Here is a 115,343-nt window from a genome sequence, read left to right on the forward strand (position 1 = left end):
TATTCTTTTTCGATTTGTAATTGAATAAGATTTTGATTTGCATTGTGTGCAACGTGTATAAAACCGGATTGCTTTTGTAGTTCTATCGCTGAGAATGTTTCGTGAACGATTGCCTCAATATAGACTTGTTCTGCTCCTTTTTGTGCAGAGATATTTTCTGCAATTGTATGATTTGTTAACGTCACAATTCTATCGGCGAAGTTTTCTAATAGTTGTTTTTCATGACATGTGAAGAGTATAGATATACCTTGTTGTTTTAATGATAGTAAAATATGTTCTAGTTCTTGTTGAGAGTTCGGATCGAGCCCAGAAAGAGGTTCGTCTAAAATTAATAAATGTACGTCCGTAAGTAATGCTTGCATAATGCCTGTTTTTTGTTTCATGCCTTTTGAAAAGTTTCGTACAACGGAATGCCTTGCATGATGTAGGTGAAAAGATTGAAGAAGCAGCGGAATTTTATCTTTTACATATTTTGTTGATAAACCGTGAATGTGGCCGAGATGAAATAGATAATCCTCTAATGTAAAACGAATTCCTTCAGGAAAATGTTCAGGTACATAACCGATTTGTATATGTTCTTTCCTTTGAATTGTCCCTGCCGTAGGTGAAATAAAGCCTGCAATTATTTTGAGTAGAGTACTTTTTCCAGTCCCGTTCCCGCCAACAATAGCGAGTGCTTCTCCTTCTGGAATGGATAAATCAATGTTGTCTAGTATAAGCGATTTTCCATACTTCTTTTGAATTCCCCTTAGTTCTACTAGCAAAGTTCTATCCTTCTTTCTTTAAATAGTGTATATATCCATTATATAGGAGAATAACAAAAAGACGTGCAATGAGTGCACGTCTTTTTTTGTTATGTTTTGTCGAATCGTCGATATATCGAAAAAATCGTTGATATATTACCCCGCATTAACGGGCAGTAAAACTCCCACCTTAAAATTCGCCTGGAGCAAAGATGTTAGGTGGGAGATAAACTGCCCATAAATGCCCGATTGGTTCAACTAATAATCAGTGGGGATTCCCCCCACTGATTAAAGTTTCACTTTATCGTTTCTCAATCGCCACAATAAATGGCGGATTATTTTGCTGGTTAATGAAGCCATATCGCAGTACGTGAGCTTGTTTTTGGTCTAGCTCTTCTGCAAATTTGAGAACAGCGTCGCGTTCTACTTGTCCTTCTGGGTGTCCGTGGTAAATGACGAGGACGATGATTCCTTCAGGTGCCATTACTTCTAGTAATTGTTCAATTGCCGAAATTGTTGAGTTCGGTTTTGTAACGATATGCTTGTCACCGCCAGGAAGGTAACCTAAGTTGAAGATAGCGCCTGTTACTTTTCCTTTTGCGTCTTCTGGTAGTACGGATAGAAGTGTATCGTGACTATCGTGAACTAAAACAGTACGTTCAAAAAGTTCTTTTTCTTTTAGACGAGTTGTTGAGCTTTCAATCGCCTCTTTTTGAATATCAAATCCAAATACTTTTCCGCTATCCCCAACAATTTCAGCTAGGAAGCAAGTGTCATGACCATTTCCAAGTGTTGCATCTACAGCGTAGTCGCCTTCTTTAACAGCCGTTTGCAGCAGTGTGCGAGCAAACGGTAATACACGTTCTAATTTCATTGTTGTTTCTCCTCATTTGCATATTTTCCTTGCCAGCTTCCGCGGCGTACAAATTCTGCATCGATGGAATTTAATACTTCCCATTTATTTAAGCTCCACATTGGACCAATCATTAAATCAGGTGGGCCGTCACCTGTGATACGGTGCACAATTACGTCTTCTGGAATAATTTCAAGTTGGTCAACAACGAGACTTACGTAATCCTCAAGAGAAAGGAATTCGAGTTGTCCTTTTTCATATTGCTTCACCATTGGCGTTCCTTTTAATAAGTGAAGTAAGTGGATTTTAATTCCTTGTACATCAAGTTTCGCTACTTCACGAGCTGTTTCCATCATCATGTCGTAATCTTCAAGTGGAAGACCGTTAATAATATGAGAGCAAACTTTAATGCCGTGCTTACGTAATTTATTTACGCCTTCCACGTAAGACGGATAATCGTGAGCGCGATTAATAAGGTTTGCAGTTCGTTCGTGAACAGTTTGTAAACCAAGTTCAACCCAAAGGTATGTGCGTTTATTTAAGTCCGCTAAATATTCAACAACATCATCTGGTAAACAATCTGGACGAGTTGCGATAGAAAGACCGACAACGTCTTTTTCTGCTAGAAGCGGTTCGAATTTTTCTTTTAACACTTCAAGTGGTGCATGTGTATTTGTGTACGCTTGGAAATAAGCGATACATTTTCCATCTTTCCACTTAGAGCGCATTTTTTCTTTCATTTCATGATATTGCGTTATAACATCATCGCGGCGATCACCGGCGAAGTCACCAGATCCAGCGGCACTGCAAAATGTACAACCGCCGTAAGCAACTGTACCGTCACGATTCGGACAATCGAAGCCAGCATCTAATGAGACTTTAAAGATTTTTTCACCAAATTCATTTCGTAAATGGTAATTCCATGTATGATAACGTTTATTGTCGTTTGTATATGGAAAAGGGTTTTGAACCTTCATTACTTTCCCTCCTAAGCCGAGTCAAAATGAAACAAAATCCATTATAACATACTCATAAGGTGGAGATGGAAGGGACACACTAAAGGGGAATTGAAGCAAGGAGGGACAATTATGGCAGAGCGTCAATCACTTGAATCGTATATTACACAAGCGGAACAAGCTGTGGAATATGCGAAAGAACAATTAGACCAAGGCATGAGACAAGAGCATTACAATACGATGGAGTATTCAGATGCGCAGTTACAATTAGAACAAGCATATAACGATTTACAAACGATGCAACAACATGCGAATGATGAGCAACGTGAGCAGCTAAATAGAGCACGCATGGCAATTCGCCAATTGCAACATCAAATGATTATTACACCGCACTAAGAAGGAGTGAATGTAATGGCGAAACGTTCAGATCAAAATAATCCAGAGCAAAAAACACAAAATGGACATAACGCTGAGTTTTCGAATGAACTTGATCCCATTGTTCAAGTAAAACAGCGTAATAGTAAAAAAGGACAACCTCAAAAATCAAAACAATCAGAGTAAACCAGGTCGAAATATGACCTGGTTTTATTTTGCTATATGACAATAATGTAAGATTTCTGTAAGGTTTGCCGATAGTTGTAATTGTCCTTTTCCAGTAGAGTAAGGGAGGATTAAATTTTGGACAAGGAGTTGCTTATGGGGAACAATATTACAAACAAACGAATTGATGAGTTAGATTACATTCGTGGCTTCGCATTACTGGGGATTATTTTAGTAAATATTTTAGCACTACTTAATATTAAAACTCCAGATCCTAATACAGTAGATGCTAGCTATCAAAGGTTTCTATACTTATTTGTAGAAGGTCGTTTCTTCTCGATTTTCTCATTCTTATTTGGAGTGGGATTCTATATCTTCATTACAAGAGCGATTGCGAAAGGGAAAAATGGATATGTTCTATTTTTCCGCCGCGTAGTTGCATTATTTATTTTTGGTTTGATTCATTACATGTTTCAGCCTGGAGAAGCGTTAACGTTATATGCAATTTGCGGATTAATCGTTTTACCGTTTTATAAAGCGAAAAAACAAGCGAACTTAGTAATTGGTCTTATTTTGACAATAGCCTTTAGTGTAATGGGTGTTAAAGAACTATTACCACTTGGTTTAATTTTATTAGGTCTTGCTGCAGGACAATATCGTGTATTTGAAAATCTTTCAAAAAACATAAAGCAAGTCGCTATTTTTACAGGCATTATGTTTGTTTTAAGTGTGGCAGCTGTATGGTATCAATATGGACACGTGCCTGCTGGCCCATTTGTAAATATGATATTGATGAATGAAGATGGAACAATGGATGCTGCAAGCCATTTTCTAAAAATTGGTATTACTGTTGGACCAATTATTTCAGCTTTCTATGTAGGAGCATTAATTTTATTACTTCAGTTAAAACCAGTTCAAACATTATTAGCACCATTGAAATACTACGGTCGTATGGCTTTAACAAATTATATCGGACAAACGGCAATGATTTTAATCGCTGGTAGTGTATTTAACTTTGCAGGTAACTTAACATACATGCAGACGCTATATGTATGTATCGCAATTTATGCAATTCAAATTGTGTTTAGTGTAATTTGGATGAAAATCTTTAAAATGGGTCCATTAGAATGGGTTTGGCGTGTTATTACGTACTGGACGGTAACACCTTTAAAGAAATAAAGTGAAACTTTAATCAGTGGGCTGTTCCTTTCGCGGAACAGCCTATTTTTATTGTCATCTTTTGTCGATAAGTCGATATATTTTGGTAATCGCTGATAAAAGTGTAAGAATCGCCGATATATTTGAAAAATCGCTGATAAAAGTGTAAGAACCGCTGATATATTTGAAAAATCGCCGATATAATTTCATTTACCGATTTACTATGCCGAAATGCGAACTAGTATGAAAAGCCAAACTTACACGCCCACCTTCTTTATATTACAAAAGTGTAAGGTAATTGTAATGTTAACAAATAGCAGTTCACCTCCAAAAGGCGCAAAATAGGTAATGGAAAAACAAGCGTAGGAGGATATATATGACGAAACCAGTTGTAGACGTGAAAAACGTTCAAAAAGTGTACGGTAAAAAAGGTGAGAACCAATCACACGCGTTAAAAGGTGTTTCATTCTCAATTCAAGAGGGTGAGTTTGTTGGGATTATGGGACCATCTGGTTCTGGTAAAACGACATTATTAAATGTAATTTCAACGCTTGATAAAGCAACGGGCGGCGTTGTTGAAATTGCGGGTACAGATATTACGAAAATGAAACAAGGTGAGCTTTCTGATTTCCGTTCACAAAAGTTAGGATTCATCTTCCAAGACTTTAACTTATTAGAGAACTTATCTATTTATGAAAACATTGCACTTCCACTTTCTCTTCAAGGTGTCGCATCACGTAATATTGGACCGAAAGTAGAAAAAGTAGCGGGTATGTTAGGGATTACAGAAATTCTTCAAAAGTATCCATCTGAAGTATCTGGTGGACAGAAACAACGTTCAGCAGCAGCGCGTGCACTTGTGCATGAGCCGGCAATTATTTTAGGGGACGAGCCAACAGGAGCGCTTGATTCTAAAAATGCAACGAGTTTACTTGATGCGATGACAAACTTAAATAAAGATCAAGGCGTATCGATTATGATGGTTACGCATGATCCATATAGTGCAAGTTACTGTCAGCGTATTTTATTCATTCAAGATGGTGAGCTATATAAAGAAATTCATCGCGGTGGTACGCGTGAAGAGTTCTACAAAGAAATTTTAGATGTACTTGCAGATTTAGGTACACAAAAGGCGTAAGAAAGGAGGTTCCAGTATGTTATTTAAACTTTCCATGTCGGGGCTGAAAAGTAAGCTGAAAGATTATATCGTCTTACTTGTCGGTCTTGTCATGTCGATTTCAATTTTTTACATGTTCCAAACGTTAGCACTGAATAAAGCATTTTTAGAATCTAATTCAGTGATTAAATCTATTGGATTCGTATTCCAAGCAGGATCATTTTTATTAGCAATTATAACGTTCTTCTACATTTTATATGCAAACTCTTTCTTATTATCTCTTCGTCAAAAAGAGTTCGGTATGTATATGATGTTAGGTGCGAAAAAACATAAAGTTACATTACTTATGTTTATTGAAACAATCGTATTAGGTGCTGCGTCTCTTGCAATCGGGATTGCAGTTGGAGTAGGACTTGCAGAAGGTATTGGACAGTTATTAATGAAACAGCTTGAATTTGCTGGTGAAGGGTATAAAGCATTTTATCTACCATCTATGACTGTTACTTGCATCTTCTTCTTTGCACTATTTGTATTATCAGCAATTATGAACAGTATTAAATTGTCACGTATTTCTGTATTGCAATTAGTACATGCAGATGCGCAAACAGAGCGTGTTGCAGTAAAAGGTAAAAAGACAGTTGTAGTGGCATTCCTTGCTGTTCTTTTATTAGGTATAGGTTATGCATCTATGATCTATATGGAAAAACTAAAAGAGATGGGAATCCTTATTGCATTAATTACGACAACAACTGGTACTTATATGCTATTTAGTTCACTTCTCCCGGTTATTATTAAAAAATTAAAGAGTAATAAAAAGCGTAGTGAAAAAGGACTTAACGCTTTTACATTTGCACAATTAAACTTCCGAATTAATAGTTTAACGAAAGTGCTTGCAACAGTGGCAATGTTAGTTGCGCTTGGAGCTGGTGCAATTTCGGGCGGTATGGCGTTTAAAAATAACGTTATAAAAATGGTAGATGGTTTAGTAATATATGATTCAGTAGTTCATAATCCAACAGCTGAAGAAAAGAAAGTTTTAGACGGTATTACATTTAAAGAGAAAAGCGAATATCGTTACAAAGTTGATGATAAATACGTTTACTATGTAAAAGAAGATTTAGAGAAAAATCGTCCTTTAGTAAAAGATATGGCAAAGATGAAGTCTATGAAGGATTTAGTAAATACGAAAAAAGTTTCAGAGGAACTACCGGTAGGTGCAGTTTCTAGAGAGATGAATCAAAAAGATGCGAACACTAAAGAACTTTCAGCGGAATGGATAGATGCTTTTAGTACAATCCATCCATATTATTTATACAATGATCATGCAATTAAAATTGTAGATCAAAAAATGTACGATGGGATAAATGGTAAAGATGGTATAGCATTTATCGGAAAAACAGATGATTTTTTAACATATAAAAAAGAATGGAAAAAACTTGACGAGTTGCAGCTAGATAAATATAAAAATGTAAAAGCTGAACAAATGGATAGTAAATATCAAGCTTATAGTGGGTTCTATGGCATTGCGAGTGGAACAGTATTTATGGGATTCTTCCTTGGAATTGCGTTCTTAGCAATGATGGCAAGCTGCCTTATGTTTAAAATTCTTTCTGGTGCATCAAAAGATATTACGCGTTATCAAATGCTTCGTAAAATCGGTGTGCGCCGTGAGTTATTAACGAAATCAATTTATAAAGAGTTATTCTTAGTATTCTTATTCCCAGCAATTGTGGGTATCGCTCACGTATTAGTTGGTATGAATATTTTCGGATTTATTTTAATCGATCCGTACTTCCGTATTTGGGTACCAATCGTAATTTTCGTAGTTATTTATGCGATTTATTACTTCATTACAGTTCAATTGTATAAAGGAATTGTTCTTCCGAAAGAAGATTAATAATAAAAACCGAGCAAAAACGCTCGGTTTTTATTATTTTCAGAAAAAACACTTTAATGTTACTGAAATGTATAATATAATGTAAATAAGTAACGTAATATAAAAGTAGGAGCAGCTGGATAAGGAAAGGAGGAATCCAATCTGTAGAAAAAAGCTGAACTTTTACCCCCACATTTTTTTACCGCAACGTATTTATACAATCGTAAGTTTCCACATTGAAAGTTTTCAGAACCACCTGAGTATATTGTGAAAATAATGGATAACACATGGAAATCTCATAGCATGATAAGGTAAAATGGACAACATAATGAGAAAATTACCGTTCATAAGATGAGGAGAATACATGTATGGAAGTTGTAGAGGCATTAAAAGATATAAGCCAAATTGAGGCTATGAAAAAATATTTAAAAGAGCACTCCCAGCGAGATTATCTTTTATTTGTTATTGGAATTAACACAGGATTAAAAATTACAGAATTACTTAGCATGAAATTTGAAGATGTATTAAATGAAGACGGGACTGTTAAAGAGTTTTATGCTCTTCCTGTGAAAGATGAAAAATTTAAACAAGATATTTATTTAAATACAAAAGTAAAAGAAGCGCTTTTAGATTACGTACAATCTATTGGCGTTAAAAGAGAAAATTACGTATTTCAATCTAATAAAACGCCAAATTCAATTACGCGCCAACAAGCGTATCGTGTAATTCATAATGCTGCAGAAGCAGTTGGAGTTGTTGGTAAAATCGGAACGAATTCAATGCGAAAAACGTTCGGATTTCATGCTTACAAAAGAGGGATAGCGATTGCGCTATTGCAAAAACATTTTCATCACGCGACTCCATCAGAGACACTAAAGTATTTAGGTATCTCAAAGGATGAGAGCTTTAAAACGGAGATTGATGTCGATTTATAAAAGCCGTAACTAAAAAATTAGGAGGCGGAAAATATGAATATTAGAGAGAGTGAACTGCCGGGTATTGGATGTAAGTTTGAAGTGATTACAAAAGGTAATGAAAAGATGGTTATCGTTATTCATGATGATGGCCGAAGAGAAATGTACCATTTTGATACTGATCATGAAGAGAGTATTTCAAGCGTCTCTCTTCGTGATTCTGAAGCGAGACAAATTGCAGCTATATTGGGCGGAATGGTATATAGACCACAAGCTTTAGATACGATTGAAATGGCTTTTGAGGGATTATCAATTGAGTGGTTTAAGGTGGAAAATAATGCACCAGTTGTACAAAAAACAATTGGTAGTTTACATGTTCGAAACACATATAACGTAACGATTATTGCCATTTTGAAAAAGAATATGAAGAAGTTCTTTAATCCAGGCCCAGATTCTATCATTGAAGCTGGCGATATGCTCGTATTATCAGGTGAAAGACATGAAGTGAAAAGAATTATTAATGAGTTGCTTTCAGTAGGAGGGGATTCATAATCGATGGATACTTTAATCTTTGAAGTTGGAACTGCGTTAGTATTAGTCGCTTTTGCAGCTATTCTTGCTGCAAAGTTAAAGTTCTCGATTATCCCGTTTCTTATTATACTCGGTATGCTAGTGGGGCCTCATGCCCCAGATTTAGGGCTTATCGATTTAAGATTTATTGAAAGTGGAGAAGTTATTTCCTTCCTCGGCCGTGTTGGCGTCATATTCCTCCTATTTTACTTAGGTTTAGAATTCTCAATTAAAAAATTAATTAAATCAGGAAAATCAATTGCTTTTGGGGGAACTGTTCATATATCGCTTAATTTTATATTAGGTTTACTTTACGGATATATAATGGGTTTCCCCTTATTAGAAACATTAATTATTGCTGGGATTATAACAATTTCATCGAGTGCAATTGTTGCGAAAGTAATTGTTGATTTAAGAAGATCTGGTAATAAAGAGACGGAGCTAATTTTAGGAATCATTATGTTTGATGATATCTTTTTAGCGGTATATTTATCAGTCGTTTCAGGATTAGTACTCGGAGGGGCAACGTCATTTGTAGGTGCTCTTACATCTATTTTAATCGCAGTAGGGTATATGCTACTATTCTTTGTAGTTGCTAGAAAAGCTACACGATTTTTAAATAAAATGTTAGATATTTCGTCCAATGAAATTTTTATTATCGTAATATTTGCTATTTTGTTCTTTGTAGCAGGATTTTCAGAAACGATTCATGTTGCGGAGGCGATTGGAGCATTATTATTGGGGCTCGTCTTTTCTGAAACAGAGCATAGTGATCGAATTGAACAGCTTGTTGTTCCGTTTCGTGATTTCTTTGGAGCTATATTCTTTTTCAGCTTCGGTTTAAGTATAGACCCATTTTCACTTGGCGGAGCAGTGTGGTTGGCATTAGGAGCAGTTTTCATTACTCTTATCGGTAATTTTACTGCTGGAATGGTTGCGGGGCGTAAAGCTGGGTTATCGCATAAGGCTTCTACGAATATCGGTTTAACGCTTGTATCACGCGGAGAATTTTCTATTATCGTCGCGAATATTGGAATTGCGGGTGGCTTAATGGCAGCGATTAAACCGTTCTCAGCTTTGTATGTTTTAATATTAGCATCGTTAGGACCTTTGTTAACGAAAGAATCTGGGAGAATATACTCGCTACTAGATAAGGTGTTTAAATGGAGTGCTAAAGAACGTGTGAAGCGAGAAAAGGAAGTTGGATAGTACAAATAAGGGTAGACTGCATGAAAATTTCATGCAGTCTACCCTTTTATATATTGTTACTGTTGTCGTTTTTTGTCGGTAAGTCGATATATTTTAATAATCGCTGATATATTTGTAGTTGCGCCGATATATTCTGATAATCGCTGATATAATCCAAGAAGCAACCAATATAAATTCATTTACCGACGAACTATTATCTGAATTTCATCAACTATTAATCAGTTGCCTTCCTATTTAAAAACGACTACAATTTTACTGTTATATATGAACGAAAAAAATAGAATAGGAGGGGAAGCTATGCCAAGGAAAGTATGGCTATTAGTAGCTGGGATGATTATTAATGTCACGGGTGCTTCTTTTTTATGGCCTTTTAATACAATTTATTTGCATGATCACCTAGGAAAATCTTTATCTGTGGCCGGAATGGTATTAATGATCAACTCGCTTACCGGTGTAATCGGAAACTTGCTCGGCGGTGTTTTATTTGATAAATGGGGCGGTTATAAATCAACTTTAGTAGGGATTGTGATTACACTTGTATCAATTTTAGGTCTTGTGTTCTTCCACGGTTGGCCGTTATACGTTGTGTGGCTAGCGTTAATCGGCTTCGGTTCTGGAATGGTCTTCCCATCGATGTATGCGATGGTCGGTACAGTTTGGCCAGAGGGCGGAAGACGAGCATTTAATGCGATGTATGTTGGACAAAACGTTGGTATTGCGATTGGAACAGCGTGTGGTGGATTAGTTGCTTCGTATCGTTTTGATTATATTTTCTTAGCGAACTTTATTTTATACTTTGTTTTCTTCTTAATTGCTTTTATTGGATTCCGTGGTATGGAGGACAAGAAGGAGCCAGGAGTACAAAAAGAAGTCGAAATGAAAAAAGGTTGGTCACTTACACCTGGATTTAAAGCACTTCTTATCGTGTGTGTAGCATATGCTTTATGCTGGGTTACATACGTACAGTGGCAAGGTGCAATTGCAACACATATGCAGGAATTAAACATTAGTCTTCGTCATTATAGTTTATTATGGACGATAAACGGAGCAATGATCGTTTGTGCGCAGCCACTTGTTAGTATGTTAATTCGCTGGATGAAGCGTTCCTTAAAACAGCAAATTATGATTGGAATTTTCATTTTTGCGGCGTCATTCATTGTGTTAAGTCAAGCGCAGCAATTTACGATGTTCCTCGTTGCGATGGTAACATTAACAATTGGTGAGTTATTTGTATGGCCTGCGGTTCCAACGATTGCAAATATACTTGCACCAAAAGATAAATTAGGATTTTATCAAGGGGTCGTAAATAGTGCGGCGACTGTAGGGAAAATGTTCGGACCGGTCGTTGGCGGAGCAATTGTTGATTTATACAATATGGAAGTATTGTTTATAGCAATCATGGTAATGCTTGTAGTAGCGCTTGTAGCAACAAGTATTTATGATAAACGAGTAAAAGTAGAAGAAACAGTTGAAGAAAAAATTGCAGTTTAGTTTGACGGAACATGTTCACATGTTTTAGAATATATTTAAATAAAACAACCTTTAGAACAAGGGAGATAGCTCGGCTGTCTTAAGATGAATTCGTTAGTTATGAAGAGTAACGATTAACCGAGAAGTCCTCGCTTTAGTAAGCTCTTAAGAGATACTAGGTGAAGGATAGTTCACGTAACTTATATGTGTAATAACAGTGAGAAGGAGTAGTAGTAATAGAAGCTGGTTTAGAGAGTTGACGGTCGGTGCAAGTCAATCCACGTTTCGTTATGAACTCGCCTTTGAGTTGCAGTTGTGAAATTAATAGTAGCAATTGCCGTTAATCCACGTTACGGATCTAAGCGAATGTACATTTGTACATTAATTTAGGGTGGTACCGCGGGAATCTACAACCTCTCGTCCCTTTCTAGGGATGAGAGGTTTTTTGTATTTTGGGCGGTGAAAATAAATATAATTTCAAGGAGGGTATCTCATGAGCTTTAATCATCAAGAAATTGAGAAGAAGTGGCAAGGGTACTGGGAAGAAAATAAAACATTCCGTACGCCAGATGAGACAGAAAAACCAAAATTTTATGCACTAGATATGTTCCCATATCCATCAGGTGCAGGCCTACACGTAGGACATCCAGAAGGTTATACAGCGACAGATATTTTATCTCGTATGAAGCGTATGCAAGGATATAACGTTCTTCATCCAATGGGATGGGATGCATTCGGTCTTCCAGCAGAGCAATATGCACTTGATACTGGAAACAGCCCAGCTGAATTTACAGAGCATAATATTAATACGTTCCGTAACCAAATTAAATCATTAGGTTTCTCTTACGATTGGGATCGTGAAGTAAATACAACAGATCCAAATTACTATAAGTGGACGCAATGGATCTTCCTAAAACTATTTGAAAAAGGCTTAGCTTACGTTGATGAAGTACCTGTAAACTGGTGCCCAGCACTTGGTACAGTACTTGCAAACGAAGAAATCATTGACGGTAAGAGTGAGCGTGGTGGACATCCAGTTGAGCGTCGTCCGATGAGACAGTGGATGTTAAAAATTACAGCTTACGGAGATCGTCTATTAGAAGATCTAGATGAGCTTGATTGGCCTGAAAGCTTAAAAGATATGCAACGTAACTGGATCGGTCGTTCTGAAGGTGCAGAAGTACACTTCAACATCGATGGTACAGACGAGAAATTCACAGTTTTCACAACACGCCCTGATACATTATTTGGTGCAACATACTGTGTACTAGCTCCAGAACATGCACTTGTTGCAGAAATCACAACAGCAGAACAAAAAGAAGCGGTAGAAGCTTACATTAACGCTGTAAAAATGAAGAGTGATCTAGAGCGTACAGAACTTGCGAAAGAAAAAACTGGTGTATTCACTGGTGCTTACGCAGTTAACCCAGTAAACGGTGAGAAATTACCAATCTGGATTGCTGACTATGTTCTTGCAACTTACGGAACAGGTGCTGTAATGGCAGTTCCAGCTCACGATGAGCGTGACTATGAATTCGCATCAGTATTTAATCTTCCAATGAAGGAAGTTGTAAAAGGCGGAGATATTACGAAAGAAGTGTACACAGGTGATGGTGCACACGTAAACTCAGCATTCCTTGATGGTTTAAATAAAGAAGAAGCAATCGCAAAAATGATTGAATGGCTTGAAGTAACGAGCGCAGGAAATCAAAAAGTAACGTACCGTCTACGTGACTGGTTATTCAGCCGTCAACGTTACTGGGGTGAGCCAATTCCAGTAATTCACTGGGAAGATGGTACAATGACAGCTGTGAAAGAAGAGGAATTACCATTAGTTCTTCCGAAAACAGAAAACATCCGTCCTTCAGGTACAGGTGAATCACCACTTGCCAACATTGACGAGTGGGTAAATGTTGTTGATCCTGAGACTGGTAAAAAAGGTCGTCGTGAAACAAATACAATGCCGCAATGGGCTGGTAGCTGTTGGTATTACCTACGTTACATCGATCCAAACAATAGCGAAGCACTTGTAGATCCTGAAAAAGTAAAACAATGGCTTCCAGTTGATATTTATATCGGCGGAGCGGAGCACGCTGTACTTCACTTACTATATGCTCGTTTCTGGCATAAAGTATTATACGATATCGGTGTAGTTCCAACGAAAGAACCGTTCCAACAATTATTCAACCAAGGTATGATTCTAGGTGAAAACAACGAGAAAATGAGTAAATCAAAAGGTAACGTTGTAAATCCTGATGATATCGTAGCAAGCCACGGTGCAGATACACTTCGTCTATACGAAATGTTCATGGGTCCATTAGATGCTTCAATTGCTTGGTCTGAAAATGGTCTTGACGGAGCTCGTCGTTTCCTAGACCGCGTATGGCGTCTATTCGTTCAAGATAACGGTGAATTAAGTGAGAAAATTACTGACGCACCAAATAAAGAGCTTGAAAAAGCTTACCACCAAACAGTGAAGAAAGTAACAGAAGACTATGCAGAGCTTCGCTTCAACACAGCGATTTCTCAAATGATGGTATTCATCAACGATGCATACAAAGCTGAAACACTTCCAAGAGAATATGTAGAAGGTTTCGTAAAAATGATTGCACCAGTTGCACCTCATATCGGGGAAGAGCTATGGAGCAAGCTTGGATACAATGAAACAATCACATATGCAAGCTGGCCAACATTTGATGAGTCTAAACTTGTAGAAGATGAAGTTGAAATCGTTGTTCAAGTTATGGGTAAAGTTCGCGCAAAACTAACAATGAGTAAAGACGCATCAAAAGAAGAAATGGAACAACTTGCACTTGAAGCAATTCAAGACCAAATTGAAGGGAAAACGGTTCGTAAAGTAATTGTTGTTCCTGGAAAACTTGTTAACGTTGTTGCAAACTAATTCATTCTAAATAAAAGCTCAGAGCGTTTATGCTCTGAGCTTTTTTGTATAGAAAATAATCTCAGGGTCACCTTCATCTAAGTTTTCAACTATTCCGCTATGTATAAAACCATTCGAGTTAAATACTTTCTGCATACTTTCATTCGATTCGTTCGTTGAAGAAAATATTTTTTGAGTAGGAGAATGACTTAACATATATGAGATTAACGAGCTTGCATAGCCTTGCCTTCTTTTAGTTGGTGAAACAATGATTAATGAGAGGAAAGTACAACCAAAGAAATTTGTATCGTATGTTAGAAAGCCAGAGATAGAATTTTCTTCTTTTACAATGATGCATCTGCCTTCACGGATAGTGTGCTTAATATAATTTCGTCTACTATCGTTTCCAATTACGTCAATATCTATATGGACGATTGAATCTAAATCATTGATAGAAGCCTTTGTTACATTCTTCAATATACATACCTCCTAGAAAAAATATTCAGTTAATTAATTTTATCATGAATGAAGAAAAAGAAGCGGAATTCTAGTGCAGACAAACACCTATTCTTCTATAGGAAATATGATAAAAAAGGTAGGCTAAATTGAGTAGAAGAGGTGAAAGGAATGAAAGGGATGGACAATAATGCACCACATGGTTTCGTCGGGGGTGGATCGGATAGTTATGAACAAATGATGTTAATGGGAGGAGGACAACAAGGATACGGTGGAATTCCGAGCTGGATGGGTGGAGGCGCGGGTGGATTTCCAACATCGGTAGCTGGCATGCAAACTGAAATGCCTACATCAATGGGAGGCTTTTCGACATCAGGGGCTGGAATGCCTACAATAACAGGTGGATTTCCAACATCAGTAGCTGGTGTACAGACAGGAATTCCAGTAGGAGCACCAACTACATTTCCTTCTTTCGTTGGAGGAGTGCAGACAGGATTTCCGGTACCAGGAATAGGTGTTGTAGCTGGAGGAATAGGTGCGTATCCGCAAGTTGTTCACGGTCATCATGGACATCACCACCATCAAGGTCAACATGGCCATCATGGACACCATCATCACCAAGGTCAACACGGCCATCATGGACATCACCACCACCAAGGTCAACACGGCCATCATGGACATCACCACCATCAAGGTCAACACGGCCATCATGGACATCACCACCATCAAGGTCAACACGGCCATCATGGTCATCACCAACAACAAGTACATCACCATGGACACCACCACATTCATCCGCAAGCTGTTCTTTATCAAACGCACCAAGGTCATCATGGACACCACCAAGGGCACCAAGGTCATCATGGACATCATCACCACCAAGGCCAACAAGGTCATCATGGACATCATCACCATCAAGGCCAACAAGGTCACCACGGTCATCAAGGACAGCATAGTCAACAGCACCAACACCAACAATATCAGCAATATCAACAACAACAATCTTCTCCTTGGACAGGTGGAATTGGAGCGGGAGCAGCAGGAGCAGCGGCAGGAGCGGCTAGCATTAGTGGAGCAGCAGGGCACGCGGGACACGTGGGTCATTAACAAGCCAACAGAAAAAAGACATAATAAAAAACTGCTAGGAAATCCTAGCAGTTTTTTTCAGCTTCTTGGCGCTGACGTTCAATTTCAGCACGAAGTTGTGGTTCCGGTGCTTGCCAGCCTTCTGGCTTTAGAATCTTACCGTCGCCTTCACGGAATCGAGGCTTCCCATCAGGGAATAGTTTTGCCATGTTGGCGTTGTTTACAATTTCGAATCCTTTATCTGGACGTACGCCCATTTCTGCAAACGTTCCGAATGCAAAGTAAATAAGGTCAATCAGTGCATCGTATTGATCTTCAACAGTCGTTGCCTCAAGAAATTCTTCTAGTTCTTCCTGCATAAAACTTGCACGGATTTTTGCACGCTCTTCTGTTAATTTTGTTGGAGTATTTGTTACAGGATGTCCGAATACTTCATGCATTTTTGCAACAAGTTCATATCCTTTATCTAAACCTTTTTCGTTTGTCATGTTGTTTCATCCTTTCTTACGTTATGCCGAAGTTTATTGTAACATAAGGTGATTATGAAATGAAAAGAACATCTTATAGAAATAAGATGTTCGCTCGTTATTCTTCTTTCTTAATTAAAATAGATAAAATAAGATCAATACCGAATATACCAACGAGTAACATTGGTATAACGACAAGTAAATAACGTGTGAAGGAAACATTTTTTAAGTATGTATGAGCAAATAAAAAGACGGCGAGAAATAAAATACCATTTAAAATAGGCTTTACTAATTTTTTAGACATAAGCTCCCCCATAAATATCTTCTCTCTCTATCTAAAATAAAAACTCCTCTCTCCGTTGTATCATGCTGGAGAGAGGAGTTCAATCATTTCTCATTCAATTACACCAGAATTTGTAATGTCTACGGTATATTTTATAGTAACGGGAACATCTTTGTACATTTGTTTCCACTCTTCTAATTTGAATGGGCGATAATGTTGCTTATATTTAGCTCCTAGCCCAAGAGGGTCGACATCTAGAGATTTAAAATGCTTAATTAATTTCTTACCTTGTGTCTCCAATTGTTTTTGAACGACCTTCTCAATCTTTTTTGTATTCTTAGCATTCTCTAAGTTAATTTGTTTCGATACTTCTTGAATACGAGCCTCAAGTTTAACATGAATGGAAAAGGAAGGCTTACCATTTTTTATTTTTATATGGTATGTTGGAATAGAACGAATATTATTAATCATTACGTACCCAGGATCTGCTTTAAATTCATGTGAATCTAACTTATGTTTTTCTAAAAGTCCTTTGAATATAAACATATCTTTTTCTGCAATTTTACCAACATATTTATCCTTTTTAAAAAGACCAATTCCCGTTATTTTTATTTTATCACCATGTTTCTTTAAAATTGGAATATAGTAGTCTTGCCCTTCTTGATAATAACGGAATGCTCCTATATGCAGATTATCTGTTGGTAAAGGACCGGTCTCCATATTATGTTCTAGCATTTTTTTTATATAAATTGCAACGTTGGATGAAGTCGTGTACTTTCCTTTTAAAAGTTCAGTACCATTACCTTCAAGTAAAGCAACATATAAGGCATTCCCGATGTTTACATCACGAATTAATGTATCGAAGGAAGCAACCATTCCTTTCTTAGCAATTCGGGTGGTAAATAGAGCAACCCGCATTTGCCCGCTAGCAAATGGTTGAGAAGACTCTAAAGATGTGTCAGCTTTTACTTGTTTTACCGCATTTGCTGTTCCTTCAAAAACTTGAACTTTGTTTCCTTTTTGCTGAATAGGACAAACAAATGTTACCTTTATTTTATTATCTTTTGCTACATCGAAGACAGTTCCTTGGATAAGGTGTACGTCATCGATAATATTTTTTTGTAAACATCCAGTTAGACTAAAGAGTGCTATACAAGAGATAAGTATTAATTTTCTTTTGATTTTTTCCATTTTCTTTTCACCCACACAATAATAAATAGAATTGGGATGTATACATAAATGAGCCAAAAGCTTCCTTTTGATGCATTACTAATAAAATTATTAATATCGTGTCTGTTTGTTAGAAGTTGTGAAACAATGAGGGTGATAAACATAAAAGCGATTAAAACACCTCTTTGTTTTACACGGAATATTTCGTGCGTTGCTCTCGTTGCCGCCCACAAAGGTAGAATAAAACTTGTAATGATAACGAGGGCATAAGCTGAAATTGCGATATATTCTAGCCTTTCTATGAATGGTAATTGAACAACTTGGGTCATAGAAAGTTGGGCCCATATCGTTTTTAACAATTGTTTTTCACTAAAAAACGAAAAGGCTAAAAGAGTGCTAAATAAATATAGAAGGTTTGAAAATAGTGCCCCATATTGAGCAAATTTATGAGATTGTTTAGGGTTTTTCACAAATGGATAAACCATGAGGTAAATCTCAAAACCAGTCATACTGTAGATTGACAGTTGAGCGGATTTTAAAATATCTGAAAAAGAATGTGTGAAAATGGGTAATAAATTTTCCCAATGTGAGTATTTCAAAACGAATAAGCTTAGAAATAAATACCCTAGTGTACCACCAACAGAGATGACGCAAATGCCTGTAATGACACGAAATCCAGAAGAAATGATGTAATAGCTAACTAGGCACAAAAAGAGTGTTAACATAAAGGTGGAGGCAGTTGGGAACATCCATACTTGAATAATTTCAACGTATGTTCGAATAACCGAAATACTGACGATTAAAAAATAAGTTGCAAAGATGATATTAAAGACGTTCCCTATCCACTTTCCAAAGGTTTGTCGTTGTAAATCAATTAAATTCCCGTTTGTTTCCCTTAATAAAAAATACATCATCCACATAAGAACATGGATAACGATGCCTGTGATTACAACGCCTATCCAGCCGTCGTATCCAGCGGCCTTTGCGGTGATTCGAGCAAATCCGAGAACGCCAGCTCCAAACTGTGCACCGTGAATTAAGAAGAAAACAAAGATAGGAGATATTTGATATTTTTCTTGAACTTTACTCATCAATGCACCTCATCTCTTAATCATCAAAGTCTGATCTATGTTTTGTTGAAATTCCTTTAGCAGCTTTTTTTACATGTTGTGGTCTTGCTTGTACATCTCTTGTATCGATCATTGTTAACGGGAAACGAATCCAAGAGTCTTTAACAGATTGTTGTCTTGTCGGATAAAACAAAGCGTACGGTTTACGTAAGGAAGTAAGTCTAAATAGATGGGTAAATAAAAAGATAAACCCAAGAGAGATACCGAAAAGCCCCCCTATTTCCGCGAATGCTAGAAACGGGAAACGTAGTAATCGAACAGCATTACCCATTTTATAAATAGGTGTAATAAAGGAAGCGAGTGCTGATAGTGCAACGATAATTAATAAAATATTACTCGTTAACCCAGCTTGTACAGATGCTTGTCCGATTACGATACCGCCTACAATACCGAGCGTTTGCCCAACTTTCATCGGTAACCTCGCCCCGGCTTCTCTTAATAAATCGATTGCGAGTTCTAGAAAGAGCGCTTCAATTAAAGGTGGGAATGGTACTTGTGCCCTTGATAAAATCAAAGTTTCAAGTAAATCACTTGGAATAAGTTCATAATGATAATTTAAAACTGCAACGTATAACGGTGTAGCGCAAATTGAAAATAGAACGGCAATTAATCTTAAAATCCTTGAAAATGTAGCGTACATCCAGGAGACGTTATAGTCTTCTGGTGAAATGAAAAAATCAAAATAGGATACGGGTGTTAGTAAAACACTTGGAGAACCATCAACAAAAATAGCGATTTTTCCATCAATTAGTGCTTTTGTAACTCTATCAGTACGTTCTGTATTGATATAGAGAGGGAAAATCGATTTTTCACCCATTAATTCTTGTAAATAAGCACTATCATTAATTTGATCATATTCAAGAGCGCGTAATGACTCTTCTAGAAAATCTACATTATCTTTTTCAGCAAGGTTGTCTAAATACATCATGACAACTTTTGTTTTGGAAAACTCGCCGATAATCATTTCTTTTGTTTGTAAATCTAAAACAGGAAGACGTTTTCGAACTAAATTAATGTTTGTATCAATATCCTCTACGAAACCTTCTTGCGGACCAATAACAGTTGATTCGTTTAAAGGAGGGGTTGGTGCACGATAATTATCAATTGCAATGTTTGCAAGCATACATTTTTGATCTTGCTGATTCAATTGAATAATCGCATGCCCCTTTAAAACCATATCCTCAATTTTTTGTAAGTCGTTCGTAATTGTAATGCCGCTCATCGGGATATGTTCCTTCAGCTCTTCTAGTGATGCGTTAGGTCGTTCTAAAAGAGTGGGCATTAAATACTTTTGTAATTTTTCTCCATCAAGTGAAGGGCGATAGTAAGAAATCCAATAAGGCATCGTTTCATCGTCGGATGTATGATAATTTACAAAATCACTAGACTTTTTCAGCTTCTCTATTAAATTTTGTAAAGAATGAATACGATCTTTTTCTGGTTTTGTAAAGTCATAAATACTATTACCTCCAGAGCTTTGTTGCTTACTTTGAGAAGGTTCATCTTGCTTAGCGTTTTGTTGTTTATCTTGAGACGAATCACCTTGTTTAGCACTTTGTTGTTTATCTTGAGACGAATCCTCTTGTTTAGGGTTTTGTTGCTTATCCTGAGAAGGGTCCTTTTGTTTAGCACTTTGCTGCTTATCCTGAGACGAATCACCTTGTTTAGGGTTTTGTTGCTTATCCTGAGAGGAATCCTCTTGTTTAGGGTTTTGTTGCTTATCCTGAGACGAATCACCTTGTTTAGCGCTTTGTTGCTTATCCTGAGAGGAATCTTTTTGCTCGTTATTTTTACCTTTATTATGTTTCATACTTCTAGTCTGTTCTTTGTTATCATCCTCTTGATTGTTAGAATGCTGCTCCTGGTTATCTGTTTCGTTTAATTTTGATGTATTTGATTTTTTTTTCTTACGTAACCAATTCCAAATCATATGTACGCCCTCTTTAATCTTGTAATATAGTGCTATTTTGTGGCTAATTTTGTATATTATTCATTTATTTATGAAAAGAAGAAGGAGATTAGTTTGCATAGAAAAAAAACTTTAGTAAGCAGTTCATACTATAACGGGGAGAGGGAGAGTCTGTGCAAATTGTAAAAAAGGAGAAATTTGTTTTAAAAGAGTTTACGTTTGAAAATGGCAGAGAAATTCCTGTTCAAATGGGATATGAGACATATGGTACTTTAAATAGAGAAAGGTCAAATGTGATTTTGGTTTGTCATTATTTTAGTGCAACAAGTCATGCGGCAGGAAAATATACAGTGCATGATGAGGAGTCTGGTTGGTGGGATGGGCTAATTGGACCTGGAAAAGCAATTGACACAAATAAGTATTTTGTTATATGTACGGATAATCTTTGTAATGTGCAGGTGAGGAATCCATATGTAATTACAACAGGACCGAAATCAATTAATCCAGAAACTGGAGAAGAATATGCTATGGAGTTTCCGGTTTTTACATTTCTTGATGTAGCTCGTATGCAATATGAGTTAATAAAAGGTATGGGAATTTCAAGGTTACACGCTGTAATCGGACCGTCGGCGGGGGGAATGATTGCACAACAATGGGCGGTTCACTATCCACATATGGTAGAGCGGATGATTGGCGTTATTACGAACCCACAAAATCCAATTATTACGTCAGTAAACGTAGCGCAAAATGCGATTGAAGCAATTCAACTCGATCCAAGTTGGAAAGAGGGGAAATATGGAGAACAGCAGCCGATAAAGGGGCTTCATTTAGCAAATAGAATGATGTTTATGAACGCGTTTGATGAGCATTTTTATGAAATGGCATTTCCTCGTAATAGTATAGAGATAGAACCTTATGAAAAGTTTGCTACACTAACATCATTTGAAAAAGAAATAAATAAAGCGACATATACAAGTATAGAGCTAGTAGATGCAAATTCATGGATGTATACTGCGAAGGCAGTTTTATTGCATGATATTGCACATGGGTTTTCTTCACTAGAAGAATCTCTTTCTAACATAGAAGCGAATGTACTTATGATTCCGTGTAAACAAGATTTGCTTCAGCCGTCTCGTTATAATTATAAAATGGTAGATATTTTGCAAAAACAAGGAAAATATGCGGAAGTATATGAGATAGAAAGTATAAATGGGCATATGGCAGGAGCATTGGATATTCATTTATTCGAAAAGAAAGTTTATGAATTTTTGAATCGGAAAGTATCTAGTTTTGTGTAGAAGGAAAATGATGGGGAAAAGGTGCAGTGTTTGAAGTAGGCACCTTTTTTTACATGATTTGTAGACGGAAAATATATGTAGCAATTGCTATACCGAAAAACGCTATGCTAAGCAATAGAAATAAGAATGACATTTCTTGTGGCGATTTTATCTTTTTATTATTTTTCATACTAAGTACAATAATTGCAGCGAGTAAGAACACAATGCCTATGATGAAAAGAAAAAGCGTCATTTTAATCGACTCCTTTCATAAAACAAGTATATTGAGGATACAATGTGCTAGTTATGTTTGTAAAGAATAAGTTTTACGAGAAAATTGAGAAATAGCTTTTCGATTCTTTGCGTTCTTTCTTTTGCATGCTAAAATTGGTAGAGAATGTTTGTGAAAAAGAAACTAAAGGTTTTATTGTATATAAGGAGGAACTACATATGACAGAAGTTAAAACAATTACTACAGAAGAGGTGCAAGAGCGTTTAGAAAATGGAGAAACGTTATTTTTAGTAGATGTAAGAGAAGATGAAGAAGTAGCGGCAGGAAAGATTCCAGAAGCTGTACATATTAAAATGGGCGATATCCCACATAAAGTAGATTTCTTTAATAAAGAGAATGAATATATCTTTATTTGTCGTTCAGGAATGCGCAGTGAAAATGTATGTCATTATTTAAATGAACAAGGGTTTAAAACAGTGAACATGGTTGGCGGTATGCTTCAATATGAAGGTGAAACGAAATAGTTAATTGTAAAAAACTTGAAACGAGTCTGTTTCAAGTTTTTTTCTTTTGCATACAGTATAAAAAAGGAGGAGGGGTAAATGGGGATTAATTTGCGTAAAGTAAAAATTATTAATAATACAGGAGCTGTTAATGTCGGTGACTGTTATGATCTCTCACCTTTAGCTGTAGCAAAAGTATATGCAGGTGCTGGAGGATCGAGTGCGGCTATTTTTTTAAATGGAAAAAGGCAGCCAGAAGCGGTCATTAGAACATCAGTATTTCTTCCGCCTTTGGCAACGAGTACACGTACGTTAGGTTCATAGAGGAAAGGTAGAGTGTAATTATGCCTGCTCATATAAAAGAGTTTGTTATTGTGAATAACACTGGAAATATATTTACCGGTGATAATTTGAGCGACACTTCATTTACTGCTTCGAAATCATATAGTGGTTCAATGGGGTGTACTTGGATTGATGTTGTTACAGTAATAGGGACGGAGACGAAGCTTTGTTTACAGCCGGGAGATTCGGTGACGACGACGTATACAAGGGGCACTCCTGCTGGTACTGTAACAGGAGCAAATATGGGGCAAAATGTAAATACATCGAGTATAGCGCAAGCTGTCCCTAATACAGATAATATGGATTCAATTGCAGGACTCCCTTAAGAAATTAAGGGAGTTTTTATTATTCAAAATAAAAATAGTCTTGGAAATTATTTTTGTAAATAGATTAAGAAGAGGCTTATTTATTATGAAAAAGACGGTTTGTAGGCGGTGAAAGTGTGAAGAATCGTGATAATAATCGGAAGCAAAATTCGTTAAGCTCTAATTTTAGAATTCCACCCGAACTTATTGGGCCTACTTTCCCCCCTGTTCCAACTGGATTTACAGGTATAGGGATTACTGGTCCAACCGGTCCACAAGGCCCAACAGGACCTCAAGGACCAAGAGGATTACAAGGTCCGATGGGGGAGATGGGCCCGACAGGACCTCAAGGTGTGCAAGGGATACAAGGATCAGTTGGGCCAATAGGTGCAACTGGACCAGAAGGACAGCAGGGCCCACAAGGATTGAGAGGACCACAAGGAGAAACTGGAGCGACAGGACCTCAAGGGGTGCAAGGGTTACAAGGTCCGATTGGTCCAACGGGAGCGACTGGGGCACAAGGTATACAAGGGATACAGGGATTACAGGGGCCAATTGGAGCGACGGGACCTGAGGGACCTCAAGGAATTCAAGGTGTCCAAGGGTTGCCGGGTGCAACTGGTCCACAAGGAATACAAGGAGCACAAGGGATACAAGGAACACAAGGACCGAGTGGAAATACAGGTGCAACCGGAGCAACTGGTCAGGGGATAACAGGCCCGACTGGAATAACAGGTCCAACTGGGATAACTGGACCATCTGGAGGACCTCCTGGTCCGACGGGGCCGACTGGTGCGACAGGTCCGGGCGGTGGACCGAGTGGAAGTACAGGTGCGACTGGAGCAACTGGGAATACTGGAGCTACAGGAAGTACAGGGGTAACAGGAGCAACGGGAAGTACAGGTCCGACTGGAAGCACGGGAGCACAGGGCTTGCAAGGAATCCAAGGGATTCAAGGGCCAATTGGGCCAACAGGTCCAGAAGGTCCACAGGGTATTCAAGGTATTCCTGGTCCGACGGGAGTAACTGGTGAACAAGGAATACAAGGAGTTCAAGGTATTCAAGGGGCAAAGGGAGCAACAGGGGATCAAGGTCCACAAGGGATACAGGGGGCTATAGGGCCTCAAGGGGCCACAGGAGCAACAGGAGATCAAGGTCCACAAGGAATACAAGGAGTACCAGGGCCATCAGGAGCAACAGGCCCACAGGGAGTTCAAGGGATACAAGGTCCGATGGGGGATATAGGACCAACAGGTCCAGAAGGCCCAGAGGGACTTCAGGGCCCGCAAGGAATACAAGGTGTGCCAGGGCCAGTTGGAGCAACGGGTCCAGAGGGTTCCCAGGGGATACAAGGTATTCAAGGACCGGTAGGAACAACAGGCCCACAAGGTCCACAAGGAATTCAGGGAATACAAGGTGTGCAAGGGATAACGGGAGCACCTGGAGTACAAGGAGTAACTGGAATTCAAGGGATACAAGGGGAAATAGGAGCAACGGGTCCAGAGGGTCCCCAAGGAGTGCAAGGTGCTCAAGGTGGGATTGGTCCAACAGGTCCGATGGGTCCCCAAGGTGTGCAAGGAGTACAAGGAATTCAAGGAGCGACGGGCGCACAAGGAGTGCAAGGTCCACAGGGAATTCAAGGAATCCAAGGTCCGACGGGGGCAACAGGAGATACGGGAGCAACAGGTGCGACAGGGGAAGGCACTACAGGCCCAACAGGAGTAACCGGTCCAACAGGGGTAACAGGCCCATCTGGAGGACCAGCAGGACCGACCGGCCCAACGGGGCCATCAGGTCCGGCGGGAGTAACTGGTCCATCTGGTGGACCACCTGGCCCGACAGGAGCAACAGGTGCGACAGGAGTAACAGGAGATACTGGGGCGACAGGCTCAACTGGAGTGACAGGAGCGACAGGAGAAACGGGAGCAACCGGAGTGACGGGTTTGCAAGGTCCGCAAGGAATCCAAGGTGTGCAGGGAGAGATAGGTCCGACGGGTCCCCAAGGTGTTCAAGGTCCCCAAGGAATTCAAGGAGTAACGGGGCCCACTGGAGATCAAGGTCCGCAAGGGATTCAAGGCCCACAAGGCGACATAGGTCCAACCGGCCCACAAGGAATTCAAGGCCCACAAGGTTCTCAAGGAATCCAAGGAGCGACAGGGGGAACAGGAGCACAAGGTCCACAGGGAATCCAAGGTCCGCAAGGTGACATAGGTCCGACTGGGCCACAAGGTCCAACTGGAATCCAAGGGATACAAGGAGAGATAGGTCCAACAGGTCCAGAAGGCCCAGAGGGACTTCAGGGCCCGCAAGGAATACAAGGTGTTCAAGGGCCAGTTGGAGCAACGGGTCCAGAGGGTCCTCAGGGGATACAAGGCATTCAAGGACCGGTAGGAGCAACAGGCCCACAAGGTCCACAAGGAATACAGGGAATCCAAGGTGTGCAAGGGATAACGGGAGCAACTGGAGCACAAGGGGCAACTGGAATTCAAGGGATACAAGGGGAAATAGGAGCAACGGGTCCAGAGGGCCCCCAAGGAGTGCAAGGTATACAAGGGGCGATTGGTCCAACCGGTCCGATGGGCGCACAAGGAGTGCAAGGTATACAAGGGATTCAAGGAGCAACAGGTGCACAAGGAGTGCAAGGCCCACAAGGGATTCAAGGGATACAAGGTCCGACGGGAGCAACAGGAGATACGGGGGCAACCGGAGCGACGGGAGAAGGAACTATCGGTCCAACAGGAGTAACCGGTCCAACAGGGGTGACTGGCCCGTCAGGAGGACCAGCAGGACCGACCGGCCCAACGGGGCCATCAGGTCCGGCAGGAGTGACAGGTCCATCAGGTGGACCACCTGGTCCGACAGGAGCAACAGGAGCGACAGGAGTAACAGGAGATACCGGGGCGACAGGCTCAACTGGAGTGACAGGAGCGACAGGAGCAACGGGAGCAACCGGAGTGACGGGTTTACAGGGCCCGCAAGGAATCCAAGGTGTTCAAGGAGAGATAGGTCCAACCGGTCCACAGGGTATTCAAGGTCCACAAGGAATCCAAGGAGTAACGGGGGCAACAGGAGCACAAGGTCCCCAAGGAATTCAAGGCCCACAAGGCGACATAGGTCCAACCGGCCCACAAGGAATTCAAGGTCCACAAGGTCCTCAAGGAATCCAAGGAGATACGGGGGCAACAGGAGCACAAGGCCCACAGGGAATCCAAGGTCCACAAGGTGACATAGGTCCGACCGGCCCACAAGGCCCGCAAGGAATTCAAGGCCCGCAAGGAATTCAAGGTCCAACGGGAGCTACAGGAGCAACCGGAGCGACAGGTCCCCAAGGAATTCAAGGTCCCCAAGGAATCCAAGGCCCGCAAGGAATTCAAGGTCCAACTGGAGATACAGGAGCAACCGGAGCGACAGGTCCCCAAGGAATTCAAGGTCCACAAGGAATCCAAGGCCCACAAGGAATTCAAGGTCCAACGGGAGCTACAGGAGCAACCGGAGCGACAGGTCCCCAAGGAATTCAAGGCCCGCAAGGAATCCAAGGTCCAACGGGGGCTACAGGAGCAACCGGTTCACAAGGTCCAACTGGAGATACAGGTCCAACCGGAGCTGGAGCCACTGGAGCGACCGGGGCGACTGGAGTTAGTACAACTGCAACGTATGCATTTGCGAATAATACATCAGGAACCGCTATTTCCGTTTTATTAGGCGGTACGAACGTACCATTACCGAACAATCAAAATATTGGCCCAGGAATAACCGTTAGTGGTGGGAATACTGTATTTACAGTTGCGAATGCAGGAAACTATTATATAGCTTATACAATTAATTTAACGGCAGGATTAGTTGTAAGTTCTCGTATAACTGTAAATGGCAGTCCGCTTGCGGGAACGATAAACGCCCCGACAGTGGCTACTGGTTCATTTAGTGCAACAATAATCGCTAACTTGCCTGCTGGAGCTGCTATTAGTCTGCAGTTATTTGGATTAGTTGCAATAGCTACATTATCTACGGCAACGCCAGGAGCTACTCTAACTATTATTAGGTTAAGTTAATAAGAAGAAAACCTTGGGGCTTTTATGCTTCAAGGTTTTTTTATCTTTGTATTTGTAAGTAAACCTCGTTAACCAAGGGGAAGTGGATCCCTCTAATTATTTAGAGTTTCACTTTATTCACTTGAGCAAAAACATCGCAGTTCGAAAATATATTATAATAGAATGAAAAGAAAGAAATTTGGCAGAAAGGGAGGGTGGCGATGAAGGAGATGGTTAAAGATTTTTTTGGACGCCCACTTCAAGATTTACGTATATCTGTCATTGATCGTTGCAATTTTAGATGTACATATTGTATGCCAGCGGAAATATTTGGGCCAGAATATGCTTTTTTGAAAGACGAGTTTTTACTAACTTTTGATGAAATTGAGCGTTTGGCAAAATTATTTGTTAGCATCGGTGTACGGAAAATTAGACTTACTGGCGGTGAGCCACTGCTTCGTAAAGATTTAACAAAACTTATTGCACGTCTTGTGAAAATTGATGGGCTAATAGATATAGGGTTAACGACAAATGCTATTCATTTAACGAAACAAGCGAAGGCATTAAAAGAAGCTGGATTACATAGAGTGAATGTTAGTTTAGATGCGATAGATGATGACATATTTAAGAATATTAATGGTCGAAATATTAATACGAAACCGGTAATTAAGGGAATTATAGCAGCTAAAGAGGCGGGCTTGGAAGTAAAGGTAAATATGGTTGTGAAAAAAGGGATGAACGATCATCAAGTACTACCGATGGCTGCGTATTTTAAAGAGCAAGGAATTCCGCTTCGGTTTATTGAGTTTATGGATGTTGGTAGTACAAATGGGTGGAATTTTGATCAAGTCATTACAAAACGAGAATTGATTGAGATGATTCATAAGGTGTATCCGCTTGAGCCAGCTGAAGCGCATTACTTTGGTGAAGTTGCAAAGCGATATCGGTACGTTGGAACAAATGTTGAAGTTGGTTTTATTACATCTGTTTCTGAGTCATTTTGTGTCTCTTGTACGAGGGCGAGAATTTCGGCAGATGGAAAGTTTTATACGTGCTTATTTGCGACAGATGGTTTGGATGTAAGAGAACTTCTTAGAGGAAATCTTTCGGATGAGGAGTTATTAAGTGTTATACAAGATGTATGGATGAATAGAAAAGATAGGTATTCGGATGAACGAACAGAAGAAAGTGCAAAAAATCGTCCGAAAATCGAAATGTCTTATATAGGAGGATAAGAAAGGGGGGTATCGCATGCAGGAGCGATATTCAAGACAAATATTATTTTCTGGTGTTGGAGAAGAAGGACAGAGAAAAATAAGAGAGAAGCATGTGCTTATTATTGGTGCTGGTGCTCTCGGTGCGGCAAATGCAGAAGCGATTGTTAGAGCGGGTGTTGGAAAAGTAACGATTGCTGATCGTGATTATGTAGAATGGAGTAATTTACAAAGACAACAACTATATACAGAAGAAGATGCAAAGCAGTATAAACCGAAGGCGGTAGCGGCAGCAGAGCATTTAAGAGCGATTAATTCTGAGGTGGAAATAACTCCTGTTGTGACGGATGTAACGGTGCAAGAAATGGAAGAATTAGTGAATGATGTAGATTTAATATTAGATGCGACAGATAATTTTGAAACGCGCCTTCTCATTAATGATATTTCACAAAAGTATAATCTTCCGTGGATATATGGTGGGTGCGTTGGAAGCTACGGAGTAACGTATACAATTTTACCAGGGAAAACACCGTGTTTTCGCTGTTTAATGGAGCATCCGGCGAGCGGAGCAACATGTGACACAGCTGGTATTATACAACCGGCAGTACAATTAGTAGTTGCGCATCAAACTACGGAAGCGCTGAAAATATTAGTAGAAGACTACGGAGCGCTTCGTGAAACGATGTTATCATTTGATCTTTGGAATAATCAACAGATGGCATTTAAAGTGAATAGGCAGAAAAAAGATACTTGTTTATCTTGCGGAAGGTTACGTACATATCCGAGTTTAACATTTGAAGCACAAACGAAAACAGAAGTGTTATGTGGGCGAAATACAGTGCAAATTCGTCCAGGTGTGCGGAAGAATTTTAATTTGGAAGAAATTAAAAAGCGCTTACAAAGAAGCGTAGAGATAAAGGCGACACCTTATTTATTGTCGTTTCCGGTAGAAGAATATCGTTTTGTTTTATTTACAGATGGCAGAGCTTTCATTCATGGGACGAATGATATAAATGTAGCGAAAAGTTTATATGCAAGATATATAGGTTGAACCTAAAGGAAATCCTTTAGGTTCAACGGAGAAAGGATTATGAATTTCTCGTATAATCTCCACTTTTTCCACCTGTTTTTTCAAGTAAGTACGTTTCGCCGATAATCATACCTTTATCGACAGCTTTACACATATCATACACAGTAAGAGCGGTAGCCGAAGCAGCTGTTAAAGCTTCCATTTCAACACCGGTGCTACCTTCTGTTTTAACTTTTACTTTAATGAGTAAACGATATTGTTCTTCTGATTGTTTCCAATCGAAAGAAACGTCAACACCTTTTAATAGTAAAGGATGGCACATTGGAATAATATCAGAAGTTCGTTTCGCAGCCATAATGCCTGCGATTTGCGCAACTGCTAATACGTCACCTTTCCCAATTTCATTGTGAGAGATTTTATCGTAAATTTCTTTCGTAACGACAATGCTAGAGCACGCAATTGCTGTTCGAACGGTTGCTTTTTTGTCACTTATATCAACCATCTTCGCGCGTCCTTGGTCATTAAAGTGTGTAAATGAAGACATGGAATTCCTCCTTGAAGTAATTTCTATTGAATATATAAAGTTTAATCGAGATAAAAAAAATTGCAAATATGAGGTGAGAAACGATGGTAGAAAAACGAATTCCAATTCAAGTTGCTGAGGCAGTAGAACGGGTAATGAAATATGCAAAGCATGGTGAAGTAGAAGAAATTTCTATTACGGAAAGTTACGGAAGAATTCTCGGCGAAGATGTTGTCTCAGATCATGACGTTCCTCATTTTGATCGTTCCCCTTACGATGGTTTCGCCATTCGAGCAGAAGATACGAAAGAAGCAACTCAAGAGAATCCAGTTGAATTTGAAGTAATAGGAGAAATCGGGGCGGGTTCTGTTTTTACAGAAGAAGTAGGATCTTTTCACGCGGTTCGTATTATGACAGGAGCAGCTATTCCAAAAGATTGCAATGCAGTCGTAATGCTAGAGCTGACAGAAGGGTTTGAGAAGAACGGGAAAACATATATGAAGTTAAAACGCCCTTTTAATAACGGTGACAATGTGTCATTTAAAGGAGAAGATATAAAACAAAATCAAGTTCTCGTTCAGAAAGGCGTTGCAATTAATCCAGGTGTTGCCGCCTTATTAGCAACGTTTGGATATAGTACTGTGAAAGTTGTAAAACAGCCTGTTGTCGGTATTGTAACGACAGGAAGTGAATTATTAGAAGTACATGAGCCGTTAGAACCGGGGAAAATTAGAAATAGCAATTCGTATATGATCGCAGCTCAAATTATGAAAGCTGGCGGGAAAGTTCGTTATTATGGTCAACTCGCGGATGAGTTAGATGCATGTTTTACAGCTGTTCAATCAGCGGTGGATGAGGTCGACATTTTAATTACAACAGGCGGTGTATCAGTAGGAGATTATGACTACTTACCAGCTATTTATGAAAGGTTACAGGCAAATGTACTCTTTAATAAGATAGCCATGAGGCCCGGAAGTGTAACGACAGTAGCTGAGGTTGATGGAAAGTTACTCTTTGGTTTATCAGGAAATCCGTCTGCTTGTTATGTAGGCTTTGAATTATTTGTGCATCCAATTATAAAAACGTATTTGTATGCGAAGGAACCTCACGTATATAGAGCGGATGCTATTTTACAAAAAGATTTTCCAAAGCCAAATCCATTTACTCGTTTCGTAAGAGCGAACGTAACAATTGTGGACGGGGCGTTACAAGCGATGCCAGTTGGTTTAGATAAATCGAGTGCGGTATCTTCACTTGCAGATGCGAATGCTTTTATCGTGTTGCCTGGAGGAACGAGAGGATTTGAGACCGGAATGAAAGTATCCGTATTATTGTTAGAGCACTCTGAGGGATGTGATTGGCCATGGGCAAAGCCCCTTCAATCTTACAAATAGTAGGATATCAAAATAGCGGGAAAACAACACTTGTTGAGAAAGTGGTGCATGCACTAGCTGAACGAAAAATGAAAGTTGCTACAATTAAACATCACGGGCACGGAGGCTTTCCAGAAGTAGCGCAAAAAGATAGCGAAAGACACCGTAAAGCTGGTGCTGTCGTAAGTAGTGTAGAAGGTGCTGGATTGCTTTCACTTTCTTCACTAAGAAAGAAATGGCCCTTGCAAGAAATTATTCGCTTATATGAGTTTTTTGAAGTGGATACAATTTTAATAGAAGGCTATAAAAAAGAGAATTACTCGAAAGTAGTGTTACTTCGTTCTGCGGAAGACATTGAGCTTTTACATAAAGTAGAAAATATAGTGGCGGTTATTACGTGGTATGATGTTCCGGCAAATATACGAGAAGAATATAAAGTATTTCATATAACAGAAGAAGAGTTGTACATAGACTGGTTTTTACAAACGGTTAGGAGTGCGAAATGATAAATACATATTATGAAGTAATTGATACAGAAATCTCGATTGAAGAAGTAACGAAGAAAGTAATTCGACGTGAATGCGGTGCTGTTACAACATTTATTGGAACGGTTAGAGAGTTTACGAAAGGGCGTCGTACATTATACTTAGAGTATGTTGCTTATAAGACGATGGCAGAAAAGATGCTAGAGAAAATTGGCTTGGAAGTGAAAGAGAAATGGCCAGGTACATACGTTGCGATTACACATCGCATCGGTACGTTGCAAATTTCTGATATAGCGGTTGTTGTTGCTGTTTCAACACCACACCGTAAAGCGGCTTATGAAGCGAACGAATATATTATGGAACGCATAAAACAAATTGTTCCGATTTGGAAAAAGGAGTTTTGGGAAGATGGTGATTCATGGATTGGTGATCAATTAGAAAAAACACCATATCCGGCGGGAGAGCCTGGGAAGGAGCTATAAGTATGATTAGAGTATTGTTATTTGCGCACTTGCAAGAAGAAGCAGGGACAAGTGAATTACAAATAGAGAAAGAAAATATTACGGTTGCACAGTTAAAAGATGTTGTTGCGAACGAATATAATGTACCAGTTTCAGAGCCAATTATGGTTGCGATTAATGAAGAATACGCAAATGAAGATGACAGGGTCCAATCTGGTGATGTTGTGGCACTAATTCCACCAGTGAGCGGTGGTTAATATTGGATTCATTAAAACGACTTTCCTACATAGGGAAAGTCGTTTTTTTATGGCAGTTTTGAGAACACTAATCTATAGAACAAGGAGGGAACTATGAAAAAAATATGTGTAGTTATCACAATGCTATGTGTGGCCTTTTTCTCTTCTCCAAGCGATTCTTTCGCGAAAGAATCAAGAGAACAGCTTTTAGAGAGTGCATTATCAAATAGGTACTATTCAGTTATTAGACAAGTGACAGAAGATCAATATGAATGTGCTTCAGTTATAGATATAAAGCGTCTCGGCAAGAAAGATGAATTTGTTCCTAGATACGAAGTGAAGCTACAATTTCTTACATTTCAAGGAGCGCATAATCCGCCGAACGATAAAGTTACGCTTACTTTGGAAGATCATTTAGATCACGTAAAGATAAAGAAAGTGGAGCGAGAAAAGAATGTTTCTGACGTTATTGCAGAAAAAGTTTGTGAACGGGAAAAAGAAAAAATAAAAGCTCACTCTAACGACTTAGAGTGATAATCTATGGCATTTAGTAAAGAAAGGTAATGAGTGATGGATATATTTTTAGCGATTTTACCAGCTATATTTTGGGGAAGTATTGTGCTATTTAACGTAAAACTGGGCGGGGGCCCGTATAGTCAAACGCTCGGAACAACGTTTGGAGCACTTATTTTCTCAATTGTTGTTTATATTTTTATGAAGCCAGTATTAACACCTACCGTTATCGGAGTTGGAGTTGTGTCAGGTTTATTTTGGGCGCTTGGTCAGGCAAATCAATTGAAAAGTATTGATTTAATGGGTGTTTCGAGGACGATGCCAATTTCAACAGGACTTCAATTAGTCGCGACGACTTTATTTGGCGTTATCGTATTTCATGAATGGTCCACGACAATATCGGTCGTCCTTGGGATTTTAGCGCTCGTTTGTATTATTATCGGTGTTATTTTAACATCGCTTCAAAGTGAAGAAGAAAAGAATGCAGAGCAAGCAGCAAACTTTAAAAGAGGTATCGTAATTTTATTAATTTCAACAGTCGGTTATTTAGTTTACGTAGTAGTAATTAGGTTATTTAACGTAGATGGCTGGTCGGCTTTGTTGCCACAAGCAGTTGGTATGGTGTTAGGTGGGATTTTGCTTACCTTTAAACATCATCCATTTAATAAATATGCAATTCGAAATATTATTCCAGGATTAATTTGGGCAGCTGGAAATATGTTTTTATTCATTTCACAGCCGCGTGTTGGAGTCGCAACAAGTTTCTCGCTATCGCAAATGGGAATTATTATTTCCACGCTTGGTGGGATCCTTATATTAGGTGAAAAGAAAACGAAACGTCAATTAACGGGTATCGTTGTCGGTATCGTTTTTATTATCGCAGCCGGAATTATGTTAGGTATAGCCAAAAGTTAAAGGAGGTATGGAAATGTATAGTGATTTAGCAGGGAAAGTTGTCGTTATTACAGGATCAGCAACTGGTCTCGGAAGAGCGATGGGAGTAAGGTTTGCTAAGGAAAAAGCGAAAGTGGTTATTAATTATCGCTCACGAGAATCAGAAGCGAATGATGTGTTAGAAGAAATTAAAAAGGTAGGCGGCGAAGCGATTGCTGTAAAAGGTGATGTAACCGTCGAATCAGATGTTGTGAATCTTATTCAATCTGCTGTGAAAGAGTTTGGTACGCTTGACGTTATGATTAATAATGCAGGGATAGAAAACGCGGTACCATCGCATGAAATGCCGCTTGAAGATTGGAATAGGGTAATTAATACAAATTTAACAGGTGCTTTTTTAGGAAGTCGTGAAGCGATTAAATATTTTGTAGAACATGATATTAAAGGGTCTGTCATTAATATGTCTAGTGTTCATGAGAAAATTCCGTGGCCACTATTTGTGCACTATGCAGCAAGTAAGGGTGGTATTAAACTGATGACAGAAACGTTAGCGCTAGAATATGCGCCAAAAGGTATTCGAGTAAATAATATTGGGCCAGGTGCAATTAATACGCCAATTAATGCCGAAAAGTTTGCTGATCCAAAACAGCGGGCTGACGTAGAAAGTATGATACCGATGGGCTACATTGGAAAACCTGAAGAAATCGCAGCAGTAGCAACTTGGCTTGCTTCATCAGAGGCGAGTTACGTAACTGGAATTACGTTATTTGCAGATGGTGGAATGACTTTATACCCATCGTTTCAAGCTGGGCGTGGGTAATATGAAAAGGACAAAGAGTTTATCTCTTTGTCCTTTTTTACAAAAAAAATAGCGTTCGGCTATTTTAAAATTAATGATTAATTGTATCTTGAAGAAATTCTGTTGCTTGATGTTCAGTAACATTTTGTACGAGCGCGACTTCGCTGATCATCATTTTTCGTGCATTATCTAGCATTTGTTTTTCGCTCGCATTTAATGTTCTCTCTTTATTACGGCGAAGTAAATCCCGAACCACTTCTGCGCTATCTTGTAAATTGCCATTTTTCATTTTTTCCATATTCATTGTATATCTTTGTTTCCATGAGAGTGATGGGTCTGACTCCCCGTTTTGAAATTCAAGAAGTATATCATCTAACGTACCTCGATCAACGATATAACGAATACCTGATTTTTTTAATTGTTCCATCGGAAGCATTACTTGCATATCTTTACTAATGATGCGTATCACACAATATTGACGTGAAGTACCTAATATTTCTTTCTCTTCAATTGCTTCGATAATTCCTGCACCGTGCATTGGATAAACGATTTTATCACCAATTTGAAACAAATCATCCACCTCCATATGTGGTAACCACTTTTAATGATAGCACACTTATATAAAAATGTCAAATTTTATATAATAACATAACATTTATATTCGAGTCAATAATATGGAGTGCTTTTTTTTTATGTTTTTTTGAACATATTTATCCCGCATTAACGGGCGATAAGACCCCCATCTCAAAATTTAGAAAAAGCAAAGAAGTTAGGTGGGGGTCGGGCTGATTAAAGTTTCACTTTATAGTGATTTTTTTAGAAAAATAGTACATGTGAGAAAGAAGGCATATCCACTTATTTTTAAGCATAAAATGTAAAAGCGCTAATACAATATACCTAAATCCGTTCTTTGCAAAGGAGGGAGAGAAGGTGGGGCGCACAATAAAAATTGATATTACAAATAAAGTTGTAGCTAAATTTAGACCAAATTATTTGGAATTATATACGAGTAAATTTATGATAGGTAAGTTTTATGTCTATACTGAAGATAAAAAATATGTGTTAGAAGACGGATATATATATGAGAATGGAAAGTTTTATCGCATCATAGATACGCACCGTGGCAATAATCAAGCGGCGGAGGGCTGCGATCTAGGATGGTGTTAACATGATTCGTGTGAAAGTTTTTGATGAAAGTCACGAAAAAGACTTAGAAGACGCTGTGAATGTGTTTTTGAAAAAGATTGATGATAGCAACTTTGTAGATATTAAGTATCAAGTTGGTGTTTCCATTAACGACGATGAAAACCAAATTTATTGTTTTTCAGCAATGATCGTTTATAAAGCATAAAAAAGAGCTGGCTCACCCAGCTCTTTTTTATGTTTTATGTTGGGACAACATGTGTCGGTAATACGTTCATAATAGATTGGGGTGTGCCTAATTTCTTTGTCGTTAAAAGAGGCTCCCCTGTTGCATGATTTTGAGCATCTTTACACATACCAAGGTGATAACGATCACCTAAAAATGGATCAATATAAAAACCGTTTTTGAATACTTTATCATTCGGATGTTTTTCATGATGAATATCAGAGCAGTTAATGCAATAGAACATAGCTTTCATCCCCTTTTTATTTTTGTTTGAAAAAAGTGAGTCGGTAGTCATTTCGCTCCTGAGGAAATGTTGAGGAGAAGAGAAATAACTACCTACTCAAATGGTGGGCATATTCCTTCTGATTTGTCATATCTCGCGTATTGTCCCTTGAGGGAAGGAGGAGAGACGAAGTACGCATGATATAAGTAAGGCGCTTCTCTCAAGATAAATGATGGAGTTTCATGTTGAGAGAAGTTTTTATTTTGTATTGCCTTTGTGAGTATATTATGAGGAAATGCTAAGAGGGTGTTTGTCCTGTTGAAAAAATGTTGAGAATTTCTCAACAGTAAAAGAATTAGCGTTGACATGAAACTAAAAGGTGTTATATTATCGAAGTATAACCAAAAGGTGTTATGTTATAACGCCGAGTAAAGGAGAATGAAAATGGAACAACAAAATACATTAAATGATATTAAACAAACAATCGTTTTTAACGCGTCTATTCAAAAGGTATGGAGTGTAGTATCAACTGCAGAAGGGATTGCGTCATGGTTTATGCCAAATGATTTTGTATTAGAGGTAGGACATGAATTTCATGTGCAATCACCATTTGGGCCATCACCATGTAAAGTGTTAGAGATTGATGAGCCAAACTATTTATCTTTCTCATGGGATACAGATGGCTGGGTTGTTTCATTTAATTTGAAAGACTTAGGAGATAACAAAACAGAATTTACGTTAATTCACGGCGGCTGGAAACATCCTGATGAAATTCTTCCGAAAGCAAATGCGAAGAGCTCTATTATTCGCGATAGAATGAGCGGTGGTTGGGTAGCAATTGTAAATGAAAAACTGAAAAAGGTTGTCGAAGGCTAAGTGTCCTCGTCAGCAGCGAAATATGATGTATTTCAAGCAATTGCTGATCCAACCCGCCGAGAAGTAATACGGTTATTAAGTGACAAAGAGTTACCGATTTCCAAAATAACGGATCATTTTCCGATGAGTCGTACTGCGGTTGTAAAGCACCTTCATATTCTTTCGGAAGCGAATTTAGTAAGTGGAAGAAAAAGCGGAAGAGAGAAGATATATCGTTTGCATCCAGAACCATTAGAAGAATTACAACAGTGGCTCTCATATTATGAACGTTTTTGGGATAATAAATTATCCATGCTGAAACATATTGTGGAGAATGAAGAATAAAAAAAGGATGACCAAAATGGTCATCCTTTTTATTGTTGCTCACTTGTTTGTGTAGCTGGCTTTAATAAAAGCCAACCGATAATTAATGTACATACTGCTAATACGAAAGTGCTCATATAAATAACGTGTACACTTGCAGCTAATGCGGATTGTGATTCAGTGGCTACACTTGCTGTAGTCCCGCCGTGTCCACCAGATACAAGATCAAGGTTTTTAATGCCGCGTGCATGAATCATCGTATTAAAGATTGTTCCAAAGATTGCAGCACCTAACGTTTGACTGAATGTATTAATAAATGTGTTTAAACCAACAGCTGTTCCGCGTGTATGAGCTGGTACGGCTGCTTGAATTGTTACCATGTAAATCGGTGTCACAAGCCCCATTCCTAAGCCGAATAATCCGACTGCTACATAAATAAGGAACGATGGTGAATTTGTTGATAGTGTAAATAATAAGAACGTAGCGACTGATAAAATGCTAGCTCCAAGTAAAATGATTTGTTTCGTTTTTAATTTGCCTACTAAGTTACCAGAGAAAATAGCGCCAAATGTCCACATAACAGGGATTGGCATTAAAATAAGTCCAGCTTCTGTAGCATTTTTCCCTAATACACCTTGGCTCCAAATTGGAAGGTACATTGTAATACTAATAATCATTGCGCCAGCAATAAGAGTTAATATATTTATCGTAGATAATGTACGGTTAGAGAAAAGTGCTAGCGGAATTAATGGTTCTGGAGATTTTTTCTCGATGAATAAGAAAATAATAAATGAAATAGCGGCAAAGATTAATAGGCCGATAATTGTCATGTCTCCCCAGTTTTGCTTACTGCTACCTGTTAATAATGCATATAGTAGAGCGATTGTACTTAATGAGAAGACTGTTGCACCAAGATAATCGATATGATGCTTAGCAGGTTTAATAGATTCTTTGTAGTAAATTGCAATCATTAAGCAAGCGATAATTCCGAATGGAACGTTTAGGAAGAAAATATAACGCCAAGAAAGAGAATCAACTAAAAATCCACCTACTAACGGTCCGATAACACCGGATACACCCCAAACGGCACTCATCCAACCTTGTGCTTTCGCGCGGTCTTTCGCTTCGCTATATAAGTCTCCAATAATCGTCATTGTGATTGGCATAACAGCACCAGCACCGATACCTTGAAGCGCGCGGAAGAAGATTAATTGTTCCATCGATGTAACGACTCCGCAAAGTGCAGAACCGACTAAAAAGATTGTAGCTCCGATCAGTAAAACTTTTTTACGGCCAAATAAATCAGCGAGCTTTCCGTATATTGGAGTCGAGACAGCTGTTGCAAGCATATAAATTGCATATACCCAACTAACAAGTTCGACGCCTGACAAATCACTCGTTATACGAGGGATTGCTGTACTAACAATCGTTCCTTCTACCGCAGAAAGAAACGTCATTAACATTAAAGACATCATGACTTTTTTTCTCATTTGTTTTCCCCTTACCCTTTTTTAAATATTCAACAATATAAAATATAAAGGTACTAAGGTAAATAAAGCAACAAAAAAGCAATGGAAAGTTACATGGAGCAGATATTTGTCGCTTCTTGTCGGCGAGTCGGTATATTTGGGAAATCGCTGATATAAGTTGTGGAATCGCTCATATAATTTCATGTACCTATAAAAAAGAAACAGGAATCCCTGTTTCTTTTTTTTAATACTGCATTTTCGCGTTTTCTCCAGCTGTCGTTCCGGCAATTCTACCAGTAACAAGGGCTGATGTAATATTATAGCCACCAGTATAACCATGAATATCAAGAACTTCTCCGCAGAAATATAAGCCGTTCGTAAATTTAGAAGACATTTCTTTCGGGTTAATTTCTTTCACGGATACACCGCCGCCAGTAACGAATGCTTTTTCAATTGACTGCGTACCATTTACATTCACAGTAAACTCTTTAAAGTCTTTCACAAGTGCACGAATCTTTTCGTGAGAAACTTGTCCAGCTTGTTCGCTACCGTCAATTTCATTTTTTTCTAATAAGAATAGGAAGTAACGTTCAGGGACATAACCTTTTAAAACGTTTTTAATTCCTTTTTTTGGATCTTCTTTCATTTGTTTCAGCATGCGCTGGAATAGTTGCTCACTATTTTCCTCTGGCAATGCATCAATACTCATTTGTATTGTATTCGTTTTAAACTTTTTCAGTGCTTTCACGACGAATTGACTACAGCGAAGAGCAGCAGGACCAGATAGGCCAAAATGAGTGAAGAGCATGTCCATTTTGTGAGAAATGATAACTTTTCCTTTCGGGTTTAATACGCTTAAGTTTATATCACGTAAAGCAAGACCTTGTAATGAGCGGTCACGTATAAACGGCTCGTTTGAAAGGATAGGTACTTCTGTTGGGAATAATTCTGTAATTGTATGACCCGCTTTTTCAGCCCAAGCATATCCGTCTCCAGTAGATCCGGTTTGAGGAACTGATTTTCCGCCAACAGCGATAACGACGTGATTTGTTTCTAACACTTCGCCTGTTTGCAGTATAACTGCTTTCGTTTGACCATTTTCATATTCAATCGTTTCAACAGGTGTATTTGTACGAATTTTTACACCTAAGTCTTTTAATCGTGTTAAAAGTGCGTCTACAACAGATTGTGCTTTGTTTGACACAGGGAACATGCGACCGTGGTCTTCTTCTTTCAATTTAACACCGAGATTTTCGAAGAATGTAATAATATCTTCATTATTAAAAATAGAAAAAGCGCTGTATAAGAAGCGACCGTTTCCTGGTATATGTTTAACAATTTCATCAAGTGGTAGACGGTTTGTTACGTTACAGCGTCCACCACCAGAAATTGCAAGTTTACGCCCAAGTTTATTTCCTTTATCAAGAAGTAAGACATTTGCGCCTTCTTCTGCAGCACCAATTGCAGCCATTAGCCCAGAAGGACCGCCGCCGATGACAATAACATCATAATGCATAATATATCGACCTCATTTTCTACATTTCCTGCCTAAAAGAATAGCATGTTTTCCCTTAAAAGAAAAATAGAGTGAAGTACTGCTTAATGAGAGAATTGTGGTACAATACAAAAGTTAGAGTTCAGCACTATCCTGCCATTTGTAGGCGATAAGACTAAAACCTCAAGATTTAGGAGAAGTAAATAGGGAGTCTGTTAGCCTGTAAATGCTCGAATGGTTCAACTAATAAGGAGTAGGAGAGAAGTCTCCAACTAATTATAGTTTCACTTTATGTAGATGTAGGAGGATTTTTGTATGTCCGATTCGAAATTTCTGCGCGGAACGCTTATTGTTACGCTAGGGACATTTTTAGTAAAGTTCTTAGGCATGATTTACGTCTTTCCGTTTCATGCATTAGTAGGAACAGAAGGCGGAACGCTCTATACATATGGATACATTCCATATACGATCTTTTTAAGTATCGCAACGGCAGGTGTGCCACTTGCTGTTTCAAAATTTGTTTCCAAATATAATGCGCTTGGCGATTATAAAACGAGCCGGAGAATGTTCCGCTCGGGAATGGTTATGATGATAGTAACAGGAGTTCTTTCGTTCCTAGTACTGTACATGACGGCGCCATTGTTTGCAGAAGCGATGCTTGGTAAACAAAGTATACACAATAATGTAGGAGAAGTTACGACGATTATTCGTCTTGTAAGTTTCGCACTTATTGTTGTACCAGCAGCGAGTTTAATTCGTGGTTATTTCCAAGGTCACCAGTCTATGGGACCAACTACCGTTTCACAAATTATTGAACAAATTATTCGTATCGTCTTTTTATTAGCAGGTAGTTTTATCGTTATTAAAGTACTTGGCGGTACAGTTGCAACAGCAGTTGGAGTAGCGACATTTGCTGCGTTCGTTTCAGCGGTTGGAGCACTCGGTGTGTTAATTTGGTACTGGTTAAAACGTAAAAAATATTTGGATCAATATTTAATTGAACAAACTGTACCAGAATCAACAGTAAGCACCGTTCAATTGTTTAAAGAGTTATTTGCATATGCGATTCCTTACGTTGTAATTGGGTTAACAATTCCTTTATATCAACAAATTGATACATTGACATTTAACTCAATTATGCAGGCGATTGGTCAAGGTGATATCGCAGAGCGAGCTCTCGGTATTTTCACAATGTGGACGCATAAGTTAATTATGATTCCTGTATCACTTGCAACAGCGTTTAGTTTAACGCTTGTACCAGCAATTACAAAATCATTTACTGAAAAACAATACCGTTATTTGAAATTACAAATTACACAAACATTCCAGGCGAATATGTTTTTAACATTGCCAGCAGTTGTCGGTATTTCTTCACTGGCATATCCAATTTATACTGCGTTTTACGATTCAGATCCACTAGGTGGACAAGTATTAATGTGGTATGCACCAGTTGCGTTGTTATTCGCTTTATTTACAGTAACAGCGGCAATCCTGCAAGGTATTAACCAGCAGAAGCATGCGATTATTGCGCTTATAATGGGCGTTATTTTGAAATTTGTATGTAACGTAATCTTTATTCGTTATTTCGGTACAGTAGGAGCAATTCTAGCAACAGCAGTTGGTTTCTTAGCTTCTGTTTGGTACACAAATCAACAAATTAAAAAATACGCACACTATTCATTCGGTGTTGTATATAAAAGAACATTCCAAATTGCAGTATTAACACTTATAATGGTCGTTGCTGTAAAACTATCACAATGGCTTCTATCCTTCATGATTTCGCCTGATGGCCGTATGGGTGCTCTTATAACAGTTGCGATTTGTGCAGGTATTGGCGGTCTTGTTTACGGATTGTTAGCAATTCGCACAGGAGTACTTGAAAGAGTATTTGGCGGAGAAGCATTAGATAAAATTCAACGTAAACTTGGTAGTAGATTTAAAATAAAGTTGAAATCAAGAGGGGCGTAATTACGTCCCCTTTTCTATGATAAATAAAGAAGGTGAAAAACGTGAGATTAGATAAATTATTAGCAAATATGGGATATGGAAGTAGAAAAGAAGTAAAGAAATTATTGAAAGATGGCGTTGTGAAAATTGATGGAACGCCAGTAAAAGATGCGAAAGTTCATGTAAATGTAGAAGAGCAAGAAGTTATGATTCACGGTGAAGTTGTGGAATACAAAGAATTTGTTTACTTAATGATGCATAAACCACAAGGTGTTATTTCAGCGACGGAAGATGATAATCATGAAACAGTAATAGATTTATTAGAATTAGAAGATGCAATCTTTGATCCGTTCCCAGTTGGACGACTTGATATCGATACGGAAGGTTTCTTATTGATAACAAATGATGGGAAGCTATCACATCAATTATTATCTCCGAAAAAGCATGTGCCGAAAAAATATTATGCACACGTTGCAGGAGTAGTAACAGAAGAGGATGTAAAAGAGTTTGCTAAAGGTGTTATTTTAGATGATGGCTATGAAACAAAGCCAGGTGCACTTACAATATTGAAAAGCGATGATATTTCTGAAATTGAGCTTGTGATTACGGAAGGGAAATTCCATCAAGTGAAGCGTATGTTTGAAGCGGTAGGGAAAAAAGTAGTCTACCTAAAGAGAACAGAGATGGGTCCGTTAGTATTAGATGAAGAACTAGAACTTGGACAATACCGAGAGCTAACAGATGAAGAAGTAGAAATGTTAAAAACATATCAAGTAGATACTGAAAAGTAGTACCTTTATAGGCGCAGAAAAGACCCCTTTCTAATTATTAGAAAGGGGTATGTATTTATTTACATACAATTATTTTTCATTATGAGGTCATTCTCACTTTCTTTCCTGTTGTTGTCCACTTACCGCGGCAAGGGCTATACACGAGTTCATTAAACTGCAACACATTTAGATCACGTTGTATCGTTCGCGGTGTGATCCCGAACTCATCTACAAGGTCTTTCGTCGTTACCGTTCCGTTTTCATTGATGTACATATAAATTGATTTAATGCGTGTTAGCATACGAGTAGTTGTAGGTTTCAAGAGAAAACCACTCCTCTACTAGTTTTTTTGACCCCATTCAGGAAAGAAGGTCGTTACTACCATTGTACTCTACATGATAAAATTCATGCTTTAATCTACTTAAATTTTACAGAAATTTAACAAATATTCATATAGAAAAATATTGGTAGTTGACATTGTATATATGGTCAGTCAACTAACACATAAAATTCTACGTAAAACGCCAAATTCCTGCAAATTTTTTTGAAAAAATAAAAGAAAAACTAATAAGAAATATCTGAAATATTACAATTGTTCGGTATTTAGTTTTCGTGTATGGCATAAGAGATTTCGGTTTGTTATGATGAAAGAAACAATATAGTGAAGGATGGATGCGTGATGTCAGCAATTAATTGGACAGAAGAAGTTGCGAAACGAAAAGATGATTTAATTCGTGATACACAACAATTTTTACAAATTAAAAGTGTATGGGAAGAAGAATCGGCGAAAGAGGGCGCACCATTCGGTGAAGGTGTAGAAAAAGCTTTATCTTTCATGTTACATAAAGGAGAAACTGAAGGTTTTGCTTCTAAAAATTTAGAAGGATATGCAGGTCATCTTGAAATGGGACAAGGAGAAGAGTTAGTAGGCATTCTTTGTCACGTTGACGTTGTACCAGAAGGAGATGGCTGGACGACTCCTGCATATAGTGCGGATATTCGCGATGGAAAGATTTTTGCACGTGGTGCAATTGACGATAAAGGCCCAACGATGGCAGCATATTATGCGATGAAAATTGTGAAGGAATTAGGCTTACCTCTTTCCAAACGTGTTCGTATGATTATAGGAACAGATGAGGAAAGCAATTGGAAATGTGTAGATCACTACTTTAAAAACGAAGAAATGCCAACAATCGGTTTTGCGCCAGACGCGGATTTTCCAATTATTAATGCAGAAAAAGGAATTTCTGATATACAAGTTGTGCAAAATGGTAGTGAAGAGAAAAAAGGTACATATGAACTTGTTTCATTTGATTCAGGGCGCCGTTTAAATATGGTTCCTGATTTTGCAGAAGCGGTTATTACAGGAGAAGATGTAAATGCACTTACAGTAGCATATGAAGAGTATTTACAAACTGCTAAAAAAATAGGGAAATCGACTATAGAAGGAAATGCAGTGACGGTGCAAATAGAAGGAATTTCAGCGCACGGATCTACTCCTGAAAAAGGAGAAAATGCAGGTTTATTATTAGCAAACTTCTTAACTACAGTTTCACTTGATGGAAAAGCAACTGCATTTGCGACATTTGCAACAGAAACATTTACTGGTGATATTTTTGGTGAAAAAGCTACTATTGCTTATAAAGATGAAATTAGCGGTCCGTTAACAGTGAATGTCGGTCGCATTTCTTATACGAAAGAAAACGGTGGTAACTTAGGGCTAAACGTACGTTACCCAGTTACAACTAACTTTGAAGAAACAATTGTGAAGTTGAAAGAATATGTTGGTACGCATGGTTTTGAAGTGGCTGACTATTCTAATTCTCGCCCACATCACGTCGATAAAGATCACGTATTAATCCGTACGTTACAACGTGTGTATGAAGAACAAACAGGTGAAAAAGCAGAACTATTAGCAATCGGCGGCGGTACTTATGCTCGTTCATTAAAAGCTGGTGTGGCATTTGGCCCGCTATTCCCTGGAAAAGAAGAACTTGCGCATCAAAAAGATGAGTATATCGAAATTGAAGACTTATTAAAAGCAACAGCAATTTACGCGCAAGCAATTCATGAATTAGCGAAGTAATGGATATATAAATAATGTCCGCTCTCTATTTTGGAGAGCGGCTTCTTTTTACCTGAATGAGATAAGAAAGAAAAGCAACAATAGAAAGAAGGAGAAGATGTACATGGAACTGCATTATTTTGTCGCAATTACGTTACCGAATCATATAAAAGAAATGCTGTCTAACTATAAAGAGGACATGCAAGAGGAATTACAATTTCGTTCATGGGTACATAAAGAAGACTATCATATTACCCTTTCATTTTTAGGGAGTGCAACGGAGGAACAGTTAGAGGGAATAAAGAATGGATTACAAACAATTGCAGAAACAAAAGAACTATCCTTCACGTTACAAGGTTTTTCAACGTTTGGTAGGGAAGATCAGCCTCGTATTTTTTGGGCGAAGGTAAGTGAGAATCACCATTTGTTTCAGTTGCAAAAGCAAGTACATGCCATTTGTGAAGAAAATGGATTTTCTCTAGAAACACGCCCGTATCACCCGCATATTACCGTTGCTCGTAAATGGATAGGAGAAGAAAAGTTTCGTTTAGAAAGTATAAAAGAAGTGCCTGAAATATCATTTCAAGCAGATACAATTACTTTATACGAATCCCACGTGAAAGAAACCCCGAAGTATAAATCGATTGCTGAAATAAAATTACAAAAATAGAATGTTGAAAACGTTTTTTATGCAGGTGAATATACTATAGAGAAGAATGGAGTTACTGTATAGAGTCTTGTTGATAAGAAAAGCCTTATCATTTGCAGCTCATTTTATCTCGCCTAATTGGTGAAGGCTAATAATAAGTGAGGATGGAAAAATTTTCTCGCTCATTAAAGTTTCACTTTATTTTAACTTTGAGAATGATGGTGATTTTTTTATGTTGAAAGTAAAACGTCCATTTGATGCCTATTTAGATGAAATGAATAAAATTACAATTTTGCTCCCACATGCGTATGGAACAAGTCGGACATTTCGTTTGCAAGAAGGAAGTAATGTGAAAGATTTACCGATTGCTCATACTATTGCGCTTCCAGATGCAACGAAGTATGAGTGCTTTATAGAAGAGCCGCTAGATGTGGGGAAGTATTATACAGTACGAGATGAACGGAATGAAGAAACTGATTTACAAATAGGTGCTGTTATTCGAACAAAAATTTTCGATGAAAAGTATTATTACGAAGGTACAGATTTAGGTGCTGTGTATCAAAAACAAGAAACGACATTTAAAGTATGGGCCCCAACTGCAAGGCTTGCGAAAGTAAGAATTTATAAGAGCGATAAAGAATATACCGATCATGAAATGTACAGGGGAGAAAACGGAGTTTGGATTCAAACATTACAAGGTGATTTAGACGGAGCACGCTATACATTTCTTGTTTGTATTAATTTAATATGGAACGAAGCGGTGGATCCTTACGCAAAGTCAGTGACTGTAAATGGAAAGTATGGCATTGTTATCGATTTAGAAAAGACGACTGTAACGAAACGAGAGCAATTACCACCATTACAAGCAATGACAGATGCCATATTGTATGAATTGCATATTCGTGATGCTACTATTCATCCGAACAGTGGAGTGAGTAAAAAAGGGATGTATAAAGGGCTAATGGAAGAAGGAACAACAGGACGAAATGGGACATTGACAGGTTTGTCTCATATAAAAGATTTAGGCGTTACGCATGTTGAATTATTGCCTTTATATTGTTTCGGTGGTGTGGATGAGGCGAATCCTTCTTCTGCCTATAATTGGGGGTACAATCCATTATATTACAATGCACCAACAGGATATTATGCTACAAACCCCTCTGATCCGTATAACAGGATAGTTGAGTGCAAACAACTAATTGAAACATTTCATGAACAAGGTATTAGGGTGATTATAGATGTTGTATATAATCATGTTTATGAAAGAGAGCTATCATCATTTGAGAAGCTTGTTCCAGGATATTATTTTCGTCATGGTGAAGATGGTATGCCTTCTAATGGGACGGGAGTCGGAAATGATATAGCGTCTGAACGGAAAATGATGAGGAAATTCATTGTAGAGTCTATTTTATATTGGCTTACTGAATACAATGTCGATGGATTCCGATTCGACTTAATGGGAATTTTAGATATTGATACAATGAATATGATAGAGAAAGAAGTGCGAAACATAAAACGAGATGCTTTGTTATTAGGAGAAGGATGGGATTTACAAACACCGCTTCCTCTTGAGGAAAAAGCAACGTTAAATAATGCGAAGAAAATGCCACATATCGCACAGTTTAATGATCAATTTCGTGATGGGATAAAAGGGAGTACATTTCATATAAATAAGCGTGGTTTTGCATTTGGTGGGCATGTAGACTGTAATCATTTGCAGTATATTGCAGCAGGAAGTCTTTTAAGTATGAAAGAAACAGGGCTGTTTCTAGAGCCAGCGCAAAGCATTAACTATGTAGAATGTCATGATAATATGACGATGTGGGATAAACTAGTGCGCAGTAATGAAGAATCAGAAACGATTTTGAAAAAACGTCACCTGTTAGCGAGCGCAATGGTTATTCTTTCACAAGGCATTCCTTTCTTACACGCAGGGCAAGAGTTTTATCGTACGAAGAAAGGAAATGAAAATAGTTATAATGCAAATGATGAGATCAATCAATTAGATTGGGATCAAAAAGAGAAAGAGATAGAGACCGTTAACTATATAAAAGGTTTAATCGCGATTCGTAAAGAGCATGGGGCATTCCGATTACAAAGTGCAGACCTTATAAAAAAACATATGACTTTTTTACAAACATCTACAGAAGTACTTGCATATCACCTAGAGCATGCAGAATCGTTTGGGCCGTGGAAAGAGATTATCGTCTTATTTAATAGCGGTTTAGAAGCTAAAACTGTGCAACTTCCGAAAGAAGCAACGTGGCATGTGTTAGTAAACGAAAACGAAGCGAAAATAGAGCCAATTTCTTCATTTAGAGGAAAGGAACTTAGGCTCGCTCCAATTAGCACGTATATATTGACGATAATGTGACAAATCGCTACTTGACGATGAGAATGTAATAAATGTAGAATTGACAAAGGTGACGATTTTGATAAGTTGTCATTCTATGACAGGTTTTGTAAAATAAAATAGAGGATTTTTGGCTTAGGCTAATTTTTCTTTTCATTTACAGTAAAATATATGAATCCACAACATGTGTAGAAATGTTGCGGTTTTTCTTTTCATAACTATAAAAGATAAGGATTTGTTAACGGGTAATGAATATGGAATGGTTGGAACAATTATTAGGAAAAGAGTGGAGTCTTGTACCGGCTGGTGGAGTAACGGGCGATGCATATATTGCGCAAAACGGACAACAGAAGTTATTTTTAAAGCGGAATACATCGCCCTTTTTAGCGGTATTGTCAGCAGAAGGAATTGTTCCAAAATTACTTTGGACAAGAAGGGTAACGAATGGTGATGTAATTTCTGCTCAAAAATGGCTTCCGGGACAGAAGCTAGAGCCAGAGGATATGAAACTAGAACGTGTTGCGAAACTTTTGAAGAAAATACACTCCTCTAAAGCGCTTGTACAGATGATTCAAAGACTTGGGAAGCAGCCGCTTCACGCACAAGAGTTATTACAACAACTGCAACTCGTTTTAAGAGGAGATATAAGGGATGATGAAACAATTCAGCAAGGCCTTCAATATTTAATGGATTCATTAAAAGCTATTGAATACAATGAATTCGTTGTATGCCATTGTGATGTAAACCATAACAACTGGCTATTGTCGGATGAAGATGAATTGTTTTTAATTGATTGGGATGGAGCTGTAATTGCTGACCCAGCTCTAGACCTCGGTATGTTATTATATTGGTACATTCCGCGCCAGGAGTGGAGTGAGTGGCTCGGTTATTATGATATTGAAATGGATGAATCGCTGCTTAGGCGTATGAGATGGTATGTGATAGCACAAACGATTTTGTCTATTCAATGGCATACAACAAAAAAACAGCAAGCAGAAGCTGAATATTGGCATCAATATTTACAGCAACTACTTGCTTCAGAATAATACTTAAGAAAAATTGTCCATTCCAGCAATCCACTGAGTAAGTTGTTCTTGATTATTGGAAATGTGGTTGTCCAAATTAGAGGAAGATTTACCCGATTGACTATAAGAATATACATCGTTTAGCATTGCTTTAGCGTCACTACTTACATTATCGTTTGCGAGTAACGATTGAATGAGACGCTCTAATTGCTCGCATTCAGAAACTGTCCCGCAACAATCACTTTGGTGATTGACTAAAATATCTTTCAGCACTTCTAATTGATGTTGTTGATTAATTGGCATGAACGGATCATCCTTTCGATTGTTTTTCTCTTTTTAGAAATGTAAGAGAAAAAGCTGTTTCGTCATGGAATGTTTAATGCTGTATGTAGTTTTTATCAAAATGGTACATCTTATACTTGAAAGAAACGGACCGAGTGCTCGTACGTACTTGGTTTTTTGTTTGGTAGATTGATTAAAAACAGAGAGAAGGAATTATTCCTTTAAAATAGCTATGTAAAGAGAGGGAGACATCTATGCGTTTAAGACATAAACCATATGCAATGGATCGAATTAATGAGTATTCACATATCGTAATTGGAAACCCAGAGGAGCGCGCTGGTAACTGGAAAGAAGTATTTGGAAATGAACAACCAATTCATATTGAAGTAGGTACAGGTCGTGGCCGCTTTATGTATGATATGGCAAAAGCAAATCCACATATTAATTATATTGGAATTGAAAAATTCACAAGTGTTGTTGTAGACGCACTTGATAAATTAATTGAAGAAGAATTACCGAACTTAAAGTTAATTAATAAAGATGCTGAAGATTTAACAGTTTTCTTTGCAAAAGGTGAGATTGATCGCGTTTATTTAAACTTCTCAGATCCATGGCCAAAGAAACGTCATACGAAGCGTCGTTTAACGTATAAAACGTTTTTACGTAATTATGAAGAAGTGTTAGTAGAAGGCGGAGAAATTCATTTCAAAACAGATAACCAAGGTTTATTTGAATATTCTCTTATGAGTATGGCTGAGTATGGTATGTTATTAACTTACCTTAGCCTAGATCTTCATAATAGTGATTATGAAGGAAACATTATGACTGAGTACGAAGAGAAATTCTCTAGTAAAGGTCATCGTATTTACCGAGTGGAAGCAAAATATCGTACAGAACCTATGCAGTAATGCATAGGTTTTTTTGCATCTAAAATAATCAGAATTTTATGTTAGTATTAAAAGAAAAGGGGGATGAAAAATGGAACAGTTACAAATTGGAGATATAAAAGTGACGTGGCTAAAAGGTGGGAACACACATTTAGACGGGGGAGCGATGTTTGGTGTCGTCCCGAAAGTACTTTGGTCACGTAAGTATAAACATAATGATACAAATCATATTTATTTACGAACAGATCCGTTACTTTTGCAAACGAAAGACGGAAATATGCTCATTGATTCCGGAATAGGAAACGGTAAATTGAATGAAAAGATGAAGCGAAATCAAGGTGTAACAGAAGAATCATCGGTTTATGAATCATTAGAAAAACTAGGATTAAAGCCAGAAGATATCGACTACGTCTTAATGACACATCTTCATTTTGATCATGCATCTGGTTTAACAAAATGGGAAGATGATCACCTTGTACCTGCGTTTCCAAATGCGAAAGTTTACGTAAGTGAAACAGAATGGAATGAAATGAGGAACCCAAATATTAGATCCCGTAATACATATTGGAAGGAAAATTGGGAGCCGATTGTAGATCAAGTTGTTACGTTCCAGCAAGAAATAGAAATTACAGATGAAATAAAAATGGTGCATACAGGTGGTCATAGTGATGGACATGCAGTTATTGCTTTAGAAAGCCATGGGGAAACGATGCTACACTTAGCAGATCTCTTACCGACGCACGCACATCAAAATGTATTATGGGTAATGGCATACGACGATTATCCGATGACCTCGATTGAAAATAAACAAAAGTGGATGAAGTATGGTGCTGAAAAAGAGGCATGGTTTACGTTTTACCATGACGCATATTATCGCGCTGTGAAGTGGAATGAGGAAGGGCATATCGTAGAAAAAGTAGAACGGAAAACGAGTATAGAAGCATAAAAATAGGAGGTTGTTCCATCATATTTATTGGAGCAGCCTCTTTTTTATTGTCGGGTTTTGTCGGTAAGTCGATATATTTAAACAAACGCTGATATAAATTGAGTTGCGCCGATATAATTGGGAAATCGCTGATATAATTTTAATCAATACCCGCAATTTCAAAAAAATAAGAGGTTCACCTAATGGGAACCCTCCTTTTTATGCTGCTATAACCTCTAAAACAGTACCTGTTTTAGCATCAACTAAAAATTCAAATCGTTCTTGTATATCATTTAACATTGTTGTAAGACCGCCGCGATAAACTTCATATGCGACATCATATTTTTCAAATGTCTCTGGAACCATATGTACCCAAGAGCCAGTAATTTCACCTTTATGACTTAATGCTTGTTTCACCATTTTCAATGCTTTTTCTGAAGAAATATGGGATTGTTCTTGTACTTTGTTTGCAACGAGATAACCAGCTGCGAACCCAACGCCAAGACCTGCTACTAAACCTTTCCAGCTCATATATTCACCTCAATTCTATAAAATAAAAATAGTGTACCGATAATAATTATAAAGCAAATACAGCCAAAAAAGAAGAAACTAGAAACATTTCGAAAATTTCGTTACAATAAAAGAGGTATTCTACTAAGGTTTGAAAGAAGGGGACTTCGTGAATAAAGAGACATTACAATTATTTCGTACGTTAACAGAATTACAAGGTGCATCAGGTTTTGAACATGATGTACGCCGTTTTATGAAACAAGAATTAAGCAAATATGCGGATGAAATTGTACAAGACGGTTTAGGTAGCGTATTTGGTCTGAAAAAAGGGGACGAAACTGGCCCGCGTGTTCTTGTAGCAGGTCATATGGATGAAGTAGGTTTCATGATTACGCAAATTACGAAAAACGGAATGCTTCGTTTTCAAACGTTAGGCGGATGGTGGAGTCAAGTTTTATTAGCACAGCGTGTACAAGTTATGACGAAGAATGGTCCTGTTATTGGGGTTGTTGGTTCTATTCCTCCTCATTTATTAAGTGACGCGCAACGTGCAAAACCGATGGATATAAAAAATATGTTAATTGATATAGGTGCAGATAGTTATGAAGATGCGATTGAAATTGGTGTAAAACCAGGACAACAAATCGTGCCGATTTGCCCATTCACACCGATGGCAAATGAGAAGAAAATTATGGCGAAAGCTTGGGACAACCGTTACGGATGTGGTCTTGCAATCGAATTGTTAAAAGAATTAAAAGATGAAACATTACCAAATACATTATATTCTGGTGCTACTGTACAAGAAGAAGTAGGCCTCCGCGGAGCGCAAACAGCTGCAAATATGATTCAACCAGACATTTTTTATGCGCTTGATGCAAGTCCAGCAAACGATGCATCTGGTGACAAAACGCAGTTCGGTCAATTAGGAAAAGGTGCTCTTCTTCGTATTTATGATCGCACGATGGTAACACATAGAGGAATGCGCGAATTCATTTTAGATACAGCAGAAACAAACAACATTCCGTACCAATACTTTATTTCACAAGGTGGTACAGATGCGGGCCGTGTACATACAAGTAACTCTGGTATCCCATCAGCAGTAATTGGTGTTTGTGCACGCTACATTCATACACATGCTTCAATTTTACATGTTGATGATTATGCAGCGGCGAAAGAATTAATTACGAAGCTTGTAAGAACAACAGATAAAACGACGTTAGAGACAATTAAGAATAACGCGTAGAAGAAAGGGCTAAAAGCTCTTTCTTTTTTTAGGTAGGAGAGATGACCCAGCGGTGTGTGGTGGCGGTCAGTGCCTAATGGATGCTCGAATGATGTGTGAAGACCGCGCGTAGGAAGAAAGAAGAAGCCTGTTTTTGTGTCTAGGACCAGTAATATTGTGGAAAGCCACCTTCTTTTATAGGTAGAAGGGATTCCCTGGTGGTATGTGATAGTGGTTGGTACTTAATTCGTGCCGAAGCGGATATTAGAATAGAATGATGAATTTTTATAGAGGTGAACGAAATGAAAGTAGTGGTTGGATCAAAGAATAAAACGAAGGTTGGGGCTGTGGAGAAGGTTTGGAAAGATGCTGAAATTACATCTCTTTCTGTTCCGTCAGGAGTATCAGCTCAGCCTTTCTCAGATGAAGAGACGATGCAAGGAGCGATTAATAGAGCGAAGCGAGCGCTAGAGGAAGGAGAAGCTCCAATTGGTATTGGGCTAGAAGGCGGCGTAATGAAAACGGAGCACGGTTTATTTATGTGTAACTGGGGCGCGCTAGCAACAAGTGATGGGAAAGTATTTGTGGCCGGAGGAGCGCGTATTACGTTACCAGACGATTTTTTAGCACCTCTTGAAGATGGTAAGGAATTAAGCGAAGTGATGGAAGAGTTTGTGCAGCGAAAAGATATTCGTAGTCACGAAGGTGCGATCGGTATTTTTACAGATGATTATGTCGACCGTACGGAATTATTTGTACACGTTGTTAAGTTGTTAGTTGGGCAATATAAGTATGACAAAAAGCAAGCATAAACCTTGCACCGTGCGCGATGTATGGTAGTATAAAAGAAAGATTATAACATGAAAAATGCACTCGTTAGAGGAGGAAATATAGATGAAGTCATTAGAAAGCATGGAGCAATTCCAACAGTTAAAAAATGAAGAGAATGTAGTCTTTATGTTCTCAGCAGAATGGTGCCCAGACTGCCGCTTTGTAGACCCATTTATGCCAGAAGTAGAAGAGAAATATAGTGATTTCTCATTTTACTATGTAGATCGCGATGAGTTTATTGATCTATGTGTAAAATTAGACGTATTTGGCATTCCGAGCTTTGTAGCGTACAATAAAGGTGAAGAAACTGGTCGCTATGTAAACAAAGATCGTAAAACACAAGAACAAATCGAAGAGTTCATTGAAGGTTTAAAATAAGGCAATTTGCCAATTGAATTGTAAAACAACCTCTACCTTCGCGGGGGAGGTTATTTTTTTGGAAGGGAGGAAAAAGAGATGAAGATGACAAGTAAAAAGATGAAAGATGAGTTAATAAAGAAATTATCTCGCCCAGAATGGGACTTTCAGTATGATAGTGAGAAAGAAGTTTTACGTATTGAACAAAAAGACTCCAAAAAAGGTATTAACGTATCGCTTCCAGGAGTTGTGGCAAAATGGGAAGTGAACAAAGAAAAGGCAATTGAAGAAGTTGCTTATTACGTACAAGAAGCGCTAATTGCGATGCATAAAGAAGAAAATAGCGGAGCGAAAATTTTACCTGTTATTCGCTCTACTTCTTTCCCGAAACAAGCAGAAGAAGGAAATCCGTTTATTATGACGGATCATACGGCGGAAACACGTATTTACTATGCGTTAGATTCGAATAAAACGTATCGACTAATTGACGAGCGTCTATTACAAAAATTAGAACTTACAGAACAGCAAGTGCGTGAAATGGCATTATTCAACGCACGCTCATTAGGTTATGAATTTAAACAAGACACAGTAGCGGGTAATACATTCTACTTTTTAAACACAAATGATGGGTATGACGCGACTCGTATTTTAAACGAATCGTTACTACAATCGATGCGTGAAAAGATTTCTGGTGACATGGTTGTTGCTGTTCCTCACCAAGATGTATTAATTATTGCTGATATCGTCAACGAAATCGGTTATGATATTATTGCACAAATGACAATGAAATTTTTTGCCGAAGGGCATGTTCCGATTACATCACTTTCATTCGTATATGAAGATGGAGAATTTGAACCAATCTTTATTTTAGCGAAAAATCGGAAGAAGACAGATGGAAAAGAGAAAGGATGAACGAAGTGAACGTTTTTTACAACCTTGAAGGAATTGGTGACACTTTAATTGTTGCCTTACAAGATATTACTTTAGAGAACCGTACTTTTGATCGCAAAGGAGATGTTGCACGCGTATACGATCGTGAAAGCAACGAGACAGCAGGATTCAACATCTTTAATGCATCTTCTTACTTAGAAGTAAAAGAAACAGGCAACCTTACATTAACGAAAGAGCTTGTAGAGAAAATCAACGAAATTTTAGCGAAGAATGGCTTTGAAGAAACAGTAGAAGCAGATCTTTCTCCAAAATTTGTTGTAGGCTATGTAGCTGAAAAAGAAAAGCATCCAAATGCTGATAAGCTAAACATCTGTAAAGTAGAAATCGGTACAGAAACACTACAAATCGTATGTGGTGCACCAAACGTTGATGCAGGACAAAAAGTTGTCGTTGCAAAAATTGGTGCTGTAATGCCAAGCGGTATGTTAATTAAACCAGCAGAACTTCGCGGTGTTCCTTCTTCTGGAATGATCTGCTCTGCACGTGAATTAGAGCTTCCAGACGCTCCACAAGAAAAAGGTATTCTTGTATTAGAAGATAGCTTTGAAGTTGGACAAGAGTTCAAATTTTAATTGATATAAGAAAAGAGAGGTTGTCCTTTTGGACAACCTCTCTTTTTTTGTCATTCTTTGTCGGTAAATCGAAATTTCGTGTTAAATCGTTGATATATTGAGAGTAGTGATAGATATATTCAAAAAATTGTTAATATGATAAGGATGTCACCTTTTTTCTTAAAATCTATATTGTATTTTATAAACAAACTAGTTAAAATTTAGAAAAGTAGAAGGGGATAGACGTATGAAACAACAACCAAAAATCGCAGAACTTCTAAAACGAATTGAAACTTCAAAACAGCAAGATGTTGAGCTAGGTACTTATGAAATATATTTGTTTAGTGAAAGTGAATTAGAAAAAGGACAAATCGGCTATCGATATGATAAACATAAAAATTCATTAATAAGTGAAGAAAACGGAAAGTGGCAAGAAGGATGGATTACAATTGGATATGAAACGGATATGGGCGATCCAGTTTTCGTAAATATAGATGATGACGCTTATCCGGTTTATACTGCAGAACGTGGTACAGAAAAATGGCAGCCAGTTTATATTGGAAATATGGATGAGATTATAGGGCAATTATAAGAAAAACTTTGAATCCGGTGCAAAGTGATGGGAGAGAAGTATGAAGTATATAAAAATAATGAGCATGATTGCATTCATTGGAATATATATGGCCGGTTGTTCACAAGAGCAGCCGAAAAAAGAAACTACATCTTCTATACAAGAGAAAAACAAAGATACCAAAGAAGATGCACCGGTAGAAAAGCAGCAAGAACAAGAAAAGAACGAAGAATCGCAAGCAATTCAAACGAATGAGCAAGTAGAACATAAGCAAGAGGAAGTATCATCTGATGAAAAGAAAGAAGAAACTACGCCAGTGCAGCCGACTGAGCAACCAGTGCAAAATAATGAACAAAAAGTAGAGAGTAATGAAAAACAAGAGAAGTTTCTCGTCGTTATTGATCCAGGGCATCAACAAAAAGCGAATTTAAATTTAGAGCCGATTGGACCAGGGGCAACAACGCAAAAATATAAAGTGACAGACGGTACAACAGGTGTTGTGACGAAAAAGAGAGAGGCTGTACTTGTATTAGAAATGGCTTTCGTATTAAAAGAAAAGTTAGAAGCAAAGGGAATACAAGTATTAATGACGAGAACATCACAAGACGTTGATATAAGTAATAAAGAAAGGGCGACATTCGCAAATAATCATAAGGCTAATTTATTTTTACGTCTTCATGCAGATGGTTCTGAAAATCCAAACCAAAGTGGATTCGCTGTATTGACGCCGGCAGAAGGAAGTCCATATACGAAAGAGATTTATGCGGAAAGTCTTCAAATCTCTCAAATGATTGTAAATAAAATGAGGGAGAACCAGCAAGTAAAAGTAAATGGAATTAAATTTCGGGATGATCTTTCTGGATTTAATTGGGCAAAGGTTCCTGGTGTGTTATTAGAACTTGGGTTTATGTCAAACCATGAAGAAGATAAAAAATTATCTGACCCGCAGTATGTAAATTCTTTATTGCAAAGTGTAACGGATAGCATAGATGCATATCAGAAGAGTAAAGCTTAAGCGCAGTCTTACATGAAAGACTGCGTTTTTTTTATATGAAAACACTCGTAAATTAGAATATTATGGATAAATATGACATGCTTAATTTTACCTGCACTTTTTGCCGAATGCTGATACAATAAAGGATGTTACTATTTAGTAGAAAGAGTGGTAAGCATGTTAGATTGGATGAAAAAGCTGTTTAACAAAGAGGAAGAACAAACAGCGATGAATAAAGAAGTACCAAAGCAAATTGAAAGTCAGCCGAAAATTCCTCGTGTAAACCACTACACTGAAGCAAGAGAAGCACAAATGGCAAGTAGGAATGCAGGTAAATGCCGTTTTCCTTTAGTACCGGATAATGGGTTCGATGAAGAGGATGAAAGCGAAGTAAATCGCTTCGAAGAACAACCTGTTCAAGGAGTAACATATGAAGAACCGACTGCCCAAAGAGGAATAAAGGTGGAAAGAAGCAGACGACCGTATGTGGAAAAGGTAGTTTCTACATATGAAGAGCCGGAAGTGCAATATGAACCGGTGCGGGAGTCTGTCGTTAAAAAGGCATCTGCACCTTCGCAAGAGAGTAACCGTAGACCATTTCGGCCAACAGAAATGATTTCGCCAATTTATGGATATAATCGTCCTTCAGTAGAGAAAAAGGAAGAAAAGCAGGAGGAAGTAAAGGAAAGAGAAGACCTTGAAATATCTGTAGAGGGTAAATCAGTCGTTGATGCATGGTTAGAGAAAAAAGGATATACATTATCTGATTTCTCAGAAGGACAAGCAACGTCTTCTGCTTCAGGTGAAGTAGTTGAACAGCAAGGTCAACAGAGCAAAAAAGAAGAAAAATCAGTTGTTGATCAATGGCTAGAGAAAAACGGTTATGAAATTGAACGCCAAGTGCCTTTAGTAGAAGAAAAAGAAGTGATTCAAGAAATGAGTACACCGCAGGAAGTTCCAGCGGATGAATTACTTCATAAAACAGTAGCTGAGCAGATGGAAAGTGCTAAGCTAGAAAAAGATGTAGTGGTGTTAAACGAAAACAATCTACAAGAAGAATTAGTAGCTTCTAAAGTAGAGCACGAGGATACAATATTATCAGAAGAAATTAAACGTAATACAGAAATAAAACAACCTACTATTGAAGTAGAAAAGCAAGCTCTAGAAGAATCAGTGATTGTCAAAGCAGAAGAAAAACTTGAAGAAACAATCATTGTGGAAATACCAGAAGAAGTGTCACAAGTAGAAGTGATTGCAGAAACGGAAGAGCTTGAAGAAGTAGTTATGGAAACAGAGGCACCTGAAGAAGTGGAAGTAATTGCGGAAGCAGAAGAGTCAGAAGAAGCTGAAGTAATTGCGGAAACAGAAGAGTCAGAAGAAGTAGAAGTAATTGCAGAAGCGGAAGAGTCAGAAGAAGTGGAAGTAATTGCGGAAGCAGAAGAGTCAGAAGAAGCTGAAGTAATTGCGGAAACAGAAGAGTCAGAAGAAGCTGAAGTAATTGCGGAAGCAGAAGAGTCAGAAGAAGTGGAAGTAATTGCAGAAACGGAAGAGTCAGAAGAAGTGGAAGTAATTGCAGAAACGGAAGAGTCAAAAGAAGTGGAAGTAATTGCAGAAACGGAAGAGTCAAAAGAAGTGGAAGTAATTGCAGAAACGGAAGAGTTAGAAGAAGTGGAAGTAATTGCAGAAACGGAAGAGTCAGAAGAAGTGGAAGTAATTGCGGAAGCAGAAGAGTCAGAAGAAGTGGAAGTAATTGCGGAAGTAGAAGAGTCAGAAGAAGCTGAAGTAATTGCGGAAACGGAAGAGTCAGAAGAAGTAGAAGTGATTGCAGAAATAAACGCGCCTGTAGTAGAGACATTTGTAGCACTTGAGGACATTCAGCAAGAAGCTGAAGCAATTGAACAAAAGAGTGAATTCATACATGTTGCTGAGGCTGATGAACAAACGAAGAAAGATGTTCAAAGCTTTGCGGATGTTTTAATTGCAGAAGAACAACCAGTTGTAGAAGAAGCACCGATTGTAGAAGAACAATCAGTTGTCGAGGAAGCACCGGTCGCAGAAGAGCAACGAGTTGTAGAAGAAGCACCGGTCGTAGAAGAGCAATCAGTTGTAGAAGAAGCACCGGTCGTAGAAGAGCAATCAGTTGTAGAAGAAGCGCCAGTCGCAGAAGAGCAACGAGTTGTAGAAGAAGCACCGGTCGTAGAAGAGCAACGAGTTGTAGAAGAAGCGCCGGTCGTAGAAGAACAACCAGTTGCCGAGGAAACACCAGTCGCAGAAGAACAACCAGTTGTACAAAAAGAAGAACCAAAACGTGAGAAAAAGCGTCATGTACCATTTAATGTTGTTATGTTGAAACAAGATAGAACACGATTAATGGAAAGACATGCAGCTAGAGCAAATGCAATGCAGCCTTCTGCTAATGTACGAGTAGAGAATAAGCCAGTGCAACAAGAGGTAGCAGAACCACAAGTGGAAGAGCACCCAGTGCAGCAAGTAGCAGCAGAACCACAAGTGGAAGAGCACCCAGTGCAGCAGGTAGTAGTAGAATCACAAGTGGAAGAACACCCAATGCAGCAAGTAGTAGCAGAGCCACAAGTGGAAGAACAACCAATACAGCAAATAGTGGTAGAGCAAGTACAAAAGCCAATTTCAAGTACGGAAGTACAAGAGAAAGCATATGTTGTAAATCAAAGAGAGAACGATATGCGAAATGTATTGCACACACCACCGACATACACTGTTCCGCCATTAGCGCTGTTGTCGATTCCACAGCAATCAGCGTTAGATAATACAGAATGGTTAGAGGAGCAGAAAGAATTATTAGATACAACGTTTAATAATTTTCACGTTGGAGCACATGTTATTAATGTATCGCAAGGTCCGGCAGTCACTCGTTTTGAGGTGCAGCCAGACCCAGGTGTGAAAGTAAATAAAATTACAAATTTAAGTGATGATATTAAGTTAAGCTTAGCTGCGAAAGATATTCGTATTGAAGCACCGATTCCAGGGAAGAGTGCGATTGGAATCGAGGTTCCAAATAAAGAAAGTAAGCCAGTATTTCTTCGTGAAATTTTAAGAAGTCCTGTATTCACAAAGAGTGAATCACCGCTTACTGTTGCGCTGGGGCTTGATATTTCAGGGGATCCAATTGTAACGGATATTCGAAAAATGCCGCACGGACTTATTGCGGGTGCAACGGGTTCAGGTAAAAGTGTGTGTATTAACGCGATTTTAACGAGTATTTTATATAAAGCGAAACCACATGAAGTGAAGTTAATGTTAATCGATCCGAAGATGGTTGAGCTTGCACCATACAATTCTGTTCCACATCTTGTAGCACCTGTTATTACGGATGTAAAAGCAGCAACAGCTGCATTAAAATGGGCAGTTGAGGAAATGGAACGCCGTTATGAATTGTTTGCGCACGCAGGTGCTCGTGATTTAACTCGTTATAATACGATTGTAAGTGAGCGAGAAATTCCGGGAGAAACATTACCTTATATCGTTATTGTCATTGACGAGTTAGCCGACTTAATGATGGTAGCACCTGGTGATGTTGAGGAAGCGATTTGTCGTATTGCGCAAAAAGCACGTGCTTGTGGTATTCATTTATTAGTAGCGACGCAGCGTCCATCTGTAGATGTTATTACAGGTTTAATTAAGTCAAACATTCCAACGCGTATTGCGTTTACTGTATCATCTCAAGTTGATTCGCGTACGATTATCGATATTGGTGGCGCGGAGAAATTACTTGGCCGTGGTGATATGTTATTCTTAGGGAACGGTACATCTAAGCCTGTTCGTGTACAAGGTGTATATGTATCGGATGATGAGATTGAAAAGACAGTTGATCATGTGAAAAAGCAAATGAAGCCGAATTACTTATTTAAGCAAGAGGATTTATTAGCGAAAACAGAACAAGCTGAGTCGGAAGACGAATTGTTCTTCGAAGCATGTCAATTTGTTGTAGAACAAGGGGGAGCGTCCACATCTTCTGTACAGCGAAAATTCCGCATCGGTTATAATCGCGCAGCACGCCTCATTGAAGAGATGCAATCGCAAGGAATTATTTCTGAAGCAAGAGGAACGAAGCCAAGAGATGTCCTTATTTCTGAGGATGAATTCGCTGCTATGCAGGAAACAAATGTATAGTAAACGGTTATGCTGTATACTAAGAGAAAATGTTGGATAGTAAAGTAGGGAGTAAAGCGACATGAAAGAAATTGAATTAAAATTAAAAGGTGAAATAAATAGACTAACAAATAAAACATTTAAATTTGACGAACGCGTTGGAGAAGGTTGGTTCTCTGCCGTTTACTTTTTAAAGACTAGAGAAATCATTGAAGAATTTCGCCCGAAAAGTGTTGTAACGATGCAATTTTTCCAAAAGGAAAATGCAGTTCTTTGCGGAACAGATGAAGTGATTGCGTTGCTACAAACATTCGCTAAAAATCCTGAGGAACTTGAGATTAACTCTTTAAAAGATGGCGATAAAATTAGTCCATTTGAAACAGTGTTAACAATTCATGGTCCTTATGAAAATTTCGGATTTTTAGAAGGTGTCATTGATGGGATTTTAGCTCGTCGTACATCGGTTGCGACAAACGTATATAACGTTGTCCAAGCTGCGCGTAGCGTAGATAAAGAAAAACCAGTTATTTTCATGGGAGATCGTGACGATCATTATACACAACAAGCTGGTGACGGTTATGCAGCATACATCGGAGGTATGAGCGCACAAGCGACGCATGCGATGAATGAATGGTGGGGCAAAAGTGGTATGGGGACGATGCCTCACGCATTAATTCAAATGTTTAATGGTGATGTTGTAGAAGCGGCAAAAGCATATCATAAGAAATTCCCAGAAGATGAATTAGTTGTATTAATTGATTACAACAATGATGTCATTACAGATGCACTTCGCGTAGCGCGTGAATTTGGATCAACATTAAAAGGTGTACGTGTAGATACGTCCCGCACGATGATTGATCAATACTTCATTCGCCACCCAGAAGTACTTGGAACATTCGATCCACGTGGTGTAAACCCATCGCTTGTATTCGCACTTCGTAAAGCACTTGATGAAGAAGGATTCCAGCATGTAGACATCGTTGTAACTGGTGGATTTGATGAGAAGCGTATTCGTGAATTTGAAGCTCAAAACGTACCTGTTGACATATACGGGGTAGGAAGTAGCTTATTAAAAATGAATATTGGCTTTACTGGTGATAATGTAGAATTAAATGGGAAACCAGAAGCAAAAGCTGGTCGTAAATATCGTCCAAACCCACGTTTAGAGCGTGTTCAATTAGAAAAAAGAGAAGAGATGTAAAAGAGAGAAAAACTGATAGGTGATTGACCCTATCAGTTTTTCTGTTATCATAGTATAGCGGCTTCTTTTTTGCTATAATGGACTTGTTATGGATATATAAAGAAGTACGTACGAGTTTATCCTGATAAGTGAAGGGAAGAATAACTTCACTACATCAAAAATGTATGATGATTACCAAAATAAGAAAAGATTCATATACTGTCTTATAGATAGGCCGTTGTATTAGTTCGAAATGTTGGAGGTTCTTTAAGATGACAGTTTACCATTTTGTAGGAATTAAAGGAACAGGAATGAGTTCATTAGCGCAAATTCTTCATGATATGAAGCATACTGTTCAAGGGTCTGATTATGAAAAGCGTTTCTTTACACAAACAGCGTTGGAAAAGCGTAGTATCTCGATCCTTCCTTTTGATAAGAATAATGTAGAAGAAGGACAAGTGATTATTGCAGGAAATGCATTTCCTGATACGCATGAAGAAATCGTAGCAGCAAAAGAATTAAACATCCCAGTCCATCGTTACCATCATTTCTTAGGTGACCTGATGAGCCAATACACAAGTGTTGCTGTAACTGGTGCACACGGAAAAACATCAACAACAGGTTTGTTAGCCCATGTAATGCAAGGTGCACACCCAACATCTTACCTTATTGGAGATGGAACAGGGCATGGGGTAGAAAATAGTAAGTATTTTGTATTTGAAGCTTGTGAGTATCGTCGTCATTTCTTGTCTTATAATCCAGACTATGCAATTATGACGAATATTGATTTTGATCATCCAGATTATTTTGCAGACATCAATGATGTATTCAGTGCATTCCAAGAGATGGCATTGCAAGTGAAAAAAGGCATTATTGCATGTGGAGATGATGAAGAACTTCAAAAAATTCAAGCGAAAGTACCTGTTATTTTCTATGGATTTGGAGAAGATAATGATTTCCAAGCACGCAACATCCAAAAGAGAACAGATGGTACTATTTTTGATGTATTCGTTCGTAATACGTACTATGACACGTTCAAAATTACAGGATACGGCAATCACAGCGTATTAAATGCGTTAGCAGTAATTGCACTTTGCCATTATGAAAACGTTGATGTAGAAGCAGTAAAGCATCAGCTAACAACTTTTGAAGGCGTAAAACGTCGCTTTAATGAAAAGCCGATGGGAGAGCAAGTGATTATCGATGACTACGCACACCATCCGACAGAAATTAATGCAACGATTGAAGCAGCTCGTCAAAAACATCCAGAGCGTGAAATTGTCGCTGTATTCCAGCCACACACATTCTCACGTACAGAAAAGTTCTTAGATGAGTTCGCAGAAAGCCTAAGCAAAGCTGATCAAGTATACTTATGTGATATTTTCGGATCAGCACGCGAAAACAAAGGTGAATTAACAATCGAAGATCTGCAAAAGCGTATTGACGGTGCAGAACTAATTACAGATACAACAACGGATGTATTAAAGAAACATAAAAACGGCGTTCTAATTTTCATGGGCGCAGGAGACATCCAAAAATTCGAAGCAGCTTACGTAAAAGAAGTTCAAGTTGCAGAGAAGTAATAGGAAAGACGCATAGCTTGGCTATGCGTCTTTTTTGTGTGCTATGTTGGCATATATGATTCTTGAGGTTAGTCGATATATTAGCGTGTATTTCTTTAGTTATAAATGTTAGAATAATAAGAAAAATAAAAAGGGGACCAAAAAACATGTTTACACTTCGAGTAGACGATGAAATCGAATTACAGTTATTAGAGAAGCATCATAAGGAGGAACTATATCAATTAATAGATCAAAACCGTAATCATTTACGAAGATGGCTTCCTTGGGTAGATGGGACGAAATCTGCTGATGCGTATGATGAGATTTGTCCGATGTGGTTAAAGAAATTTGCAGAGGGAGACGGTTTTGAAAGTGGCATACGTTACAAAGGAAAGCTCGTTGGGATGGTAGGTATTCATCCAGTGAGCTGGGGGAAGAAAGCGACGAGTCTTGGGTATTATCTTGCAGAAGATGCTGGCGGGAAAGGTATTATGACGCGTAGTGTGAAGGCTGTACTTCACTATGCATTTGAGAATTTAAAATTAAATAAAATGGAAATTAGATGCGGTGTTGAAAATGTGAAAAGCCGCGCTATTCCAGAACGTTTAGGATTTAAGTTAGATGGCATTTTAAGAGATGATGAATGGCTATATGATCATTTTCACGATATCGCTGTATATAGTTTACTAGCTTCAGAGTGGAAGGAGATTCGATGAACGAGAAGATACGCATTATTGCGTATGAAAGTACGTTTCAAGAGGAAGTAGTAGATCTTATCGTTCATATTCAGCAAAAAGAGTATAATGTTTCAATTACGAAAGAAGAGCAACCTGATTTACTTGAAATAGAAACATTCTATCAAAAGGATTACGGAAACTTTTGGATAGCAATTTATGATGATAAAGTAGTTGGAACAGTAGCTTTATTAGATATTGAGAATCATCAAGTAGCGCTAAGAAAAATGTTCGTGAAGAAAGAGTTTCGCGGAAAAGAATGGGGCGCATCACATATGTTGCTTCAAACAGCAATTTCATGGGCTGAGGATAAAAAATTGAAAGATATTTACTTAGGAACAACAGTAAAATTTTTAGCGGCACATCGTTTTTATGAAAAGAATGGTTTTGAAAGTGTGAGTATAGACGAGTTGCCGAAAAACTTTCCGGTGCTACAGGTAGATAAGAAATTTTATAGGTACATTGTGTAAAAGGTCATTTAGAAATGGCCTTTTTCTATGAAGCAAAATAGAAATAATGGTATAATTTGGGTTAGGGGGTGTAGGTATGAACTTTCCAATTCAAAGAAGTAAGTCAGTAGTCATTTTCGTTTGTCTTACGTTAGTTTTTATGTTTATATATCCAATTGTCATGCTTTTCACTAATAAAGCGCATTGGATGTCAGCGTTGATTGGGATGGGTTTATGCTTCATTGTAAATGTACCACTCGTTTGGGAAGTATTTATTAAAAAACATAAAGTAGAAAATGGCGTATTAAAGTACGGTATTTTAAATGATGATATTGTATTAAAAGATGTGAGAATTATACGTCAGGTCGGAAAGTTTCTTGAAATTACGACGAATGCATATAAAGTACATATGGTTGCGATGCCGCAAAATATGGATGAATTCTTAAGGCTTATAGAGAAAGAAAATCCACATGTGAAAATAGAAATGGTAGGGAAGAAATAAAAAACGCTCGGCGAAAATTCCGAGCGTTTTTATTATTATTTTAAGTTCTCTGGGTTTAAAGCTTCTAGTTCAGGTACAACGAAGCGTCCGTCTTTACGGATTAGTACGTCGTCGAAGTAAATTTCGCCGCCGCCGTATTCAGGGCGTTGGATGCATACTAAATCCCAGTGGATGTTCGAGTTGTTGCCGTTCCATGCATCGTCGTAAGCTTGTCCAGGAGTGAAGTGGAAGCTGCCATCGATTTTTTCATCGAATAGGATGTCTCCCATTGGATGTAAGATGTATGGGTTTACGCCAATTGCGAACTCACCAACGTAGCGTGCGCCTTCGTCTGTATCGAAGATTTTGTTAATGCGCTCTGTATCGTTTGCAGTTGCTTCAACGATTTGACCGTTCTCAAACTTAAGTTGTACATTTTCAAATGTATAACCGTTGTAAGGAGATGGTGTGTTGTAAGAAACTGTACCGTTAACAGAATCACGAACTGGTGCAGAGTATACTTCACCGTCTGGAATGTTTAAATGACCTGAGCATTTAATAGCTGGAATGTCTTTAATAGAGAATGTTAAGTCAGTTCCAGGACCAGTTAAACGAACTTTATCTGTTTTATTCATTAATGTAACAAGGCTATCCATTGCCTTATCCATTTTGCCGTAGTCTAAGTTACATACTTCGAAGTAGAAGTCTTCGAAAGCTTCTGTACTCATTTTAGCAAGCTGTGCCATAGAAGCATTTGGGTAGCGAAGAACAACCCAGCGTGTTTTTGGAACGCGAATGTCTCTATGAACTTTTTTACCAACTGTTTGGCCATGAACTTTCATACGCTCACTTGGAACGTCAGCTTGTTCATTAATATTATCGCCAGAGCGAAGACCGATATAAGCGTCCATGTCTTTCATTACGCTTGCTTCATATGCAGCGATTTGTTCGAAATGTTCTTCAGTAGCACCCATTAATAAAGAGCGATCTACTTGATGATCTTTTAAAGAGACGAATGGGAAACCACCAGCTGCATATGCTTCTTTTACAAGTGCAGTTACAAGTTCTTTTTGTAAGCCAAAGTTTTCAATTAATACTTTTTCACCTTTTTGTAAGCGGATAGAGTAGTTAATTAAATTGTATGCTAACTTTTCAATACGTGGATCTTTCATATGTAAAGCCTCCCTACTAATTATGTATCCTCTCCTATTGTAACCTACTTAGTGGAATTTGTTGAATGATTTATGTTACAGTTAACGAATAAGTATGAAAATTCTAATGATGAGATAGGGATTAGAATGAAACGGAAAATGATTGTATAATAGGGGAAAGTATGAAAAAGATAAAGGAAGTGATGAAATGCAAGTTCTTTTATATGTAAGTGCGGCTATTATCGCGGTTGCTTTCGCAGTATTAGTAGTGTATGTATGCAGAACGTTGTTATCGGTTCAGAAGACGTTGGAAAACGTTGCAAGCACGTTAGAAGGTTTAGAAAAGCAAATGCAAGGAATTAGCGTAGAGACAGAGCAATTATTACATAAAACGAATGCGTTAGCTGATGATATTCAACAGAAGTCACAGTCATTAAATAAAGTGGTAGCGGGTGTAGATGGGATTGGAACGACAATCCAATCTTTAAATACGAAGCTTCGTAATGTATCAGACTCTGTAACGGACGAAATTGAAAATAACGCTGATAAAGTAGCGCAAGTTGTACAGTGGAGCAGTGCGGCGATTGAAGTATACAATCATTACCGTGCGTCGAGACAAGAGAAGAAGGTTGAAAAAGAAGAGCGTAAATTAGAAAGAATTGAGAAAAAAGCTGAAAAGAAAGAGAAGCGCTCTAGATTTCGTATGAGAGGTGAATCGTGATGAATATGACAAAACTTGAAACAATTGAAGAGCTTGAAGTCTTAGTAGAAAAGAATGAGCCGTATGTTCTTTTTAAACATAGTACGACATGCCCGATTAGTCACGGTGCATACACAGAATTTCAAGCGTATTGCAGTGAAGAAAGAGAAGTGCCAGCGTATTACTTATACGTACAAGATGCGAGAGATGTGTCAAATCGTGTTGCAGAACAATACAGTATTAGACATGAATCACCGCAAGTGCTATACATAAAAGATGGGATGGTAGTATGGAATACATCTCATTGGAATATTAAAAAAGATGCTTTAGAAGAGAATATAAAGTAAAAAGAAGCAAGCTAAAGGTGCTTGCTTCTTTTTTTTTGTTTTTGTTGAAATATATTTAGTGGTACACTATTAATAGTTCAAACTAAATAACTAGATTGTTGAAAGTAGGTTTTAAGTAATGAAGAAAATGGCATTATCCTTCGCAGTCGTAAGTTTATTACTAGGAGCTTGTAGTAACAATAGTAATACGATTAGTAAGAAGGATGAAGTTATACAAAAAGATACAAAAGAAAAAAGTATGATTCCGAGAACTGCTGTTTCTAAAGATTATTATAGAACTGTTATTCCTTTAAAAGAACAAAAGGTTATTAATACAGCTAATATAAAAACAAATTCTAAATTAGATTTAGCAGAGTATGAAAATGGTTTAATAAATATTGCAACGCAGCAATTTGATACAGAGAGTCACGTACTGCAATTAAATCAGTATATTCCAGAGAAACTAGTTGATGAACTAGTTGCGAAAGTAGAAGCGCCAGTTTTGACAAATATTATAGAACAAGACTATTTCGGAAAACAGAATTCAAATGAATTAAGTTTATCTGGTGTTATGATAGGTTTAGCTATGTCTTCAAGTGTATCGAATGAAGAAGCTATGTCTAAAGGGACTGAAGTTGCTAAACAACTTATTGAAGCTATTAACAAAAATGATAAGTATAACAAATCTCCAATTACGTTTGCTATCTTTAAGCAAGAAAGTACTAGTTCTTTAAAAAATGGTACGTATATTGCTAGTGCTACTGTTCAAAAGAATGATACGAACCTTGGAAATTGGAGTACAATTGATGAAAAGTCGTATTCATATCCTTCTGATGAATTTACACAAGCACATGGAGAAGATAATACAAAAATAAATAACTTTGCTAAGGAAATAAAAGGTTTTTCTAATGGAGATTTTATTCCAGTCAACGCTAAAGTTTCTTATAAGAAAGATCAAATGGATACATTAAATATGAATATTGTTATTAAATATAACGGTAAAACAGAATTAATGGCTCTTACCCAATTGGCTGCTCAAGGCATGTTAGATAAATTGCCTAAAGATGCGAAAGTACAATTACAGATTAAGTCCGAGAGTAAAATTGAGGCCGTTATTATAAAAGAGAAAAACAGTGATAAACCGTTTGTTTCCTTCTTGTAAAAAAAGACAGTATGTAAACTGTCTTTTTTTTATTTTAAATGAAAATATACAATGTTTTTTGATAGTAATTCATTGCTGTATATCGTGTGACAATCGTATATGTATCAGCTATAATAAGTTATCTTAAAAAAGTAACATATAGGAATTTGAAAGAGGTGGCTTTCTTATGGCATCACAACAATTAGGTCGTTTACGTTCTGAAATTGATCAACTTAATTTACAAATATTAGAGTTACTAAACGAAAGAGGTCGTCTCGTACAAGAAGTTGGTAATTTAAAAGAAGTACAAGGTGTGAAACGTTTTGATCCTGTACGTGAAAGAAATATGCTGGATTTAATTGCAGAGAATAATAATGGTCCATTTGAAACTTCGACTTTACAACATATTTTCAAACAAATTTTTCAAGCTGGTTTAGAATTACAAGAAGATGATCATCGTAAAGCATTACTTGTTTCTCGTAAGAAAAAAACAGAAGATACGATTGTTGAAATTAATGGTGAAAAAATTGGTGACGGAAATCAGCATTTTATTATGGGACCGTGTGCAGTGGAAAGTTATGAACAAGTACGTCAAGTTGCTGAAGCAATGAAAGAGCAAGGTCTGAAATTAATGCGTGGTGGTGCGTTCAAACCACGTACTTCACCGTATGATTTTCAAGGTCTTGGATTAGAGGGATTACAAATTTTGCGCCAGGTAGCAGATGAATATGATTTGGCTGTTATTAGTGAAATTTTAAATCCGAATGATATTGAGATGTCATTAGATTACGTTGATGTTATTCAAATTGGTGCTCGCAATATGCAAAACTTTGATTTGCTAAGGGCAGCTGGTGCTGTAAATAAACCAGTATTATTAAAACGTGGTCTATCAGCAACGATTGAAGAATTCATTAATGCGGCAGAATATATTATGGCAAAGGGAAATGGGAACATTATTTTATGTGAACGAGGTATTCGCACGTATGAAAGAGCGACGCGTAATACGCTTGATATTTCCGCTGTGCCGATTTTAAAGAAAGAAACACATTTACCTGTCGTTGTCGATGTAACGCATTCTACAGGGCGACGTGACCTTCTCTTACCAACTGCAAAAGCAGCGATGGCAATTGGTGCAGATGCAATTATGGCTGAAGTACATCCAGATCCAGCTGTAGCTTTATCAGATGCGGCGCAGCAAATGAATATACCGCAGTTCAATGATTTTATGAATGAATTAAAATCATTTGGAAGTAAATTATAAAAACTTTTAATGAGCTGTTCCAAAAAGGCATTTTGGAACAGCTTTCTCCTATTGTATAGCGACTGTCATTGTCGATTTTTGTTGGTAAGTTGATATATTTAAAAAATCGCTGATATAATTAGAGTTGCGGTCGATATATTTGGAAAATCGCTGATATATTTCGAGTTACAGTCGATATATTCGAAAAATCGCCGATATAAATTTCATTTACTATCGTACTGCTTAAAATAAGATTTCTACTTAGGAAACATCTATTTTTTTACAAAAAATGCCCTTTTTTCATAAAAAATACGAAAATACGAGAAAAGAAGCGAATTTTTTCGAAACTTTTGCGGGAAAATATTGTATGAGCCTGCGTTTTTATCGTATCATTAGTAAAAGGAAGAACTCGGGACGATTGGTGGCATCTGCAAATAGAGTTGATGTCTTTTTTTCATTCAAGTAACCGATACATAAAAATAGATAACAAAAATAGAAGGAGTGTGCGATGAGATGAACGTAACAATCTATGATGTAGCGCGCGAAGCAAACGTTTCAATGGCTACCGTATCTCGTGTTGTGAACGGTAACCCAAATGTAAAGCCTACAACAAGAAAGAAAGTATTAGAAGCAATTGATCGTTTAGGATACCGCCCGAATGCGGTAGCACGTGGACTAGCAAGTAAGAAGACAACTACAGTAGGTGTTATTATTCCTGATATCTCAAATACGTTTTATGCAGAACTTGCACGTGGAATTGAAGATATCGCAACAATGTACAAATATAACATCATTTTAAGTAACTCTGATCAAAACAAAGAGAAAGAGTTCCATTTATTAAATACGATGCTTGGAAAACAAGTGGACGGAATTGTTTTCATGGGTGAAGATATTACAGACATTCACATTGAAGAATTTAAAAAATCTCCAGTACCAATTGTATTAGCAGCGTCATTTGATGAGCAAAATGAAACGCCATCAGTAAATATTGATTATACACAAGCAGCTTATGATGCAATGAAGCACTTTATCGAGCAAGGACATAAACGTATCGGTTTCGTCTCTGGTCCTTTCATTGATAAAGCGGGAAGCGCGAAGAAGTTACAAGGTTATAAAAAAGCTTTAGAAGAAGCAGGTATTTCATATGATGAAAATCTTGTAATCGATGGAGATTACACATATGACTCAGGTATCGAAGCATTCGAAAAGCTTTGGAGCAATGATGAAAAGCCAACAGCAATCTTCGTGTCTTCTGATGAAATGGCACTAGGTGTAATCCATGCAGCACAAGACGCTGGATTAAACGTACCAACTGACGTAGAAGTACTTGGTTTCGATAATACACGTCTTGCATTAATGGTTCGTCCGCAGCTTTCAACAGTTGTTCAACCGATGTATGATATCGGTGCAGTAGCAATGCGTTTATTAACAAAGTATATGAACAAAGAAAAAGTGGAAGATCACACTGTTATCTTACCTCACCGTATCCAATTTAGAGATTCAACGAAGTAAGTATAAAAAAGCTCACAGCGATTGCTGTGAGCTTTTATTCGGATTCAGGATAGTATTTTTGTACGACTGTATCCACCGCTTTATTTTTCTTAACGTGTAAAAATCTTGCGTACAGTTCTTTTCCGGTTTCAAATGGTGTATTGTCTAATTCAAACACATGCAACACTTTTCGGAACTTCCACGTTATTTGCTCACCGTACACATTATCGTACGTATCTTCAGATTGCATAGCAATTTTTTTACCAAGTTCGTGAGCATCCTCTAAACTGTTTGCTTTAACAAGAATAATGCTTTCTTCAAAAAGTGTATTGTGATTCTCTTCATAATGCCTTCGCTATAGATGGGGCTATTCCTTGTTATATGTCACATAAGTGCAAATTTAACTATTATAGGGCAATGTCATGTATAATAGAAAGAAAAGGCTTGTGAGGGGGGAAAAGAGATGATCGTTCTTTGGATAATTACGCTTTGTATGACTGCTATTTTTGCATATATGACGTTAAAACAAAATGGTTTAAAGCGATTTGTTCCAGGAAGTATTCTTGCAGGAATTGCCCTTATCACGTATGTAATTTCTATTTTTATTGAAAGTGTATCAGTAGATATGAGCACAAGTTTAATGTTTATTGGTATTACACTATTTGCAGGTAGCATTATGGTACTTGTGGTTGCTGGTATTATTTTATTTATTCATATGAATTCGGAAACGTTATAGCATATAGAAAAGGCATGTCCCGAGGGACATGCCTTTTTATCCGTTCAATTATGCTCTATCTTTAGAAGAGTTTTGCTGTTTTAGTAAGTCGCGAATTTCGCCAAGAAGTTCTTCTTCTTTTGTTGGTTCTGGAAGTTCTTCCTCTTTTTCTTCTTCTCTTTTAGATGTTAGTTTGTTGAAAACTTTAACAAACATAAAGATAGCAGCTGCAATAATTAAGAAATCAAAAATAGTTTGGATGAAGTTACCATACATAATAGATGATTTACCGAATGTAATTTTTAAATCTGTAAAGTCAACGCCACCTAATACCATACCAAGTAATGGTGTGATGATATCTTTTACTAAAGAACTAACGATTTTACCGAATGCAGCACCGATTACAACCCCGACAGCTAAATCGATTACATTCCCTTTGAAAGCGAACTTTTTAAACTCGTTCCACATGTGTTAATCCCATCCTTTCCACGATTCATTATGAAATTTATAATTCCTATCAACATATTCTATAGAAATTTATGAGAGAAATAAAGAGGGAATGGGAATGAAAGTAAATTCTGAAAAATGTATCCGTTTTAATTTTTATTTACATCATCTAGTAGAGATTGTAGCATTTGCTGCGTTTTTAATCCTTCTAATCCATCTACAACGGGCTTTGTATCGCCTTGTACACACTCAATAAAATGATGAACAGCATCTTCAAAACCACGTTGTTTTAACGTCGTATCCCATGATGGGGAACCACTTTGTGAAACTGATTTTTCCTGTTCAATTTCAAATGTATTCATATTTTTTACGCGAATGATTTTTCCTGTCGTTACAAGTTCAATTTGTTCTAAATTAGTACCGGCATGGCGATGCATTGCAGTAGAAAGTAATAGTCCACTTGGAGTTGTATATGTATGATGTCCGTAAAGAAGTTCATTCTTTTCATTGATTTGCATCATATTGTGAACGGCGTTAAGGTCATCATTAGCTAACCAGCGAGCAGTATCTACAATGTGTAAATAATCATCTAACATAGTGAAGTCGTACGTATATGGCCCGACTTTATTTGTACGATGCTTTTCAATTCGAATCCATGAAATATCATGAGCCTGTTCTTTGGCAGCGACATACATAGGAACGAATCTGCGATTAAATCCGACCATTAATTTTCGGTTATACTTCTCGCTTAACTCGACTAGTTGCTCAGCTTGTTCCACTGTAGCTGCTAGCGGTTTATCAACATAAACGTCGATCCCTTTTTTTAGAAGTTCAGAAACGATTTCATAATGCGATGTAGTTGAACTATGAACGAAGATTGCATCGCATTCCGAAGCTAACATTTCAATAGAATGAAAGTCTTGAATTCGGTATTGCTGGCAAACTTGTTTTCTTTTCTGTGCGTTAGGTGTAAACGCCCCTACAAACTTCCAATCAGTTTCTTTTGTAAGTGTTGGAAGATAGGCCTTTTGCGCAATACTTCCAAGTCCAATCATCCCAATTTTAGGTTTGTTCATTTTTATTCCCACCCTATTAATAGTAATGTAACGGCTTAAATGTAGCATAGGGTGGGGGAGGAAGGCAAAAATTAGCTTTTTACTTACGGCCTTCTAACAAAATCTTCTCTATCTCTTCAAAGTGATGAGCGCGAGCATGCTCTAACGGGGTAACACCATCATTGTCTGGAATATTTACATCTGCACCGTGCTCAATAAGAAGGTGAATGACTTGTTGCTGTGTTTCGTTTCCGTTACTTAGTACGATGGCTTCCATTAAAGCTGTCCATCCCAGGTTATTTACATGATTTACATCAATATGTGTTCGAGTGAGGAGTTCCTTTATAACGTCAATATAGCCATGTTCTGAGGCTGGGATAAGAGCTGTTCCGCCGTAACGATTTGTAATCGTAGGATCTGCACCAGCATCAATTGTTAGTTTTAAAATGTCTAAGTAACCTTCCGCACCGGCGTATAGAAAGGGATTATTTTTCATGTCATCTTGGATATTTACGTCAGCACCAGCTTCGATAAGTACCTTTGCGGTTTTTACATCATTTTTGTATGTAGCAATCATAAGCGGAGTGCGTCCTTGACTATCCGTCGCATTTATATTTGCGCCTTGTTTTAGTAAAGATATAACAGTATTCGTTTCATTTTTTTCAGTGGCTGCTAGTAGTGCAGTCTCCATGTTTATCATCTCCTTTTTTACTTCTTGTTCTTGCAAGCATCCTTGTAAAAAAATTACGCAACATATCATACTGAATGTTTTTTTGAACATGGAATTTCAACCTCCTAATTTCAACTGTAAAATAGGAACATTAAATTTTTATAAACTGACGCTAAAATTACTATAAAATCGCTTGAGTAATTGAACATATATTTTTATGCTTATAAATAATAAGGTTTGATAAAGTGAGGATTTAAGATATGTCTATTAAAACAAGGTTTTTATTTTCTTATATTGCTGTTATCCTCGTTTCCATTACGCTTATATTAGTCGCGGGATTTTTAATCGTTTTTTCGATAACAGGTGACTTGGAAGCAGTGAAAAATTTCTATAAAAGTTCTTACATTCAAAAGCCGCTTACACCAGAAGAAGAGAATGCCTATCTTGAGTTGAAGTCAGCAGCCAAACAGCATCAATCTCAATTGCTAGATGAGTCGTTTGTCTCAGCAATAGAAAAAGAGGGTGTGAAAATAGTAGTAAGAAAAGGAGAAACACTTTCATATGCTTCAAACGTATTTGAAAGTGTTTCTTTAAAAGAAGCCCTTCCGAAATTTGAATCAGCAAATATTAATAGTCGTGGTACAACGGAACTAGGCGATACATTTTATCGATATGTAAAGTTTGATTTTTATTTTCCTCAGGAAGAAGAGGGAAGTATATTTGTATTAAAAAAGCAAAGTTCATTTGTAGATCTTACACAAAAATTATTTCCAATCTTATTCGTATCGCTTTTACTACTAGCCATTTTACTCATTGGATTATTAAGTTACCTCGTTTCAAGAAGTGTAATAAAACCAATTTTTGTATTGAAAGGCGCAACGGAGAAAATTAAAGAAGGAAATTTAGATTTTCAAATACCAATTACATCACACGACGAAATAGGGCAATTAAATCAAGGGTTTGAGGAAATGAGGAAGAGATTAAAAGAATCGATAGAGATGCAAACACAGTATGAAGAAAATCGAAAAGAGCTTATTTCAAACATCTCTCATGACTTAAAAACACCGATTACATCAATTATAGGATATGTAGAAGGAATAAAGGACGGAGTAGCAAATACGCCAGAAAAAATGGATAAGTATTTAACAACTATCCATACGAAAGCAAGACATATGGATACACTTATTGATGAATTATTTTTATTCTCAAAGCTCGATTTGAATCGAGTTCCCTTTCAGTTTGAAACGGTTGAATTGAATACGTTTATGCAAGAGTTAATCGAAGAGATGCAAATGGATTTAAGTAAAGAAGGTATAGAAGTTAACTTACAATTACATGCATCACCACTATATGTAACGGCTGATTGCGAAAAGATCAATAGAGTTATATCAAATTTAATTCATAATAGTGTGAAATACATGGATAAAGAAGAGAAGAAAATTACTGTAACAGTATCGAGTGATAATAATAAAGTTATTGTGAAAGTGATGGACAACGGATCAGGTATAGAATCTGATACATTGCCGTATATCTTTGAACGTTTTTATCGTGCAGAACAATCGCGGAATTCTAGCACAGGTGGAAGTGGACTTGGTTTAGCGATAGCGAAGCAAATTGTTGAAGAACATGGCGGGGAAATTTGGGCGGAAAGCGAGCTTGGGAAAGGCACAAGCATTTTCTTCTCATTGGAAAAAGTAGAGGAATGTGGTGAGTAAATTGAAAAGAATTTTATTAATAGAAGATGAAGTAAGTATTGCAGAATTACAGCGAGATTATTTAGAAATTAATGATTTCCAAGTTGATGTAGAGCATTCAGGAGAAATAGGTTTACAAACAGCTCTGCAAGAAGACTATGATTTAATTATTTTAGATATTATGCTTCCGAAAATGAACGGATTCGAAATTTGTAAACAAATACGTGCTGTAAAAGATATTCCGATTCTACTTGTTTCAGCAAAAAAAGAAGATATAGATAAAATTCGCGGACTCGGATTAGGAGCGGATGATTATATAACGAAACCGTTTAGCCCGAGTGAATTAGTCGCAAGAGTAAAAGCACATATTGCCCGTTATGAAAGATTATTAGGAAATGTAAGTAAGCAACGTGATACGTTATATATTCACGGAATTTCTATCGATCAACGAGCGAGAAAAGTTTTTATAAACAATGAAGAAGTTGCGTTTACAACGAAGGAATTTGATTTATTAACATTCTTTGTCACACATCCAAACCAAGTATTAAATAAAGAACAGTTATTTGAACGCATTTGGGGATTAGATTCCGCTGGGGATTTAGCCACTGTTGTCGTCCACATTAGAAAGCTACGTGAAAAAATTGAAAGAGATCCTGCTCACCCGCAATATATTGAAACAGTATGGGGAGCTGGTTATCGTTTTAACGTGTAATATACCTGCCGAGTAATTGGCAGGTTTTTTATGTTATTTGCAAAAAGGAAATAATAGGTAATTTGTGTTAAGATATAAAGAGAGATAAAACATAGTAGAGCATGAGAGGGTGTGCTACATTTTGGGAGATACATTACAAGATAATAAATCAAACAAGGTCTTAAGGATTGGAACTAATATTATAATTATTTTATTAATTATTGGTGCAATACAAATGTTTTATGATAAAGATTATACAAATGATCATTTCGGCTGGTTATTTTTAGTATTAGGTTGGATAGTTAGAAGCATTTTTAATATTACGATAGGTTTAAAAGAAGGAGATAAAAAGTCAGTGTTGTTTGATGTAGGTTTGGTGCTCTTTTCCTTTTATCTTTTATTTTTATATAGTACGAAATATTTCTTCTGAAAATTTAGCTCATAGTCTTATAGAGACTGTGAGCTTTCCTTAATAATAACGGTACTGGCGTAACGATTTATAAAATATTTGAGTAGTAGAAGTAAACAGGGTCGCTTCTTCTAAAAAAGGATAATGGTTGCTCTCCTCAAATGTCACAAAAGTAGAATCGCATATAACCTCATGTATCTCGATGGAATATTGAATAGGACACTGCACATCATATCTTCCGCATATAATAAGTGTCTTTGTTTGGATGAAAGGTAAATACTCTCTTAAATCAAATGAAGGATATTCATTGGCGAAAGCATTCATCCGGCTAATGGACATTGTTTTGTTGATTGGTTTACAAAAATAAGAGTTGTAGTTTTCTGGTTTAAACAATGATAATTTTGTTCTCTCAGTAGATAGTTCTTTTCGTTCTTCATTTGTAAGGTGAGGGCTTTTTAAGTTTTCGATGAGTTTTTGCATATAATGAAACTGTGGATGTGCTGGGTGATAAATGCAAAATGGTGTTTCGGTATAGTTACTTGCTGCAGCGCCTGCTATGACTAATGAGTGTAAGGAATTTGGATATGTAATCGCATATAAAAGTCCAAGCATACCACCTGTTGAATGACCGGCGAAATGCCATGTTGGAAGTTGTAATACTTCTCGTATGGCTTCTAAGTCGTTGATTGTTTCAATCATGCTTAATTCGTTTTCTGACTGGGCGGTTACAGAGCGACCAGTATCTCGTAAATTAATGAGAAATACACGATGCGTAGCAGTAAAAACATCCGCAAAGTAATCCCCAGTTTCATTAAATTGTGAATAGTGATGTGTAATACAAAGCGATTCGCCATTTCCTTTTGTAAAGAGTTCAAATGTACCGCGTTTCGTGTTGATTATTTGTTGTGTCCACATAATATCACGACCTTTTCTCATAAAAGTTGGGCCAGACTGTTATGAAATGAAAATATATCAGCGATTATTAGAATATATCGGCGCAACTCGGAATATATCAGCGATTATTAGAATATATCGGCGCAACTCGGAATATATCAGCGATTATCAAAATATATCGGCGTAACTCGGAATATATCAGCGATTATTAACATATATCGACTTACCGACAGAAAACGACAATAATAGCAAACTTCAAATAAAAGGAGGCTATTCAAAAACGAGCCTCCTTTTCGTTAGTATAAAGATTTTGTCATATTATTCCGAATAATTTCAAGGGATTTCGCTACAGTTAATGCGTTTTTTTCTTCAATTTCTGGTTTACGGGGGATAGGTTTATACATGTTGTCTGGATCTTCCCATGTGAGGGGAAGTTCTGTTTCTGCTTGTCCTTTCCAAGCTGCAATCCATTCTGGAGGGAGATAACCTGAGATGTTTTGGATGTTGTTCATTTCGAGCCAAATGAGTGCCCAAGCTCTTGGAACGACGCGCCAGTGATCATAGCCACCGCCGCCGACAGCGATCCAGCGACCGTCGCAATATTCATTAGCAATTTCACGAGCGAGCTTCGGTATTTCGCGGTAAATATTCATTGTCGCACAAAGATGTGTAAGTGGGTCATAATAATGTGCGTCAGCACCATTTTGCGTTAAAATAATATCCGGTTTAAAGTACGCTGCAACTTCTTTTACAACAGTTCGATATGCTTCTAAGAACGATTCATCTTCTGTAAAAGCATCGAGTGGAACGTTAAAAGAATAACTATAACCATTACCTTGTCCACGTTCGTTTACAGCGCCAGTTCCAGGGAATAAATAGCGACCAGTTTCATGCAGTGAAATGGTGCATACGTTAGGGTCATCATAAAACGACCACTGTACGCCATCACCGTGATGAGCATCTGTATCAATATATAAGACGCGTAAACCGTATTTCTTTTGAATATATTTCATTGCGATAGAACTGTCGTTATAAATACAAAAGCCAGATGCTTTGCCGCGAAAGCCGTGATGTAAGCCGCCGCCCAAATTAAGTGCGTGTTTTACTTTTCCGGAAAGAACAGCATCGACAGCTGTTAACGTACCGCCAACGAGCAATGCGCTTGCTTCGTGCATATTTGGGAACATCGGTGTATCTTCTGTTCCGAGTCCATATGTCATCGCAATTGATTTTTCTAACTTTCCTTCTCCAGCACGTTTTACCGCATTTATGTACTCCTCTGTATGAACGTAGGCAATCTCTTCATCTGTAGCCATCCGTGGTGAGATGATTTGAGAGGGAGAGATGAAACCGCCCTTTTGTAATAAATCATACGTAAGTGTGACGCGCAGTTGGTTAAAAGGATGATCAGGGCTAAATGAATAGCCCCGAAAGTCATCCGAATAAATAAACGCGCTACTCATGCTTGCATCCCCATGATGTTTGGCCATAATACGCGGTAGCCTTCTGCTTCAAGTGCATCAATCACTTTTAGAGGATTCATCGTTTGAATGCGGAAAACGAGTACTTTATCATTCTCGTCTTTTGCTGGGTAGACGAGAACGCTCACGATATTTATTTGTAAATCACTAAAAATAGCAACGACTTTTCCAAGAATACCAGGTTCGTTTTTTACTTGAATTTCAATTTGCGAACTTGGTTGATGTGCTCCTGTTAATTTTACTAATGTGTGCAGTACTGTAGATTCAGAAATGATTCCAACTAACTTCCCGGCCTTTGTAACAGGAAGACAGCCAATTTTATTTTCAAAAAATAAAGTAGCAATTTCCTCAACAAAATCGAGAGGATGGCAAGTCATAACAGGATGTTTCATAATAAGTTCGAGCGGTTGCTGTAGCATATCGAGTGAAACTTGTTCATCTAGAATAGACGGACTTGCATCTCTTACATCCCGATCAGAAATAATGCCTACGACGTGATTATTTTGATCGACAATTGGAATGTGCCGAATGCCTTTCGTGCGTATCGTTCGGATTGCTGTTTCGATTGTATCGTTTGGATGTAATGTAACTACATTTTGATTCATAATTTCTTCTACAATCATTCCAGTTGCCCCCTTTATTAATACATAAAACGATTGTGAAAACGTAGACGATCAAAAGCTTGAATAGAATCCGTATCAACGCGTTTACCGATGCGGACCATTAAACAGTTGGCAGGATGTGAACAAATTTCAGGATCGTCTGTAGCCATCCATTGTAACCCGCCAGCATTCATCATCTTCTCCATTACTTTTCGGTATTCCCACACATTCAATCCTGTTTGTTTCAAATCCCAGTGCCAATAATATTCAGTCGTCAATATAATGTAATCTTCCATATAATCGTCCATCATAGAAACCTCTAGTAAGTTCTTTCCGACAGAACTCCCGCGGAAGGCTGGGACTACTTCAATTGCCCCAAGCTCAATTAAGTTTTCCATTTTTCCTTCTGACCATCGTTCAAGTGGATCAGGATACAAGTATGTAACATATCCAACAATTGTTTGGTCATGTCTAGCAATAATGAGACGAGCTTCTGGTAATTTAGAAATTTCGACAATTGCTTTATATTGTTGCTCGGCAGGACGAAACGCAATTAAGTCTGGATGAAACTCATACATTTCTAAGTTATGTGTAGAGACAGGACCTTCAATAATTAAAGTGCCTTTCGCTGTTTTTAAGTTTCTAGCATTATATATTTTTTTATGAATCAATGTATTGCTCACCACCTTGAGGGTTTGTGAATCTATTAATATCGTACTTTATAATATATGCGATGTGAATCGAAATTTGTCATTAAAAATTTGTCTAAAAATCAACAAATATACTGAAAATTTTAAATAATGTCATTATAATAGATAATAGAATACATAGGAGGGGGATGTAAAGTATGAAAGTAGAAACGCTTCCTGTCATTAAAGGAGAAAATAATTTGCCGAATTATGATGAGGCATACGCGAATTTTAACTGGGAAGAGGTTAATAAAAACTTTACTTGGAATGAAACAGGCCGAGTAAATATGGCGTATGAGGCAATTGATAAGCATGCGAAATCCGATCGAAAGAATAAAGTAGCTCTTTATTATCAAGATGGATCGCGAAAAGAGAAATATACATTTAAGGAAATGAAGGATTTTTCTAATAAAGCAGGAAACGTCCTTAAGAATTATGGCGATGTAGAAAAAGGCGATCGCGTTTTTATTTTTATGCCACGTTCTCCAGAGTTATATTTCGCACTTTTAGGTGCAGTGAAATTAGGAGCAATTGTTGGACCGCTATTTGAAGCATTTATGGAAGGCGCAGTTCGCGATCGCTTAGAAGATAGCGAAGCAAAGGTGTTAATTACAACGCCTGAATTGTTAGAGCGCGTACCATTAAATGATTTACCGGCTTTAAAAACAGTTTTCCTTGTTGGAGATAATGTAGAAGAAGGCGGTAAAACGGTAGCGTTCAATCCTTTATTTGAACAAGCTTCAAAAGAATTACATATTGAATGGTTAGGCCGTGAAGACGGCTTGATTCTACATTACACGTCTGGTTCTACTGGTAAGCCAAAAGGTGTGCTTCATGCGCAAAACGCAATGGTTCAGCACTATCAAACGGCGAAGTGGGTATTAGATTTAAAAGAAGACGATGTATATTGGTGTACTGCTGACCCGGGCTGGGTAACTGGAACAGCTTACGGTATTTTCGCACCGTGGTTAGTTGGAGCGTCAAACGTTATTTTAGGTGGACGCTTTAGTCCAGAAGCTTGGTATGAAGCACTGCAAGATTACGGTGTGACGGTTTGGTACAGCGCACCAACAGCATTCCGTATGTTAATGGGAGCTGGACAAGACGCAATTAAAAAATATGACTTATCACAAGTTCGTCACGTATTAAGCGTTGGTGAGCCGTTAAATCCAGAAGTAATTCGCTGGGGTATGAACGCATTTGGACTTCGTATTCATGATACGTGGTGGATGACAGAAACAGGTGGACAAGTTATTTGTAACTACCCTTGTATGGAAATCCGTCCAGGTTCAATGGGTAAACCAATTCCAGGTGTGAAAGCAGCGATTGTTGATAATGAAGGAAATGAAGTGCCTCCTTACACAATGGGTAACTTAGCAATTGCGAAAGGTTGGCCATCTATGATGCGTGGGATCTGGAATAACCAGCAAAAATATGAATCTTATTTCATGCCGGGAGATTGGTACGTATCAGGCGACTCTGCCTATATGGATGAAGATGGATACTTCTGGTTCCAAGGACGTATTGACGATGTAATTATGACGTCAGGTGAGCGCGTTGGTCCGTTTGAAGTAGAAAGTAAATTAATCGAGCATGCTGCTGTTGCAGAAGCTGGTGTAATTGGTATTCCTGATCCGGTGCGCGGCGAAATTATTAAAGCATTTATCGCACTTCGAGCAGGATACGAACCATCTGATGAATTAAAAGAAGAAATTCGTCAATTTGTAAAGAAAGGCCTAGCAGCTCATGCAGCGCCACGACAAATTGAATTTAGAGATAAATTACCGAAAACGAGAAGTGGTAAAATTATGCGCCGCGTATTAAAAGCGTGGGAGCTGAATTTACCAACAGGTGACTTATCAACGATGGAAGATTAAGAGAGGAAGGTCTGAACGAAAAATGTTCAGGCCTTTCTTTTTTATGATATCATGAACTTATATATACAAGTTAAAGGGGATAGTATGATGAAAACAGAAAAGGAAAAGATGATACTAGGAGAAATGTACATACCGGCTGATCTAGTTTTAGTACAAGAAAGAGAGCAAGCGCGTATATTAACGAGAAAATTAAATGATACGTCAGAAGAGCAATTGAAAGAGCGTAGCGAAATCGTAAAAGAATTATTCGGAACGACAGGAGATAATATTCATCTTGAATCTTCTTTTAGATGTGATTACGGCTATAACATTCATGTCGGTGAAAATTTTTACGCGAACTTTGACTGTACGATTCTAGACGTATGCCCGGTAACAATCGGAGTGAACTGTATGTTAGCTCCAGGTGTCCACATTTATACAGCAACGCACCCACTTGATCCAATTGAGCGTATAAGCGGATCAGAATACGGAAAACCAGTTACAATTGGCGATAACGTATGGATTGGCGGAAGAGCAATTATTAATCCAGGTGTAACAATTGGAGACAATGCGGTGATCGCATCTGGTGCTGTCGTAACGAAAGATGTGCCTAATAATGTAGTAGTTGGTGGGAATCCTGCAAAGATTATAAAAAAACTAAAATAATATTTGAACGAAGTGCCTTCCTCGTCTGTATACATTTATGAAAGAATAGATGAGGGAGGCTTTTTTATGTCTAATAAATTACTTCTTACTTTTGCTGTAATTGGAATTATAGTTGTATTTTCTTGTGGTCTTTTCTTACCGATACCAATTGGATATAGAGTATCAATGCTTACAGCTGGAGTTATAATGGGTGTTATGTTTTCAATCATTATTCCATTTGATAGAAAACATATAGTACGGAAAAATGGATATAAAATTGATTTTACAAAAACAAAAGTGTATTTTCGCTGGAATGTATTTGACACTATTTCTATCTGCCTTGCGTTGTATGCATGCATATGTGTGCAAGCGTTAAATACTTTAGTTACAATGGGATTTACGATTCAAAACCCATATGTGCAATTTTTTACAAATCAATCACAATTGTGGATTTTTATTGCGATTGCATATTTAATTTCCCGTATTTCATTAACGTTAAAAGGAATAAAGGAGATCAAAAATCATGGCGCAGATTGGGATTGAGGAGGAGCTCATGCTTGCGTATCAAAGTGGAGATAAACAAGCGGGAGAAAGACTATATGTTTTAATCAAACCAGCGCTATACACATTTTTATATCGATTTAACCGAGATGAACAATTAAGTATCGATCTTGTACAAGATACGTTTTTGACGCTAGAGCGTAAGAAACATATGTATGAACTTGAAAAAGGTAAAATAAAAACGTATTTATTTCAAATTGGTTATCGTCTTATGATTAATAAATTAAATAGGAGAAAAAAGTGGCGTACGCTTTTGCCATTTTTAGTGCCGATTCCGGAAAAAGAATTTTCTCACGAAGATCGGCTCACAGTAAGAGAAGCAATTTTGAAAGTTCCAGAAGAGCAAAGAGCGGTCCTAATCCTTTCTTATTATCATGACATGCAGCAAAAAGAAATTGCAGAGATATTAAACATTCCGATTGGAACGGTGAAATCGAGACTTCATAACGGGATAAAGAAATTGAAACAATTGCTGGAGGTGGACGAAATTGAGCGAAAATCCCTTTAAGAGTGAATATAAGTTAAAGCAACATTTAGATAGTGATCATGTAGAAATACCAGACTTTCCAAAAACGGTAAGTCGATTCGATCGATTAATCGGGTTTCTTGGTTCCCCAGCGAAAGATCCTGTGGAGGCGACCATTGGGAATGATTTATCGATTGTGTTTCATGTATCGTTATTAGTTGGGCTTCCGGTTATTTCTATAATTATGATATTAATTATAGGATTTTAAATAGGGTAGGAGAAATGAAGTGCATAGTGAAAGCTATGTGCTTTTTACATTTATACATATTATGAAATTAATTCCAAATGAAATAATAATATGTTAATATACAAATATATAATTAATATATTGTTGAGAGGAAGATAAATTATGAGACAGTGTTCCAATTGTGGAAGTCAGGTGCGACAGCATGATAATTTTTGTGGGGATTGTGGTATGAATTTAGAGAAACAACAATGTTCAGAGGAGATATTAGAAACGAACAATGAATGGAATGTAGAGAATAAGAAAAAAACTAGTTTTCTAGCCCATAAACGATTCGTAGTTGTAAGTGCAATAGCCTTAATAATCGTTGCAAGCACTATTTATATTTTTTTAACTCATTCTTCTTCTTTTAATAAGATGAAAGGGTATTGGTATGCTGGCGGTAAAGGGGCTTACCTTCAGATTCAAGAAATAGACGATAAAAATATTGAAATAGTGTTTTATGAAAAGAGAGGGAAAACAGAAAGAGTTAAAGGGAGTGTAGTAGATTATAATGATAATCAAGTAATATGTAATATGTCATACCCTTGGAATGGAAGAGTGAAATTGGAATTATTGGATGATACAACGTTGTACATGAGTGAAGAGGGAAAGAAATCGCATAAATTAAAACTGACAAAGGTTTCCGAAAAGGAGATGCAAGAGTTTTATGGAGGGGAAAAATCTTCAAGGTAGTTTGTATATAGTATTTTCTTCAATTTGACACATGCTAGTAAATAATGATATAAAGAAAAGTATATGAATAATTGAGCGTGGAAAGGGAGAAGTAGTGATCATTTCCCTGTTTTAGAGAGCTGATGGTCGGTGAAAATCAGCACATAGATGATCGCGAATTACGCCCCTAGAGCATCTTTTTTCGATTGAATTGTATTCAAAAGGGAAAAGACGGTGCTAAGCCGTTATGTAAATAAGGTGGTAGGCTTTTTTGCCTGCAACTAGGGTGGTAACGCGATAATCAAAATCGTCCCTTATTTGAAGGGGCGATTTTTTTATGTTTTCAACCTTCACGCCAGTAATGAACTTAAAGGAGAGTATGTAGGATATGGGTATTTTACAAGATCTTGAATTTCGCGGTCTAATTAATCAGCAAACAGATGCTGAGGGCCTTGAGCAATTATTAGAAAAAGAAAGCGTTAAATTATACTGTGGTTTCGATCCGACAGCAGATAGCTTACACATTGGTCATATGTTACCAGTATTAATGTTACGTCGTTTCCAATTAGCTGGTCACCAACCAATCGCACTTGTTGGTGGTGGTACTGGTATGATCGGTGACCCAAGTGGTAAAAAAGCAGAGCGTACATTAAATACGAAAGATACAGTTGCTTACTACACAGAAAGTATTAAAAACCAACTTTCAAACTTCTTAGAGTTCGAAAACGTGGACAACCCAGCAACAATGGCTAACAACTATGACTGGCTTGGTAACTTAGATGTCATTTCATTCTTACGCGATATCGGTAAAAACTTCGGTTTAAACTATATGTTAGCAAAAGATACAGTAGCATCTCGTTTAGAAACTGGTATTTCATTCACTGAGTTCAGTTACATGATTTTACAATCATACGACTTCTTAAACTTATACCAACAACATAATTGTCGCCTACAAATCGGTGGTAGTGACCAATGGGGTAACATTACAGCGGGTCTTGAATTAATCCGTAAATCAGAAGAAGATGCGAAAGCATTCGGTTTAACAATTCCACTTGTTACTAAATCTGACGGTACGAAGTTTGGTAAAACAGAAGGCGGAGCAATTTGGTTAGACCCAGAGAAAACAACTCCTTACGAGTTCTACCAATTCTGGATTAACACAGATGACCGCGATGTTGTTAAATACTTAAAATACTTCACATTCTTATCTCATGAAGAAATTCTTGAGCTTGAAAAGCAAGTAGCTGAAGCGCCAGAAAAACGTGCAGCACAAAAAGCATTAGGTTCTGAAATGACAAAACTTGTTCATGGTGAAGAAGCATTAGAGCAAGCGATTAAAATTTCAGCTGCATTATTCAGCGGTTCTGTAGCAGAACTGACTGCAAGCGAAATCGAGCAAGGATTCAAAGACGTACCATCTGTAGAACGTACTGCAGAAGATACAGTATTAATCGACTTACTTGTAGAAAGCAAAATCTCTCCATCAAAACGTCAAGCACGTGAAGATGTAACGAACGGCGCAATCTACGTGAACGGTGAGCGTACACAAGCATTAGACTACGTTGTAACAGAAAACGACCGCATCGAAGGTAAATTCACAATCATTCGCCGCGGTAAGAAGAAATATTTCTTAATTCGTTACTAATAAATAAAAAGCTTTGAGGAATTTCCTCAAAGCTTTTTTGTTTTAATCTCCTTTTCGAGTTCATACGGAAATCACATGTAAGCGGTATGATAAACGTATAACAATTAGAAAGGAGTGGTAAAACGAAATGTCACTAGAAGCGTTGATTATTTTTTCTTTGCTAAACGCGGGTCAACTTGCAGAGAATTCGAAGGTTGATATACATAAAGAGCAGAAAGATGCTTATGTATATGTTCAAAAAGAGGAAAATAAATAACTTTAATATATATAAATAAAAGCTACTCGAAGTAACTGTTTTGGTGTCTTCGATAGCTTTTTACATTATGAATAAATAGGAATTAATTCTCGTTTAAAATCTTCGTACATTTCAAAGGCAATTTTCATGATTTCTTTGAGTTCATCGTAACTGTGGAAGCATACTGCCGGCAATCTTTCAGAACCATTGGATAATACTTTTACAAACATATCCCATGAATTCCCAACTCTAACTTCACCATTATAACTTGCAGACCAAATGAACTCAACAAGCCCATATTTTAAGCTGATATTGAATCTGAAAGTATAGAAATCCTTGTTCTTTACTTCACCAACAATAAAAAAGTTTTCTTTTTTCATAAAACGGGCTTTATAGCCAAGAGACTCAAATACTGCAATTACTTTTTCGTTTTCATAGTTTTCAAATGTATTTTCCTTATCAGAAAACTTTTCTGATAGGGCTTTATATCTCTTAATAAAATCAATTTTTGCAAGACTGGCTTGTATTTCAGGTTTTAATGAATAAGACAAAAGTTATTCCTCCTAAAATATTAAGTCTATCCTTATTTTTGGGTCATTACTTCATATATCTTTAAGGTGAAATCATGAATAAATAGGAATTAATTCTTGTGGCTCCACTTTTACTATTCATGTTAAAAGTCTAAATCTTTTTCATTACCATCATAATCTACTAGTAATGATCCTTCGTCTAAGGTATCCATTAACCATTCCACCAAACCATTCCATGATCTAGAAACGCTGTGAATCTCCCTATCCCATTGTATTACCGTTGCATCGTATCCATTGCTTGATTCTAAGTCTATACATATCGAGTCACCATAGTTTAAATCTGCGATGATTAAATACGTGTCTGGCATCTTTGTCGGTCTTCGTTCTTTTTTAAACGAATCATTTAGATAAGAGCCACCACGCTGTTTTGGACCCTGAGCAGCTGTATGAATTTCTGACAGGATTGTTCCAGGTATAAATAATTCTCCACCATGACACACTTGGAGAAAATCTTTATATATATCAGGAATTTGAATGTTAAGTTCATTTTGAAGGCTTGTTATATCTTCTAAGCTGATTCCATTATTTAGGTTATGAATACCATCTACATATTTATTAACTTCCTCAAAAAATGGTTGTAAATGATTGTTTTTTGAATAATATTTTCTTAGCATAAGACCATCTCCCTCTATTCATGTTTCCAAGGCGCAACGTCTCAAGATTAGATACATAAAGAAATCCGGCTCTTGTGAGTCGGATTTCTTTATGTATAGGATAAGATTGCCTTTCTTATATATAAAATTATGAATAGATAGGAATTAATTCTTGTTTAAAATCTTCGTACATTTCAAAGGCGATTTTCATGATTTCTTTGAGTTCATCGTAACTGTGGAAATATAGCACGGGTACTTTTTCCGTGTCATTTGATAACAATCTTATAAATATGTCCCAAGGGTCTCCAGCTCTAACTTCACCATTATGCCATGCTTCCCAAATCAATTCAGCAACACCATATTTTAAGCTGATGTTGAATCTAAAGGTGTAGACATCTTTGTTTTTTACTTCTCCTACAATAAAAAAGTCTTCTTTTTTATTGTAACGAGCTTTATAGCCAAGAGACTTGAATACTTCAATAGCTTTTTCATTTTCATAGTTTTCAAATGTATTTGTTCTATCGGAAAATTTTTCTGATAAGGATTTATATCTTTCTACAAATTTAATTTTCTCAAGTACCTCTTTTATTTCAAGTTCTAAATCATATGCCATCAATTATTCCTCCCTAAACCTAATATCAATATCATATTTTTCTTTTGCTAATTTTATATATTCCTCTATTCGTTCAAAATTTTTATTAGATGCTGGAATCTCTAAAATTTGTTTTCCTTCTAGTGATTTTCCATCTATTCTTCTATATTTATTTGAACGAATCTTGGTTCCAATAGCATACTTATCTTTCATTTCTTTCAAATGTTTTTCAAAAGTTTTAATATCAATATCCGCTAGATCTGTAGCTTTTCTGGAAACTATTTCCCCTTTAATTGGGTCATATGAATCTAATCTTTTACCATTACTTAAATGTACCTCATTATTCGGATACCATCTATTTTTTTCTGCAGTTTGATTAAAACGATTTCCTCTTGCCATAGGTGAATCTTTTGTCCAATAATCACTTGCTTCTTTCCAGTTCAATCTATCTTTAGGTACTTTACCGTCTTTTGCTTTTCTAACGCAATATTCCGCATATTTTAATTCTAAATCAGATTCGACAAACTTACCATCTTTTAAAAGATTTTTAGAGGAACCTCCAGAAGAAGACTGAAACCTTTGCAAAGTATCAATACTATTTTGAACGGTATTATACCATACAAATGTACCATGTGTAGCAACACCTGCTCCAACGGTTGTAAGAGCTAAATCAGCTGGGATAACAATTGGTGATGCTGCCCCGAAAGTTACTCCTTCTAACAATACGGTTCCAACATTTGATCCTGTTACAATAGCTATACCGCCCAAAATTTCAAAAATAGATCCTACCCCTGATACAAAATTCCCCACAAGATTTCCGGCTTGAAAGGTTGTTTTGTTTTCTAATTCATTGCCCATTGGTAATTCCACGCCTGTAAAGTTTTCAGCAGCTGAATTACAAATTCCTTGGAAGAATTCCCAAGCGCCAATAGCTGTTTTTTGGTACCACGGTCTATTAGCTTCTTGTTCCTGCAAAGCCATTTTTTCTTCAATTTCTTTTTTTATTTCGGCTTCTTGAACTCTTTCCTCTGCAATTTTTTGAATAGAGGCTATCCATTCCATATTCAACCTTTGTGTACTAAATGTACCACTTACCGGACTAAAACCTTTCCCGCTTTGGACTTCCGCTAAACCCATAGCAATACTAGCTGCTAGTTGAAGGGCCGTGCTGTAGTTATTACTGGATGTATAATCGAATTCATGTAGACGCTCTAGTTTTTCATCAAGCTTTTTTCTCATCGCAATTAAAACAGCCACAATTGAGTCTACTCCAGGCAGTGGTGTAAGTACCTCTATTGCTTCTATACTTGCAATGGTTTGATTGATTTCTTGGATTTGTTCTCTTATTTCTTGTTCGATAACATCTGTAGAAGCTACCTGTGATTGAAAGTCTCTTGGAAAAGCATCATTTTGACGGATTAATTCTTCGCATAAGTAAATGATTCCTTGTGCTAACGGACGAAAGGTTTGTAAGAAATATGCTTTTGCACTACTATATGTTTGTCCTTGTAGAACAGTATCCAATGCAAAAGCGTCAATAGAATGAATAATTTGTTCCATTCCTTGAATAGTAGCGTTACAGAAAGCGTTCATACTTTCTGTTTGAGCTTGTACTTCACCGAGATACATATTTAAAGACATGAACTTTCCCTCCCTCCCTTACAAGAAAATAATACCAATTTAAGGAAGTTGTTGTAAATGTAATATTCTGATTATTAAGCGAAAAAGTTGCTTGTTCATTAAGTTTTTAATCTCATTCGGATGCTCTGGTGATGAAGAAGTTTTTAAGGTTGAATGTAAATAGAAAAAGGAAGGTATAGATTACGTACAAATAGATACGTTGTAAAAATAATGTTAACGGAAGGAGAGTATAGCAAAGGGAAATGAGTTATGGGGTAGAATGTAGTGTTTTTAAGTGTTAGAAGAAGGGGAGGTTTTTATTAATGTGGATAAAAGATGGATGGAATTCTAGAGGGAGGGGGAAGGTTTATTAACTATAGACTTACAGTTCTTTTTTATTTTGTTACATTGTTCCGGTTCTATACATATACCGGCTATATTCAATAAAAAAAGCCCAGGCCCCTTGATAAACAAGGTTCCTAAGGCTTTTAATAATACTCTTTTCAGAGTACCGAGATTAACGAGAGTAGAACTCTACGATTAATGCTTCGTTGATTTCAGCTGGTAACTCAGAACGCTCAGCGTGACGAGTGTAAGTAGCTTCTAATTTGTCAGCATCGAAAGTTAAGTATTCTGGTACGAAGTTGTTAACTTCGATCGCTTCTTTAACAACAACAAGGCTGTTAGATTTTTCGCGAACGCTGATAGTTTGACCAGGTTTTACACGGTAAGATGGGATATCTACGCGAGCGCCATCAACCATGATGTGACCGTGGTTTACTAATTGGCGAGCTGCACGACGAGTGCGAGCTAAGCCCATACGGTAAACTAAGTTGTCAAGACGAGCTTCAAGAAGGATCATGAAGTTTTCGCCGTGCTTACCAGGCATTTTACCTGCTTGGTCAAATGTGCGACGGAATTGACGCTCAGTCATGCCGTACATGTGACGAAGTTTTTGTTTCTCTTGTAATTGTAAACCGTATTCTGAAAGTTTCTTACGTTGGTTAGGACCGTGAGGACCTGGTGCGTAAGGGCGTTTTTCTAATTCTTTTCCTGTGCCGCTTAGAGAGATTCCAAGACGACGAGACAGTTTCCAAGCTGGACCTGTATAACGAGCCATAGTTGACTCCTCCTTTAAAAATGTTTTTATTTACGTAAAATAAAAACAGACGTAATCGATATTTACGGGCATTTTGTTTTCATGTACCTTCGCTCCAGCAGCAGGGAGTTACGAGATACACCTCCGTAGAGGAACAAAATACAAACGATAAACTCACATTACAAGGCTGCCTTTTTATTTTACACAAACGCTATTATATCTTTTACCCAGAGTTTCGTCAAGCGAGTACGTTTTTGTTTTATGCATAAAAATTTTGGAAATTAATATAAGAAGGAATTTAAAACAATATAGAAGAAGAGATAGAAACACAAATAAAACGCTTACATAAAATGAAGGAAAACGTTCATCAAATTTTTATGGATGAATATGCGGCAATAAAAACATAAGGGGGATGTTTTTATGAAAAAGAAGCATATGGAGACAGCGTTAATTCACCACGGTTATACACCTGAGGAACATAAAGGAAGTTTAACACCACCTTTATTTCAAACTTCTACATTTACATTTGAGACTGCGCAGCAAGGAGAGGCGAGTTTTGCGGGAGTGGATCCATCTTATATTTACTCACGGCTTGGAAATCCAACTGTGAAATTATTTGAAGAACGTATGGCGTTGTTAGAAGGAGGAGAAGAAGCACTTGCCTTCGGATCTGGTATGGCAGCTATTTCAGCAACGTTAATCGGTTTTCTAAAAGCTGGAGATCATATTATTTGTTCAAATGGATTATATGGATGCACGTACGGTTTTTTAGAAGTGTTAGAAGAAAAATTTATGATTACGCATTCGTTTTGTGATATGGAGACAGAGGTTGATATTGAAAATAAAATTCGCCCAAATACAAAGCTTATTTTCGTTGAAACACCGATTAATCCGACAATGAAATTAATTGATTTAAAACAAGTGATTCGGGTTGCAAAGCGAAATGGCTTACTTGTTATTGTTGATAATACATTTTGTTCACCTTATTTACAAAGACCGCTTGAGCTTGGCTGTGACGCTGTTGTGCATAGTGCGACAAAATATATTGGTGGTCACGGTGACGTTGTAGCGGGCGTAACAATTTGTAAAACGAAAGCATTAGCTGAAAAGATTCGCCCGATGCGAAAGGATATCGGCGGTATTATGGCACCGTTTGATGCGTGGTTATTATTACGCGGGTTAAAGACGTTAGCAGTAAGAATGGATCGTCATTGTGATAATGCAGAAAAAATTGTATCGTTCCTAAGAAAACATGATGCGGTAGAAGGTGTTTGGTATCCAGAAGGGGAGTTAGCATCTCGTCAAATGAAACGCGGGGGCGGTGTTATTTCTTTTTCAGTAAAAGGCGGAAAAGAAGAGACGCAAGCGTTTATTAATGATCTTCACTTTATTACAATTGCGGTGAGTTTAGGAGATACAGAAACGTTAATTCAGCATCCAGCAACGATGACGCACGCTGCGATTCCAGCTGAACTAAGAAAAGAAATGGGCATTTTCGATAATTTAATACGCTTATCAGTCGGTTTAGAATCGTGGGAGGATATCGTTTCTGATTTAGAGCAGGCATTAAAGAAAATATCTACTGTTAATCAATGAAAAAAGAGTGAGCTATCGGTTTTGTACAGGGCGTACTAAATCGATAACTCGCTCTTTTCTTTTTACATATGTTTTAGGAGTGTTTCCACAAACTTTTCTAAATAGCGCTGATCTACTTCATCGAAACGATTCTTTTCAGGACTATCAATGTCAAGTACACCAATGACAGCTCCTTCTTTCACAATCGGTACAACGATTTCCGAATTAGAAGCACTATCGCAAGCGATGTGACCTGGGAATTGGTGAACGTCTGCTACAAGCTGCGTTGTTTTCGTTTCAGCTGCAACGCCGCAAACGCCTCGTCCAAATGGAATGCGCACGCAAGCAGGCATTCCTTGGAATGGTCCAAGAACAAGCTGAGTTCCTTCTGTTACGTAAAAGCCAACCCAATTAACGCGATCTAAAAATTGGTTTAATAATGCGGACGCATTTGATAAGTTTGCGACTACGTTTGATTCGCCAGTTAATAACGCATCCAGTTGTTTAATTACTGTCTCATATTGCTGCACGCGAGATCCTGCATAACTTTCTTTAGTAAACATGGAAACAGCTCCTTTTTTATCGAGATGTGTAAAATATTAGCAAAATACGATGTATTTCACATGACTTTGTCGATAGAAAATTAAAGGAATTTGTCTTAAAAGTCAAGAAATTTAAACTATAGCTGTTCAGTGAAGGGAAGTGAGCGCATGAAGCAGACGAAACAAAAAGTAATTGATGCGGCAATATCGTTGTTTAATACGAAAGGTTATGATGGAACGTCAGTGCGAGACATTGCAAAGCGAGCGGATGTGAATGTAGCGAATATTTCATATTATTTTGCTGGGAAGCAAGGTTTATTAGAACAGCTTATTACTGATTTTTTAGAAGGATATATTCATGTGATTGAAATGTCGTTTGAACAGAGAGAGTATTTGTCGGCTAAAGATGTAATGGTGCAAATGGTGCGCGGGATTTTACGATATCAATTTGAAAATAGAGAACTAACACGTTTCTTCTACCGAGAGCTTTCGCTTGATACGACATTAATTCGTGAAGTGATGACCGTTTATTTTTCTAAAGAAAGATATTATATAGAACAAATGATTAGACAAGGACAAATGAAACAAGAATTTCAGAAAGTATCATTTACAATGTTTATGACGCAATTAAAAGGTATGATAAGTATGCCGTTTTTATATCCACAATATATATCAGAAGTACTCCATTCTTTCCCGTCTGAGACATTTTTCATAGAAATGTATACGAAAGAGATTGAGCAATGGATGGAACAAGCATTATGTAAAGCGAATATGTACCATGAATGGCCAAGAGCTGTTCATATGTGAAGAATCCCCACCTAACGAACTGAGGTGGGGATTTTTATGTTTACTTTTCTTTGCCATAAATTGTTACATAATAGCGCGATAATTGTTAATGCAGCTCCAGCGATTTCAATTTTATCCACTGTATAACCTCGAAAGATAGAACCGATTAGTGCAAGGATAGGAACTAAATTCATAAATAATATGCCGTTAATAGATGAAATATAGCGATTTCCCATATTCCAGCAAAATACAGCGATAACGCCTGCGATAATCGACATATAAAAGAGCTCAAAACCAACGCTCACAACTGTACGCAGTGACGGTATAGTAACTATATTTGTGTACGTTAAGAAAGTAACAATAACGATGAGTGAAATGGAGCCAAATAAACAAGTTAATGTCGTGTACCTAAGTGGTGACCAAGATTGAAAACGAGCACCCCCGTTTGTATAAATGACCCAGCAAGTAACGCCGCATAGCATCAATATATTTGTCGATAAGTGGCTTGCAGCTCCAAATAATAATTCAATATTTCCTTTTGAAATGACAAGCATAACACCAAGTAATGCAACGAACATACAAAGGAATGTATAGTTTTGTGGGCGGCGATTTTTCGTTATCCATTGCAGTGATAAGGCAATCAGTGGCATAAGGGATTGAATCATAGCTGCATGGATTGCTCCGGAAGGTCCGGCAAGTTGTTGTCCGTAGAAAACGAGAAAACCATACCCCGCGAAACCGACTGTCCCGTAAAAGAATAGAGAAAGTGTTCTTTTTTCTAAGCGGAGTGAAGTCTTTCCTTCAGTAATTAATAGCAAAATAAGAAAAATAATAGCTGCTGATCCATAGCGAAGCGTTGTGAAGAAGAATGGATCGATAAATTGCAGAGCATTTGCCATTACAGGAAACATAAATCCCCAGGCAGTGACGGCGAGTAAGCATAGAAAGGATCCGAGTAGCATTTGTTTTTTGTTCAAGAGTATCTTTCCCCTTTACATTTCGTTATAGTAAGTTGATGAAATAAGTATAAAGAGTAATTGTTTATAGGAGGAAATATCGATTTCTTATAACGGTTATAACTTTTTGTTAGAGGTGTGTACAATGGATTTGGAGGCAGTACGATCGTTTATTGAAGTGAAGCATACGCGAAGTTTATCAAAGGCAAGTAAGATTTTACATATATCTCAACCAGCGCTTAGTAAACAAATTCAAAAGTTAGAAGCGGATTTAGAGGTTACTTTACTTAAACGTTCTGCGCAAGGAGTAGAGTTAACGGAGGCAGGAGAGTTATTTATAAAAAGAATGTTACCAATTTTGGAGCAAATAAATGAAGTGAAAACAGAAATGAGGGGGTATCAAGAGAACCGGAAGTTTTCAATGGGTATACTACCGAGTTTAGCGGAGTATTACATATCAGAATGTAAAGATATATTAGGTGATGAGTTCGAAGTGGAATGGCAAATCGGACATACGGAAGTATTAAGAGAGTTATTTAAAGCGCGGGAGATTGACGCGATGTTCATCGATTCAGTAGTAGAAGGTGCTACGTATATAAAAGAAGTGCAACAAGAGAAAATTGTTTGTGCCGTTTCAAATAATCATCCGTACAAAGAGAAGATAGTCATTCAAATAGAAGAGCTGCACAATGAAAAATTAATTGTATATCCAGAAATATGTGATGTAAGGAAAATGATTATGAACATGTTTCATGAAATAGGTGTAAAACCAACTATAGCTGTGGAAACATCTTACGCAGAACCGATGCTTGCAATGGTAAAAGCTGGCCTTGGTATCACGTTACTTCCAGAAAGGGCAGTAGAGCAGTCTGTAAGGCAAGGAAATGTACATGTAATTTCTGTTGAACCACCACTCATGCGGAAAATTTATTTCGTATCCCATACGAAAGATTGTTTGTTATTACAATCATTTGAGGATAGGTAGTGACGTAGGCGGAATATTGAGAAAGATTACAATCACATTGAAAGGAACATGAAATTTTTAAAAAAACTAGGTCAAAAACAAACCATTACATGGTATGATTAGTACATTGTTAGTTGTTAAATATAGGGGAATTCCCTTTTTATACATAATGCCTTCCATTTCATAAACGGAACGGACAAAAAAAGAGATATAACTAGGAGGCTTTTTTGCATGGATTCTATCCTGACGATCGTTATCATTGTAGTAAGCTCTATTCTAGTGCTGCTCATGATAGAGCTTGTGATAAGAAATCGTTCATATAAAGATATTGAAGCACTGGAGCAGTGGAAACAAGAGATAAAAGATAAACCTGTGGCAGATGAACTAAAACGGGTAAAAGATTTAAACATGACGGGTCAAACAGAAGAACTGTTTGGTAAATGGCGTGAAGAATGGGATGAAATTGTATCAACAACCCTTCCGAAAGCTGACAAAGATTTAGCGCAAGCGCGAAAATTCGCCTCGCAATTCTCCTTCCGAAAAGCAAAGCATGCGATGAACGAATCCATAAGTGGTTTAGATGACGCTGATAATCGTATTACGGACATTTTAAATGAATTACAGCAATTGTTAGAAAGCCATGAGAAAAATAGCTCGGAAATTGAAGGGTTACGTGATACATATCGTAGTATGAAAAAGAGTGTTCTTGCTCATAGACATATGTATGGAGCAGCAGAGCAGAAAATCGAAGAGATGCTAGACGCTGAATCTGAGAAATTTAAAACCTTTGAAGAAGCGACAAACAATGGCGACTATTTAAAAGCGAGAGAAATTGTTATTAGTTTGGAAGAAGGTTTAGCAGATTTAGAAATCATTATTCACCAAATTCCAGATTTATTGGTAGAGTGTCAAGCGACGTTACCAGTTCAGCTGGAAGATTTATTACACGGACACAATGATATGGTAAGACAAGGTTATGTATTAGATTATTTGGAAGTCCCTAAAGAAGTTCGTGATATGACGAAACAACTACAAACATGTTTAATGGATATACAGGAGCTTCATATAACAGAAGCGGCTGAAAAAGTAGAAAACTTAAAAACACGTTTAGATGGCTTCTACGATCAACTGGAACAAGAAGTACATGCGAGACATTATGTGGAGCAAAAAACACTTTCTGTTTATAATGATTTAGAAGAAATGCGCATCGAAACGATTGAAACGAAAACAGAAACACAACTTGTGAAACAAAGCTATCAGTTACAAGATAAAGACATTGAGTCTCAAAAAGTAATTGAAAAGCAAATGCACATTTTAACGAAACGTTTTGAAATGCTACAATTACGCGTTGCAGAACAAGATATTGCCTTCTCTATTATTCGCGAGGAACTAGAAGAGGTTTATGAGCAATGTGAAACGTTAAAAGTACTTCATGCAGAATATAAAGAAATGCTGCAAACGATGCGCAAAGAAGAATTTGAAGCACGTGAGAAGTTACAAGAAATGCGAAATACTATTTTCGAAACGAAACGCTTTATGCAAAAGTCGAATTTGCCAGGTCTTCCAGAGAGTATTATGGAAGATTTAAAAAGAGGGCAAATGGCAATGCAAGCTGTATATGAACAATTAGAAGTGAAGCCGTTAAATATGAACGCTGTAAATAGCAGTTTAGAAGAAGCATACACAACTGTGAACGGTGTAGCTGAAATGACAGAAGAGTTAATTGGACAAGCATATTTAGTGGAAAAATTAATTCAGTACGGTAACCGTTACCGTAGTCATGATGAAAACCTAGCAGAAAGTTTAAATTATGCTGAGAAATTATTCCGTGAATACCAATACGATGCAGCTTTAGAACAAGCGGCTTCAGTGTTAGAGCAACTTGAACCTGGCGTTGTTCAAAAAATAGCTGAATATGTAGACAATGAACAAACCCTTTCATAAAAGGGTTTGTTTTTTTATGTAATTTTGCAGGCGATGTTGCTATAATGAATAGCGGAATACAGCAAGGTTATTCGTTTCAAAATAAAGTGAAACTGTAATCGGTGGGAGGATTCATCCCCACTGATTACTAGCCTTCACCAATCGGACATTTACGGGCAGTTAATCTCCCATCTAACTTCTTTGCTCTAACTGGATTTTGAGGTGAGAGTCTTATTGCCCGTTAACGCGGGATAAAGTGAAACTGTAATGGGAGGGCATCCTCGCCAATTATTAGCCTTCACCAATCGAGATAAAACGGAACCTTTGCGTAGTCTTAGCGTAATGACACGTATTTATGATATGATTATACGATGTGATAGCGCTGAAAGGGGAAGAACGATGATCTATTTTGATAATAGTGCGACGACGAAGCCATATCCAGAAGCTCTTCAATCGTACGTGACGGTTGCTGGGAAATATTTTGGTAATCCTTCTTCTATTCATTCGCTTGGAGGAGAGGCAGAGCGTCTATTAACACAATCAAGAACGATTGCAGCGCAGCTTCTTCGTGTTAAACCTTCTGAAATTATTTTTACATCAGGTGGAACGGAAGGAAATAACCTTGCGATTAAAGGGATAGCGATGAGGAATCGTTCGCGTGGCAAACATATCATTACAACAAATATTGAACACGCGTCTGTGTTTGAAGCATATAAGCAATTAGAAGAACTCGGGTTTGATGTAACATATTTACCGGTTAACGAGCATGGTGTTGTATCGGTAGAAGATGTGAAACGAGCGCTTCGTGAAGATACGATTCTTGTGTCAATTATTCATGTGAACAACGAAACCGGAGCAATTCAACCCGTTGCTGAAATTGGAACGTTATTATCGAATCATCCGAAAATAAGATTCCATGTAGATCATGTACAAGGGATAGGAAAAGTACCGCTTGATTTATATGCTTCTCATATTGATCTTTGCTCAATATCTGGACATAAATTCCACAGTGTAAAAGGAACAGGTCTTCTTTATGTACGCGATGGCGTAAGATTAGATCCGATTTTATCAGGTGGTCAACAAGAGCTTAAGTATCGCTCTGGTACAGAGAATTTACCTGGCATTGTAGCGATGGTGAAAGCACTTCGCATGACAATGGAACAAGTGAAAGAAAAGGTAGCTCATTTGCAAAGTTTACAAGCAGAGCTTGTTCGTTTCTTTAAAGAGATGGAAGATGTAACGATTAACACGTCGCTTGCATATGCAGCACCGCACATTTTAAATGTATCATTTGTTGGTTTAAAACCAGAAGTAGTCGTTCATGCTTTAGAAGAACACGGTGTATATGTGTCAACGAAATCTGCTTGTTCTTCAAAAGCAAATGAAGTGAGCAGAGTGTTAGTGTCAATGGGAGTGCCGCATGCAGCAGCTGCAAGCGCTATTCGTATTAGTTTGGCACCAGAAAACACAATGGAAGAAGTAAAACAATTTGAAGGTATTGTAAAAGAGACGATGCCAAAATTATATGAAGTGATGAGGTAAAGAAATTATGTTGAAATATGAATATATTTTAGTGCGTTATGGAGAAATGACGACAAAAGGTAAGAACCGTTCTAAATTTGTAAGCACATTAAAAGATAACGTGAAGTTCAAACTGAAAAAATTCCCAAATATTAAAATCGATGCAACACATGACCGTATGTACATCCAGTTAAATGGCGAAGATCATGAAGCGGTATCTGAAAGATTGAAAGATGTATTTGGCATTCATAAATTTAACTTAGCGATGAAAGTACCATCAGAATTAGAAGACATTAAAGAAGGTGCATTAGCAGCTTTCTTACAAGTAAAAGGCGATGTGAAAACATTTAAAATTACTGTACACCGTTCTTATAAGCATTTCCCAATGAGAACGATGGAATTATTACCTGAGATTGGTGGACACATTCTAGAAAATACAGAAGATATTACTGTAGATGTTCATAATCCAGATGTAAATGTACGTGTAGAAATTCGCAGTGGTTATAGCTACATTATGTGTGATGAGCGTATGGGAGCTGGCGGTTTACCAGTTGGCGTTGGCGGAAAAGTAATGGTACTTCTTTCTGGTGGTATTGATAGCCCAGTAGCAGCTTACTTAACGATGAAACGCGGCGTATCTGTGGAAGCAGTTCACTTCCATAGTCCACCTTTCACAAGTGAGCGTGCAAAACAAAAAGTAATCGATTTAGCGCAAGAGTTAACGAAGTATTGTAAACGAGTAACGCTTCACCTTGTTCCGTTTACAGAAGTGCAAAAAACGATTAATAAAGAAATCCCATCTAGCTATTCAATGACGGTTATGCGCCGTATGATGATGCGTATTACAGAACGTATTGCTGAGGAGCGTAACGCACTTGCAATTACGACTGGTGAAAGTCTTGGGCAAGTAGCAAGCCAAACGTTAGATAGTATGCATACGATTAACGAAGTAACAAACTACCCAGTTATTCGTCCGCTTATTACGATGGATAAATTAGAGATTATTAAAATCGCTGAAGAAATCGGCACGTATGATATTTCAATTCGTCCATATGAAGATTGCTGTACTGTATTTACACCAGCAAGCCCAGCGACGAAGCCGAAACGTGAAAAAGCAAATCGTTTTGAAGCGAAATACGATTTCACACCATTAATCGATGAAGCTGTAGCGAACAAAGAAACAATGGTATTACAAACGATAGAAGTAGTGGCGGAAGAAGAAAAATTTGAAGAACTTTTCTAAACCATAAATTACCATATCTAAAACGTGTATGAAGTCATGTTATTTATCACACTCTATACTCACAAGGAGGTGATATAACATGTCACGTAGCACAAATAAATTAGCGGTTCCTGGTGCTGAATCAGCATTAGACCAAATGAAATACGAAATCGCTCAAGAGTTTGGTGTTCAACTTGGAGCTGATGCAACAGCTCGCGCTAACGGTTCTGTTGGTGGTGAAATCACTAAACGTCTAGTTTCACTAGCTGAGCAACAATTAGGCGGTTACCAAAAATAATCCCATATGATGGCTTAGAAAGAGCGGGTTCTCCCGCTCTTTCTTTTTTGTGTTGCCATTTGTCGGTAAGTTGATGTAATTTCATTTAGTAATTCGACAGAACTGAAAAATTTGTCAAAAGAAGAGGGTTCAAAATTAACAGAAAATTCTTTATTATATAAAGGAGGCATAAAGAAAAGGGAGGATATTTTATGAAGCGAGAAGAATTGTTGGCGCCACCGTCTTATAATTTAGTTTCTGAAATAGAGAAATATACGGGTGATAAAGGGAAATTAGCTTTAATTTGGCAAGATGATAAAGGGAATCGAAGGGAAGTTACATACGCTGAATTAATGCAAGGTGCGAATAAAATTGGAAACGCTTTTATAAAAAGTGGTTTGCAAAAAGGGGACAAGCTTCTTATTATGATGCCGCGTTTAATTGAAGCGTACATGACGTATATTGCTGCTATTAAAGCAGGATTTGTCGTAATTCCAAGCTCGGAAATGTTACGTAAAAAAGATATAGAATATCGAATTGGACATGGAGAAGTAAAAGCGATAGTAAGCTATGAGCCGTATATTAGGCAGTTTGATGATATAGAAGCGATGGAATCTCTTCGAAAATTTGTCCTGAGCGAGCAGTCAGTAGATGGATGGATTAATTTAAAAACAGCGTTAGAAACAGAGAGTGACAGGTTAGAAATGGCGAAGACAGATAAAGAAGATATGGTCTTTTTATCTTACACGTCAGGAACGACAGGAAATCCAAAAGGTGTCGTTCATACACATGCGTGGGCATACGCTCATTTACGTACGAGCGCTCCAAATTGGCTCGGAATTGAAGAGAATGATATTGTATGGGCAACAGCTAGTCCAGGCTGGCAAAAGTGGATTTGGAGCCCGTTTTTAGCAACGCTAGGATCAGGGGCAACAGGGTTTGTATATCACGGTAAGTTTGAACCGAAAACGTACCTGAACTTATTAGACGATAATAAGGTAAATGTACTTTGTTGTACACCGACTGAGTATAGATTAATGGCAAAGGTAGAAGATTTAAGCCAGTACAATTTAGAGGCATTACATAGCGCTGTATCAGCAGGTGAGCCGTTAAATAGAGAAGTCATTGGAACGTTCCAAAAGCACTTTCATATTACAGTGAGAGACGGCTATGGGCAAACGGAAAATACATTACTTGTTGGTGTAATGAAAGGGATGGATATTAGACCAGGTTCAATGGGGAAACCAACGCCAGGTAACCACGTCGATATCGTAAATGAGGAAGGTACTCCAGTTAAAGTAGGCGAAGTTGGTGATATTGCAGTTCACATTGAAACGCCGGCCCTCTTTAAACAATATTACAAAGACGATGAACGTACAGCGATGCAATTCCGCGGTGATTATTATATTACAGGTGATAAAGCGAAGAAAGATGAAGACGGCTACTTCTGGTTTGAAGGGCGCGGTGATGATATCATTATTAGCTCTGGTTATACAATCGGGCCGTTTGAAGTAGAGGATGCACTTGTAAAACATCCTTACGTAAGAGAATGTGCAGTTGTCGCAAGTCCTGATGAAATTCGTGGAAGTGTCGTGAAGGCATTTATCGTATTAAGAGAGAATATAGAAAAGAACGAAGAAACATTAATTCCAACACTCCAACAACACGTCAAAGAACTCACTGCACCATATAAATACCCTCGCAAAATTGAATTTGTAGATGAACTACCAAAAACGATTTCTGGAAAAATTCGCCGTATTGAACTTAGAAAACAAGAGATGGAGATTCCGTCAAAATAATTTTGAAAACAGTGAAGTAAATAGTTGAATGAAATGCAAAACAATGATAATATAAAAACGAACACAAGTTCGATTTTATAAACTTAAAAAAGAGGTGTCCGTATGATTTTAGGGATTAATCCGTACTTAGTTTTAGATGGTAGTGGGCAAGAAGCTGTACAGTTTTATAAAGAGGCTTTAGATGCAAAAGTAGAAGTCATGCAAACTTTTGGTGACATGCCTGAAAATCCAGAATACCCGATTCCAGCTGAAGCGAAAGAGCGTGTTTTACACGCTACTTTAAAAGTTGGTAATACGGATCTTATGATTTCTGATACATTCCCAGGTCAAGGACATGCAATCGGATCTCAAGTAACAATCGCAATTCAAATTAGTAATGCAGAAAAAGCAAAAGAAGTATTCGATAAGTTACAAGAAGGTGGAGAAGTTATCATGCCACTTCAAGAAACATTCTGGAGCCCAGCATACGGACAAGTAAAAGATAAATTTAATATTGAATGGCAAGTTACAACGTCTACTACTGAACAAAAGTAATTTTTAGAAAAGCACCATGTTTTGAAATGGTGCTTTTTTTTATACAATAAAAAATAAAGGAGATGGGATATATGGGAGAAATTTGGTATGGCGGCACCATTTACACAATGAGAGAAGAAAATGAAAAAGTGGACGCTGTTTACGTTGAAAACGGCATAATTGTTGATGCTGGTAATAAGGGAGAATTAGAAAGCAGATATTCAAACGTAAAGTTACATGACCTAAAAGGAAAAACAATGATCCCAGGTCTCGTTGATAGCCATATGCATCTTATTGGGCATGGAGAGAGATTACTCCGTCTAGATTTATCAAATTGTACATCTTATAGCGAAGTACTGGCTCTTGTTCAGAAGCGAGTGGAAGAAGCTCCAAAGGGCTCTTGGATTATTGGAGAAGGATGGAATGAAAATAACTTTACAGATACGAAAGATGTTCACGCGCGTGATTTAGATGAAATTTCGAAAGACCATCCTATTTTATTAAAGAGAGTTTGTCGTCACGTTACATGGGTGAATTCATACATACTGCAAGAAGTGAATATAACAGAAGCGACAGAAGATCCAAAAGGCGGGAAAATTGGCAGGGATTCATCAAATAAGTTAACAGGACTTTTATATGAACAAGGGCAAGAATTAATTAAACATGTTCAGCCAGAAATTGATGAAGCTTATTTACAAAGAGCTCTGCAAACAGCGATTAAAGATTGCTGGAAATACGGACTTGTTGGCGGGCATACGGAAGATTTAAATTATTATGGTGGTTTTAGAAAAACGCATAATGCGTTTTCTCATGTGATAAAAGAAATGCCATTTAAAGCCCATTTGCTCGTTCACCATGAAGTAGCACATGAACGAAAAGAATATGAAAATGAACATTATATTGAATTTGGGGCAATGAAAATTTTTTCTGACGGTTCTTTTGGCGGAAGAACAGCATTATTAAGTGAACCGTATGAAGATGCGAAGGAAACGAATGGGGTTGCGATTTTCTCACGTGAAGAACTTGCAGAATTAGTGAAGAAAGCACGAGATTTACATATGCCAGTTGCGATTCATACTATCGGTGATTTATCGCTTGAATATGTCATTGATGCACTCGAATTATATCCACAAGCAAAAGGGTTACGTGACCGCATTATTCATTGTCAGCTTGCTCGTGAGGAGTTAATTGAAAGAATGAAAAACTTGCAAGCCATTATAGATATACAGCCAGTCTTCCTTTCATCAGATTTTCCGTCAGTCATTGAAAAACTAGGAGAGCGCCGTCTTCGTTATGCGTACGCTTGGAAGACGTTACTGGAAGCAGGATTACACTGCAACGGTGGTTCAGATGCTCCTATTGAACAAGTGAATCCGTTTTTAGGCATATATAGCGCTGTTACACGTAGAAGTTTTATTGACGGTGTATGCTATATGCCTGAGGAAAGATTAACGGTATATGAGGCTGTTTCTTTATTTACAACAGGAAGTGCCTATGCAATTGGAAAAGAAGCGAAGCGAGGGCAAATTACAAAAGGATATGAAGCAGACTTTACAATATTAGACCGCAATATGTTTGAAATTGAGGCAGAAGAAATAAAAGAAGTAGAAGTAGAAATGACCGTAATAGATGGCCAAGTTGTCTATAGAAAAGATGCGTAAAAATATATGAGCGATTATCGGAATATATCGACTTACCGACAAAAACTGACAAGAATAACGGCCGGATAGTAAGAGATTATTGTCCGCGCCAATCGGGGTAAATAAATAACCGCAGAATTATGGAATTCCATAATTCTGCGGTTATTTTAATCCTATAAAAACGTTCTCTGTACTTTTTCCCAGAAAGAGTTGTTTTTTAATTTAACTGTTTTAATTTGTTTATCGCTTAAGCGTACAACAGCTTTTTCCACTTGTTTAATACTAAGCGCTTCGTTATCCATGCCGATAACAGGATAATCGTTACCGTCTGGTCTTAGTTTTAAAGTTAATGTACGTTCGTGATTTAAAATGAAAGGTGAACCGAGCGTACGGTAAGTGTTGTTGTTTAAAGATGCTAGTTCGCTTACTTGGAAACATGGGATAAGCGGGTCAACAACTGCACCATGCAATGATTTATTGTAAGCAGTACTTCCTGTTGGGGTAGAAACTACTAAACCGTCCCCTCTAAAAGTTTCGAAATATAAATCATCAACGTGAACATCTACAACGAATGTTTTAATAATGCTAGAACGTAATGAGAACTCATTTAAACAATGGAAAGATGTACTGCCATCTACATCTACCTGAATTGTTGGATATTTACGCACTTCAATTTCATTTTTTGTAATTTCTTGAAGGGCTGTATCAACGTGATCAATATGGAAATCGCAGTAGAAAGAAATTTCATCTTTCGTAGAAATCCCTGCGTATAAACAATCTTCTCTAAAACCAGTTTTACGAACGGCTTGTAAGAAGGTTGCATCATCTCCAACACTGACGATAGCGTTTGCATTTTTTGGATGATCTAATATGGTAAATCCATTCTCTTCTAAAATACGATAGATTGGTTTCATTTTTTCAACGAGCGTTGCTTTGTCATCACCATAAAAGAAAAATAAATTGCGACGATCTGCCATTATGTATCCCTCCACTGCAGTTAAATTTTCTGTTTTTCGTGCTACATATCATTAGAGTCCGTTCCCTGATGATATGTTCAAATAATATATTTCGATATAAATTGTCAAAATACCTTTTTATTTTTAGAAAAATTTTTATATTCAATCTTATAGAACCCTGTTTAATGATGAATAAAGTTGTCGATAATGGGTACGGAGTGAAAGGATGATACGTATGAAGTGGTTCGTAATTGGAATAATAATTCTTCTTCTTTTTATTTTGTTTATACTATTGTCGAAAATAAAGCTTAAGGTGACATTTTTATATTCAGAAATGGAAAAGCAATGTTTGCTTCAAGTGAAAATATGGATGATTCGATATACATTTGATGTGTTGGAAAGAATTGAAAAACAGCAGAAAAAGACAGGACAGAAAATCGAAAAAGCTGAAGAGGACGGCGGACTCGATAATAAAATTATGGCGCAACTTGACAGCATTGGTGAACTGATAAAAAAGCTTCAAGAAGTTCATACTATTGTTAAAGATTTTCTCAAACGAGTGAAAATCAATGGTTGGAAATGGCATACACAAATTGGAGCAGGCGACGCAGCTAGTACTGGAATTGTCACTGGATATGCATGGGGGACAAAAGGTATGGCTGCTGGAGTTGTCGGACAATATATGCATATTGTCGATGTACCAGAATTTGAAATTACTCCTGTTTTTCAAGGGAAAGGATTTGCGTCAAGATGTGAGTTAACAGCATCTTTTCGGATATTCCGCACTATAAAAACAGCGGTGAAATTGCTCATATTTATGAGGAAGCAAAGATCTGGTATGACAGAAAAATCTGTTCAAGCATAGGGGGGATATAGAATGGACCATCCAATTCAAGGTTTAATGACAACCGCAATGCAGCATTTAAAACAAATGACTGATGTAAATACCATTGTTGGTGACCCAATTAAAGCGGCAGATGGAAGTGTAATTCTTACTGTTTCGAAAGTAAGTTTTGGATTTGCTGCTGGTGGAAGTGAATTTGGTAAAGTAGAACATTCAGGCCGCCATCCATTTGGCGGGGGAAGTGGTGGAGGAGTTTCTATTAATCCTGTTGCCTTTCTTGTTATAAATGGAGATGGTGTGAAAGTATTGCACTTAGATAAACAAACACACGTCATCGATAAAATAATTGAATTAGCTCCACAAGCTGTTGATAAAGTGAAAGAAATGATGGATAAACGAAAAGAAGATGATCCTGAATTTCAAATTTAACGAATAAAGAAGCTAATCAATAGGTTAGCTTCTTTAATTTTTTTGTAAATAAAGCGATTTTATTTGCATTATCGATAGGGACAAACTATCATTTACATTGTACATATTTTGTTTAAATAAGGGAGGATTTTCAAGTGGCAAACGTAACTTTTAAAGGTAATCCAATGACTTTAGTTGGAACAGAAGTTAAAGTTGGCGATCAAGCGCCAAACTTCCAAGTATTAGCAAACGACTTATCTCCAGTAAGTTTAGAAACATACAAAGGCGAAGTGAAATTAATTAGTGTTGTACCTTCAATCGACACAGGTGTTTGTGATGCACAAACACGTCGTTTTAACCAAGATGCAGCAGGTATTGAAAACGCGAAAGTATTAACAATTAGCGCTGATTTACCATTCGCTCAAAAACGCTGGTGTGCAGCAAACGGTTTAGAAAATGTTGTAACACTTTCTGACCACCGTGACCTTTCATTCGGTGAAGCTTACGGCTTAGTAATGAAAGAGCTTCGTTTACTTGCTCGTGCAGTATTCGTAGTAGATAGCAACGACAAAGTAGTTTACGCAGAGTACGTAAGCGAAGGTACAAGCCATCCAAACTATGAAGCAGCATTAGAAGCAGCTAAATCTGCGAAGTAATGTGAAGGAAATGACCTCTTATAAAGAGGTCGTTTTTTCTCATATATTGCTCTGTAACGGCATCGATATATGAGAAAAAACGTTATATCATATATAACTTAAAAGGGAGCTCTTTACAGGAGGTCGCTTTTTCTTTTTGGAAAAAAACACTTTGTGGTATGATATAAGTTATGTGTAAAAGAGAGAAGGAGGAATGTACGTGAGTCAGACAGTAGAAACATTATTTTCTATTTTTGATTCTTCTGCGGTAGTTTTACGTAAAGAATTAGATGTAACATATTTAGAGGCGCTTGTAGAGACAGGTGATAACTTGTTTGAGGGAGCGATTTTACAAGAAGAATTATCCGAATCAGCAATTGAAAGGCTGAATCGTGAATATAGTACGTTTAATGAAGAAACATATAAAGGTGAAGAAATTCGTAAAGCATTTCAGTTAGCCATCTTAAAAGGAATGAAAGAAGGCGTACAAGCGAATCATGAAATGACACCTGATGCAGTTGGTATGTTTATGAGTTATTTATTCCATAAATTTATGCAAGGGCAAAATGAAATTACAGTTTTAGATCCTGCAATTGGAACAGGTAACTTAATGACTACAGTGTTTAATAGCGCCAAAGAAGGACTAACAATGAGTGGATTTGGTGTAGAAGTGGATGAAGTGCTAATTAAACTTGCTTTAGTAAATGCAAATTTACAAAAGCATGCAATCGAATTCTTCCATCAAGATGGACTAGCACCACTTTATATCGATCCAGTTGATGCAGTCGTTTCAGACTTGCCAGTTGGTTATTATCCAAACGAAATCGGTGCAAGTGAATATAAATTAAAAGCAGATGAAGGAATGTCATATGCCCATCACTTATTTATTGAACAAAGTGTGAAACATACGAAAGAGGGCGGGTACTTATTCTTCTTAGTACCAAACTTCATTTTTGAAAGTGACCAGGCACCAAAATTACATGCATTTATTAAAAAAACATGCTTTATTCAAGGGTTATTACAGCTTCCTGTTTCCATGTTTAAAAACGAGAAAAATGCAAAAAGTATATTTGTTCTCCAAAAGAAAGGCGCTAATGTAACAATGCCAAAACAGGCGTTATTAGTGGAGTTGCCTAAATTCTCTAACATGAAGGCGATGGAAGACATTATGGATCAATTAAATACTTGGTTTGCAACACATAAATAAAGCTAGGTATATGTAACAGCATTAGTGATTCATGTAGTACAGTTTTATATAATATGTCATATTTTTAAATATATACAAGATTTAACTGAATTTTTTTGAAATCTGTAATATATATTTTTTCTTGGTGTTACAATTTTTTCACTTGAAATATATGTCGGACGATGTTTAAATTAAAATCGTGAGTATAAAATTTGCTAATGATGAAACGTTTTCATATTTAGTGAATTTGAACAGATAAAATCGAGCGGTTTGTGGAAACATCCACACAACTACCAAGAGAAAAAGGGGCGAAAGACTAGATGTCAAAAATCATCGCGATTAACGCAGGAAGCTCTTCCTTAAAATTCCAATTATTTGAAATGCCAAGTGAAACAGTATTAACAAAAGGTTTAGTAGAACGTATCGGTTTAGAAGATAGTATCTTCACTATTACTGTAGATGGCGAAAAACAAAAAGAAATTACAAACATTCCAGATCACGCAGTAGCAGTTAATATGCTTCTAAAAAAATTAACTGAAAACGGAATCGTTAAATCTCTAGATGAGATTGGCGGTATCGGTCACCGTGTTGTTCACGGCGGCGAAAAATTTGCTGACTCTGTTTTAATTACTGATGAAGTATTAGCTGATATCGAAGAATTAAGCGATTTAGCACCACTTCATAACCCAGCAAACGTTGTTGGTATTAAAGCATTCCAAGAAGTATTACCAAACGTACCAGCAGTAGCAGTATTCGATACAGCATTCCACCAAACAATGCCGGAATCTGCATTCCTATACAGCCTACCATATGAGTACTATGAAAAATTCGGCATCCGTAAATACGGTTTCCACGGAACTTCTCATAAATATGTAACTGAGCGTGCGGCTGAATTATTAGGTCGTCCAATTGAAAGCTTAAGCTTACTTTCTTGTCACTTAGGTAACGGTGCAAGTATCGCAGCAGTAGAAGGCGGTAAATCTATCGATACTTCTATGGGCTTCACTCCACTTGCTGGTGTAACAATGGGTACACGTTCTGGTAACCTTGACCCTGCGTTAATTCCATACATCATGGAAAAAACAGGCCAAACAGTAGAAGAAGTAGTTAACGTATTAAACAAGAAGAGTGGTATGTTAGGTCTTACTGGTTACTCTAGTGACCTACGTGACATCATTGCGAAAGAAGAAGAAGGCGACCACCGTGCGAAAGTAGCACTTGATGTATTCGTAAGCCGTATCCACAAATACATCGGTTCTTACACTGCTCGTATGAAAGGTGTAGACGCAATCATCTTCACAGCTGGTGTAGGTGAAAACAGTGCGATTATTCGTGAGCGCGTATTAGAAGGCCTTGAGTACATGGGCGTATACTTTGATGCAAAACGTAATAACGTATTCGGTGAAGAAGCATTCATCAGCTTCCCACACTCTCCAGTAAAAATTATCGTAATTCCAACTGACGAAGAAGTTATGATTGCTCGTGATGTACTACGTCTTGGAGATATTGGTTAATATATGAAAAGAAAGACGAGATCCTATAGGATTTCGTCTTTTTTCTTTTGGATGTATTTTAAAACTCCATCCGGATATAATATTTTTTCTTTCTGAATGAATGCCGTAATAGGAATCCATTTCGCATACGCTACTGTTTCCTCATCTTGTATATTTAATATTTTCATTTCATATAGTGACGTGTCTAATAAACGCAAAGAATATAGTTGAATGATTTCATGACCAATGTCTCCATCTAGATGAAAGACATTTTCTAAACAACCTAAATAATTGGTGATTTCCACTTCTGTATGAAGCTCTTCCCTAAATTCACGAATAACGGTATGTGCTGATTGTTCACCAAGTTCAATTGAACCACCAAGAGGTCGGTAAAATGTTTCATCGGCTGAATGATATTCTTGTACGAGAAGACGCCCGTGATGTATAGCAATGCCAAAAGCCTTTGCACGTGGATACATATACAATCACTCCTTATTTTTTTTGTATAAGGAAGATTATAATGTGTTTTGTAGTAAAGGTGTCATGTATTTAAGAATATGGTCTAATCATAATTCCATCAAATAAGTTTTTCCAAAATGCTTCATTGTATTGGTATACATCCATAATAGGACATTTCATAACGCAAACACGTTGTAATCCCCAATCTTCTTGGGTGATAGTTGGTATATCGGCAGGAATTAGTAACAGGACAGAGAATGTATGTGTAACGATTTGAGATAAAATTTGTTCTAGGGAACATGCTTCTTCATATGTTCCTCCAGTTCGAATAAATAATATGGATTCTGCCGTTTCAATTGTAGCTAGAAAACGATTAATACGATGTTCATAGTTTAACTTAATTTCTGTATAAGAAGGCCAAGAAGTTGGTGTGTTTACATCTGTTTTAAAGTCATGACAGGAGTCAATTTCATAAAGGTTGTCCCTTAATCTTAATTTTGCATCATCATCCCAAAATGAGATGAAGGATAAATTTTCGAAATTTAAAAAGCGGTCAAATCGATTTTGTAATAATACATTCACTTTTTCTAATGAGGGGCTTAGCATAAAATCAATAACGCCAAAAAATGGTGATAATTCTAATTGATATAATGCCCAAGCAGGCCAGCAGTTTTGTCCTAAGCTGAATACCGCATTATATTCTTTTTTTATATCGGATAGATTCATGTGATTTATCTCATCCTTTTTGTTAATATTTTATGCCATTCAAAAATGGTATGTGAATAAAGATAGACAAGCATATTTGCAAAGAATAAGCAGAAATATGTTACAATAGAAAAAAATCGAACGAGGTGGTTGTTACGATGCGATCGAAGCGAGAACAAGCCATTTTAGACAATATAAAAGAATGGGAAGCGCAATTAGTTGAGCAAGAAGCGACCGATTTTCAAAAAGTGTTTGATAAATGGTTACATACTACAGTTGCGAAATTACCTGAGAAAAAGCGAAAAGAATTCTTCACGAAAGCAGATGGATGGCTCTTTCATTTGCATGCATTTATTCAAAGTTCACAAGCACAGTTAGATGCACGTAATCGGATTTTAGGAACATCAAGATTATTTGATGAATCGATTGAACAGCTTGAAGATTTGAAAGCATTATCTATTGATCAATTAACATACATAGCAGAGCAGCAAACAGCACGTCATCGTCTATATTCATTTGTACAAGGCGGGGCAACAGGTGCTGGAGGTTTATTATTATTAACGGCGGATTTTCCGGTTATGATCGCGTTAAATGTGAAGGCAGTCCAACTTATTGCAACATCATTTGGACATGATGTGAACAAGCCGTATGAAATGATGCTTGCGTTAAAGGTGTTTCATGCGTCATTACTACCAGGAAGACTTCAGCAATATGCATGGTACAATTTATTGCAAGAGCTGGAGCAGGAAGATTCGTTCTTTTACGAAGGAGACGAAGCAGTGCTACAAACAGCTTCTACTGAGGTTGTGTTAAAACAAATTTTGAAGACATTTTCGATTTATGCTCTTCGTCGTAAATTATTCCAAGGTATACCGGTAATTGGAATGGCAATTGGATCTACAGTGAATTATCGTTTAACAAGAAACGTTACTGAATTTGCAAATAGATTTTATCAAGTGCGCCATATGGTCGAGAAAGAAAAAAGAGCATAAAAAAAGCGAGAGGCCGAAGCCTTTCGCTTTTTTTAATTTGTTGCATGTTTTTTGGACATTGGAACAGATACTGGCTGTTTTTCTGCTGTTTTTTCTGTTTTTGGATAATAAATTAAATCCAATGTTTTTGCCTGTACGGCAATCGAAAGAATAGTAAAAGCAATTTCTGTCCAATTTAAATAATATAATGAAAGCGCAAGAACAATCGCGTCAAAGACGAAGAAAATTTGCCCAATTGTAAAACGAGTTCGTTTACTTAATACAATTGTTAAAATATCGTCTCCACCGGTTGCACCGCCAAATCGCAATATAAAACCGAGTCCAATACCAGCTAACGCACCGCCAACTACTGCAGCTATAAATAAGTTATTTGATAAATCTACCGTAAATGGAGAATAATTTTCCATAAAGGAATAAAATACTCCGAATGAAATTGAACCTAGGAATGAATAACCAACCATTTTTCTACCTAAAAATGAAGCGCACAGTAAAATAATTGGGATATCCATTAATACAGTTGAAATAGATGGTGAAATATCATAAAAGTTTTGAATGAATAGTGCAATTCCTACAAAGCCACCTTCTGTTAAGTGGTTTTGGAAGTGAATGTGATATAGCGCTGCTGCTAAAATAAATGAACCGATTAAAACCATAAAAATTTCTTTAATAATTTGCCGACTTTGGATGTTCCTCATCGTTATTCCTTCTTTCCGTAGTTAGTAGTCCTTTTTGTGTTGTAAACTAACTACGAGCTCACATGTAGCTTTCAGTTAGTTTACGAAAAAACTAACTACGCTATATGTCGCTGAAGAAATAACGAATAATCCTCTCGTCCATCAATTCTCCCTACCTTCGTTTTAGTTTAAGTCTTAAAACGACTAAACAAAACGTGGAGTAGGATTCGTCATTTAGCAATCCTGCTCTTCTTTGTTTTGTTTAGTTAGTAACAATTAAGTCCTAAACAAAACGCTATGTGTAAGAAGAGTCTTTTTTTTGCCAAATTATCCTTCGGGCAATCATAATTTCCCCACTCTCGTATTTTTTTCGCTAGACTAAAGTATCTGAGCTGAAAAATACGCTACGTGTATGATTCGTCAATACGATGCCACATGCTCCTTCGAGCGATCATGATATCAAAATCCCTTCCTTCAAGATTTATACTATTATATCATACTTTTAAAAAATGTATGCGGATGGAAACCGACAATAAACGGAGGGAATCTACAAAAAATGTTATGTTTAAATATTTTTGTAGAAAAGCCTAAGTTATTTCGGAGGATTGGACAGTTTGTAACGGTTTGTCCAATAAGTAAGAAAAAAAGGGTTTTATTCCGTTGTATTCTTTTCATCACTTTTATCTTTAAAAAACGCATCCCAACTAATCACACTTAAAAAAGTTAAAGCGATAATAACGAAAGCACGCATAAGCTGTAGACCTCCTTTTGTACATAGTATATGAATCATTCGATTCGGAATGTGTCATTTTTTTACAAGTCTTAACTATTATGAGAGTATATTAATATAGATAG

General features: G+C 37.4%; 120 protein-coding genes, 1 pseudogene and 2 other annotated features (1 of these 123 running past the window's edge). Of the genes and pseudogenes, 83 read left to right on the top strand and 38 right to left on the bottom strand.

Annotation, left to right across the window (positions count from 1 at the left end; translation table 11 throughout):
- The 3 genes from ACTFRY_RS00685 to ACTFRY_RS00695 all read right to left on the bottom strand — a co-directional run.
- On the bottom strand, positions 1 to 764 hold the 5' portion of the coding sequence (locus tag ACTFRY_RS00685) for an ABC transporter ATP-binding protein (protein ID WP_000959736.1). 70 nt of this gene lie to the left of the window's left edge; the window shows 764 of its 834 coding nt (coding positions 1-764); its start codon is at positions 762 to 764; its stop codon lies beyond the left edge, outside the window.
- Positions 765 to 1,044: 280 nt separating this feature from the next.
- A complete protein-coding gene (locus ACTFRY_RS00690; protein ID WP_000764497.1) occupies positions 1,045 to 1,617 on the bottom strand; it encodes a class I SAM-dependent methyltransferase in 573 nt (190 codons plus the stop codon).
- Positions 1,614 to 2,573 (bottom strand): TIGR01212 family radical SAM protein, encoded by a 960-nt coding sequence (locus tag ACTFRY_RS00695; RefSeq protein WP_000868030.1) that lies wholly within the window; start codon positions 2,571 to 2,573, stop codon positions 1,614 to 1,616. Before ACTFRY_RS00695 ends, ACTFRY_RS00690 begins: the two co-directional genes overlap by 4 nt.
- A gap of 111 nt (positions 2,574 to 2,684) precedes the next feature.
- On the opposite strand from ACTFRY_RS00695, the gene ACTFRY_RS00700 reads away from it, so the two are divergent.
- The 10 genes from ACTFRY_RS00700 (at position 2,685) to leuS (ending at position 14,308) form a co-directional block, all read left to right on the top strand.
- The gene (locus ACTFRY_RS00700) at positions 2,685 to 2,948 is read left to right on the top strand and encodes a YtzC family protein (protein WP_000840869.1); all 264 of its coding nucleotides are present in this window, start codon (positions 2,685 to 2,687) and stop codon (positions 2,946 to 2,948) included.
- Between the two features lie 15 nt (positions 2,949 to 2,963).
- A complete protein-coding gene (locus ACTFRY_RS00705) occupies positions 2,964 to 3,113 on the top strand; it encodes a hypothetical protein (protein WP_001129340.1) in 150 nt (49 codons plus the stop codon).
- 135 nt (positions 3,114 to 3,248) lie between these two features.
- A complete protein-coding gene (locus ACTFRY_RS00710; protein ID WP_002001221.1) occupies positions 3,249 to 4,271 on the top strand; it encodes a DUF418 domain-containing protein in 1,023 nt (340 codons plus the stop codon).
- Positions 4,272 to 4,626: 355 nt separating this feature from the next.
- Entirely contained in the window at positions 4,627 to 5,388 is a 762-nt protein-coding gene (locus ACTFRY_RS00715; RefSeq protein ID WP_000165838.1) for an ABC transporter ATP-binding protein, read from the top strand.
- A gap of 16 nt (positions 5,389 to 5,404) precedes the next feature.
- Positions 5,405 to 7,264 (top strand): FtsX-like permease family protein, encoded by a 1,860-nt coding sequence (locus tag ACTFRY_RS00720; protein WP_000897804.1) that lies wholly within the window; start codon positions 5,405 to 5,407, stop codon positions 7,262 to 7,264.
- Between the two features lie 347 nt (positions 7,265 to 7,611).
- The gene (locus ACTFRY_RS00725; RefSeq protein ID WP_000454205.1) at positions 7,612 to 8,178 is read left to right on the top strand and encodes a tyrosine-type recombinase/integrase; all 567 of its coding nucleotides are present in this window, start codon (positions 7,612 to 7,614) and stop codon (positions 8,176 to 8,178) included.
- A 33-nt stretch (positions 8,179 to 8,211) separates the two neighbouring features.
- A complete protein-coding gene (locus ACTFRY_RS00730) occupies positions 8,212 to 8,709 on the top strand; it encodes a cation:proton antiporter regulatory subunit (RefSeq protein ID WP_001026056.1) in 498 nt (165 codons plus the stop codon).
- Between the two features lie 3 nt (positions 8,710 to 8,712).
- Positions 8,713 to 9,936, top strand: a complete 1,224-nt coding sequence (locus tag ACTFRY_RS00735; protein ID WP_000380174.1) for a cation:proton antiporter — start codon at positions 8,713 to 8,715, stop codon at positions 9,934 to 9,936.
- Between the two features lie 297 nt (positions 9,937 to 10,233).
- The gene (locus tag ACTFRY_RS00740) at positions 10,234 to 11,427 is read left to right on the top strand and encodes an MDR family MFS transporter (protein ID WP_001137555.1); all 1,194 of its coding nucleotides are present in this window, start codon (positions 10,234 to 10,236) and stop codon (positions 11,425 to 11,427) included.
- A gap of 187 nt (positions 11,428 to 11,614) precedes the next feature.
- Positions 11,615 to 11,834, top strand: a binding site (T-box leader).
- Between the two features lie 65 nt (positions 11,835 to 11,899).
- Positions 11,900 to 14,308, top strand: coding sequence for a leucine--tRNA ligase (gene leuS / locus ACTFRY_RS00745; RefSeq protein WP_000009466.1), 2,409 nt, complete (start codon positions 11,900 to 11,902; stop codon positions 14,306 to 14,308).
- A gap of 27 nt (positions 14,309 to 14,335) precedes the next feature.
- Here leuS and ACTFRY_RS00750 read toward each other — a convergent pair whose 3' ends face one another.
- Positions 14,336 to 14,764: a GNAT family N-acetyltransferase gene (locus ACTFRY_RS00750; RefSeq protein ID WP_000800324.1), complete on the bottom strand. Its 429-nt coding sequence runs from the start codon at positions 14,762 to 14,764 to the stop codon at positions 14,336 to 14,338.
- A 150-nt stretch (positions 14,765 to 14,914) separates the two neighbouring features.
- On the opposite strand from ACTFRY_RS00750, the gene ACTFRY_RS00755 reads away from it, so the two are divergent.
- Complete coding sequence (locus ACTFRY_RS00755) at positions 14,915 to 15,850, top strand: hypothetical protein (protein ID WP_063263997.1); 936 nt, start codon at positions 14,915 to 14,917, stop codon at positions 15,848 to 15,850.
- A gap of 44 nt (positions 15,851 to 15,894) precedes the next feature.
- On the opposite strand, the gene ACTFRY_RS00760 is transcribed toward ACTFRY_RS00755, so the two are convergent.
- The 5 genes from ACTFRY_RS00760 to ACTFRY_RS00780 form a co-directional block, all read right to left on the bottom strand.
- Positions 15,895 to 16,317, bottom strand: coding sequence for a hypothetical protein (locus ACTFRY_RS00760; protein ID WP_000180554.1), 423 nt, complete (start codon positions 16,315 to 16,317; stop codon positions 15,895 to 15,897).
- A gap of 97 nt (positions 16,318 to 16,414) precedes the next feature.
- Positions 16,415 to 16,600, bottom strand: coding sequence for a hypothetical protein (locus tag ACTFRY_RS00765; protein ID WP_000038775.1), 186 nt, complete (start codon positions 16,598 to 16,600; stop codon positions 16,415 to 16,417).
- 90 nt (positions 16,601 to 16,690) lie between these two features.
- Positions 16,691 to 17,770 (bottom strand): Ger(x)C family spore germination protein, encoded by a 1,080-nt coding sequence (locus ACTFRY_RS00770; RefSeq protein WP_098616695.1) that lies wholly within the window; start codon positions 17,768 to 17,770, stop codon positions 16,691 to 16,693.
- Complete coding sequence (locus ACTFRY_RS00775; RefSeq protein ID WP_000049072.1) at positions 17,746 to 18,840, bottom strand: spore germination protein; 1,095 nt, start codon at positions 18,838 to 18,840, stop codon at positions 17,746 to 17,748. Before ACTFRY_RS00775 ends, ACTFRY_RS00770 begins: the two co-directional genes overlap by 25 nt.
- Positions 18,841 to 18,856: 16 nt before the next feature.
- A complete protein-coding gene (locus ACTFRY_RS00780) occupies positions 18,857 to 20,809 on the bottom strand; it encodes a spore germination protein (protein WP_098616696.1) in 1,953 nt (650 codons plus the stop codon).
- A gap of 152 nt (positions 20,810 to 20,961) precedes the next feature.
- Here ACTFRY_RS00780 and ACTFRY_RS00785 point away from each other — a divergent pair, with 152 nt between their 5' ends.
- The gene (locus tag ACTFRY_RS00785) at positions 20,962 to 22,086 is read left to right on the top strand and encodes an alpha/beta fold hydrolase (RefSeq protein ID WP_001167628.1); all 1,125 of its coding nucleotides are present in this window, start codon (positions 20,962 to 20,964) and stop codon (positions 22,084 to 22,086) included.
- A gap of 49 nt (positions 22,087 to 22,135) precedes the next feature.
- Here ACTFRY_RS00785 and ACTFRY_RS00790 read toward each other — a convergent pair whose 3' ends face one another.
- Positions 22,136 to 22,318: a hypothetical protein gene (locus tag ACTFRY_RS00790; RefSeq protein ID WP_000171881.1), complete on the bottom strand. Its 183-nt coding sequence runs from the start codon at positions 22,316 to 22,318 to the stop codon at positions 22,136 to 22,138.
- 197 nt (positions 22,319 to 22,515) lie between these two features.
- On the opposite strand from ACTFRY_RS00790, the gene ACTFRY_RS00795 reads away from it, so the two are divergent.
- From ACTFRY_RS00795 to ACTFRY_RS00820, 6 genes are all read left to right on the top strand, one after another.
- Positions 22,516 to 22,821, top strand: coding sequence for a rhodanese-like domain-containing protein (locus ACTFRY_RS00795; protein ID WP_000141207.1), 306 nt, complete (start codon positions 22,516 to 22,518; stop codon positions 22,819 to 22,821).
- Between the two features lie 78 nt (positions 22,822 to 22,899).
- On the top strand, positions 22,900 to 23,124 hold the full coding sequence (locus ACTFRY_RS00800; protein WP_000512465.1) for a spore germination protein: 225 nt from the start codon (positions 22,900 to 22,902) through the stop codon (positions 23,122 to 23,124).
- Between the two features lie 20 nt (positions 23,125 to 23,144).
- Positions 23,145 to 23,468: a hypothetical protein gene (locus tag ACTFRY_RS00805; protein ID WP_001110848.1), complete on the top strand. Its 324-nt coding sequence runs from the start codon at positions 23,145 to 23,147 to the stop codon at positions 23,466 to 23,468.
- Between the two features lie 116 nt (positions 23,469 to 23,584).
- Positions 23,585 to 27,496, top strand: coding sequence for a BclA-related collagen-like exosporium protein (locus tag ACTFRY_RS00810; RefSeq protein WP_098616697.1), 3,912 nt, complete (start codon positions 23,585 to 23,587; stop codon positions 27,494 to 27,496).
- Positions 27,497 to 27,696: 200 nt separating this feature from the next.
- The gene (gene moaA, locus ACTFRY_RS00815) at positions 27,697 to 28,710 is read left to right on the top strand and encodes a GTP 3',8-cyclase MoaA (protein ID WP_000661857.1); all 1,014 of its coding nucleotides are present in this window, start codon (positions 27,697 to 27,699) and stop codon (positions 28,708 to 28,710) included.
- A gap of 16 nt (positions 28,711 to 28,726) precedes the next feature.
- The gene (locus ACTFRY_RS00820; protein WP_001158107.1) at positions 28,727 to 29,740 is read left to right on the top strand and encodes a molybdopterin-synthase adenylyltransferase MoeB; all 1,014 of its coding nucleotides are present in this window, start codon (positions 28,727 to 28,729) and stop codon (positions 29,738 to 29,740) included.
- Between the two features lie 37 nt (positions 29,741 to 29,777).
- On the opposite strand, the gene moaC is transcribed toward ACTFRY_RS00820, so the two are convergent.
- Positions 29,778 to 30,263, bottom strand: a complete 486-nt coding sequence (moaC, locus tag ACTFRY_RS00825) for a cyclic pyranopterin monophosphate synthase MoaC (protein ID WP_000094148.1) — start codon at positions 30,261 to 30,263, stop codon at positions 29,778 to 29,780.
- An 83-nt stretch (positions 30,264 to 30,346) separates the two neighbouring features.
- On the opposite strand from moaC, the gene moeA reads away from it, so the two are divergent.
- The 7 genes from moeA (at position 30,347) to ACTFRY_RS00860 (ending at position 35,024) form a co-directional block, all read left to right on the top strand.
- Positions 30,347 to 31,636, top strand: coding sequence for a molybdopterin molybdotransferase MoeA (gene moeA, locus ACTFRY_RS00830; protein ID WP_000229695.1), 1,290 nt, complete (start codon positions 30,347 to 30,349; stop codon positions 31,634 to 31,636).
- Positions 31,606 to 32,121, top strand: a complete 516-nt coding sequence (gene mobB, locus ACTFRY_RS00835; protein WP_000513643.1) for a molybdopterin-guanine dinucleotide biosynthesis protein B — start codon at positions 31,606 to 31,608, stop codon at positions 32,119 to 32,121. Before moeA ends, mobB begins: the two co-directional genes overlap by 31 nt.
- Positions 32,118 to 32,582 (top strand): molybdopterin synthase catalytic subunit MoaE, encoded by a 465-nt coding sequence (gene moaE, locus ACTFRY_RS00840; protein ID WP_000611226.1) that lies wholly within the window; start codon positions 32,118 to 32,120, stop codon positions 32,580 to 32,582. Before mobB ends, moaE begins: the two co-directional genes overlap by 4 nt.
- Positions 32,583 to 32,584: 2 nt before the next feature.
- Complete coding sequence (moaD, locus tag ACTFRY_RS00845; RefSeq protein ID WP_000621778.1) at positions 32,585 to 32,818, top strand: molybdopterin converting factor subunit 1; 234 nt, start codon at positions 32,585 to 32,587, stop codon at positions 32,816 to 32,818.
- Positions 32,819 to 32,911: 93 nt separating this feature from the next.
- On the top strand, positions 32,912 to 33,331 hold the full coding sequence (locus ACTFRY_RS00850; protein WP_000717679.1) for a DUF3888 domain-containing protein: 420 nt from the start codon (positions 32,912 to 32,914) through the stop codon (positions 33,329 to 33,331).
- A 36-nt stretch (positions 33,332 to 33,367) separates the two neighbouring features.
- Positions 33,368 to 34,225 (top strand): glucose uptake protein GlcU, encoded by an 858-nt coding sequence (glcU, locus tag ACTFRY_RS00855; protein ID WP_000350861.1) that lies wholly within the window; start codon positions 33,368 to 33,370, stop codon positions 34,223 to 34,225.
- 13 nt (positions 34,226 to 34,238) lie between these two features.
- Positions 34,239 to 35,024 carry a glucose 1-dehydrogenase gene (locus ACTFRY_RS00860; protein ID WP_000286676.1) on the top strand — a complete coding sequence of 262 codons (786 nt, stop codon included), beginning with the start codon at positions 34,239 to 34,241 and terminating at the stop codon, positions 35,022 to 35,024.
- 70 nt (positions 35,025 to 35,094) lie between these two features.
- Here ACTFRY_RS00860 and ACTFRY_RS00865 read toward each other — a convergent pair whose 3' ends face one another.
- Positions 35,095 to 35,589, bottom strand: a complete 495-nt coding sequence (locus ACTFRY_RS00865; RefSeq protein WP_000451446.1) for a CarD family transcriptional regulator — start codon at positions 35,587 to 35,589, stop codon at positions 35,095 to 35,097.
- Between the two features lie 344 nt (positions 35,590 to 35,933).
- Here ACTFRY_RS00865 and ACTFRY_RS00870 point away from each other — a divergent pair, with 344 nt between their 5' ends.
- The gene (locus tag ACTFRY_RS00870; RefSeq protein ID WP_000533804.1) at positions 35,934 to 36,170 is read left to right on the top strand and encodes a DUF2553 family protein; all 237 of its coding nucleotides are present in this window, start codon (positions 35,934 to 35,936) and stop codon (positions 36,168 to 36,170) included.
- 1 nt (position 36,171) lies between these two features.
- Positions 36,172 to 36,354 (top strand): sporulation protein Cse60, encoded by a 183-nt coding sequence (locus tag ACTFRY_RS00875; RefSeq protein ID WP_000621751.1) that lies wholly within the window; start codon positions 36,172 to 36,174, stop codon positions 36,352 to 36,354.
- A 34-nt stretch (positions 36,355 to 36,388) separates the two neighbouring features.
- Here ACTFRY_RS00875 and ACTFRY_RS00880 read toward each other — a convergent pair whose 3' ends face one another.
- The gene (locus ACTFRY_RS00880; protein WP_000498977.1) at positions 36,389 to 36,616 is read right to left on the bottom strand and encodes a DUF3973 domain-containing protein; all 228 of its coding nucleotides are present in this window, start codon (positions 36,614 to 36,616) and stop codon (positions 36,389 to 36,391) included.
- Positions 36,617 to 37,039: 423 nt separating this feature from the next.
- Here ACTFRY_RS00880 and ACTFRY_RS00885 point away from each other — a divergent pair, with 423 nt between their 5' ends.
- Together ACTFRY_RS00885 and ACTFRY_RS00890 are read left to right on the top strand one after the other, a co-directional pair.
- The gene (locus tag ACTFRY_RS00885) at positions 37,040 to 37,471 is read left to right on the top strand and encodes an SRPBCC family protein (RefSeq protein ID WP_000437770.1); all 432 of its coding nucleotides are present in this window, start codon (positions 37,040 to 37,042) and stop codon (positions 37,469 to 37,471) included.
- Positions 37,472 to 37,795: an ArsR/SmtB family transcription factor gene (locus tag ACTFRY_RS00890; RefSeq protein WP_000098837.1), complete on the top strand. Its 324-nt coding sequence runs from the start codon at positions 37,472 to 37,474 to the stop codon at positions 37,793 to 37,795. It begins immediately after the preceding gene.
- A 29-nt stretch (positions 37,796 to 37,824) separates the two neighbouring features.
- Here ACTFRY_RS00890 and ACTFRY_RS00895 read toward each other — a convergent pair whose 3' ends face one another.
- Together ACTFRY_RS00895 and ACTFRY_RS00900 are read right to left on the bottom strand one after the other, a co-directional pair.
- The gene (locus ACTFRY_RS00895) at positions 37,825 to 39,264 is read right to left on the bottom strand and encodes an MDR family MFS transporter (RefSeq protein WP_001228022.1); all 1,440 of its coding nucleotides are present in this window, start codon (positions 39,262 to 39,264) and stop codon (positions 37,825 to 37,827) included.
- Positions 39,265 to 39,487: 223 nt separating this feature from the next.
- Positions 39,488 to 40,759, bottom strand: coding sequence for an NAD(P)/FAD-dependent oxidoreductase (locus tag ACTFRY_RS00900; protein ID WP_000558862.1), 1,272 nt, complete (start codon positions 40,757 to 40,759; stop codon positions 39,488 to 39,490).
- Between the two features lie 294 nt (positions 40,760 to 41,053).
- Here ACTFRY_RS00900 and ACTFRY_RS00905 point away from each other — a divergent pair, with 294 nt between their 5' ends.
- Together ACTFRY_RS00905 and ACTFRY_RS00910 are read left to right on the top strand one after the other, a co-directional pair.
- Positions 41,054 to 42,706, top strand: coding sequence for a putative polysaccharide biosynthesis protein (locus ACTFRY_RS00905; protein ID WP_001284030.1), 1,653 nt, complete (start codon positions 41,054 to 41,056; stop codon positions 42,704 to 42,706).
- 41 nt (positions 42,707 to 42,747) lie between these two features.
- Positions 42,748 to 43,476 carry a pseudouridine synthase gene (locus ACTFRY_RS00910; RefSeq protein ID WP_001234947.1) on the top strand — a complete coding sequence of 243 codons (729 nt, stop codon included), beginning with the start codon at positions 42,748 to 42,750 and terminating at the stop codon, positions 43,474 to 43,476.
- Between the two features lie 79 nt (positions 43,477 to 43,555).
- Here ACTFRY_RS00910 and ACTFRY_RS00915 read toward each other — a convergent pair whose 3' ends face one another.
- Complete coding sequence (locus ACTFRY_RS00915) at positions 43,556 to 43,777, bottom strand: DeoR family transcriptional regulator (protein WP_000805512.1); 222 nt, start codon at positions 43,775 to 43,777, stop codon at positions 43,556 to 43,558.
- Between the two features lie 357 nt (positions 43,778 to 44,134).
- On the opposite strand from ACTFRY_RS00915, the gene pepV reads away from it, so the two are divergent.
- The 4 genes from pepV (at position 44,135) to ACTFRY_RS00935 (ending at position 49,568) form a co-directional block, all read left to right on the top strand.
- Positions 44,135 to 45,541 carry a dipeptidase PepV gene (pepV, locus tag ACTFRY_RS00920; protein ID WP_098616699.1) on the top strand — a complete coding sequence of 469 codons (1,407 nt, stop codon included), beginning with the start codon at positions 44,135 to 44,137 and terminating at the stop codon, positions 45,539 to 45,541.
- A gap of 103 nt (positions 45,542 to 45,644) precedes the next feature.
- Complete coding sequence (thpR, locus tag ACTFRY_RS00925; protein ID WP_000418985.1) at positions 45,645 to 46,190, top strand: RNA 2',3'-cyclic phosphodiesterase; 546 nt, start codon at positions 45,645 to 45,647, stop codon at positions 46,188 to 46,190.
- 211 nt (positions 46,191 to 46,401) lie between these two features.
- On the top strand, positions 46,402 to 48,543 hold the full coding sequence (gene pulA, locus ACTFRY_RS00930; protein ID WP_086424120.1) for a type I pullulanase: 2,142 nt from the start codon (positions 46,402 to 46,404) through the stop codon (positions 48,541 to 48,543).
- Between the two features lie 227 nt (positions 48,544 to 48,770).
- Positions 48,771 to 49,568: a phosphotransferase family protein gene (locus ACTFRY_RS00935; RefSeq protein WP_001986674.1), complete on the top strand. Its 798-nt coding sequence runs from the start codon at positions 48,771 to 48,773 to the stop codon at positions 49,566 to 49,568.
- A 3-nt stretch (positions 49,569 to 49,571) separates the two neighbouring features.
- Here the strand turns inward: ACTFRY_RS00935 and ACTFRY_RS00940 are convergent, their stop codons facing one another.
- On the bottom strand, positions 49,572 to 49,850 hold the full coding sequence (locus ACTFRY_RS00940; RefSeq protein ID WP_016118745.1) for a YtzH-like family protein: 279 nt from the start codon (positions 49,848 to 49,850) through the stop codon (positions 49,572 to 49,574).
- Positions 49,851 to 50,083: 233 nt separating this feature from the next.
- On the opposite strand from ACTFRY_RS00940, the gene trmB reads away from it, so the two are divergent.
- On the top strand, positions 50,084 to 50,737 hold the full coding sequence (gene trmB / locus ACTFRY_RS00945) for a tRNA (guanosine(46)-N7)-methyltransferase TrmB (RefSeq protein ID WP_001239381.1): 654 nt from the start codon (positions 50,084 to 50,086) through the stop codon (positions 50,735 to 50,737).
- Between the two features lie 70 nt (positions 50,738 to 50,807).
- Positions 50,808 to 51,662, top strand: a complete 855-nt coding sequence (locus ACTFRY_RS00950) for a YtnP family quorum-quenching lactonase (protein WP_061664594.1) — start codon at positions 50,808 to 50,810, stop codon at positions 51,660 to 51,662.
- A gap of 198 nt (positions 51,663 to 51,860) precedes the next feature.
- On the opposite strand, the gene ACTFRY_RS00955 is transcribed toward ACTFRY_RS00950, so the two are convergent.
- Complete coding sequence (locus ACTFRY_RS00955) at positions 51,861 to 52,172, bottom strand: PepSY domain-containing protein (protein WP_000118543.1); 312 nt, start codon at positions 52,170 to 52,172, stop codon at positions 51,861 to 51,863.
- Positions 52,173 to 52,320: 148 nt separating this feature from the next.
- On the opposite strand from ACTFRY_RS00955, the gene ACTFRY_RS00960 reads away from it, so the two are divergent.
- From ACTFRY_RS00960 to ACTFRY_RS01020, 13 genes are all read left to right on the top strand, one after another.
- Positions 52,321 to 53,394, top strand: a complete 1,074-nt coding sequence (locus tag ACTFRY_RS00960) for a M42 family metallopeptidase (RefSeq protein WP_001031508.1) — start codon at positions 52,321 to 52,323, stop codon at positions 53,392 to 53,394.
- A gap of 281 nt (positions 53,395 to 53,675) precedes the next feature.
- Positions 53,676 to 54,185, top strand: coding sequence for a DUF84 family protein (locus ACTFRY_RS00965; protein WP_000869941.1), 510 nt, complete (start codon positions 53,676 to 53,678; stop codon positions 54,183 to 54,185).
- Positions 54,186 to 54,267: 82 nt separating this feature from the next.
- A complete protein-coding gene (locus ACTFRY_RS00970) occupies positions 54,268 to 54,582 on the top strand; it encodes a thioredoxin family protein (protein WP_000838193.1) in 315 nt (104 codons plus the stop codon).
- A gap of 78 nt (positions 54,583 to 54,660) precedes the next feature.
- Positions 54,661 to 55,473, top strand: a complete 813-nt coding sequence (locus ACTFRY_RS00975) for a DUF1444 domain-containing protein (RefSeq protein WP_000784588.1) — start codon at positions 54,661 to 54,663, stop codon at positions 55,471 to 55,473.
- On the top strand, positions 55,470 to 56,084 hold the full coding sequence (gene ytpR, locus ACTFRY_RS00980; RefSeq protein WP_001006761.1) for a YtpR family tRNA-binding protein: 615 nt from the start codon (positions 55,470 to 55,472) through the stop codon (positions 56,082 to 56,084). The genes ACTFRY_RS00975 and ytpR overlap by 4 nt, the downstream gene beginning before the upstream one ends.
- Before the next feature lie 226 nt (positions 56,085 to 56,310).
- A complete protein-coding gene (locus tag ACTFRY_RS00985) occupies positions 56,311 to 56,655 on the top strand; it encodes a thiamine transporter (protein ID WP_086386067.1) in 345 nt (114 codons plus the stop codon).
- A gap of 40 nt (positions 56,656 to 56,695) precedes the next feature.
- Entirely contained in the window at positions 56,696 to 57,649 is a 954-nt protein-coding gene (locus ACTFRY_RS00990; protein ID WP_000874044.1) for an N-acetylmuramoyl-L-alanine amidase, read from the top strand.
- 156 nt (positions 57,650 to 57,805) lie between these two features.
- The gene (locus ACTFRY_RS00995) at positions 57,806 to 61,777 is read left to right on the top strand and encodes a DNA translocase FtsK (protein ID WP_440032079.1); all 3,972 of its coding nucleotides are present in this window, start codon (positions 57,806 to 57,808) and stop codon (positions 61,775 to 61,777) included.
- Positions 61,778 to 61,838: 61 nt separating this feature from the next.
- Complete coding sequence (locus ACTFRY_RS01000; protein WP_000658370.1) at positions 61,839 to 62,957, top strand: nicotinate phosphoribosyltransferase; 1,119 nt, start codon at positions 61,839 to 61,841, stop codon at positions 62,955 to 62,957.
- A gap of 251 nt (positions 62,958 to 63,208) precedes the next feature.
- The gene (gene murC / locus ACTFRY_RS01005) at positions 63,209 to 64,519 is read left to right on the top strand and encodes a UDP-N-acetylmuramate--L-alanine ligase (protein ID WP_000219468.1); all 1,311 of its coding nucleotides are present in this window, start codon (positions 63,209 to 63,211) and stop codon (positions 64,517 to 64,519) included.
- A 146-nt stretch (positions 64,520 to 64,665) separates the two neighbouring features.
- Positions 64,666 to 65,214, top strand: a complete 549-nt coding sequence (locus ACTFRY_RS01010) for a GNAT family N-acetyltransferase (RefSeq protein ID WP_000494659.1) — start codon at positions 64,666 to 64,668, stop codon at positions 65,212 to 65,214.
- Complete coding sequence (locus ACTFRY_RS01015) at positions 65,211 to 65,702, top strand: GNAT family N-acetyltransferase (protein ID WP_001003133.1); 492 nt, start codon at positions 65,211 to 65,213, stop codon at positions 65,700 to 65,702. Before ACTFRY_RS01010 ends, ACTFRY_RS01015 begins: the two co-directional genes overlap by 4 nt.
- 76 nt (positions 65,703 to 65,778) lie before the next feature.
- On the top strand, positions 65,779 to 66,183 hold the full coding sequence (locus tag ACTFRY_RS01020) for a PH domain-containing protein (protein WP_016118736.1): 405 nt from the start codon (positions 65,779 to 65,781) through the stop codon (positions 66,181 to 66,183).
- A gap of 35 nt (positions 66,184 to 66,218) precedes the next feature.
- Here the strand turns inward: ACTFRY_RS01020 and ACTFRY_RS01025 are convergent, their stop codons facing one another.
- The gene (locus ACTFRY_RS01025; protein ID WP_000654731.1) at positions 66,219 to 67,334 is read right to left on the bottom strand and encodes an aminopeptidase; all 1,116 of its coding nucleotides are present in this window, start codon (positions 67,332 to 67,334) and stop codon (positions 66,219 to 66,221) included.
- A 187-nt stretch (positions 67,335 to 67,521) separates the two neighbouring features.
- Here ACTFRY_RS01025 and ACTFRY_RS01030 point away from each other — a divergent pair, with 187 nt between their 5' ends.
- The 5 genes from ACTFRY_RS01030 (at position 67,522) to ccpA (ending at position 72,232) form a co-directional block, all read left to right on the top strand.
- On the top strand, positions 67,522 to 68,034 hold the full coding sequence (locus ACTFRY_RS01030) for a DUF948 domain-containing protein (RefSeq protein ID WP_001197720.1): 513 nt from the start codon (positions 67,522 to 67,524) through the stop codon (positions 68,032 to 68,034).
- Positions 68,034 to 68,360, top strand: coding sequence for a bacillithiol system redox-active protein YtxJ (gene ytxJ, locus ACTFRY_RS01035; protein ID WP_001057469.1), 327 nt, complete (start codon positions 68,034 to 68,036; stop codon positions 68,358 to 68,360). The genes ACTFRY_RS01030 and ytxJ overlap by 1 nt, the downstream gene beginning before the upstream one ends.
- A gap of 118 nt (positions 68,361 to 68,478) precedes the next feature.
- Positions 68,479 to 69,501 carry a CamS family sex pheromone protein gene (locus tag ACTFRY_RS01040; protein WP_000738031.1) on the top strand — a complete coding sequence of 341 codons (1,023 nt, stop codon included), beginning with the start codon at positions 68,479 to 68,481 and terminating at the stop codon, positions 69,499 to 69,501.
- A 166-nt stretch (positions 69,502 to 69,667) separates the two neighbouring features.
- The gene (locus ACTFRY_RS01045) at positions 69,668 to 70,741 is read left to right on the top strand and encodes a bifunctional 3-deoxy-7-phosphoheptulonate synthase/chorismate mutase (protein ID WP_000168204.1); all 1,074 of its coding nucleotides are present in this window, start codon (positions 69,668 to 69,670) and stop codon (positions 70,739 to 70,741) included.
- A gap of 492 nt (positions 70,742 to 71,233) precedes the next feature.
- Entirely contained in the window at positions 71,234 to 72,232 is a 999-nt protein-coding gene (ccpA, locus tag ACTFRY_RS01050; protein ID WP_001103297.1) for a catabolite control protein A, read from the top strand.
- Positions 72,233 to 72,266: 34 nt separating this feature from the next.
- On the opposite strand, the pseudogene ACTFRY_RS01055 reads toward ccpA, so the two are convergent.
- Positions 72,267 to 72,560, bottom strand: a pseudogene (locus ACTFRY_RS01055) (DUF4288 domain-containing protein); the annotation flags it as partial.
- Between the two features lie 114 nt (positions 72,561 to 72,674).
- Between ACTFRY_RS01055 and ACTFRY_RS01060 the strand changes: the two are divergent.
- A complete protein-coding gene (locus tag ACTFRY_RS01060; RefSeq protein WP_000636590.1) occupies positions 72,675 to 72,947 on the top strand; it encodes a DUF3917 domain-containing protein in 273 nt (90 codons plus the stop codon).
- A gap of 48 nt (positions 72,948 to 72,995) precedes the next feature.
- Here ACTFRY_RS01060 and mscL read toward each other — a convergent pair whose 3' ends face one another.
- The 3 genes from mscL to ACTFRY_RS01075 form a co-directional block, all read right to left on the bottom strand.
- Entirely contained in the window at positions 72,996 to 73,394 is a 399-nt protein-coding gene (gene mscL / locus ACTFRY_RS01065) for a large-conductance mechanosensitive channel protein MscL (protein WP_000267003.1), read from the bottom strand.
- 128 nt (positions 73,395 to 73,522) lie between these two features.
- The gene (locus ACTFRY_RS01070; RefSeq protein WP_098617024.1) at positions 73,523 to 74,449 is read right to left on the bottom strand and encodes a Gfo/Idh/MocA family protein; all 927 of its coding nucleotides are present in this window, start codon (positions 74,447 to 74,449) and stop codon (positions 73,523 to 73,525) included.
- 79 nt (positions 74,450 to 74,528) lie between these two features.
- A complete protein-coding gene (locus tag ACTFRY_RS01075) occupies positions 74,529 to 75,209 on the bottom strand; it encodes an ankyrin repeat domain-containing protein (protein WP_000474102.1) in 681 nt (226 codons plus the stop codon).
- A gap of 149 nt (positions 75,210 to 75,358) precedes the next feature.
- On the opposite strand from ACTFRY_RS01075, the gene ACTFRY_RS01080 reads away from it, so the two are divergent.
- From ACTFRY_RS01080 to ACTFRY_RS01090, 3 genes are all read left to right on the top strand, one after another.
- Positions 75,359 to 76,813, top strand: a complete 1,455-nt coding sequence (locus ACTFRY_RS01080) for a sensor histidine kinase (RefSeq protein WP_000023869.1) — start codon at positions 75,359 to 75,361, stop codon at positions 76,811 to 76,813.
- Position 76,814: 1 nt separating this feature from the next.
- Complete coding sequence (locus ACTFRY_RS01085) at positions 76,815 to 77,504, top strand: response regulator transcription factor (protein WP_001986686.1); 690 nt, start codon at positions 76,815 to 76,817, stop codon at positions 77,502 to 77,504.
- A 121-nt stretch (positions 77,505 to 77,625) separates the two neighbouring features.
- Positions 77,626 to 77,913 carry a hypothetical protein gene (locus tag ACTFRY_RS01090; RefSeq protein WP_000502934.1) on the top strand — a complete coding sequence of 96 codons (288 nt, stop codon included), beginning with the start codon at positions 77,626 to 77,628 and terminating at the stop codon, positions 77,911 to 77,913.
- A gap of 39 nt (positions 77,914 to 77,952) precedes the next feature.
- Here ACTFRY_RS01090 and ACTFRY_RS01095 read toward each other — a convergent pair whose 3' ends face one another.
- The 4 genes from ACTFRY_RS01095 to acuA all read right to left on the bottom strand — a co-directional run bounded on the left by ACTFRY_RS01095 (position 77,953) and on the right by acuA (position 81,540).
- Positions 77,953 to 78,828 carry an alpha/beta fold hydrolase gene (locus ACTFRY_RS01095; RefSeq protein WP_141541500.1) on the bottom strand — a complete coding sequence of 292 codons (876 nt, stop codon included), beginning with the start codon at positions 78,826 to 78,828 and terminating at the stop codon, positions 77,953 to 77,955.
- Positions 78,829 to 79,082: 254 nt separating this feature from the next.
- The gene (gene acuC / locus ACTFRY_RS01100; RefSeq protein ID WP_080119306.1) at positions 79,083 to 80,249 is read right to left on the bottom strand and encodes an acetoin utilization protein AcuC; all 1,167 of its coding nucleotides are present in this window, start codon (positions 80,247 to 80,249) and stop codon (positions 79,083 to 79,085) included.
- Positions 80,246 to 80,890 carry an acetoin utilization AcuB family protein gene (locus ACTFRY_RS01105; protein WP_000634583.1) on the bottom strand — a complete coding sequence of 215 codons (645 nt, stop codon included), beginning with the start codon at positions 80,888 to 80,890 and terminating at the stop codon, positions 80,246 to 80,248. The genes acuC and ACTFRY_RS01105 overlap by 4 nt, the downstream gene beginning before the upstream one ends.
- Before the next feature lie 17 nt (positions 80,891 to 80,907).
- Positions 80,908 to 81,540, bottom strand: coding sequence for an acetoin utilization protein acetyltransferase AcuA (acuA, locus tag ACTFRY_RS01110; RefSeq protein ID WP_000581388.1), 633 nt, complete (start codon positions 81,538 to 81,540; stop codon positions 80,908 to 80,910).
- Positions 81,541 to 81,716: 176 nt separating this feature from the next.
- Between acuA and acsA the strand changes: the two genes are divergently transcribed.
- The 8 genes from acsA to ACTFRY_RS01150 all read left to right on the top strand — a co-directional run bounded on the left by acsA (position 81,717) and on the right by ACTFRY_RS01150 (position 87,945).
- Entirely contained in the window at positions 81,717 to 83,435 is a 1,719-nt protein-coding gene (gene acsA, locus ACTFRY_RS01115; protein WP_000862049.1) for an acetate--CoA ligase, read from the top strand.
- A gap of 84 nt (positions 83,436 to 83,519) precedes the next feature.
- On the top strand, positions 83,520 to 84,080 hold the full coding sequence (locus ACTFRY_RS01120) for a maltose acetyltransferase domain-containing protein (RefSeq protein ID WP_002001062.1): 561 nt from the start codon (positions 83,520 to 83,522) through the stop codon (positions 84,078 to 84,080).
- A 66-nt stretch (positions 84,081 to 84,146) separates the two neighbouring features.
- The gene (locus ACTFRY_RS01125) at positions 84,147 to 84,602 is read left to right on the top strand and encodes a hypothetical protein (RefSeq protein ID WP_000066457.1); all 456 of its coding nucleotides are present in this window, start codon (positions 84,147 to 84,149) and stop codon (positions 84,600 to 84,602) included.
- Positions 84,583 to 85,128 (top strand): RNA polymerase sigma factor, encoded by a 546-nt coding sequence (locus ACTFRY_RS01130; protein ID WP_000057201.1) that lies wholly within the window; start codon positions 84,583 to 84,585, stop codon positions 85,126 to 85,128. Before ACTFRY_RS01125 ends, ACTFRY_RS01130 begins: the two co-directional genes overlap by 20 nt.
- Positions 85,109 to 85,354 carry a hypothetical protein gene (locus ACTFRY_RS01135; protein WP_097855476.1) on the top strand — a complete coding sequence of 82 codons (246 nt, stop codon included), beginning with the start codon at positions 85,109 to 85,111 and terminating at the stop codon, positions 85,352 to 85,354. Before ACTFRY_RS01130 ends, ACTFRY_RS01135 begins: the two co-directional genes overlap by 20 nt.
- 141 nt (positions 85,355 to 85,495) lie before the next feature.
- On the top strand, positions 85,496 to 86,065 hold the full coding sequence (locus tag ACTFRY_RS01140) for a zinc ribbon domain-containing protein (RefSeq protein WP_222127656.1): 570 nt from the start codon (positions 85,496 to 85,498) through the stop codon (positions 86,063 to 86,065).
- Positions 86,066 to 86,134: 69 nt separating this feature from the next.
- Positions 86,135 to 86,362: a binding site (T-box leader), on the top strand.
- Positions 86,363 to 86,432: 70 nt separating this feature from the next.
- A complete protein-coding gene (gene tyrS, locus ACTFRY_RS01145; RefSeq protein WP_000512083.1) occupies positions 86,433 to 87,689 on the top strand; it encodes a tyrosine--tRNA ligase in 1,257 nt (418 codons plus the stop codon).
- A gap of 127 nt (positions 87,690 to 87,816) precedes the next feature.
- On the top strand, positions 87,817 to 87,945 hold the full coding sequence (locus ACTFRY_RS01150; protein ID WP_000050940.1) for a hypothetical protein: 129 nt from the start codon (positions 87,817 to 87,819) through the stop codon (positions 87,943 to 87,945).
- Between the two features lie 65 nt (positions 87,946 to 88,010).
- On the opposite strand, the gene ACTFRY_RS01155 is transcribed toward ACTFRY_RS01150, so the two are convergent.
- From ACTFRY_RS01155 to rpsD, 5 genes are all read right to left on the bottom strand, one after another.
- Positions 88,011 to 88,475: a hypothetical protein gene (locus tag ACTFRY_RS01155; RefSeq protein ID WP_098617026.1), complete on the bottom strand. Its 465-nt coding sequence runs from the start codon at positions 88,473 to 88,475 to the stop codon at positions 88,011 to 88,013.
- Between the two features lie 122 nt (positions 88,476 to 88,597).
- Positions 88,598 to 89,128 (bottom strand): SMI1/KNR4 family protein, encoded by a 531-nt coding sequence (locus tag ACTFRY_RS01160; RefSeq protein ID WP_000944937.1) that lies wholly within the window; start codon positions 89,126 to 89,128, stop codon positions 88,598 to 88,600.
- Positions 89,129 to 89,255: 127 nt separating this feature from the next.
- A complete protein-coding gene (locus ACTFRY_RS01165; protein ID WP_000312815.1) occupies positions 89,256 to 89,720 on the bottom strand; it encodes a hypothetical protein in 465 nt (154 codons plus the stop codon).
- A gap of 3 nt (positions 89,721 to 89,723) precedes the next feature.
- A complete protein-coding gene (locus ACTFRY_RS01170) occupies positions 89,724 to 91,340 on the bottom strand; it encodes a T7SS effector LXG polymorphic toxin (RefSeq protein WP_000056034.1) in 1,617 nt (538 codons plus the stop codon).
- Between the two features lie 496 nt (positions 91,341 to 91,836).
- Positions 91,837 to 92,439, bottom strand: coding sequence for a 30S ribosomal protein S4 (gene rpsD / locus ACTFRY_RS01175; RefSeq protein ID WP_000135317.1), 603 nt, complete (start codon positions 92,437 to 92,439; stop codon positions 91,837 to 91,839).
- A gap of 399 nt (positions 92,440 to 92,838) precedes the next feature.
- Here rpsD and megL point away from each other — a divergent pair, with 399 nt between their 5' ends.
- Positions 92,839 to 94,014, top strand: a complete 1,176-nt coding sequence (megL, locus tag ACTFRY_RS01180; protein WP_000726564.1) for a methionine gamma-lyase — start codon at positions 92,839 to 92,841, stop codon at positions 94,012 to 94,014.
- A 62-nt stretch (positions 94,015 to 94,076) separates the two neighbouring features.
- Here megL and ACTFRY_RS01185 read toward each other — a convergent pair whose 3' ends face one another.
- Positions 94,077 to 94,556 carry a GAF domain-containing protein gene (locus tag ACTFRY_RS01185; RefSeq protein WP_000494342.1) on the bottom strand — a complete coding sequence of 160 codons (480 nt, stop codon included), beginning with the start codon at positions 94,554 to 94,556 and terminating at the stop codon, positions 94,077 to 94,079.
- Between the two features lie 147 nt (positions 94,557 to 94,703).
- On the opposite strand from ACTFRY_RS01185, the gene refZ reads away from it, so the two are divergent.
- Positions 94,704 to 95,342 carry a forespore capture DNA-binding protein RefZ gene (refZ, locus tag ACTFRY_RS01190; protein ID WP_000814923.1) on the top strand — a complete coding sequence of 213 codons (639 nt, stop codon included), beginning with the start codon at positions 94,704 to 94,706 and terminating at the stop codon, positions 95,340 to 95,342.
- 11 nt (positions 95,343 to 95,353) lie between these two features.
- Here refZ and ACTFRY_RS01195 read toward each other — a convergent pair whose 3' ends face one another.
- A complete protein-coding gene (locus ACTFRY_RS01195) occupies positions 95,354 to 96,298 on the bottom strand; it encodes a DMT family transporter (protein WP_098617027.1) in 945 nt (314 codons plus the stop codon).
- A 124-nt stretch (positions 96,299 to 96,422) separates the two neighbouring features.
- Here ACTFRY_RS01195 and ACTFRY_RS01200 point away from each other — a divergent pair, with 124 nt between their 5' ends.
- The 8 genes from ACTFRY_RS01200 (at position 96,423) to ACTFRY_RS01235 (ending at position 106,157) form a co-directional block, all read left to right on the top strand.
- Positions 96,423 to 97,262, top strand: a complete 840-nt coding sequence (locus tag ACTFRY_RS01200) for a LysR family transcriptional regulator (protein WP_000362537.1) — start codon at positions 96,423 to 96,425, stop codon at positions 97,260 to 97,262.
- A gap of 210 nt (positions 97,263 to 97,472) precedes the next feature.
- Positions 97,473 to 99,185: a septation ring formation regulator EzrA gene (gene ezrA / locus ACTFRY_RS01205; protein ID WP_098617028.1), complete on the top strand. Its 1,713-nt coding sequence runs from the start codon at positions 97,473 to 97,475 to the stop codon at positions 99,183 to 99,185.
- Positions 99,186 to 99,563: 378 nt separating this feature from the next.
- Positions 99,564 to 100,706 (top strand): cysteine desulfurase family protein, encoded by a 1,143-nt coding sequence (locus ACTFRY_RS01210; protein WP_000638992.1) that lies wholly within the window; start codon positions 99,564 to 99,566, stop codon positions 100,704 to 100,706.
- Positions 100,707 to 100,713: 7 nt separating this feature from the next.
- Positions 100,714 to 101,928, top strand: coding sequence for a tRNA uracil 4-sulfurtransferase ThiI (thiI, locus tag ACTFRY_RS01215; RefSeq protein ID WP_000922336.1), 1,215 nt, complete (start codon positions 100,714 to 100,716; stop codon positions 101,926 to 101,928).
- 79 nt (positions 101,929 to 102,007) lie between these two features.
- On the top strand, positions 102,008 to 102,205 hold the full coding sequence (locus ACTFRY_RS01220) for an alpha/beta-type small acid-soluble spore protein (protein ID WP_000091640.1): 198 nt from the start codon (positions 102,008 to 102,010) through the stop codon (positions 102,203 to 102,205).
- Between the two features lie 191 nt (positions 102,206 to 102,396).
- The gene (gene mbcS / locus ACTFRY_RS01225; RefSeq protein WP_000817770.1) at positions 102,397 to 103,983 is read left to right on the top strand and encodes an acyl-CoA synthetase MbcS; all 1,587 of its coding nucleotides are present in this window, start codon (positions 102,397 to 102,399) and stop codon (positions 103,981 to 103,983) included.
- Between the two features lie 102 nt (positions 103,984 to 104,085).
- Positions 104,086 to 104,517: a VOC family protein gene (locus tag ACTFRY_RS01230; protein ID WP_000600350.1), complete on the top strand. Its 432-nt coding sequence runs from the start codon at positions 104,086 to 104,088 to the stop codon at positions 104,515 to 104,517.
- Between the two features lie 71 nt (positions 104,518 to 104,588).
- The gene (locus tag ACTFRY_RS01235; protein ID WP_098617029.1) at positions 104,589 to 106,157 is read left to right on the top strand and encodes an amidohydrolase; all 1,569 of its coding nucleotides are present in this window, start codon (positions 104,589 to 104,591) and stop codon (positions 106,155 to 106,157) included.
- A 152-nt stretch (positions 106,158 to 106,309) separates the two neighbouring features.
- Here the strand turns inward: ACTFRY_RS01235 and ACTFRY_RS01240 are convergent, their stop codons facing one another.
- On the bottom strand, positions 106,310 to 107,113 hold the full coding sequence (locus tag ACTFRY_RS01240; RefSeq protein ID WP_000785177.1) for an NAD kinase: 804 nt from the start codon (positions 107,111 to 107,113) through the stop codon (positions 106,310 to 106,312).
- 205 nt (positions 107,114 to 107,318) lie between these two features.
- Here ACTFRY_RS01240 and ACTFRY_RS01245 point away from each other — a divergent pair, with 205 nt between their 5' ends.
- The 5 genes from ACTFRY_RS01245 to ackA all read left to right on the top strand — a co-directional run bounded on the left by ACTFRY_RS01245 (position 107,319) and on the right by ackA (position 111,679).
- Positions 107,319 to 107,957 (top strand): DUF2953 domain-containing protein, encoded by a 639-nt coding sequence (locus ACTFRY_RS01245; RefSeq protein WP_002098024.1) that lies wholly within the window; start codon positions 107,319 to 107,321, stop codon positions 107,955 to 107,957.
- Between the two features lie 12 nt (positions 107,958 to 107,969).
- Positions 107,970 to 108,365, top strand: coding sequence for a GerW family sporulation protein (ytfJ, locus tag ACTFRY_RS01250; protein ID WP_000350003.1), 396 nt, complete (start codon positions 107,970 to 107,972; stop codon positions 108,363 to 108,365).
- A 134-nt stretch (positions 108,366 to 108,499) separates the two neighbouring features.
- Complete coding sequence (gene tpx, locus ACTFRY_RS01255; protein ID WP_000024525.1) at positions 108,500 to 109,000, top strand: thiol peroxidase; 501 nt, start codon at positions 108,500 to 108,502, stop codon at positions 108,998 to 109,000.
- A gap of 199 nt (positions 109,001 to 109,199) precedes the next feature.
- The gene (locus ACTFRY_RS01260; protein ID WP_136985957.1) at positions 109,200 to 110,186 is read left to right on the top strand and encodes a class I SAM-dependent methyltransferase; all 987 of its coding nucleotides are present in this window, start codon (positions 109,200 to 109,202) and stop codon (positions 110,184 to 110,186) included.
- Positions 110,187 to 110,485: 299 nt separating this feature from the next.
- Positions 110,486 to 111,679 (top strand): acetate kinase, encoded by a 1,194-nt coding sequence (ackA, locus tag ACTFRY_RS01265; RefSeq protein ID WP_000034575.1) that lies wholly within the window; start codon positions 110,486 to 110,488, stop codon positions 111,677 to 111,679.
- A 23-nt stretch (positions 111,680 to 111,702) separates the two neighbouring features.
- Here the strand turns inward: ackA and ACTFRY_RS01270 are convergent, their stop codons facing one another.
- Complete coding sequence (locus tag ACTFRY_RS01270; RefSeq protein WP_000283468.1) at positions 111,703 to 112,137, bottom strand: NUDIX hydrolase; 435 nt, start codon at positions 112,135 to 112,137, stop codon at positions 111,703 to 111,705.
- A 70-nt stretch (positions 112,138 to 112,207) separates the two neighbouring features.
- The gene (locus ACTFRY_RS01275) at positions 112,208 to 112,843 is read right to left on the bottom strand and encodes a DUF1796 family putative cysteine peptidase (protein WP_016118718.1); all 636 of its coding nucleotides are present in this window, start codon (positions 112,841 to 112,843) and stop codon (positions 112,208 to 112,210) included.
- Between the two features lie 137 nt (positions 112,844 to 112,980).
- On the opposite strand from ACTFRY_RS01275, the gene ACTFRY_RS01280 reads away from it, so the two are divergent.
- The gene (locus ACTFRY_RS01280; RefSeq protein WP_098617031.1) at positions 112,981 to 113,814 is read left to right on the top strand and encodes an EcsC family protein; all 834 of its coding nucleotides are present in this window, start codon (positions 112,981 to 112,983) and stop codon (positions 113,812 to 113,814) included.
- A 32-nt stretch (positions 113,815 to 113,846) separates the two neighbouring features.
- Here the strand turns inward: ACTFRY_RS01280 and ACTFRY_RS01285 are convergent, their stop codons facing one another.
- Positions 113,847 to 114,509 (bottom strand): YitT family protein, encoded by a 663-nt coding sequence (locus tag ACTFRY_RS01285; protein ID WP_001244515.1) that lies wholly within the window; start codon positions 114,507 to 114,509, stop codon positions 113,847 to 113,849.
- Between the last annotated feature and the right edge of the window lie 834 nt (positions 114,510 to 115,343).

Source organism: Bacillus cereus group sp. MYBK195-1, from assembly GCF_051916605.1.
Lineage (GTDB): Bacteria > Bacillota > Bacilli > Bacillales > Bacillaceae_G > Bacillus_A > Bacillus_A cereus.

Coding starts and splice junctions, on each gene's coding strand:
- ACTFRY_RS00690 (WP_000764497.1), bottom strand. CDS start 1,617: ATGAAATTAGAACGTGTATTACCGTTTGCTCGCACACTGCTGCAAACG.
- ACTFRY_RS00695 (WP_000868030.1), bottom strand. CDS start 2,573: ATGAAGGTTCAAAACCCTTTTCCATATACAAACGACAATAAACGTTAT.
- ACTFRY_RS00700 (WP_000840869.1), top strand. CDS start 2,685: ATGGCAGAGCGTCAATCACTTGAATCGTATATTACACAAGCGGAACAA.
- ACTFRY_RS00705 (WP_001129340.1), top strand. CDS start 2,964: ATGGCGAAACGTTCAGATCAAAATAATCCAGAGCAAAAAACACAAAAT.
- ACTFRY_RS00710 (WP_002001221.1), top strand. CDS start 3,249: ATGGGGAACAATATTACAAACAAACGAATTGATGAGTTAGATTACATT.
- ACTFRY_RS00715 (WP_000165838.1), top strand. CDS start 4,627: ATGACGAAACCAGTTGTAGACGTGAAAAACGTTCAAAAAGTGTACGGT.
- ACTFRY_RS00720 (WP_000897804.1), top strand. CDS start 5,405: ATGTTATTTAAACTTTCCATGTCGGGGCTGAAAAGTAAGCTGAAAGAT.
- ACTFRY_RS00725 (WP_000454205.1), top strand. CDS start 7,612: ATGGAAGTTGTAGAGGCATTAAAAGATATAAGCCAAATTGAGGCTATG.
- ACTFRY_RS00730 (WP_001026056.1), top strand. CDS start 8,212: ATGAATATTAGAGAGAGTGAACTGCCGGGTATTGGATGTAAGTTTGAA.
- ACTFRY_RS00735 (WP_000380174.1), top strand. CDS start 8,713: ATGGATACTTTAATCTTTGAAGTTGGAACTGCGTTAGTATTAGTCGCT.
- ACTFRY_RS00740 (WP_001137555.1), top strand. CDS start 10,234: ATGCCAAGGAAAGTATGGCTATTAGTAGCTGGGATGATTATTAATGTC.
- leuS (WP_000009466.1), top strand. CDS start 11,900: ATGAGCTTTAATCATCAAGAAATTGAGAAGAAGTGGCAAGGGTACTGG.
- ACTFRY_RS00755 (WP_063263997.1), top strand. CDS start 14,915: ATGAAAGGGATGGACAATAATGCACCACATGGTTTCGTCGGGGGTGGA.
- ACTFRY_RS00760 (WP_000180554.1), bottom strand. CDS start 16,317: ATGACAAACGAAAAAGGTTTAGATAAAGGATATGAACTTGTTGCAAAA.
- ACTFRY_RS00765 (WP_000038775.1), bottom strand. CDS start 16,600: ATGTCTAAAAAATTAGTAAAGCCTATTTTAAATGGTATTTTATTTCTC.
- ACTFRY_RS00770 (WP_098616695.1), bottom strand. CDS start 17,770: ATGGAAAAAATCAAAAGAAAATTAATACTTATCTCTTGTATAGCACTC.
- ACTFRY_RS00775 (WP_000049072.1), bottom strand. CDS start 18,840: ATGAGTAAAGTTCAAGAAAAATATCAAATATCTCCTATCTTTGTTTTC.
- ACTFRY_RS00780 (WP_098616696.1), bottom strand. CDS start 20,809: ATGATTTGGAATTGGTTACGTAAGAAAAAAAAATCAAATACATCAAAA.
- ACTFRY_RS00790 (WP_000171881.1), bottom strand. CDS start 22,318: ATGACGCTTTTTCTTTTCATCATAGGCATTGTGTTCTTACTCGCTGCA.
- ACTFRY_RS00795 (WP_000141207.1), top strand. CDS start 22,516: ATGACAGAAGTTAAAACAATTACTACAGAAGAGGTGCAAGAGCGTTTA.
- ACTFRY_RS00800 (WP_000512465.1), top strand. CDS start 22,900: ATGGGGATTAATTTGCGTAAAGTAAAAATTATTAATAATACAGGAGCT.
- ACTFRY_RS00805 (WP_001110848.1), top strand. CDS start 23,145: ATGCCTGCTCATATAAAAGAGTTTGTTATTGTGAATAACACTGGAAAT.
- moaA (WP_000661857.1), top strand. CDS start 27,697: ATGAAGGAGATGGTTAAAGATTTTTTTGGACGCCCACTTCAAGATTTA.
- ACTFRY_RS00820 (WP_001158107.1), top strand. CDS start 28,727: ATGCAGGAGCGATATTCAAGACAAATATTATTTTCTGGTGTTGGAGAA.
- moaC (WP_000094148.1), bottom strand. CDS start 30,263: ATGTCTTCATTTACACACTTTAATGACCAAGGACGCGCGAAGATGGTT.
- moeA (WP_000229695.1), top strand. CDS start 30,347: ATGGTAGAAAAACGAATTCCAATTCAAGTTGCTGAGGCAGTAGAACGG.
- mobB (WP_000513643.1), top strand. CDS start 31,606: ATGGGCAAAGCCCCTTCAATCTTACAAATAGTAGGATATCAAAATAGC.
- moaE (WP_000611226.1), top strand. CDS start 32,118: ATGATAAATACATATTATGAAGTAATTGATACAGAAATCTCGATTGAA.
- moaD (WP_000621778.1), top strand. CDS start 32,585: ATGATTAGAGTATTGTTATTTGCGCACTTGCAAGAAGAAGCAGGGACA.
- ACTFRY_RS00850 (WP_000717679.1), top strand. CDS start 32,912: ATGAAAAAAATATGTGTAGTTATCACAATGCTATGTGTGGCCTTTTTC.
- glcU (WP_000350861.1), top strand. CDS start 33,368: ATGGATATATTTTTAGCGATTTTACCAGCTATATTTTGGGGAAGTATT.
- ACTFRY_RS00860 (WP_000286676.1), top strand. CDS start 34,239: ATGTATAGTGATTTAGCAGGGAAAGTTGTCGTTATTACAGGATCAGCA.
- ACTFRY_RS00865 (WP_000451446.1), bottom strand. CDS start 35,589: ATGGAGGTGGATGATTTGTTTCAAATTGGTGATAAAATCGTTTATCCA.
- ACTFRY_RS00875 (WP_000621751.1), top strand. CDS start 36,172: ATGATTCGTGTGAAAGTTTTTGATGAAAGTCACGAAAAAGACTTAGAA.
- ACTFRY_RS00880 (WP_000498977.1), bottom strand. CDS start 36,616: ATGTTCTATTGCATTAACTGCTCTGATATTCATCATGAAAAACATCCG.
- ACTFRY_RS00885 (WP_000437770.1), top strand. CDS start 37,040: ATGGAACAACAAAATACATTAAATGATATTAAACAAACAATCGTTTTT.
- ACTFRY_RS00895 (WP_001228022.1), bottom strand. CDS start 39,264: ATGAGAAAAAAAGTCATGATGTCTTTAATGTTAATGACGTTTCTTTCT.
- ACTFRY_RS00900 (WP_000558862.1), bottom strand. CDS start 40,759: ATGCATTATGATGTTATTGTCATCGGCGGCGGTCCTTCTGGGCTAATG.
- ACTFRY_RS00905 (WP_001284030.1), top strand. CDS start 41,054: ATGTCCGATTCGAAATTTCTGCGCGGAACGCTTATTGTTACGCTAGGG.
- pepV (WP_098616699.1), top strand. CDS start 44,135: ATGTCAGCAATTAATTGGACAGAAGAAGTTGCGAAACGAAAAGATGAT.
- thpR (WP_000418985.1), top strand. CDS start 45,645: ATGGAACTGCATTATTTTGTCGCAATTACGTTACCGAATCATATAAAA.
- pulA (WP_086424120.1), top strand. CDS start 46,402: ATGTTGAAAGTAAAACGTCCATTTGATGCCTATTTAGATGAAATGAAT.
- ACTFRY_RS00935 (WP_001986674.1), top strand. CDS start 48,771: ATGAATATGGAATGGTTGGAACAATTATTAGGAAAAGAGTGGAGTCTT.
- ACTFRY_RS00940 (WP_016118745.1), bottom strand. CDS start 49,850: ATGCCAATTAATCAACAACATCAATTAGAAGTGCTGAAAGATATTTTA.
- trmB (WP_001239381.1), top strand. CDS start 50,084: ATGCGTTTAAGACATAAACCATATGCAATGGATCGAATTAATGAGTAT.
- ACTFRY_RS00950 (WP_061664594.1), top strand. CDS start 50,808: ATGGAACAGTTACAAATTGGAGATATAAAAGTGACGTGGCTAAAAGGT.
- ACTFRY_RS00955 (WP_000118543.1), bottom strand. CDS start 52,172: ATGAGCTGGAAAGGTTTAGTAGCAGGTCTTGGCGTTGGGTTCGCAGCT.
- ACTFRY_RS00965 (WP_000869941.1), top strand. CDS start 53,676: ATGAAAGTAGTGGTTGGATCAAAGAATAAAACGAAGGTTGGGGCTGTG.
- ACTFRY_RS00970 (WP_000838193.1), top strand. CDS start 54,268: ATGAAGTCATTAGAAAGCATGGAGCAATTCCAACAGTTAAAAAATGAA.
- ACTFRY_RS00975 (WP_000784588.1), top strand. CDS start 54,661: ATGAAGATGACAAGTAAAAAGATGAAAGATGAGTTAATAAAGAAATTA.
- ytpR (WP_001006761.1), top strand. CDS start 55,470: ATGAACGAAGTGAACGTTTTTTACAACCTTGAAGGAATTGGTGACACT.
- ACTFRY_RS00985 (WP_086386067.1), top strand. CDS start 56,311: ATGAAACAACAACCAAAAATCGCAGAACTTCTAAAACGAATTGAAACT.
- ACTFRY_RS00990 (WP_000874044.1), top strand. CDS start 56,696: ATGAAGTATATAAAAATAATGAGCATGATTGCATTCATTGGAATATAT.
- ACTFRY_RS00995 (WP_440032079.1), top strand. CDS start 57,806: ATGTTAGATTGGATGAAAAAGCTGTTTAACAAAGAGGAAGAACAAACA.
- ACTFRY_RS01000 (WP_000658370.1), top strand. CDS start 61,839: ATGAAAGAAATTGAATTAAAATTAAAAGGTGAAATAAATAGACTAACA.
- murC (WP_000219468.1), top strand. CDS start 63,209: ATGACAGTTTACCATTTTGTAGGAATTAAAGGAACAGGAATGAGTTCA.
- ACTFRY_RS01010 (WP_000494659.1), top strand. CDS start 64,666: ATGTTTACACTTCGAGTAGACGATGAAATCGAATTACAGTTATTAGAG.
- ACTFRY_RS01015 (WP_001003133.1), top strand. CDS start 65,211: ATGAACGAGAAGATACGCATTATTGCGTATGAAAGTACGTTTCAAGAG.
- ACTFRY_RS01020 (WP_016118736.1), top strand. CDS start 65,779: ATGAACTTTCCAATTCAAAGAAGTAAGTCAGTAGTCATTTTCGTTTGT.
- ACTFRY_RS01025 (WP_000654731.1), bottom strand. CDS start 67,334: ATGAAAGATCCACGTATTGAAAAGTTAGCATACAATTTAATTAACTAC.
- ACTFRY_RS01030 (WP_001197720.1), top strand. CDS start 67,522: ATGCAAGTTCTTTTATATGTAAGTGCGGCTATTATCGCGGTTGCTTTC.
- ytxJ (WP_001057469.1), top strand. CDS start 68,034: ATGAATATGACAAAACTTGAAACAATTGAAGAGCTTGAAGTCTTAGTA.
- ACTFRY_RS01040 (WP_000738031.1), top strand. CDS start 68,479: ATGAAGAAAATGGCATTATCCTTCGCAGTCGTAAGTTTATTACTAGGA.
- ACTFRY_RS01045 (WP_000168204.1), top strand. CDS start 69,668: ATGGCATCACAACAATTAGGTCGTTTACGTTCTGAAATTGATCAACTT.
- ccpA (WP_001103297.1), top strand. CDS start 71,234: ATGAACGTAACAATCTATGATGTAGCGCGCGAAGCAAACGTTTCAATG.
- ACTFRY_RS01060 (WP_000636590.1), top strand. CDS start 72,675: ATGATCGTTCTTTGGATAATTACGCTTTGTATGACTGCTATTTTTGCA.
- mscL (WP_000267003.1), bottom strand. CDS start 73,394: ATGTGGAACGAGTTTAAAAAGTTCGCTTTCAAAGGGAATGTAATCGAT.
- ACTFRY_RS01070 (WP_098617024.1), bottom strand. CDS start 74,449: ATGAACAAACCTAAAATTGGGATGATTGGACTTGGAAGTATTGCGCAA.
- ACTFRY_RS01075 (WP_000474102.1), bottom strand. CDS start 75,209: ATGTTCAAAAAAACATTCAGTATGATATGTTGCGTAATTTTTTTACAA.
- ACTFRY_RS01080 (WP_000023869.1), top strand. CDS start 75,359: ATGTCTATTAAAACAAGGTTTTTATTTTCTTATATTGCTGTTATCCTC.
- ACTFRY_RS01095 (WP_141541500.1), bottom strand. CDS start 78,828: ATGAGAAAAGGTCGTGATATTATGTGGACACAACAAATAATCAACACG.
- acuC (WP_080119306.1), bottom strand. CDS start 80,249: ATGAGTAGCGCGTTTATTTATTCGGATGACTTTCGGGGCTATTCATTT.
- ACTFRY_RS01105 (WP_000634583.1), bottom strand. CDS start 80,890: ATGATTGTAGAAGAAATTATGAATCAAAATGTAGTTACATTACATCCA.
- acsA (WP_000862049.1), top strand. CDS start 81,717: ATGAAAGTAGAAACGCTTCCTGTCATTAAAGGAGAAAATAATTTGCCG.
- ACTFRY_RS01120 (WP_002001062.1), top strand. CDS start 83,520: ATGATGAAAACAGAAAAGGAAAAGATGATACTAGGAGAAATGTACATA.
- ACTFRY_RS01125 (WP_000066457.1), top strand. CDS start 84,147: ATGTCTAATAAATTACTTCTTACTTTTGCTGTAATTGGAATTATAGTT.
- ACTFRY_RS01130 (WP_000057201.1), top strand. CDS start 84,583: ATGGCGCAGATTGGGATTGAGGAGGAGCTCATGCTTGCGTATCAAAGT.
- ACTFRY_RS01140 (WP_222127656.1), top strand. CDS start 85,496: ATGAGACAGTGTTCCAATTGTGGAAGTCAGGTGCGACAGCATGATAAT.
- tyrS (WP_000512083.1), top strand. CDS start 86,433: ATGGGTATTTTACAAGATCTTGAATTTCGCGGTCTAATTAATCAGCAA.
- ACTFRY_RS01150 (WP_000050940.1), top strand. CDS start 87,817: ATGTCACTAGAAGCGTTGATTATTTTTTCTTTGCTAAACGCGGGTCAA.
- ACTFRY_RS01160 (WP_000944937.1), bottom strand. CDS start 89,128: ATGCTAAGAAAATATTATTCAAAAAACAATCATTTACAACCATTTTTT.
- ACTFRY_RS01165 (WP_000312815.1), bottom strand. CDS start 89,720: ATGGCATATGATTTAGAACTTGAAATAAAAGAGGTACTTGAGAAAATT.
- ACTFRY_RS01170 (WP_000056034.1), bottom strand. CDS start 91,340: ATGTCTTTAAATATGTATCTCGGTGAAGTACAAGCTCAAACAGAAAGT.
- rpsD (WP_000135317.1), bottom strand. CDS start 92,439: ATGGCTCGTTATACAGGTCCAGCTTGGAAACTGTCTCGTCGTCTTGGA.
- megL (WP_000726564.1), top strand. CDS start 92,839: ATGAAAAAGAAGCATATGGAGACAGCGTTAATTCACCACGGTTATACA.
- ACTFRY_RS01185 (WP_000494342.1), bottom strand. CDS start 94,556: ATGTTTACTAAAGAAAGTTATGCAGGATCTCGCGTGCAGCAATATGAG.
- refZ (WP_000814923.1), top strand. CDS start 94,704: ATGAAGCAGACGAAACAAAAAGTAATTGATGCGGCAATATCGTTGTTT.
- ACTFRY_RS01200 (WP_000362537.1), top strand. CDS start 96,423: ATGGATTTGGAGGCAGTACGATCGTTTATTGAAGTGAAGCATACGCGA.
- ezrA (WP_098617028.1), top strand. CDS start 97,473: ATGGATTCTATCCTGACGATCGTTATCATTGTAGTAAGCTCTATTCTA.
- ACTFRY_RS01210 (WP_000638992.1), top strand. CDS start 99,564: ATGATCTATTTTGATAATAGTGCGACGACGAAGCCATATCCAGAAGCT.
- thiI (WP_000922336.1), top strand. CDS start 100,714: ATGTTGAAATATGAATATATTTTAGTGCGTTATGGAGAAATGACGACA.
- ACTFRY_RS01220 (WP_000091640.1), top strand. CDS start 102,008: ATGTCACGTAGCACAAATAAATTAGCGGTTCCTGGTGCTGAATCAGCA.
- mbcS (WP_000817770.1), top strand. CDS start 102,397: ATGAAGCGAGAAGAATTGTTGGCGCCACCGTCTTATAATTTAGTTTCT.
- ACTFRY_RS01230 (WP_000600350.1), top strand. CDS start 104,086: ATGATTTTAGGGATTAATCCGTACTTAGTTTTAGATGGTAGTGGGCAA.
- ACTFRY_RS01235 (WP_098617029.1), top strand. CDS start 104,589: ATGGGAGAAATTTGGTATGGCGGCACCATTTACACAATGAGAGAAGAA.
- ACTFRY_RS01240 (WP_000785177.1), bottom strand. CDS start 107,113: ATGGCAGATCGTCGCAATTTATTTTTCTTTTATGGTGATGACAAAGCA.
- ACTFRY_RS01245 (WP_002098024.1), top strand. CDS start 107,319: ATGATACGTATGAAGTGGTTCGTAATTGGAATAATAATTCTTCTTCTT.
- ytfJ (WP_000350003.1), top strand. CDS start 107,970: ATGGACCATCCAATTCAAGGTTTAATGACAACCGCAATGCAGCATTTA.
- ackA (WP_000034575.1), top strand. CDS start 110,486: ATGTCAAAAATCATCGCGATTAACGCAGGAAGCTCTTCCTTAAAATTC.
- ACTFRY_RS01270 (WP_000283468.1), bottom strand. CDS start 112,137: ATGTATCCACGTGCAAAGGCTTTTGGCATTGCTATACATCACGGGCGT.
- ACTFRY_RS01275 (WP_016118718.1), bottom strand. CDS start 112,843: ATGAATCTATCCGATATAAAAAAAGAATATAATGCGGTATTCAGCTTA.
- ACTFRY_RS01280 (WP_098617031.1), top strand. CDS start 112,981: ATGCGATCGAAGCGAGAACAAGCCATTTTAGACAATATAAAAGAATGG.
- ACTFRY_RS01285 (WP_001244515.1), bottom strand. CDS start 114,509: ATGAGGAACATCCAAAGTCGGCAAATTATTAAAGAAATTTTTATGGTT.